This window comes from Lentibacillus kapialis (genome assembly GCF_014646635.1).
GTDB classification, from domain to species: Bacteria; Bacillota; Bacilli; order Bacillales; family Amphibacillaceae; genus Lentibacillus; species Lentibacillus kapialis.
This window is the reverse complement of sequence record NZ_BMNQ01000003.1, coordinates 57,672-142,421: the sequence shown is the minus strand read 5'-3', so window position 1 is coordinate 142,421 and position 84,750 is coordinate 57,672. Positions and strand designations below refer to the sequence as shown.

The 84,750-nt window shown below is 40.7% G+C and carries 89 protein-coding genes and 1 other RNA gene (1 of these 90 cut by a window edge); 76 read left to right on the top strand and 14 right to left on the bottom strand.

The annotated features are described in order from the left end of the window. Positions 1-292: 292 nt before the first annotated feature. Complete coding sequence (locus IEW67_RS02725; RefSeq protein ID WP_188631520.1) at positions 293-1,264, bottom strand: asparaginase; 972 nt, start codon at positions 1,262-1,264, stop codon at positions 293-295. Positions 1,265-1,464: 200 nt separating this feature from the next. On the opposite strand from IEW67_RS02725, the gene prsW reads away from it, so the two are divergent. The 32 genes from prsW to IEW67_RS02565 all read left to right on the top strand — a co-directional run bounded on the left by prsW (position 1,465) and on the right by IEW67_RS02565 (position 30,850). Then, the gene (gene prsW, locus IEW67_RS02720; RefSeq protein ID WP_188631519.1) at positions 1,465-2,130 is read left to right on the top strand and encodes a glutamic-type intramembrane protease PrsW; all 666 of its coding nucleotides are present in this window, start codon (positions 1,465-1,467) and stop codon (positions 2,128-2,130) included. A 203-nt stretch (positions 2,131-2,333) separates the two neighbouring features. Next, positions 2,334-3,176, top strand: coding sequence for a spore cortex-lytic enzyme (gene sleB / locus IEW67_RS02715; RefSeq protein ID WP_188631518.1), 843 nt, complete (start codon positions 2,334-2,336; stop codon positions 3,174-3,176). A gap of 15 nt (positions 3,177-3,191) precedes the next feature. Further along, positions 3,192-4,547 carry a germination protein YpeB gene (gene ypeB / locus IEW67_RS02710; RefSeq protein ID WP_188631517.1) on the top strand — a complete coding sequence of 452 codons (1,356 nt, stop codon included), beginning with the start codon at positions 3,192-3,194 and terminating at the stop codon, positions 4,545-4,547. 233 nt (positions 4,548-4,780) lie between these two features. Next, positions 4,781-5,485: a (d)CMP kinase gene (gene cmk, locus IEW67_RS02705; protein WP_188631516.1), complete on the top strand. Its 705-nt coding sequence runs from the start codon at positions 4,781-4,783 to the stop codon at positions 5,483-5,485. After that, entirely contained in the window at positions 5,472-6,077 is a 606-nt protein-coding gene (locus IEW67_RS02700) for a lysophospholipid acyltransferase family protein (protein ID WP_188631515.1), read from the top strand. Before cmk ends, IEW67_RS02700 begins: the two co-directional genes overlap by 14 nt. Before the next feature lie 71 nt (positions 6,078-6,148). Then, entirely contained in the window at positions 6,149-7,279 is a 1,131-nt protein-coding gene (gene rpsA / locus IEW67_RS02695; protein ID WP_188631514.1) for a 30S ribosomal protein S1, read from the top strand. A 1,012-nt stretch (positions 7,280-8,291) separates the two neighbouring features. Further along, positions 8,292-9,602 carry a ribosome biogenesis GTPase Der gene (gene der / locus IEW67_RS02690; RefSeq protein ID WP_188631513.1) on the top strand — a complete coding sequence of 437 codons (1,311 nt, stop codon included), beginning with the start codon at positions 8,292-8,294 and terminating at the stop codon, positions 9,600-9,602. A gap of 12 nt (positions 9,603-9,614) precedes the next feature. Further along, positions 9,615-10,646 (top strand): NAD(P)H-dependent glycerol-3-phosphate dehydrogenase, encoded by a 1,032-nt coding sequence (locus IEW67_RS02685; protein ID WP_188631512.1) that lies wholly within the window; start codon positions 9,615-9,617, stop codon positions 10,644-10,646. 63 nt (positions 10,647-10,709) lie between these two features. Continuing rightward, positions 10,710-10,970 carry a stage VI sporulation protein F gene (locus IEW67_RS02680; protein ID WP_188631511.1) on the top strand — a complete coding sequence of 87 codons (261 nt, stop codon included), beginning with the start codon at positions 10,710-10,712 and terminating at the stop codon, positions 10,968-10,970. A gap of 374 nt (positions 10,971-11,344) precedes the next feature. After that, positions 11,345-11,542 carry a DUF2768 family protein gene (locus IEW67_RS02675; RefSeq protein ID WP_188631510.1) on the top strand — a complete coding sequence of 66 codons (198 nt, stop codon included), beginning with the start codon at positions 11,345-11,347 and terminating at the stop codon, positions 11,540-11,542. Positions 11,543-11,556: 14 nt separating this feature from the next. Beyond that, positions 11,557-12,276 (top strand): YphF family lipoprotein, encoded by a 720-nt coding sequence (locus IEW67_RS02670; RefSeq protein WP_188631509.1) that lies wholly within the window; start codon positions 11,557-11,559, stop codon positions 12,274-12,276. Positions 12,277-12,481: 205 nt separating this feature from the next. Next, a complete protein-coding gene (gene spoIVA, locus IEW67_RS02665) occupies positions 12,482-13,960 on the top strand; it encodes a stage IV sporulation protein A (protein WP_188631508.1) in 1,479 nt (492 codons plus the stop codon). A gap of 577 nt (positions 13,961-14,537) precedes the next feature. Next, a complete protein-coding gene (gene hbs, locus IEW67_RS02660; protein WP_176447138.1) occupies positions 14,538-14,810 on the top strand; it encodes a non-specific DNA-binding protein Hbs in 273 nt (90 codons plus the stop codon). Positions 14,811-14,944: 134 nt separating this feature from the next. Continuing rightward, positions 14,945-15,157, top strand: coding sequence for a trp RNA-binding attenuation protein MtrB (mtrB, locus tag IEW67_RS02655; RefSeq protein ID WP_188631507.1), 213 nt, complete (start codon positions 14,945-14,947; stop codon positions 15,155-15,157). Between the two features lie 118 nt (positions 15,158-15,275). Continuing rightward, positions 15,276-16,064 carry a heptaprenyl diphosphate synthase component 1 gene (locus IEW67_RS02650; protein WP_188631506.1) on the top strand — a complete coding sequence of 263 codons (789 nt, stop codon included), beginning with the start codon at positions 15,276-15,278 and terminating at the stop codon, positions 16,062-16,064. Positions 16,065-16,067: 3 nt separating this feature from the next. Next, on the top strand, positions 16,068-16,775 hold the full coding sequence (locus tag IEW67_RS02645) for a demethylmenaquinone methyltransferase (RefSeq protein ID WP_188631505.1): 708 nt from the start codon (positions 16,068-16,070) through the stop codon (positions 16,773-16,775). Positions 16,776-16,793: 18 nt separating this feature from the next. Further along, positions 16,794-17,765, top strand: coding sequence for a heptaprenyl diphosphate synthase component II (gene hepT / locus IEW67_RS02640; protein ID WP_188631504.1), 972 nt, complete (start codon positions 16,794-16,796; stop codon positions 17,763-17,765). Positions 17,766-17,843: 78 nt separating this feature from the next. Next, on the top strand, positions 17,844-18,290 hold the full coding sequence (ndk, locus tag IEW67_RS02635) for a nucleoside-diphosphate kinase (protein WP_188631503.1): 447 nt from the start codon (positions 17,844-17,846) through the stop codon (positions 18,288-18,290). A 279-nt stretch (positions 18,291-18,569) separates the two neighbouring features. After that, a complete protein-coding gene (gene aroC / locus IEW67_RS02630; RefSeq protein ID WP_188631502.1) occupies positions 18,570-19,742 on the top strand; it encodes a chorismate synthase in 1,173 nt (390 codons plus the stop codon). After that, complete coding sequence (gene aroB, locus IEW67_RS02625) at positions 19,742-20,821, top strand: 3-dehydroquinate synthase (RefSeq protein ID WP_188631501.1); 1,080 nt, start codon at positions 19,742-19,744, stop codon at positions 20,819-20,821. Before aroC ends, aroB begins: the two co-directional genes overlap by 1 nt. 17 nt (positions 20,822-20,838) lie before the next feature. Next, a complete protein-coding gene (hisC, locus tag IEW67_RS02620) occupies positions 20,839-21,945 on the top strand; it encodes a histidinol-phosphate transaminase (protein ID WP_188631500.1) in 1,107 nt (368 codons plus the stop codon). Further along, positions 21,942-23,042, top strand: coding sequence for a prephenate dehydrogenase (locus IEW67_RS02615; RefSeq protein ID WP_188631499.1), 1,101 nt, complete (start codon positions 21,942-21,944; stop codon positions 23,040-23,042). The genes hisC and IEW67_RS02615 overlap by 4 nt, the downstream gene beginning before the upstream one ends. Positions 23,043-23,064: 22 nt before the next feature. Continuing rightward, positions 23,065-24,360, top strand: coding sequence for a 3-phosphoshikimate 1-carboxyvinyltransferase (gene aroA / locus IEW67_RS02610; protein WP_188631498.1), 1,296 nt, complete (start codon positions 23,065-23,067; stop codon positions 24,358-24,360). Positions 24,361-24,500: 140 nt separating this feature from the next. Further along, complete coding sequence (locus IEW67_RS02605) at positions 24,501-25,766, top strand: tetratricopeptide repeat protein (protein WP_188631497.1); 1,266 nt, start codon at positions 24,501-24,503, stop codon at positions 25,764-25,766. 40 nt (positions 25,767-25,806) lie between these two features. Beyond that, positions 25,807-26,355 carry a ReoY family proteolytic degradation factor gene (locus IEW67_RS02600; RefSeq protein WP_188631496.1) on the top strand — a complete coding sequence of 183 codons (549 nt, stop codon included), beginning with the start codon at positions 25,807-25,809 and terminating at the stop codon, positions 26,353-26,355. 115 nt (positions 26,356-26,470) lie between these two features. Next, on the top strand, positions 26,471-26,941 hold the full coding sequence (locus IEW67_RS02595) for a DUF2487 family protein (RefSeq protein WP_188631495.1): 471 nt from the start codon (positions 26,471-26,473) through the stop codon (positions 26,939-26,941). 188 nt (positions 26,942-27,129) lie between these two features. Beyond that, the gene (locus IEW67_RS02590; RefSeq protein WP_188631494.1) at positions 27,130-27,645 is read left to right on the top strand and encodes a QcrA and Rieske domain-containing protein; all 516 of its coding nucleotides are present in this window, start codon (positions 27,130-27,132) and stop codon (positions 27,643-27,645) included. A 6-nt stretch (positions 27,646-27,651) separates the two neighbouring features. Next, positions 27,652-28,326, top strand: a complete 675-nt coding sequence (gene qcrB / locus IEW67_RS02585; RefSeq protein WP_188631493.1) for a menaquinol-cytochrome c reductase cytochrome b subunit — start codon at positions 27,652-27,654, stop codon at positions 28,324-28,326. Positions 28,327-28,343: 17 nt separating this feature from the next. Further along, positions 28,344-29,120 carry a menaquinol-cytochrome c reductase cytochrome b/c subunit gene (locus IEW67_RS02580; RefSeq protein WP_188631492.1) on the top strand — a complete coding sequence of 259 codons (777 nt, stop codon included), beginning with the start codon at positions 28,344-28,346 and terminating at the stop codon, positions 29,118-29,120. Between the two features lie 71 nt (positions 29,121-29,191). Continuing rightward, a complete protein-coding gene (gene lhaT / locus IEW67_RS02575; protein ID WP_188631491.1) occupies positions 29,192-29,770 on the top strand; it encodes a lipoprotein heptaprenylglyceryl N-acetyltransferase LhaT in 579 nt (192 codons plus the stop codon). Between the two features lie 64 nt (positions 29,771-29,834). Then, the gene (locus tag IEW67_RS02570; protein WP_188631490.1) at positions 29,835-30,089 is read left to right on the top strand and encodes a sporulation protein YpjB; all 255 of its coding nucleotides are present in this window, start codon (positions 29,835-29,837) and stop codon (positions 30,087-30,089) included. Positions 30,090-30,169: 80 nt separating this feature from the next. Continuing rightward, complete coding sequence (locus tag IEW67_RS02565; RefSeq protein ID WP_188631489.1) at positions 30,170-30,850, top strand: zinc metallopeptidase; 681 nt, start codon at positions 30,170-30,172, stop codon at positions 30,848-30,850. 56 nt (positions 30,851-30,906) lie between these two features. Here IEW67_RS02565 and IEW67_RS02560 read toward each other — a convergent pair whose 3' ends face one another. Then, the gene (locus tag IEW67_RS02560) at positions 30,907-31,776 is read right to left on the bottom strand and encodes a YitT family protein (RefSeq protein ID WP_188631488.1); all 870 of its coding nucleotides are present in this window, start codon (positions 31,774-31,776) and stop codon (positions 30,907-30,909) included. Between the two features lie 142 nt (positions 31,777-31,918). Between IEW67_RS02560 and IEW67_RS02555 the strand changes: the two genes are divergently transcribed. The 12 genes from IEW67_RS02555 to nth all read left to right on the top strand — a co-directional run bounded on the left by IEW67_RS02555 (position 31,919) and on the right by nth (position 44,582). Continuing rightward, positions 31,919-32,254: a nucleotide pyrophosphohydrolase gene (locus tag IEW67_RS02555; protein WP_188631487.1), complete on the top strand. Its 336-nt coding sequence runs from the start codon at positions 31,919-31,921 to the stop codon at positions 32,252-32,254. 41 nt (positions 32,255-32,295) lie between these two features. Continuing rightward, entirely contained in the window at positions 32,296-33,093 is a 798-nt protein-coding gene (gene dapB, locus IEW67_RS02550; protein WP_188631486.1) for a 4-hydroxy-tetrahydrodipicolinate reductase, read from the top strand. Positions 33,094-33,105: 12 nt separating this feature from the next. Further along, the gene (gene mgsA / locus IEW67_RS02545; RefSeq protein WP_188631485.1) at positions 33,106-33,528 is read left to right on the top strand and encodes a methylglyoxal synthase; all 423 of its coding nucleotides are present in this window, start codon (positions 33,106-33,108) and stop codon (positions 33,526-33,528) included. Further along, positions 33,525-34,655, top strand: a complete 1,131-nt coding sequence (bshA, locus tag IEW67_RS02540) for an N-acetyl-alpha-D-glucosaminyl L-malate synthase BshA (protein ID WP_188631484.1) — start codon at positions 33,525-33,527, stop codon at positions 34,653-34,655. The genes mgsA and bshA overlap by 4 nt, the downstream gene beginning before the upstream one ends. A 14-nt stretch (positions 34,656-34,669) precedes the next feature. After that, on the top strand, positions 34,670-35,872 hold the full coding sequence (locus IEW67_RS02535; RefSeq protein ID WP_188631483.1) for a CCA tRNA nucleotidyltransferase: 1,203 nt from the start codon (positions 34,670-34,672) through the stop codon (positions 35,870-35,872). Continuing rightward, the gene (locus IEW67_RS02530) at positions 35,848-36,831 is read left to right on the top strand and encodes a biotin--[acetyl-CoA-carboxylase] ligase (protein ID WP_188631482.1); all 984 of its coding nucleotides are present in this window, start codon (positions 35,848-35,850) and stop codon (positions 36,829-36,831) included. Before IEW67_RS02535 ends, IEW67_RS02530 begins: the two co-directional genes overlap by 25 nt. Before the next feature lie 186 nt (positions 36,832-37,017). Continuing rightward, positions 37,018-39,825: an ATP-dependent DNA helicase DinG gene (gene dinG, locus IEW67_RS02525; protein ID WP_188631481.1), complete on the top strand. Its 2,808-nt coding sequence runs from the start codon at positions 37,018-37,020 to the stop codon at positions 39,823-39,825. A gap of 260 nt (positions 39,826-40,085) precedes the next feature. After that, positions 40,086-40,628, top strand: a complete 543-nt coding sequence (locus IEW67_RS02520; RefSeq protein ID WP_188631480.1) for a cell wall elongation regulator TseB-like domain-containing protein — start codon at positions 40,086-40,088, stop codon at positions 40,626-40,628. 13 nt (positions 40,629-40,641) lie between these two features. Further along, on the top strand, positions 40,642-41,826 hold the full coding sequence (locus tag IEW67_RS02515; RefSeq protein ID WP_188631479.1) for a pyridoxal phosphate-dependent aminotransferase: 1,185 nt from the start codon (positions 40,642-40,644) through the stop codon (positions 41,824-41,826). 16 nt (positions 41,827-41,842) lie between these two features. Continuing rightward, a complete protein-coding gene (gene asnS, locus IEW67_RS02510) occupies positions 41,843-43,135 on the top strand; it encodes an asparagine--tRNA ligase (protein ID WP_188631478.1) in 1,293 nt (430 codons plus the stop codon). A gap of 100 nt (positions 43,136-43,235) precedes the next feature. Continuing rightward, entirely contained in the window at positions 43,236-43,913 is a 678-nt protein-coding gene (locus IEW67_RS02505) for a DnaD domain-containing protein (protein ID WP_188631477.1), read from the top strand. A 3-nt stretch (positions 43,914-43,916) separates the two neighbouring features. Next, positions 43,917-44,582 carry an endonuclease III gene (gene nth, locus IEW67_RS02500; RefSeq protein WP_188631476.1) on the top strand — a complete coding sequence of 222 codons (666 nt, stop codon included), beginning with the start codon at positions 43,917-43,919 and terminating at the stop codon, positions 44,580-44,582. A gap of 310 nt (positions 44,583-44,892) precedes the next feature. Here the strand turns inward: nth and IEW67_RS02495 are convergent, their stop codons facing one another. Together IEW67_RS02495 and recU are read right to left on the bottom strand one after the other, a co-directional pair. Next, on the bottom strand, positions 44,893-47,769 hold the full coding sequence (locus tag IEW67_RS02495) for a penicillin-binding protein 1A (protein ID WP_188631475.1): 2,877 nt from the start codon (positions 47,767-47,769) through the stop codon (positions 44,893-44,895). A gap of 18 nt (positions 47,770-47,787) precedes the next feature. Further along, entirely contained in the window at positions 47,788-48,378 is a 591-nt protein-coding gene (recU, locus tag IEW67_RS02490) for a Holliday junction resolvase RecU (protein WP_188631474.1), read from the bottom strand. 82 nt (positions 48,379-48,460) lie between these two features. Here recU and IEW67_RS02485 point away from each other — a divergent pair, with 82 nt between their 5' ends. The 8 genes from IEW67_RS02485 (at position 48,461) to IEW67_RS02450 (ending at position 53,408) form a co-directional block, all read left to right on the top strand. Continuing rightward, positions 48,461-48,622, top strand: a complete 162-nt coding sequence (locus IEW67_RS02485) for a hypothetical protein (protein WP_188631473.1) — start codon at positions 48,461-48,463, stop codon at positions 48,620-48,622. Between the two features lie 498 nt (positions 48,623-49,120). Beyond that, positions 49,121-49,399 carry a hypothetical protein gene (locus tag IEW67_RS02480; protein ID WP_188631472.1) on the top strand — a complete coding sequence of 93 codons (279 nt, stop codon included), beginning with the start codon at positions 49,121-49,123 and terminating at the stop codon, positions 49,397-49,399. A gap of 159 nt (positions 49,400-49,558) precedes the next feature. Then, complete coding sequence (locus IEW67_RS02475) at positions 49,559-49,912, top strand: DUF1798 family protein (protein WP_188631471.1); 354 nt, start codon at positions 49,559-49,561, stop codon at positions 49,910-49,912. 63 nt (positions 49,913-49,975) lie between these two features. Continuing rightward, a complete protein-coding gene (locus tag IEW67_RS02470; protein ID WP_188631470.1) occupies positions 49,976-50,380 on the top strand; it encodes a cytidine deaminase in 405 nt (134 codons plus the stop codon). Between the two features lie 310 nt (positions 50,381-50,690). Next, positions 50,691-50,993, top strand: a complete 303-nt coding sequence (gene gpsB / locus IEW67_RS02465; RefSeq protein WP_188631469.1) for a cell division regulator GpsB — start codon at positions 50,691-50,693, stop codon at positions 50,991-50,993. Positions 50,994-51,054: 61 nt separating this feature from the next. Further along, positions 51,055-51,439, top strand: an RNA gene (gene rnpB / locus IEW67_RS02460) — RNase P RNA component class B. A 121-nt stretch (positions 51,440-51,560) separates the two neighbouring features. After that, complete coding sequence (locus IEW67_RS02455; RefSeq protein WP_188631468.1) at positions 51,561-52,691, top strand: THUMP domain-containing class I SAM-dependent RNA methyltransferase; 1,131 nt, start codon at positions 51,561-51,563, stop codon at positions 52,689-52,691. Between the two features lie 207 nt (positions 52,692-52,898). Continuing rightward, entirely contained in the window at positions 52,899-53,408 is a 510-nt protein-coding gene (locus tag IEW67_RS02450; RefSeq protein WP_188631467.1) for an isoprenylcysteine carboxyl methyltransferase family protein, read from the top strand. A 476-nt stretch (positions 53,409-53,884) separates the two neighbouring features. Here IEW67_RS02450 and IEW67_RS02445 read toward each other — a convergent pair whose 3' ends face one another. Then, positions 53,885-54,085 carry a cold-shock protein gene (locus IEW67_RS02445; protein ID WP_068442417.1) on the bottom strand — a complete coding sequence of 67 codons (201 nt, stop codon included), beginning with the start codon at positions 54,083-54,085 and terminating at the stop codon, positions 53,885-53,887. A gap of 345 nt (positions 54,086-54,430) precedes the next feature. On the opposite strand from IEW67_RS02445, the gene IEW67_RS02440 reads away from it, so the two are divergent. From IEW67_RS02440 to IEW67_RS02400, 9 genes are all read left to right on the top strand, one after another. Further along, on the top strand, positions 54,431-56,104 hold the full coding sequence (locus tag IEW67_RS02440) for a formate--tetrahydrofolate ligase (RefSeq protein WP_188631466.1): 1,674 nt from the start codon (positions 54,431-54,433) through the stop codon (positions 56,102-56,104). Then, positions 56,105-56,698, top strand: coding sequence for an HD domain-containing protein (locus IEW67_RS02435; protein ID WP_188631465.1), 594 nt, complete (start codon positions 56,105-56,107; stop codon positions 56,696-56,698). A gap of 160 nt (positions 56,699-56,858) precedes the next feature. Continuing rightward, entirely contained in the window at positions 56,859-57,815 is a 957-nt protein-coding gene (locus IEW67_RS02430) for a thymidylate synthase (protein ID WP_188631464.1), read from the top strand. Between the two features lie 20 nt (positions 57,816-57,835). Next, the gene (locus IEW67_RS02425) at positions 57,836-58,333 is read left to right on the top strand and encodes a dihydrofolate reductase (protein ID WP_188631463.1); all 498 of its coding nucleotides are present in this window, start codon (positions 57,836-57,838) and stop codon (positions 58,331-58,333) included. Positions 58,334-58,336: 3 nt separating this feature from the next. Next, positions 58,337-58,915 carry a molybdenum cofactor guanylyltransferase gene (gene mobA / locus IEW67_RS02420; protein WP_188631462.1) on the top strand — a complete coding sequence of 193 codons (579 nt, stop codon included), beginning with the start codon at positions 58,337-58,339 and terminating at the stop codon, positions 58,913-58,915. A 145-nt stretch (positions 58,916-59,060) separates the two neighbouring features. Beyond that, on the top strand, positions 59,061-59,270 hold the full coding sequence (gene tatA, locus IEW67_RS02415; RefSeq protein ID WP_188631461.1) for a twin-arginine translocase TatA/TatE family subunit: 210 nt from the start codon (positions 59,061-59,063) through the stop codon (positions 59,268-59,270). A 19-nt stretch (positions 59,271-59,289) separates the two neighbouring features. Further along, positions 59,290-59,478, top strand: coding sequence for a twin-arginine translocase TatA/TatE family subunit (gene tatA, locus IEW67_RS02410; protein WP_188631460.1), 189 nt, complete (start codon positions 59,290-59,292; stop codon positions 59,476-59,478). 66 nt (positions 59,479-59,544) lie between these two features. Then, the gene (gene tatC, locus IEW67_RS02405) at positions 59,545-60,309 is read left to right on the top strand and encodes a twin-arginine translocase subunit TatC (protein ID WP_188631459.1); all 765 of its coding nucleotides are present in this window, start codon (positions 59,545-59,547) and stop codon (positions 60,307-60,309) included. Between the two features lie 15 nt (positions 60,310-60,324). Beyond that, positions 60,325-60,546, top strand: a complete 222-nt coding sequence (locus IEW67_RS02400) for a YozE family protein (protein WP_188631458.1) — start codon at positions 60,325-60,327, stop codon at positions 60,544-60,546. Between the two features lie 20 nt (positions 60,547-60,566). Here IEW67_RS02400 and IEW67_RS02395 read toward each other — a convergent pair whose 3' ends face one another. Next, entirely contained in the window at positions 60,567-60,899 is a 333-nt protein-coding gene (locus IEW67_RS02395; RefSeq protein WP_188631457.1) for a YolD-like family protein, read from the bottom strand. A gap of 597 nt (positions 60,900-61,496) precedes the next feature. On the opposite strand from IEW67_RS02395, the gene vrrA reads away from it, so the two are divergent. From vrrA to IEW67_RS02380, 3 genes are all read left to right on the top strand, one after another. Further along, positions 61,497-61,946, top strand: a complete 450-nt coding sequence (gene vrrA, locus IEW67_RS02390; RefSeq protein WP_188631456.1) for a VrrA/YqfQ family protein — start codon at positions 61,497-61,499, stop codon at positions 61,944-61,946. A 108-nt stretch (positions 61,947-62,054) separates the two neighbouring features. Continuing rightward, a complete protein-coding gene (gene msrA / locus IEW67_RS02385; protein WP_188631455.1) occupies positions 62,055-63,008 on the top strand; it encodes a peptide-methionine (S)-S-oxide reductase MsrA in 954 nt (317 codons plus the stop codon). 46 nt (positions 63,009-63,054) lie between these two features. Beyond that, positions 63,055-63,261 (top strand): DUF6501 family protein, encoded by a 207-nt coding sequence (locus IEW67_RS02380; protein WP_188631454.1) that lies wholly within the window; start codon positions 63,055-63,057, stop codon positions 63,259-63,261. 268 nt (positions 63,262-63,529) lie between these two features. On the opposite strand, the gene IEW67_RS02375 is transcribed toward IEW67_RS02380, so the two are convergent. Beyond that, the gene (locus IEW67_RS02375) at positions 63,530-64,720 is read right to left on the bottom strand and encodes a M14 family metallopeptidase (RefSeq protein ID WP_188631453.1); all 1,191 of its coding nucleotides are present in this window, start codon (positions 64,718-64,720) and stop codon (positions 63,530-63,532) included. A gap of 147 nt (positions 64,721-64,867) precedes the next feature. Here IEW67_RS02375 and fdxA point away from each other — a divergent pair, with 147 nt between their 5' ends. Continuing rightward, positions 64,868-65,107: a 4Fe-4S ferredoxin gene (fdxA, locus tag IEW67_RS02370; protein WP_188631452.1), complete on the top strand. Its 240-nt coding sequence runs from the start codon at positions 64,868-64,870 to the stop codon at positions 65,105-65,107. 71 nt (positions 65,108-65,178) lie between these two features. On the opposite strand, the gene IEW67_RS02365 is transcribed toward fdxA, so the two are convergent. Continuing rightward, on the bottom strand, positions 65,179-65,448 hold the full coding sequence (locus tag IEW67_RS02365) for an acylphosphatase (protein ID WP_188631451.1): 270 nt from the start codon (positions 65,446-65,448) through the stop codon (positions 65,179-65,181). 293 nt (positions 65,449-65,741) lie between these two features. Between IEW67_RS02365 and IEW67_RS02360 the strand changes: the two genes are divergently transcribed. From IEW67_RS02360 to IEW67_RS02315, 10 genes are all read left to right on the top strand, one after another. Next, the gene (locus IEW67_RS02360; RefSeq protein WP_188631450.1) at positions 65,742-66,164 is read left to right on the top strand and encodes a hemerythrin domain-containing protein; all 423 of its coding nucleotides are present in this window, start codon (positions 65,742-65,744) and stop codon (positions 66,162-66,164) included. Between the two features lie 29 nt (positions 66,165-66,193). Then, complete coding sequence (locus tag IEW67_RS02355) at positions 66,194-66,517, top strand: hypothetical protein (RefSeq protein WP_188631449.1); 324 nt, start codon at positions 66,194-66,196, stop codon at positions 66,515-66,517. Positions 66,518-66,542: 25 nt separating this feature from the next. Next, the gene (locus tag IEW67_RS02350) at positions 66,543-66,827 is read left to right on the top strand and encodes a hypothetical protein (RefSeq protein WP_188631448.1); all 285 of its coding nucleotides are present in this window, start codon (positions 66,543-66,545) and stop codon (positions 66,825-66,827) included. Next, positions 66,817-70,500 carry a nitrate reductase subunit alpha gene (locus IEW67_RS02345; RefSeq protein ID WP_188631447.1) on the top strand — a complete coding sequence of 1,228 codons (3,684 nt, stop codon included), beginning with the start codon at positions 66,817-66,819 and terminating at the stop codon, positions 70,498-70,500. Before IEW67_RS02350 ends, IEW67_RS02345 begins: the two co-directional genes overlap by 11 nt. Beyond that, positions 70,490-71,983 carry a nitrate reductase subunit beta gene (narH, locus tag IEW67_RS02340; RefSeq protein WP_188631446.1) on the top strand — a complete coding sequence of 498 codons (1,494 nt, stop codon included), beginning with the start codon at positions 70,490-70,492 and terminating at the stop codon, positions 71,981-71,983. The genes IEW67_RS02345 and narH overlap by 11 nt, the downstream gene beginning before the upstream one ends. Further along, the gene (gene narJ, locus IEW67_RS02335; protein ID WP_188631445.1) at positions 71,983-72,585 is read left to right on the top strand and encodes a nitrate reductase molybdenum cofactor assembly chaperone; all 603 of its coding nucleotides are present in this window, start codon (positions 71,983-71,985) and stop codon (positions 72,583-72,585) included. The genes narH and narJ overlap by 1 nt, the downstream gene beginning before the upstream one ends. Before the next feature lie 71 nt (positions 72,586-72,656). Next, positions 72,657-73,352 carry a respiratory nitrate reductase subunit gamma gene (gene narI, locus IEW67_RS02330; protein WP_188631444.1) on the top strand — a complete coding sequence of 232 codons (696 nt, stop codon included), beginning with the start codon at positions 72,657-72,659 and terminating at the stop codon, positions 73,350-73,352. A gap of 198 nt (positions 73,353-73,550) precedes the next feature. Then, positions 73,551-74,195, top strand: a complete 645-nt coding sequence (locus IEW67_RS02325) for a 5-bromo-4-chloroindolyl phosphate hydrolysis family protein (protein ID WP_188631443.1) — start codon at positions 73,551-73,553, stop codon at positions 74,193-74,195. Then, positions 74,192-75,352 carry a toxic anion resistance protein gene (locus tag IEW67_RS02320; protein WP_188631442.1) on the top strand — a complete coding sequence of 387 codons (1,161 nt, stop codon included), beginning with the start codon at positions 74,192-74,194 and terminating at the stop codon, positions 75,350-75,352. The genes IEW67_RS02325 and IEW67_RS02320 overlap by 4 nt, the downstream gene beginning before the upstream one ends. A gap of 357 nt (positions 75,353-75,709) precedes the next feature. Further along, positions 75,710-77,239, top strand: a complete 1,530-nt coding sequence (locus IEW67_RS02315; RefSeq protein WP_188631441.1) for an FAD-dependent oxidoreductase — start codon at positions 75,710-75,712, stop codon at positions 77,237-77,239. Positions 77,240-77,800: 561 nt separating this feature from the next. On the opposite strand, the gene IEW67_RS02310 is transcribed toward IEW67_RS02315, so the two are convergent. From IEW67_RS02310 to IEW67_RS02295, 4 genes are all read right to left on the bottom strand, one after another. Beyond that, positions 77,801-78,427 (bottom strand): DUF3889 domain-containing protein, encoded by a 627-nt coding sequence (locus IEW67_RS02310; protein WP_188631440.1) that lies wholly within the window; start codon positions 78,425-78,427, stop codon positions 77,801-77,803. A gap of 282 nt (positions 78,428-78,709) precedes the next feature. Beyond that, positions 78,710-79,630, bottom strand: coding sequence for a cysteine synthase A (cysK, locus tag IEW67_RS02305; RefSeq protein ID WP_188631439.1), 921 nt, complete (start codon positions 79,628-79,630; stop codon positions 78,710-78,712). A gap of 14 nt (positions 79,631-79,644) precedes the next feature. Next, positions 79,645-81,015 (bottom strand): D-serine ammonia-lyase, encoded by a 1,371-nt coding sequence (gene dsdA / locus IEW67_RS02300; protein ID WP_188631525.1) that lies wholly within the window; start codon positions 81,013-81,015, stop codon positions 79,645-79,647. Positions 81,016-81,040: 25 nt separating this feature from the next. After that, the gene (locus tag IEW67_RS02295) at positions 81,041-81,886 is read right to left on the bottom strand and encodes a gamma-glutamylcyclotransferase family protein (protein ID WP_188631438.1); all 846 of its coding nucleotides are present in this window, start codon (positions 81,884-81,886) and stop codon (positions 81,041-81,043) included. A gap of 147 nt (positions 81,887-82,033) precedes the next feature. On the opposite strand from IEW67_RS02295, the gene IEW67_RS02290 reads away from it, so the two are divergent. After that, positions 82,034-82,879 carry a COX15/CtaA family protein gene (locus IEW67_RS02290; protein ID WP_188631437.1) on the top strand — a complete coding sequence of 282 codons (846 nt, stop codon included), beginning with the start codon at positions 82,034-82,036 and terminating at the stop codon, positions 82,877-82,879. Between the two features lie 649 nt (positions 82,880-83,528). Here the strand turns inward: IEW67_RS02290 and IEW67_RS02285 are convergent. Continuing rightward, positions 83,529-84,401: a 5'-3' exonuclease gene (locus tag IEW67_RS02285; protein WP_188631436.1), complete on the bottom strand. Its 873-nt coding sequence runs from the start codon at positions 84,399-84,401 to the stop codon at positions 83,529-83,531. Then, positions 84,398-84,750, bottom strand: partial view of a dynamin family protein gene (locus IEW67_RS02280; RefSeq protein WP_188631435.1) — the 3' end only. It continues 3,283 nt past the right edge of the window; the window shows 353 of its 3,636 coding nt (coding positions 3,284-3,636); its start codon lies off the right edge, out of view; its stop codon occupies positions 84,398-84,400. Before IEW67_RS02280 ends, IEW67_RS02285 begins: the two co-directional genes overlap by 4 nt.

Genomic DNA, 84,750 nt, shown 5'->3' with positions numbered 1-84,750 from the left:
GTTGCGAGGAGTGCTGCTTCACCGAAAAACTTGCAACACGACGAGCACACTAGTGTTTTTCCGAAGCGACTGCTGACGTCAAAATGACATCTAATTTGTCAACCATAGATTTTGGTCAACAGCCATTATTTTATTGGTAAGACAAGCTACGTCCGGTTTCATTAGTATAATCGGGCTGATTACCAGTCGCTTCGGCGGATTACACGAAATAATCTGCCGGAGCGATCTTCCAGCACTATCAAAAGGTTTACATCAAAACCAATAATCAGCCATCATACATGATTTCATTCAGTCAATAGTTATTCTTGAACATTTCTTTTAATGAGTCTATATCTGATGTGATCTCCAATGTAACTAATAATTTCAATCGTGCTTTTGGACCTGTTAAACCATCGGCGAAAATAACCCCCATATCCTTAAGTTGTTTACCGCCCCCATCATAATCATATGTTGGCTGTACGATTCCCTTATAACATCTCGATACTAATATAATAGGTATTTTATCATGAATAAATTGTTTTAAAGAGGGTAATGTTTGTTTGGGCAAGTTCCCTTGACCCAATCCTTCCAGTACAAGTCCATCAGGTTTATTTTGATGGACGGATTCCAGAATATCAACATTCATACCCGCGTAGGCTTTTAACATAAATACATGCTGGGTAATTTTGCTTACGGGCCACGAATGCCTTGTCAAAATGGGATGATAGAAGATGATGGAATTCTTGGTAACACTACCGATTGGTCCGTATTGTGGACTTTGAAATGTAGCCACGTTACTTGTCGATGTTTTTGTTACATTTCGAGCTGTATGTATTTCGTCATTCATGACGACTAGTACACCTTTATTCCAAGCATCATCGCTTGTGGCTGTACGTAAGGAACTGATCAGATTGTAAAGGGCATCAGAGCCAATTTCATTTGCAGAACGCATAGCACCTGTCACGATAATAGGTTTGTCCGTGTCTGAAACAAGATCAAGGAAGTAGGCTGTTTCCTCCAATGTATCCGTCCCATGTGTAACGACAAATCCATCGTATTCATTTACTTTCTCTTTAATGATAAGAGCCAGCTGCAGCATATGCTGCGGTGTAATTTGCGGTGATGGTACAGAAAATGGTGTAACTTCTTCTACGTGTGCGTAATGCCCAAATTTATGTTTCAAATTGGTTAATGGGTGCTTATCTGTTGTCGTAATTTCTCCGGTTTGTTTGTTTTCAAGCATTGATATAGTTCCACCGGTGTGAATAATGAGTATACGTTTCAAAACGCTCACCTTCCGTCATCTTGATTTTCATTTTCACTGTAGCATGGTATTATAGAGTGAAACTTTAATCAGTGTGGGATTTATCATTCTAGATATTTATCGAATCAAATCGGACATTAAGTGTCAGTTGGTTGTTATCTGACATATATTGCTTTTCATTATAGCAGAACAGACCAACAACGTCTGAGAGAGGTTTTTATATGGTTGCACTTTTTTCAGCGAGTATTGCTCCTGCATTTACATTAATGGCCTTTTTTTATTTAAAAGACCGTTTTACTGAGCCCTTATCTTTAATGGGTAAAACCTTTCTGTTTGGTGCCTTGCTTGTGTTTCCGATCATGTTTATTCAATATGCATTTTCAGCTGAAAACCTAAATGAGAATATCTTTATTCAATCATTTTTCATATCGGGACTTCTGGAAGAATTTTTTAAATGGTTTGTGTTTATGTACATCATTTTTCACCATACGGATTTTGATGCGCATTATGATGGTATTGTTTACGCAGTTTCCATAAGCCTGGGGTTTGCTACGATTGAAAATATACTTTATCTATTTACCAATGGAATAGAATATGCCTTTTCCAGAGCATTATTTCCAGTTTCTTCACATGCATTGTTCGGGGTGATGATGGGCTATCATTTTGGCAAGGCTAAAATGGGCACCACCCATAAAAATCGGCACATTATACTGGCATTATTCGTTCCGTTCCTTTTGCATGGCACCTACAATTATATGCTTAACATTATCGCAAGCGATTGGTTAATATTACTAATCCCGTTCATGATAGGGCTATGGTTCATGGCACTCCGTAGAATGAAAACCGCAAATCAATATGTTATACATAAAAAGAAAATGCAAGCATGAACGCCTTTATATCCCGTTATATAAAGGCGTTTTTTATTGGCTAACGTTTAAAGAGGCTCAGGATCATCCTTTATTAATACGCGACGCGCTTTCATCAACATTTCATAAGTTCCAACATTATAAAAAAGTATTCCAGATGAATAAAATAACTGTTTCGTAAAAAAATAGGTTCATTATGATAATGCTTAGCAGGAGGCAACGATATGACCTACAGAAAAATGTTCCTATTTATCATTATATGTCTTATGGCAATTGGACTGCAAACACCACATTCTGTAAAGCCGGTGAACGCCTTTTCTGATCAAGTCATTCAACAAGGTGCAGTTGGTGAAGACGTGATTGAGTTGCAGGCGAGGTTGCAATATCTTGGTTTTTACAACGGAAATATTGATGGCGTATTCGGATGGGGAACATATTGGGCTCTGCGGAATTTCCAATATGAATTCGGAATTGAAATTGACGGTCTAGCCGGAACGAAAACCAAAGAAAAACTGGAGGCAGCAAGTGAATATGACAAGGAATACGTTAAAAGCCAAATAAACCAAGGCAATGATTTCACCCATTATGGAGGTGTTGATAACTCAAAACAGTCCGAGTCAGGCAATGGTGGCAACAACAATACATCTAATAATAATACAAATGATAATAATGCACAAACAAAACCAGCAGCCGCGAATGTACCTCAGGGGTATTCGCAAAACGATATTCAATTAATGGCCAATGCTGTTAACGGGGAAGCCAGAGGAGAACCATATGTTGGACAAGTTGCGGTTGCTGCGGTCATCTTGAACCGTGTCGAAAGTCCGTCTTTTCCTAATTCAGTGTCAGGCGTCATTTTTGAACCAAGAGCATTCACTGCTGTAGCTGATGGACAAATTTGGCTGACACCTAAAAAGAATTCTAAGAAAGCTGTCCTTGATGCCATTAATGGATGGGATCCATCAGGAAATGCCATCTATTATTTTAATCCGGTGACAGCAACCTCGGATTGGATCTGGTCGCGACCACAAATTAAAAAAATAGGAAAACATATATTCGCTAAATAGAAAGGTGTGATGAAAATGATACGATGGATTTTAATTGGAGTTCTCACCTTGGGAATAGCTGGTGTCAGTTTTTGGGGATATCAGGAACATCAAGAAAAAAATGCGGTCTTAATCCAAGCTGAAAACAACTATCAGCGAGCATTTCATGAGCTTTCTTATCATATGGACGTGCTTCATGACAAGATCGGTACAGCCTTGGCAATGAACTCAAGAGAGCAGCTCTCACCGCAAATGGTCGAAATTTGGAGACTGACATCACAAGCATCTTCCAATGTTGGACAGCTACCACTGACATTAATGCCATTTAACAAAACAGAAGAGTTTCTTGCAAACATAGGCGATTTTACTTATCGTACAGCTGTAAGAGATTTACAGAAGAAACCGTTGAAAGACAAAGAAGTTAAAACCCTTCAGAACTTATATGAACAATCCGGCGAATTGAAAGATGAGCTCAGAAACGTTCAACATACTGTGTTGGATGAAAACCTGCGATGGATGGATGTGCAATTAGCATTAGCCACTCAAGATGAGCAATCAGATAATACGATTGTTGACGGCTTCCAGACTGTTGAAAAAAAAGTTGAGGGTTTTGCTGAAAGTAATGTGGATTCAGCACTAACAGGAACTTCCGCAGAGGAACATAAATACCAAAACCTCACTGGCGAAAAAATTAATAAAGCACAAGCGTCTAAAAGAGGCCAGGAATTACTCAATGTCAAAAATAAGGATAAATTGACAGTAACGGAGAGCGGCAAGGGAGCAGATCTTCCAATATATAGTGTTTCTTATAAGAATGGCAATAAAAATGGCTACCTTGATATAACCAAGCAGGGAGGACACCCACTGACATTGTTGGTTAACCGACAGGTACAGGAACAAAAAATCAGTCTCAACCAGGGATTGGAAAAGGCAAAAGAATATGTAGATCAATATAATTTTGATGATATGGAAGTCTTCACCAGTAACCAGTATGACAACATTGGTGTCTATTCTTTCCTTTACAATCAGGAAGGTGTAAGGATCTATTCCGATGCAATAGAACTGAAAGTAGCATTAGATAACGGTGATCTGCTTGGACTGACAGCGAGAAATTACTTTATGAACCATAAAGAACGAGACATCCCTGAACCGAAGCTTTCGAAGGATGAAGCAAAAGAAAAGGTGAATCCGGACGTTCAGATTAATGAGGAACACATGGCCATAATTGACAATGATATCGGCGAAGAAGTTTTGGTATATGAGTTTCTTGGAGTGCTTGGTAACGAAACGTACCGGATATTCATAAATGCAAAAGATGGTACGGAGGAAAAAGTGGAAAAACTGGATGGTACTGAGATTAATTATGCATTCGCTTCACAGGGAAGGGCTTAGCTCTTCCTTTTTTTCCTTTATAAATAAATGTACAAGATAACAATATAAGGATATGATAAAGGTACTGGACATTTCGACTTCGCGGATTGAAAATCATTAGAACTTTTTTTAGCATGTATGTTATTATTTTAAATGTAGGATTACATAGACTGAAGTCGGTAATTATTCAAATGATGATTGGTTGCTCTTTTAATACCTGCACCACTCATTTTCGAGGGGAATGAAAGACAATAATGAATACACATGCAATCGCGATAGCAATTGATGGTCCTGCAGCTGCCGGAAAAAGCACGGTTTCTAAAATTGTCGCCAAGAAGCTTTCTTTTATTTATATTGATACTGGAGCAATGTACCGGGCTTTAACATATAAAGCGCTGCAGGAGCATATCCCGTTTGATGATGAAAAGAAGCTTGCGGATCTTTTAGCGGAAACGAGCATAGAACTTCTGCAAGAGAAAGATCAGCAGCACGTTCTGATTGATGGTAACGATGTCACCCACGATATCCGATCTGAGAACGTGACCAACAATGTATCCTATACAGCTAAGCATTCAAGTGTGCGGGGAGAAATGGTCAAGCGCCAGCAAGAACTGGCTAAAAGACGGGGGGTTGTTATGGATGGACGCGATATTGGCACTCACGTTCTGCCAGATGCGGAAGTAAAAATCTTTTTGAAAGCCTCAGTAAAAGAACGGGCAAAGCGAAGATATGAGGAAAATGCCGAAAAAGGTTTTTCCGCTGATTTTGAAACTTTAAAACAGGAAATTGAGGAAAGGGACCGAATTGACTCAAAACGGGATTTCGCTCCGTTAATTAAAGCAGACGATGCGATTGAACTGGATACCACCAACTTATCAATTGATGAGGTCGCTGAATCCATCCTTTACGAAGTGGAAAAGATTGCATCAGACAGAGGGAATCCTGATGAATCTTTATAAGACAGCCAAGTGGGTGGTGTCAGCCATATTTTATCCCTTATTTCGTATCCGGATTACCGGAAAGGAAAACATCCCCAAAAACGGTCCTGTAATCATTTGCTCAAATCATACTTCCAATCTTGATCCTCCGGTTGTAGGGATTACATCACCTCGGGATATTTATTTTATGGCAAAAGGCGAGTTATTTGAAAAGCCTTTTTTGCGCAAACTGCTAACAAATATTCACGCATTTCCAGTGAAAAGGGGAATGCGCGACAGAACTGCTTTGCGCAAGGGACTGGAGATTCTGGAGCAGGGAAATACGCTGGGACTTTTTCCCGAAGGGACACGAAGTAAAACAGGTCAGCTTGGGAAACCATTGGCCGGAGCCGGCTTTTTTGCATTAAAATCCAACGCGACAATCATCCCCTGTGCGATTATCGGTCCGTATAAGCCCGGCAGTAAACTAAAAGTGATCTATGGCGAAGCTGTGAATATGCAAGCATACCGTGATTCAAAAGCATCAGCAAAAGAAGCAGCAGATGCAATTATGACAGAAATCGGAAATTTAATGGAAAATCATCATTCACAACATGCTTCGCTTGACAAATAATTATAAATATTAGAAGTTATAAAAAAGGAAATTTATTTTTTGTTGTTATGTATTTTAAGGAGGGCTATGGTATGAATGAATCCAGCAATGGAATAACGCAATTGAATATAGGAGATATTGTCACAGGAACAGTACTAAAAGTAGAAGATAAACAAGTTCTTGTTGATATTGGTTACAAGACAGAAGGTATTGTTCCGATTGGTGAATTATCAAGTCTTCATATTGAGAAAGCAAGCGATACCGTTGAAGAAGGTGACTCATTGACTCTGTATGTAAAAAAACTGGATGATGATGAAGTCATTCTGTCTAAAAAAGCGGTAGATGCTGAACAAGCCTGGGAAAAACTTGACGAAGCATATCAAAGCGGTAAAGTATTTGAAACTGAAATAAAGGAAATCGTTAAGGGTGGCCTTGTTGCTGATGTCGGTGTACGCGGGTTTATTCCGGCTTCGCTCGTTGAAACTTATTATGTTGAGGACTTCTCGGATTATTTAAATGAGCCGCTTAGTGTCAAAATCGTGGATTTGGATAGAGAGCAAAATCGCATCATCCTATCCCATAAAGATGTGGTCAGAGATGAGTTGAATGCAAAAAAACATGAGGTTCTTCAATCGCTTGAAGAGGGACAAGTACTGGAAGGTACTGTTCAACGCCTGACTAATTTTGGAGTTTTTGTAAACCTTGGCGGCATTGACGGTCTGGTGCATATTTCACAGCTTGCTCATGAACATGTGGAAAAAGCTTCAGATGTTGTCGCAGAGGGTGACTCGATTAAAGTAGAAGTGCTTTCTATTGACAGGGATAATGAACGCATCTCTCTTTCGCGGAAAAAAACACTGCCAGGTCCATGGGCAAATATCGAAGATCGTGTATCACAAGGAGACGTGCTTGAGGGCAAAGTAAAACGACTTGTTAACTTTGGTGCATTTGTTGAAGTCTTCCCTGGTGTCGAGGGATTGGTGCACATTTCACAAATTGCTAACCGTCATATTGGTACACCTCAAGAGGTTCTTGAAATCGGTCAAGAAATAAATGTAAAAGTGTTGGATGTCAATGAACAGGAAGAACGAATCTCATTGAGTATAAAAGAATTAGAACAAGAGAAAGAAGCATCAGAAGTAAAACAATATGAAAAAGATGACGATCAGCCCGGATTTCAAATCGGTGATTTTATCGGTAATGAACTCGATAAATACAAATAGTAATTAGAAAACTTGGCTTATCGCCAAGCTTTAATAGCAAAAGCCTTCGTTGCACGTATGCAGTAAGAAAGAATTTATACTTTCTTACTTGCCGTTGAAAGAGCTCTTTTCGTGATCGAAAAGAGCTCTTTTTTATAATGTCAGGAAATATAAATTATGGATGACCTTATAAAAAACTTCGACACACGTTATAAGACGGGGCTACGCCTATGTTTTTCTAAGAACTGAAAGATAACGACAATCGATAGAAAAACATTGTAAATGATTATAAGAGCACTGCTGCTAAAAGCCTTTTGTTTAAAGCACAGAAAAGGCAGCCATAATGGTAGTGGCTGGAAATATGAGCGGGAACATCAGCAGATGAGCAGAAACATCAGCAAATGAGCGGGAACATCAGCAGATGAGCAGGAACATCAGCAGATGAGCGGGAACATCAGCAGATGAGCGGGAACATCAGCAGATGAGCGGGAACATCAGCAGATGAGCAAGAACATCAGCAGATGAGCGGGAACATCAGCAGATGAGCGGGAATATCAGCAGATGAGCGGGAACATCAGCAGATGAGCAGAAACATCAGCAGAAGAGCAGAAACATCAGCAGAAGAGCAGAAACATCAGCAGATGAGCGGAAACATCAGCAGATGAGCGGGAACTTCACGAGCACCCAAGTGTTTTTCCGAAGCAACTGCTTACGTCAACATGACATCTAATTTGTCACCCATAGATTTTGATGAACAGCCCACAAAACAGCTCAATAAAAAATTGTGGTTAATGCATTCTTTTGCTAAAATTAATAAAGTGTATATCTTGTACTCGAATGTATACACACTACGGTAAAACAGGCTCACTTGGATCCATCCCGATCCTGTTTTATTTTAACGTCAGAAAGTATAAATTTTGAAGACTTTTTAAGAAAACTCTGGTGCTCATAGTTATAAGAGGCTGGATGCCGAGTCATTCTAATGAACACTTACTTAAAAGCATATGAGAGAGACAGAAGAGGAGTTCCTTTCATGAGAAAATCTATTGTAGCAATTGTAGGAAGACCGAATGTAGGAAAATCGACCATATTCAACCGGCTGGTAGGTGAGCGTGTTTCGATTGTAGAAGATACCCCCGGCGTTACGCGTGATCGGATTTATGCGGAGGCTGAGTGGCTGACTACAGCATTCAATGTCATTGATACAGGTGGCATTGAAATGAGTGATGAACCACTGCTTGTGCAAATGCGTCAGCAAGCGGAAATAGCAATAGACGAAGCAGATGTGATTATCTTTTTGGTAAACGGCCGCGAAGGTATAACTGCCGCTGATGAAGAAGTGGCAAAAATCTTATATAAATCCAATAAACCGGTTGTTGTCGCTGTAAATAAAATTGATAATCCGGAAATGCGTAATGAAATTTATGAATATTATGCACTCGGATTTGGAGAGCCATATCCTATTTCAGGAGCTCACGGTCTTGGACTTGGCGACTTGCTGGATACAGTTATCGGATATTTTCCGAAAATGCACGATCAGGAGTCTGATGATGAAACCATTTACTTCAGCGTAATCGGAAGACCCAATGTCGGGAAATCATCACTTGTTAATGCTATGTTAAATGAGGAGCGTGTCATCGTAAGTGAACTGGAAGGCACAACGCGAGATGCGATTGATACCCGGCTGAACAGAGATGATCAGGACTTTGTCATCATTGATACTGCGGGCATGCGTAAACGTGGTAAAGTTTATGAAACAACCGAAAAATATAGTGTTCTTCGCGCATTAAAAGCCATTGAACGTTCCGATGTTGTTCTGGTTTTAATCGATGCTGAAACAGGTATACGTGAACAAGACAAGAAAATAGCCGGTTATGCGCATGAAGCAGGGCGCGGTATTATTATCGCCGTTAACAAGTGGGATACAGTTGAAAAAAACCAAAACACGATGAAAGAATTTGAACAGAAAGTAAGGGCTAATTTCCAATACTTGGATTATGCTCCAATTGTCTTTTTGTCAGCCAAAACCAAGAAGAGATTGCATACCTTAATCCCAGCCATAAAAACAGCCAGTGAAAATCACACAAAACGCGTCCCGACAAACGTATTAAATGATGTCATCATGGATGCACTGGCAATGAACCCAACACCTACAGTTAAGGGAAAACGCCTGAAAGTCCTATACACAACTCAAGTCGCTATCAAACCGCCCAGTTTTGCCGTGTTTGTTAATGATCCCGATTTAATGCATTTTTCATACAAACGGTTTTTAGAAAATCGGATAAGAGATGCATTTGGATTTGTGGGAACACCAATTAAGATCTTTGCCCGGAAACGGCAATAAGGAGGAACAACATTGACTAAAGTAGCAGTATTAGGTGCCGGAAGCTGGGGAACTGCATTAAGTATTGTTCTGGCCGACAACGGACACCATGTCAGATTGTGGACACACCGGCGTGAACAGGCCGAAGCCATTAACCAAACACATGACAATACACAATATCTTGATGCAGACATCCCTGAACAGATCAAGGCTTTCTATTCACTCGAAAAAGCTATTGAAGATGTTTCTGCTGTTATTATCGTTGTACCAACGAAGGCAATTCGTGACGTCTGTTCGGAGCTGGATAAATTACTGAGACAACCTGTAACCATTGTTCATGCAACAAAAGGGATTGAACCGGGGACTTTGAAACGGGTGTCCCAAATGATTGATGAGGAGATGACCGATTACAATTATGAAGACGTTGTTGTATTATCAGGACCAAGTCATGCAGAGGAGGTCGGTAAGCGGCAACCAACAACGGTAACTGTTTCGTCCATTAACAGTGAGAAAGCGGCATTTGCCCAGGACTTGTTCATTAATGAATCGTTTCGAGTATACACAAGCAATGATATGGTTGGAATTGAACTTGGAGGCGCATTAAAGAATATTATTGCTTTGGGTGCAGGTATCTCTAATGGTTTAGGATATGGTGATAATGCAAAAGCGGCCTTGATTACGAGAGGCTTGGCTGAAATTGCCAGACTGGGAGTCTCACTTGGAGCAAGCCCCCTCACCTTTCTGGGGCTGCCGGGTGTCGGTGATTTAATCGTCACATGCACAAGCCCTCACAGCCGTAACTGGCGCGCAGGCAATCTTTTGGGAAAAGGGCAGAAGCTGGATGAAGTTCTTGAACAGATGGGTATGGTTGTAGAGGGCGTGCGAACCACTAAAGCAGCTTATCAGCTTGCCAGGGATCGGCAGATTGAAATGCCAATCACCGAAGGCTTGTATGCAATTCTATTTGACGATAAAAAACCCAAAGATGTTGTCGAACAATTGATGAACCGGAACAAACGGGACGAAATGGATGATATAACGCCATTTCTAAATGAGCATTACTGAATAACACTTAATCGATCACCTTGCATATAATATGTTGAAATGATTATGCAAGGAGGCGAGCATGTGAGTAACTTTCAGGATAATTTGTTTGATAAAGTTCAGCAGAATTCAGATATCAGTCCAAACGACATATATAAAATGGCTGATTCTGTAAAAAATGCTGATTTTTCCGATGAAAAAACAGTTAGAAATCTCGTTCAACGGTTGTCAAAATTAGCGAATAAACCTATTTCCAAAGCAAAAGAAGACAAAATTGTAGAATCAATCACAAAAAGTAATATGCCGGTAGATATGCAGACCTTAAATAAAATGTTTAAAAAGTAAAGGTAACTGGGCAAGTGAGGATACATTGTTTCGTATGCTCGCATAAAATAAATCGCACAAGCATTCATGGATGGAGTTGCTGTGGGTATTATTTAGTCATGCCGGGATGAAGCCAGCCCCCTTCATCCTGGATTTTTTTGCCATTTGATAGACACTAAAGTATTCTCAACGTAGGATTGTATGAAAGTCAGTAAACTGCCAAACAGCTGCTTATACTTTTATTTTAACTTCATAAAGTATAAATTATGAAAGACCTTATAAGAAAAATTTCGGCACTCGCTATGACTCGATGCGAATGCCGAGTTTTTCTAATGTCTCTGCTTCATCTCATGTGTTATAATACGTTAGGTATATTGAATCTAGGAGTGAGCGCTATGTCCGAAAGCATGCTGAATATGTGGATTTCATTTGCCGGCATGGGGTTGTTGCTTCTGGCAATGGGGCTCATATTGCTCAGCAGATATAAATTAAAAGGCATCATATCAATTATTGTAACACTTCTTGCGTACATATCACTCATATTTGGCGCCATTATCATTATGTATATTGTTTTTAGCGGCCCGACCGCATAGAGGAGGGTAGGGGGATGAAGAATACATACATTAAGCTGCTTTGTCCATTACTGATGATATTTCTGCTGACCGGTTGTCTTTTTCCGGATAGTGAATTGTCAAAAAACAAACAGCCGAATGAATCACAGTTGGAAGAAGTGCAAACAGCAGTGGATCAATACCATGAGCAGACTCAAGGGTTACTGCCGATTCAAACCAAGTCCAGTGATACACCTATATTCCAAAAATATTTAGTTGACTTTCAAGTGTTGAAAGAGCAGAACATCATGACTGAAATTCCCGGTACTGCCTATCAAAACGGGGGAATTTATCAATACACGATTATTACGCCGGAAGATAATCCACGCGTGAAACTGATTGACTTAAGGGTATCAGATGCCATCAGAGAAGTTTCTGTAAAGCTTAACGCCTATCGCAATGAACATATTTATCCACCCTTTGGTAAAGAGATAGCAGAAGGTATTTTCCGGGTAGATCACGAAAAATTAGGGCTCGAATCCCCCCCTCATATTGAAAGTCCTTATTCCAAGGAAAACCTTCCAATCATTATGGATACAGAAGGAAACCTTTATGTTGATTATCGAATTGATTTAACAAGGGCACTCAAGGAGTATGAAGATGATTTTGAAGAAGGGGATGACATCCGGTACCTGTTAGCGGAAAATACGCCGTTTGCCCCAGTCTATTCGCTTCCATATACCATTAAGGATGGGGAGCCCGTTTTCGATCAATAAAATTGATCATCATAATCATAATAAATCCCTTGCAACATATATTATGTTGCAAGGGATTTATTGCTTTTTATAAAAGTTTATGTATTCTTTTTATCTCATGCAGGAATAATTAAGTCATAATTTGATAGGACAACATCATAGACTTGTAATGTCAATAATTCGCAGCGTGTTTTTGATTTTGAAAAGGAGATCGGGAGGGGATCGTTTGGAGAGAGTTGATATTTTCAACGATATTTCAAAACGGACGAATGGAGATATTTATCTTGGTATTGTAGGGGCTGTACGCACAGGAAAATCAACGTTTATTAAGCACTTTATGGAACTGGGCGTTCTGCCGAATATTATGGACGAAAGTGAACGCGGTAGAGCTCAGGATGAATTGCCTCAAAGTGCAGCCGGAAAAACAATTATGACAACTGAACCTAAGTTTATTCCGAATCAGGCTGTATCAATGCATGTTGATGAAGGACTTGATGTCAATGTCCGTCTTGTGGATTGTGTCGGATATGCAGTTGAAAGTGCTAAAGGGTTTGAAGATGAAAATGGACCAAGGATGATTAATACACCATGGTATGAAGATCCAATACCGTTCCACGATGCAGCTGAAATTGGAACAAGAAAAGTCATTCAAGAGCACTCAACCATTGGTGTTGTTGTGACAACTGATGGAACTTTTGGGGAGATAACGCGATCTGATTATCAAGAACCGGAAGAAAAAATTGTAGAAGAAATGAAAGAAGTTGGTAAACCGTTTATTTTAGTCATTAACTCAGCGCGTCCGACCAGTCAGGAAACAGAATTATTGCGTCAGGAACTCATAGAGAAATATGACATACCTGTATTGGCCATGAATGTGGAAACAATGACTGAACATGATGTTTACAACGTCATGCGTGAAGCTCTATATGAATTTCCTGTACTGGAAGTCAATGTCAACCTCCCAAGCTGGGTAATGGTGCTTAATGAAGAACATTGGCTGCAGCGAAATTATCAGGAAGCTATTCAATCAACGGTTAAAAATATCAGACGGCTCAGGGATGTCGATCATATAGTGGGGCATTTCGCTGACTATGATTATATTGATAAAGCCAATATTGCCGGTATTGAAATGGGTGACGGGATAGCTGAAATAGACTTGCATGCTCCAGATTATTTGTATGATGACGTACTGAAAGAAATTGTCGGTGAAGAAATCAGGGGAAAGGATCATTTGCTGGAGCTTATGCAAAATTTTGCACATGCGAAGCGGGAATATGATCAAGTATCCGGTGCCTTACAAATGGTTAAACAAACCGGTTACGGAATTGCAGCACCTACACTGGAAGATATGAAATTGGACGAACCGGAAATCATCCGACAAGGGTCCCGGTTTGGCGTCAGACTTAAAGCCATTGCTCCGTCCATTCATATGATAAAAGTTGAAGTTGAGTCTGAGTTTGCGCCTATTATCGGCACAGAAAAACAAAGTGAAGAATTAGTAAGATATCTGATGCAGGATTTTGAAGAAGATCCACTGTCCATATGGGAATCCGATATTTTTGGAAGATCGTTAAGTTCTATTGTCCGGGAAGGAATACAGGCGAAGATATCACTGATGCCGGAAAACGCACGATATAAATTAAAGGATACATTGGAACGGATAATTAATGAAGGGTCCGGTGGATTAATAGCCATTATTTTATAGCAGCTATAACCTAGTTGCTATTTTTTTGTTTAATAATGGTTAGAAAACTCGGCTTTCGCCGCGTCTTATAGCGAAAGCTGGAGTTTTCTTATAGTGCGTGTTTAAAAAGGAGGATAAAAAGGACCAAGAAGTTCGAGGCGGCGCAGTTTCGAGCAGCGGAGAAACAAGCCAACGAAGAAATTCAAAGTGTCATTTTTACTGGACTTTTTGAACAACCTCTTATAAGATCATCCATGATTTATCCTTTCGATGTTAGAATAATAATATAAATTTTTTCTTTCAAAGGCAGGAGAATAGGCTTTTATGTCGTATACTATAATTAGTAACATGTTGATAATATTATAACTTTTCAATCAATTATTACCACAATTATGGGAAATTCTAGCCAAAAATGAATAAAAACCCGATAAATTAGGTGTTTAATGTTGAATTTTGTTCCAATCTCGTTTAATATAAGCCTTGTCATCAACGATTTTGGTGATGTTAAGTATAGAAACAGGCAATTTGGGAACAAATGATTGTAGGCTAACAATTTGTTCCAATGTCGTTGGAGACACTTCGGGAGGAGGTGAATATCATGAATAAAACAGACTTGGTAAATGCTGTTGCAGAAAAAAGCGACCTTTCCAAAAAAGATGCTACAAAAGCTGTAGATGCAGTTTTCGAATCTGTCATGGATTCACTTAAAAATGGTGAAAAAGTTCAGCTTATTGGATTTGGGAACTTTGAAGTACGCGAACGTTCTGAACGCAAAGGACGCAACCCGCAAACAGGGGAAGAAATCAAAATCCCTGCAAGTAAAGTTCCTGCATTCAAACCAGGAAAAGCCCTTAAAGAAAGTGTTAAATAATAGCTTCTTACATAGGGCTAATATGAAAAGAGCACGTGATTGCGTGCTCTTTTTTTCAATTTACATACCTATGGCAAATTAAGCTATTATACAAGCAAAGGATTGTTGACAAAAATAATTGGAAGGGTGTTCTTATGGAGCAGAATGATTTTTTTGTCATTAAAGCTTTAGAAAATGGCGTGAATGTTATTGGATTGACCCGGGGATCGGATACTCGATTCCATCATTCAGAAAAATTGGATGAAAATGAAGTAATGATTGCGCAATTTACGGAACATACCTCAGCGGTAAAAGTCAGGGGAAAAGCTGTTATACAGACCAGTCATGGTGAAATCAACAATGATTAAAAAGAGTGCTCAAGCTTATTCCATATGTGGAGCTCGTTTATAGTTATGGAACCTGAACCGATTATGCTATAATAACAATATGATTTTGGAATGGATGAAAGGGTACAGGTGGTTTGTTTTGCAAACATCCAGTATGGAAATAAACAGGCTTAAGTCTTTAATTAAAGAAAAAATGAATCATGCCTATATCGAACAATATGTGAAGACACCTGCTTTAAATGAAGATAAGTTATATATTTTGATCTTCATTTTAAATAATACGGCTTTATCAGAATATAAAAAGGAACGATACATTGTAACAGCAATGCTTGTCCAAATGGCATTGGATACACATGATTTAGTCCCGGAATCAGATGATATACCGGCAGAGGAAACGCATGACAAATCAAAACAATTGGCGGTGCTGGCAGGGGATTACTACAGTGGATTATATTATTATCTCCTTTCCGAAATAGAAGAGGTCAGAATGATTCAGGTTCTGGCTACGGCAATCAGGGATATTAATGAATGCAAAATGCAATTATATTATCAAGAAAATCATTCATTTGAAACGTTTATCCATGTCTTTAAACAAATAAACACGCTGTTGATCACCAGGATTGCTGCGTATACAAATGAATCAGACATTGGTGGCATTGCAGCCGACTGGTTGATTTTGAAAAAGTTAATCAACATAAGAAACAGGAACGGGGATTCGAGTCTGGAAGCGGCTTTGGGATTCTGGGCCACAAAAATCCCTGCTAACAACCATAAGGAAGCTCTTTATGCCATTGACTCGTTTATCCAAACAGAAGCACCAAAGATTGAGAAGTATTTTGCTCATTTTCCGGCAAAACTTTCAGCCACGAAAAGTTGGATGACAAATGCCTTGAATAAGAATAATAATTCAATGGCGGAAGAAGGGTGATCTATGGCGCAACAATCCAAAGAGGAACGGGTTCATCACGTTTTCGAAAAAATATACCGTCAATACGACTCCATGAATTCAATCATATCTTTTCAACGTCATAAAGCATGGCGAAAAAATGTTATGAAGCATATGGCTGTTGAAGAAGGTTCTGCAGCACTTGATGTGTGCTGCGGCACCGGTGACTGGTCACTCTCACTTGCTGAAGCAGCAGGCAGCACCGGGGAAGTAATCGGACTTGATTTCAGTAACAATATGCTCTCGGTTGCACAAAAAAAATCGAAGTCGTTACAATACAAACAGCTGTCTTTTATTCAGGGAAATGCAATGGAACTGCCATTTGATGATAATTCATTCGACTATGTTACAATCGGTTTTGGTTTGCGTAATGTCCCTGACTATATGACAGTGCTAAACGAAATGTATCGGGTCGTTAAACCGGGGGGGGAAGCAGTATGTCTTGAAACATCACAGCCGACGATGATTGGATTTCGTCAAGGCTACTATTTATATTTCCGCTTTATCATGCCTTTATTGGGAAAAATATTTGCCAAAAGCTATAAAGAATATGCTTGGTTGCATGAATCAGCAAAGAATTTCCCCAATAAACAACAACTTAAACAAATGTTTTATTCAGCCGGTTTTTCCCGCGTAAACGTAAAACAATATACAGGCGGTGTAGCTGCCATGCATATGGGTACAAAAGAATGACGATAAAAGGTGACATGCATGAAACTAACGAAAACCTACGGGCATCTGAAAAAAGAACTGGATATCATTGAACACGCGTTAACTGAGGCAATCCAGTCCGATCACGAAATTTTGCGTGAATCTTCCACAAGACTGCTGCAGGCAGGGGGAAAAAGAATCCGCCCTGTTTTTGTCTTGTTATGCGGCCAGTTTGGAAATTTCAACATGGATCGGATGAAAGCAGTTGCTGTATCACTTGAGTTGATACACATGGCGTCACTGGTGCATGATGATGTGATTGATGATGCCCCATTACGTCGCGGGAAACCTACCATCAAACAGTTATATGATAACCGGGTTGCGATGTATACCGGGGATTTCATTTTAGCCCGGGCCCTTGAAAGTATTACAACACTCTCAAATCCATCAGCACACCGTGTCCTCTCCAAGACAATGGTTCAACTCTCTGCAGGTGAAATTGAGCAGATTAAAGACAAGTATAATTGGGATCAGAATTTACGTGATTATTTACGCAGGATTAAACGAAAGACTGCCTTATTAATAGCCACCAGTTGTAAATTAGGGGCCATTGCTTCAGAAGTTTCGGAACATACTGCCCAAAAATTATTCCGTTACGGCTATTATATCGGTATGTCCTATCAGATTATCGATGACATCCTTGACTTCACAGCTTCTGAGACGGAATTGGGCAAGCCGGCGGGAAATGATTTACTGCAGGGGAATGTTACACTGCCTGTCTTGTTCGCTATGAAAGATACATTGTTTTATAAACGCTTAAAAGATACATTTTCCGATCCGGAAGAAGTGACCGAGCGTGATATGAATCAAATTATTGCAGAACTAAAAAAGACTGATGCTATTTCCCAATCATATCGTGTCAGTGATCATTATCTGCAAAAGGCATTAAATGAACTTAGTGACATACCAGATCATAAAGCAAAACACACGCTCCAAAGTATAGCAAAGTATATTGGGAAAAGACGATCATAGAATGATTGTTATTCGAATGAATATTTGATAAAATTTTAACGGTTAATGACACAAATACATATAAAAGAGGTGCAGAGAATGGAACAAACATTTTTAATGGTAAAACCAGACGGTATCCAGCGTAATTTGACAGGTGAAATTATAAATCGATTTGAACGCAAGGGTTTCAAATTGGCCGGTGCCAAATTAATGCAAATAACTGATGAACTGGCTAAAACGCATTATGGTGAACATAAAGATAAGCCATTTTTTGGTGAATTGGTTGAATTTATCACGTCAGGTCCTGTTTTAGCCATGGTTTTTGAAGGTGAAAATGTGATATTGACAGCCCGCGATATGATGGGGAAAACAAATCCACTTGAGGCAGCTCCCGGAACAATTCGTGGTGATTATGGCATGACAGTTGAAAAAAATATAATCCATGGTTCTGATTCACCGGAAAGTGCAGAAAAAGAAATCAGTCTTTTCTTCAACAGCAGCGAAATTCTGGATTATTCCAAACAGGACCGTGAATGGATTTATTAAAGTATTGCAATCCTGATGATTACTTCCATTAGAAAAACTCGGTATTCGTCTCGTTTTATAGCGAATACCGAAGTTTTTCTAATAAGGGCATCCATAATTTATATTTTTTGACGTTATGAAATAAGAGCCTCCGTTTTATACGGGGGTTTTTGTATATACGTAAGGACACTTTAACCCTTACAAAGTTTCAAATTTTCTCAAAGTACAACAAAAAATACATAATTTATGATATAGTAATACAAATAATTAAAGGATTTATTTTGTAAAGGAGGATGTACCATGCGCTACTTGACAGCAGGAGAATCACATGGAAAACAATTAACAACGATTATTGAGGGTATCCCATCAAACATGCCACTGTTACAGGAGGATATTAATCAGTCACTCATCCGGAGACAAAAAGGACATGGCCGCGGCAAGCGAATGCAAATTGAAAAGGATATGGCGGAAATTACCAGCGGTGTCCGGCATGGTTATACATTAGGCTCCCCTATTGCATTGGTTATACATAACGACGATTTCAAACATTGGGCAGATATAATGGGGGAACATCCGATTCATGAAGGAGCCGAAAGGAAATTAAGACGTACTGTCTCGCGGCCAAGACCGGGGCATGCTGATCTGAATGGCGCCTTAAAATACGGCCACAGGGATATGCGCAACGTCTTGGAACGGTCTTCTGCAAGAGAAACCGCCGCTCGTGTCGCTGCCGGATCTGTTGCTAAAATACTGCTGAGACAACTCGGTATTGAAGTGTCCGGTTATGTCAAGGAAATAGGTGGTATAATTGCTGACGATCAGCCCGCATTCACCATGACAGAACGGCAGCAGGTATCTGAAGAATCACCGGTCCGAACATTGGATAAAGCAGTCGAACAGGATATGATGGATGCTATTGATCAGGCTAAAAAAGATGGCGATTCCATTGGCGGTGTTGCCGAGGTGTATGTGGAAGGGGTGCCGGCAGGTGTCGGGTCATACGCACAGTACGATCGTAAACTGGACAGCAGAATAGCAGGCAGTGTCGTCAGCATCAACGCTTTTAAGGGTGTTGAGTTCGGTCTCGGGTTTAAAGCGGCTCGGAAAAACGGAAGTGAAGTACATGATGAGATTGCCTGGGATGAAACGAATGGCTACTACCGGGAAACCAATCGTCTTGGCGGATTTGAAGGCGGTATGACAACCGGAATGCCCATTGTCGTCAAAGGTGTTATGAAGCCAATACCGACGCTTTATAAGCCGCTTAAAAGTGTCGATATTGAATCAAAAGAATCGTTCAACGCAAGTATTGAACGTTCAGATTCCTGTGCTGTTCCTGCTGCGTCGGTTGTGATGGAACATATTGTCGCCTTTGAAGTAGCAAAAGCCATGACAGAACAATTTCCGAGTGATCAATTCCCAAAACTTAAACAGACAATCGATGATTACCGGGAAGAAATAAGGTGTTTCTGATGAAGGAAACAACTATAAAAGCAGCATCTCATTCCTATCCGGTCTATATCGGAGAAAACCTTCGCCATCAGACAGCTCAGTATTTTCATAAAGATTATTCATCCATTTTAATCATTACAGATGAAACCGTTGCTGACTGTTATTTGTCGGATGTTAAGAACAGCCTTGCACATGAAAATGTCTTTTCCTACGTGATTCAGGCTGGTGAGAAGGCCAAAAGCATTGATACATTCTACCAGCTTCACACACAAGCGATTGAATGCGGTCTTGACAGACAATCGCTTATGATAGCGCTCGGAGGTGGGGTTGTTGGGGATGTTGCCGGTTTTGCCGCTGCTACTTTCATGCGCGGAATTGATTTCATTCAAATGCCGACAACCATCCTTGCACATGACAGTAGTGTTGGCGGCAAAGTCGCCATTAATCATGAGCAAGGAAAAAACATGATCGGAAGCTTTTATGCACCAGCTGGGGTTATTTATGACGTTCAGACGCTGCATTCATTACCTGATCACGAAATCAGATCGGGATACGCTGAATTATTGAAAGAAGCCCTGCTGGCAGACGTAGATTTATATCAGTTATTAATTAGCAATGATCTTTCGGTATTATCAAGTCAGGATCTCTCCTATAAGTTGCAGAGGGGCATCGAGATCAAAGCAGGAATTGTAGAGATCGATGAACGCGAATCAGGTATACGAAAACATCTGAACCTGGGCCACACTTTAGGGCATGCTTTGGAATCACTGCTTGGCTACGGATACCAGACACACGGTGAATTAGTAGCACTGGGGTTATTATTTGCTTTCAGGGTAAGTGAAAAGAAATTTACGCCGGAACTCCCTTTTGAACAGCTTTACACATGGCTTAAACGGAACGGGTATCCATTAAATATGCCATTTATTAAACCGGAAGAAATTTTAGCAAAAATGAAGAAAGATAAAAAAACATTGCGGACTGAAATTCAAATGGTACTTTTAAAGAGTATGGCCCAGCCAGTCTTAATGGAAATAAATGATGAGTCCTTATTAGAGTATTTAGAGGACTTTCAGACAGAACTTGCACAAAGAAATTCATGAATGGGGGACAGTGCGGAATGACAAGCAAACAAATTTTAAAAGAGATGACACCTTATCAGCCTGGTAAGCAGACTGAAGAAGTGAAAAGAGAATATGGGCTAAACCGTATTGTCAAATTGGCATCAAATGAAAACCCCTTTGGTTATTCCGGGAAAGTGGATGATTACCTTTCCGAACACAGCCTTTCTCTTAATATTTATCCTGATGGCTATACCTCGGAACTGCGAATGGCTCTTTCCAATAAGTTAAAGGTATCTGAGGATCAGCTGATCTTTGGGAATGGAACAGATGAAGTCGTGCAAACCATAGGCCGTGCTTACTTATATCCTGGTGTCAATACGATCATGGCAACGCCAACATTCCCACAATATAAACATAACGCTCTTATTGAAGGTGCTGAAGTCAAAGAAGTACCGACGATAAACGGTTATCACAATCTTTCGGGAATGCTTGAGACAATGGACGATCGTACAAATGTTGTATGGTTGTGTTCACCAAACAACCCGACAGGAAGCCTTATCCCGCGCGATGATTTTTACGATTTCATGGAAAAATGTCCGTCAGATGTCCTGGTGGTATTGGATGAAGCATATTTTGAATATGCTGATGGCCACAAGCAGCCGAATGCTTTACAATATTTAAACCAATACAAAAATTTAATTGTTCTACGTACGTTTTCCAAAGCCTATGGACTTGCAGGGCTGCGGATTGGCTACGGCATAGCCAACCAGGATATTATACAAAGGTTGGACGTTGTCAGAGGACCGTTCAATACATCATCAGTCGCCCAAAAGGCGGCATTGCTGGCCCTTGAGGATGACAAATTTATTTACGATTCAATTACACGTAATCACACTATAAAACATTCATTTGAAAAATTCCTGAATTCAATCGACTGGCATTTCTATGATTCCCAGACAAACTTTTTGCTTGTCTCCACGCCGCTAAGTAGTGAAAAAATGTTCTTGTATCTACAGGAACATGGATTTATTGTTCGCCCGGGTGAAAGTTTTGGATTCCCTGAAACTATCCGGATTACAATCGGCACTGAATCGGACATGCAGGAGTTGCAGAAAATTTTGTACCAGCTGAATCAGAAAGTAAACGAGGGGTTACTGACGTGAGAACAACGATTACAATGATTGGCCTTGGCTTGATTGGTGGTTCTTTAGCCAAGAGTCTTTATGCATCCGAAGATAATTATATTATTGGCTGTGACATAAACCCCAAAACACTTGAATTTGCATTGATGAACGAAATCATTGATGAAGCCAGTTCAAATGTGACGGAAGCGGCCAAAAAAGCTGATTTCATTATTTTAGGAACTCCAATTACCGAAACACTTGAATTTTTGGACCAGCTGGATAACATCACATTCGAGCAAAAAGTGATTGTTACAGATGTGTCCTCTGTAAAGAAGACAGTCCTTGATAAAGCAAACACATTAACAAATCAGAACATACGATTTATCGGCGGTCATCCTATGGCAGGATCGCATAAGAGAGGAATCAAGGCTGCAAAGGCCCACTTGTTTGAAAATGCTATTTATGTACTGTCTCCAGCCAAAAATTGCCCGTCATCAGCAGCTGAAGCTCTGGAAAACCTGTTAACCGATACAAAAAGCCATATCATCAAATTAAAAGCTGATGAACATGATGAAATGACGGGCGTCATTTCACATTTTCCACATTTGATTGCTTCTGCGCTTGTAAGGCAGGCAATGAAATGGGGGGAGACATACCAATTCATCCCAAAACTTGCTGCGGGTGGCTTCCGGGACGTTACGCGAATAGCATCCGGTAACCCGGAGCTGTGGCAGGATATCTTTTATCATAATAAAGAGAAAATGGTACGGATGATTGACGATTGGACAAATGAAATGGCATCCCTAAAATATATGCTTCAAACTGATGGCAAATCGGAGCTTACGGCTTATTTGAAACAAGCTAAAGATTTCAGGGACGGATTAGGAACAAAGGAAAAAGGTGCTTTTCCGGCTTTTTATGATTTGTACGTTGATATCCGCGACCAGACAGGTGCCATTGCTTCAGTGGCAAATATCCTGGCAGGCGAAGGAATCAGTATCACCAACATAAGAATCCTGGAAATACGCGAGGGCATCACCGGAGTACTACGACTGAGCGTGTCCAGTAAAGATGAGCAAATAAAAAGCTATCAGGTGTTGCAACAGTATGGTTATGATTTAATGCTTGAAGAATAGGCAAACAAAGAGGTGATTCCTGTTGAAAGAGGTAACATTGAGACCTTCATCAGCACCATTGAGAGGGCAATTACATGTGCCCGGGGATAAATCAATATCTCACAGGGCGGTCATACTGGGTGCTCTTGCAAAAGGAACGACAAACATCACGAATTTTTTAAACGGTGAAGATTGTTTACGGACAGTGGAAGCTTTTAAACAGTTCGGCGTATCTATTGAGCATGAGAGAAACTCACTTAAAATAGACAGTCATGGTCCCGGATATTTTACTGAACCTAAAGAACCCCTTTATTTCGGCAATTCCGGCACCACCGCCAGACTAATGTTGGGTGTTCTGGCCGGACTACCACTTTTTACGTCCGTTTACGGGGATAATTCCCTGACGAAACGTCCGATGGATCGTGTGGTTGCCCCCCTTAAGCAAATGGGAGCACAATTTGACGGTCGTTCAAAGGGCTCATTCTTGCCAATGGCGATAAGGGGCGGAGATATTAAGAGCATTGACTATACACTGCCGGTTAAAAGTGCACAAGTTAAATCTGCAGTGCTTCTAGCAGGATTGCTGTCTGAAGGCGTGACAACAGTAACCGAAAAGACCACTTCAAGGAATCATTCGGAAAATATGCTCCAAGCGTTTGGAGCTGATATAGTCAGTGAAAATCAACAAATCCGTATTACAAACCAACAATCGCTAAATGGAATTGATGTTTACGTACCAGGCGACATTTCGTCAGCGGCATTCTTTATGACGGCTGCCGCGATTGTCCCGGGGAGTCGATTGACACTAACAAATATAGGACTGAATGGCAGCCGGACAGGCATCATTGAGGTCCTGCAGGAGATGGGAGCAGCGGTTGAAATCACGAATAAACAAACCACTGGCGGCGAAGCATTCGGGGATGTTATCATCTCTTCCCAAAAGCTTAAGGGAGTGATCATAGAGGGGGACATTATTCCACGATTGATTGATGAAATCCCGATTATTGCGTTAGCGGCCACTCAGGCTGAAGGCGAAACGATTATCCGGGATGCATCAGAACTAAAATTTAAGGAAACAGATCGCATCAGAGCAGTGGTAGACGGATTGACTCGTCTCGGTGCCAGCGTTAAATCAACCGAAGATGGAATGGTTATTAACGGGGGTTCCGTCCTAACCGGCGGAAGAGTAGCAGCATATAATGACCACCGGATTGCAATGATGCATGCCATTGCATCTTTAATCACCAAACAAAACGTGATTATTGATGATATTTCTTCAATTGCAATTTCTTATCCTGACTTCTTTGAGCATTTAAACAGCATAACCGACAAAGGATAAAAAGGATAAAGAGGAATCTGTTAAAAACAGGTTCCTTTTTACAGAAGCATCTTTTAGTTTTCATTCTTGAATAAATAAATTGTTTTCGATATGATGAAATAATCAGTAGATATGTACGCAGAAGCGAAAGGATGTTCTTAATGGACAGCACAATTATGGAAGCCGTTCATCTCATGGAGGCAAAGGAGACAAACAAAGCCATTGCACTCCTTGAAGATTATCTGCCTAAAGCTGATGATGAAGATAAATTCACTATAGCTGAATTATATGTTCAGTGGGGCTTTTTAACAGAAGCAATTGATATTTTAGAGGAATTATCAAATCGTTTCCCGAAAGAAAGTGAAATAAAAATAATGCTGGCAGACGTTTATATTGAACAGGACAACGATGGAGAAGCTATAAACCTACTTAATGAAATTGAGGAAGATGACCCGGCTTATGTCCAAACACTCATGCAATTGGCGGATTTATATCAAGCTCAGGGATTATTTGAAGTAGCCGAACAAAAATTACTAACAGCTAAGAATTTTGAACCGAATGAGGCGATTATTGACTTTGCACTGGGAGAATTGCTCTTTTCAAACGGGGATTACCGGCAGGCGATAACGTATTATGAAAAAATACTACCTATTGAAAAAGAAATCGCTAATGTCTCAATAAACGACCGGCTGGCAGAAGCATATGCGGCATCCGGAGAGTATGAAATTGCCCTTGAGACCTATCAAAGTATTGACAGTGAAGATCCGGACACGTTATTCAAATACGGTTTTACAGCCTTACATGCAGGTCGCCGCGATATTGCGATACAGGCGTGGAAACATGTGATTGAACAGGATATGTATTATCACACCGCATATTATCAACTGGCAAAAGCTTACGAAGCCGAAGAAATGATCAACGAGGCATATGAAACTGCCAAACAAGGAATCCAAATTGATGAATTTAATAAAGAATTGTTTTTTTTCGCAGGTTCAATGGCACACCAATTAAATCAGGAAGAAGAAAGTGAAAAATGGGTTCGTGAAGCGGTCACTCTTGATCCGGACTATAAGGAGGCCGTTCTATTTTTAATTGAATTGTTTAAACAACGGGAAAAAGAAGATAATATTATTGATCTGATTAATGATATTAAAAAAATGGGCGCCAATGATCCGCTTTATGAATGGGAACTTGCCCGCGCGTATAATGAACTGGAGTCGTACAACAATGCATTAAAACATTACCAGGAAGCATATAATAGCCTCAAACAGGATAGTGATTTCCTGAAAGAATACGGCTATTTCCTGACAGAGGAAGGGAGGATCGATAACGCGATCCAAATCTTTAAAGCATACTTAGATCTGCAGCCCATGGACCCTGAAATTGAGGCATTTGTGCAACGATTAAAACATCCCGAAGATATATAGATTACATGCACGTTATATTAAAAGGAGGCTCGTTACATCAATGCAAACTCCCGTATCCGTAAAGGACAAGAAAAGTTTTATTCAATGGTTCTTAAACAATTACCAGTTAAAAAAACGGGAAAGTGTGTGGATCCTCAACTACATTGTCAACCATCATAAATTGCTGTCAAATGTTCATTTTGTCCGCCAAGCTAAATTTTGTCCGCGTGGCTTAATCATGACCAGTACCTGTACCGATGAAGTACCGTTTCGCTTTTATAAAGAACATTTAGTGACCACCGATGCCGAAAAAACCTTTCATGATATTCGTATGAACCAGTATGAATCCCTATATATTCAGTTGAATTTTAACAAATCCTACCAAAATGTATTTTATGCAGCGGTGCTCGTTGAAAACCCGTTCATTCCGGATGAATACTTCATAACTGAAGCAGATCAGAACATGGCAAAACAATTATTGGATAAGACAATTTATAATTATAGGCGCCGATCTCTCCGGGAAAAAATCGACAATGCCTTAGATGAACGAGACCGTAAAGCATTTACCGAATTGTCCGAACAACTGTATACATTGGAACAAAAGAAATGAAATTAGCCTTATTGACCTGATTAACAGGTTGATTTTTTTTGTTTCATTGGGATAACATATAAATTATATAATATTTTTCTTTTTTGGGAATAGACAGGAGGAAAGATAGCACACTATGAAATGGACAAAACAGGATTTACAGCAATATGTCCAAGCAAAAGAGTATATTGATACCATTATTTTGCCTTTAATACCCTTTCATTTTTTAACTGACTCAAGCCTCGAAAAGGACGCGTTCCAGCGTGAGGTTTTATCAGTCTTTATCCGCGAACTTGAAAAGGAAATAACCGGCAGGGTTATGCTGTGCCCGGACTACAATTATTTGAAATCAGCCGATAAAAAAACTGAGGTTGTTCGAATCAATTCATGGGTTGAAAATATAAGGTCTCAGCCATTTGATCACTTCTTTTTCATAACAGCTGATTCCGGTTGGAAGAAATTTGATCAAGCCATGCAAGGGACTTTAATCTGGAATCCGCATATCGTAACAGAATCAATGCAGGCCAGGGAAAAACAATCGGTTGTTCACAGTCAGGTTCAGCAAGTGGGTGAGCTGATACGTTCGTATTGGCAAGATGACAAATAACAAAGTTATAGATGGTGGGGAATATATTTGTCGGATTCATCACAAAATGAAATCGTTTGATGTCCTTCCAGTGAAAGAGCAAATGGATTTATATTGACCCGTTCAACAGATTGCGCTATCATGGTATTGTCCTAGTAATCTGATTTAATAAACTTGTCCGTGAAAAATGTATAGAGGGGGGGAAAATCATGAGCAAAGACAAACAACCAGTATCGCGTCGACAATTTTTGAACTATACGCTTACAGGTGCAGGAGGTTTTATGGCAGCCGGTTTATTAATTTCGCCATTGAGGATGGCAATTGATCCCGTCCTTCAGAAAGAAGAGTCACAAGGTGATTTCACCAACGTTCAGCTGGCTGAAGAAGATCTTACAAATGAGCCCCAGCGTGTGGACTGGGAAGTCGAACAAATTGACGGCTGGTATGAATCCAAAGTCAGCAAAACGGCATGGGTTTATAAAGATGACAATGGTGAAATAGTGGCACTTTCCCCAATTTGTAAGCACCTTGGCTGTGTTGTTTCATGGGAAGGCAGTGATGATTATCCAAATCAATTTTACTGCCCATGTCATGACGGACGCTATTATAAAGATGGCGAGAATGTCCCGGGTACGCCGCCAACTGCAGGACTCGATATTTATGAACACAAAGTTGAAAACGGAATGCTGTACCTTGGTAAAGCACAACTGAGAGAGGAGTTGTAAGGGTTAATGCTGCAAAAGATATATGACTGGATAGACGAGCGTGCCGATATTACACCAATTTGGCGTGATATTGCAGACCACGAAGTTCCTGAACATGTTAATCCGGCCCATCATTTCTCCGCATTTGTATATTGTTTCGGTGGATTGACATTTTTCGTAGTGGTTATTCAAATACTGTCCGGTATGTTTTTGACCATGTATTATGTTCCGGATATTGAAAATGCATGGCGATCAGTTTATTACCTGCAGACTGAAGTCGCACATGGTCAAATTGTACGCGGTATGCATCACTGGGGAGCCAGTGTTGTGATTGTGATGTTATTACTACATACATTGCGCGTGTTTTTTCAGGGCGCTTATAAAAAACCGCGTGAACTTAACTGGATAGTCGGCGTACTTTTATTCTTCTCCATTTTAGGCTTGGGTTTCACAGGCTATCTGCTGCCGTGGGACAATAAAGCATACTTTGCCACAGAAGTTGGGTTGAATATAGCAGAGGATGTTCCAATTATTGGCGAAGATATAAAAACATTACTGGCGGGTGATGAAGAAATTGTCGGCGCACAGACTTTGGCAAGGTTCTTTGCAATCCATGTTTTCTTCCTTCCTGCTGTTCTGTTCGCATTATTGGGCGTACACTTTATATTGATCCGCAGACAGGGAATATCCGGACCACTATAAATAGAGGAGGTTAAGCTGTGCATAAGGGTAAGGGAATGAAGTTCGTCGGGGATTCCCGAATCTCCGCGGAACAAAAACCGAATATACCAAAAGATTACTCAGAATATCCCGGCAGGACAGAAGCATTTTGGCCCAATTTCCTGTTAAAAGAGTGGCTGGCAGGGTCTGTGTTTTTAGTAGGTTTTTTAACGCTGACATTAGCACACCCGGCCCCGCTCGAAGGTATGGCAGATCCGACTAATTCAGGATATATACCTTTGCCGGACTGGTACTTCTTATTCTTATATGAATTGTTAAAGTACAACTTTGCAAGTGGACCATACATCTTATTTGGTATCATTATTATCCCCGGACTGGCTTTCGGTGGATTGCTGCTGGCTCCCTTCCTGGATAAGGGACCAGGCAGACGGCCGCACCAGCGCCCGGTTTCAGTGGGCATGATGCTTCTGGCACTGACATCAGTCATTTGGCTGACCTATCAATCCGCTTCAGGAGTGAATTGGGAGCAGCGTGCTGAAGCTAATAAACCGGTACCACCATCCGAACAGGCTGATATCGATAAAGACTCAGAAGGTTATAAAGTATTTGAAAATAACTGTATGAGCTGTCACGGTGAAGACCTTCAGGGAGGGGCCGCGGCTCCTCCGCTTACTGGCATTGACCGTTCTAAAAAAGAAATTAAAGATATTGCCAAAAACGGTATCGGTTCGATGCCACCGGATCAATTTTCAGGTTCTGACAAAGAATTAGATAAACTTGCTGAATTTATTGTTTCGGTGAACGAAGATCAATAATCTGATTTAAAAAACACCTTTGCCAAACAGAATTGGCGAGGGTGTTTTTAATATGGTGAAGGGGTTTTGTAATGATTAAGTACATACTTCTTGATAAACGGTTCTTGTTCCTTCTGTTTATCATTAACTTATTCGGCACTGCTTATGGTTATTACTGGTACCGATATCAGTTATCCGAAACACCCGATATATTCTTATTGTTTGTTCCCGACAGTCCCACTGCAAGTTTATTTTTTACGATTGTTTTGTTATTTTTTTTGTTTAAAAAAAACCTACCCTACGTTGAGGCACTTGCATTAATCACATTATTTAAATATGGTGTCTGGGCCGTTGTCATGAATCTGCTCACATTAGTGATAGAAGGATCACTGGGTTTTGCCGGCTATATGCTTATGTTTTCACATGGGGCCATGGCCGTTCAAGGGTTATTGTACGCTCCTTTTTATACGATTAAACTCAGACATATCATGTTTGCAGCCATATGGACATTGCATAATGATGTCATTGATTATGTGTTTGATCAAATGCCTATATACGCATCGTTGATAGAATATATGAAGGAAATTGGTTATTTTACATTTTGGCTGAGTATTCTATCGATAGGGATAGCATACGCCCTGACCATTAGGCCGAAAAATTCGCTTTCGTAACCAGTTATATCATGGAACAGCCACACATACATTAATTGTGAAGAAGTTATGCGAGGTGACCTCCATGAAATACAAGAAGTGTTTGCTGTTTTTCATGATTGGAATATACATTTACACACTTCTGTCAATACCGGCCATTGCCTCAGCGCAGCACCCCTTGATATTTACAGCAAATAATACTTCCGGCATGACCATGACCCCTTTTTACTGGGTAGTGGGAATTGTTGGCGGATCCATCGCCATTACATTATCTTACGTCAGCTGGAGAAAATACAAGGGCGAAAAGAAAAAACAAACAGATGATGATCCAAATAATTGACTATCAGCTAATTTTTGACTAAAATTGACCTTATAAAGTATAGTTTAAAAAATACACAAAATAACGATGGAGGAATGAACATGCTTGGTGGTCTTGGCGGATATATCATTTATATTGCGCTTTTGATGATTATCCCTCTATGGGCACAATCCAAAGTAAAAAACACGTATAAAAAATATTCCAAAAAAGCAACATCATCCGGTATGACCGGTGCTGAAGTGGCGCGGAAAATCCTTAACGATAATGGGATTTATGACGTAGAGGTTCGTGAAACGAAAGGTTTCTTGTCAGACCATTATCATCCAAAAAAGAAGACGGTCAATCTATCTTCAGATAACTTCCATGGACAATCGATGTCGTCATCTGCCATTGCAGCACACGAAGTAGGGCATGCCATACAGGATGCACAGGACTACGCATTTTTACGTTTCAGATCTTCACTGGCTCCCGCAGCGGCAAAAGGATCGAATATGGCGATTTTCCTGATAATCGCAGGTGTCATTTTTAGCCAAGGTTTATTATTGCTTGGAATCATATTCTTCTCAGCGGCTGTACTATTCCAGTTAGTCACGTTGCCGGTTGAATTTGATGCCTCCAACAGGGCGATGGCTCAGCTTGTGTCAACGGGGGTTATCCGCAATAACGAAGAACGCGAAACGAAAAAGGTTTTGAATGCTGCCGCATTGACATACGTTGCTGCCGCATTGGTCGCCGTCGCCGAGCTAATCCGGTTTATTTTAATTTACGCTGCCGGTGAATAAACAATATATTGAAGGGGTGACTGTGGTTAGTCATCCCTTTAATATTTGAATAAACATTACTCTATCGGATTTTTATTTTCATCCAATGTGAACCCTTCACCTACAACATCGTGTACCGAGGTCATGGCGACAAATGCATGAGGGTCAATCTCATTTACAATATTCTTCAGCCGGACAATTTCATTTCTGCCTACAATACAGTAAAGCACATCCCGCTTTTCACCGGTAAAACTCCCTCGGCCGTCCAATACCGTTACACCTCGGTCCATTTCTTTATTGATGGCACCCGCAATATATTCACTTTGACCAGAGATGATTGTTGCACCGCGCGCTGTATAGGCACCTTCTTGGATGAAATCAATCACTCTTGCTCCAATATAAACGGCTAAGAGTGTATACATGCCTTGCACCATGTCAAGATAAGCAGCTATGGATGTTGCGATAACAAAAAAGTCAAATAGAAACATCGTTCTGCCCATACTCCAGCCGACGTACTTATTGACAATCCTTGCAATAATATCAACACCGCCGGTTGTGCCGCCATAACGAAAAATAATACCCAAACCTATACCGATAAATACACCAGCAAAAAGGGAAGCTAGCGTCATATCCGATTGCAGATCAATTGCTATCGGATTAATTTGAAATATAGCCAGAAACAATGATACAGCCAGCGTCCCAATGATTGTGTAAATGAATGTATTGCGCCCGAGAAATTTCCACCCGATGAAAAAGACAGGAACATTAAGTACAATGTTGGAGACGGCCGGATCCCATTCCCATAAAAAATACAAAAGTAAGGTTATACCGGTAAAGCCACCTTCACCAAGATTATTTTGCATATTAAAATGGACAATCCCAAATGAAAAAATAGCGGAACCAAATAAAATAAATACAATATTTTTAAGTTTTAAACCAAATATCATCAATTGACCTCCCAATCGATCCGAATAGATGCTTTTTCCATTATAGACAATTAATCTGCAAAGTCAAAAGTCCAATGATTTGTCAAAATAATCCCTTTTAGCTAACATAAAAAGAGATTAAATTTATACAGAGAGGGATTATATGACAACTGATCATCCGCAATACACGACTGAAGAAATCCAAAAAAGAGTGGACGCCTATATTTCACAGTTTAAAGAAGGATATTTCTCACCCCTAAGTCTGATGGCCAGACTTAGTGAGGAAACGGGTGAACTCGCTCGTGAAATCAATCATTACTACGGCGAAAAACCTAAGAAAAGCACAGAGAAAGAAAAAACCGTAGAAGAAGAGCTTGGCGATGTCATGTTTGTTTTAACGTGTTTTGCTAACGCGCTGGATATTAATTTATCCGAAGCTTTTGCGCGTTCAATCAGTAAAATCGAAACCCGGGACAGCGATCGTTGGACACACAAATAAAAGAGATGTAAAAATAATCATGACAATAGGAGGCCCAAACAATGCAAATTAAGATCATAATAGCCGGACCACGCGGGAAGATGGGGTCAGAAGCTGTTCGAATGGTAAATAATGAAGACACATTTGACCTTGTTGCTTGTATCGACCGTAAAAATGGAGGTAAAGCATTAAAAGATATTGAATCACTTCCTGCATTAGATATTCCAATATATGAGGATCCGGAACAATGTTTTCAGGAAACGGATGCCGATGTGTTTATCGATTTAACAACTCCGGATGTTGGATTTGAACATACTAAGCTTTCTCTTTTATATGACATACGCCCGGTAGTGGGAACTTCAGGCTTCACCCAAGAACAAATTGAGGCATTGGCAGATTTATCGACCACCCATGGTACCGGCTGCCTTATAGCTCCTAATTTTGCAATAGGAGCCGTTCTGATGATGCAATTCGCCAAAACGGCCGCCAAATATTTACCGGATGTGGAAATCATTGAGAAACATCATGATCAAAAACTGGATGCGCCTTCCGGTACGGCAGTCAAAACTGCAAATATGATACAGGAAACGCGCCAATCCAAACAGCAGGGCCATCCCGATGAGAAAGAGACTCTTAACGGTGCACGTGGAGCTGAAACAGATGGCATTCATATTCACAGCTTACGGTTGCCAGGTTTAATAGCGCATCAGGAAGTACTGTTTGGGGGTCCTGGCCAAACATTGACAGTTAAGCATGACTCATACAATCGTGCATCGTTTATGGAAGGTGTTAAACTATCTGTCAATAAAGTGATGGAATCAGATAAACTCATCTATGGACTGGAAAATATTCTTGAATAGGCGGAGATATTGATGAATATCGCATTGATAGCGCACGATAAAAAAAAGCAGGATATCATAAACTTTACGGTTGCATACAAACATGTCCTGAAAAATCACCAGCTGTTTGCAACAGGGACTACCGGCAAAAAAATTGCGGATGGAGCCGGGCTAACGGTTCACCGCTTTCAGTCCGGTCCACTCGGTGGTGATCAACAAATCGGTGCCAAAATAGCCAACAATGAAATGGATGCCATTATCTTTTTCAGGGATCCGTTGACTGCACAACCACATGAACCAGATGTCAGTGCTTTAATGCGGTTGAGCGATGTACATTTGATTCCGTTGGCAACCAACCCCGCAGCTGCTGAAATAATGATTCAGGCACTATCCAGAGGTGATTTTGAGTGGCGGCAAATTATAAAACAAAATCAGCAAGAAGGTAAGAGAACATGAAAAAAATCGGTATAACGTGCTATCCAACAGTCGGAGGTTCGGGAGTAATCGCCACAGAGCTTGGCATACTGATGGCTGAACAGGGACATGAAATTCACTTTATAACCTCGAGTCTTCCATTTAGGCTAAACCAGGTTCACCCTAACATTTATTATCACGAGGTTGAGCTTAATCATTATCCTGTTTTTCAATATCCGCCATTTGACCTGGCACTTGCTAACAAGATGGCAGAAGTCATTGATCAAGAACAGCTCGATATTCTTCATGTCCATTATGCCATGCCGCATGCTATCTGTGCTATACTGGCTAAAGACATCGCGAAACGTGATGTGAAAATTGTTACAACCTTACATGGGACTGATATCACAGTTCTGGGAATTGACCATTCATTAAAAAAAATGATCCGCCATGGTATCGAACAATCTGATGCTGTTACGGCAGTATCCAACAGCCTGGTTAAACAGACCCATGAAGTCGTTGGTGCCAGTAAGGACATTCAGGTTATATATAATTTTGTAAATGAAGCGGATTATATAAAAAATAATGACACATCCATCCGGGAACAGTACGGTATCAATCCGAACGATAAAGTGATTATCCATATTTCGAATTTCCGCAAAGTAAAACGGGTGCAGGATGTAATTGCTACTTTCCGGCAAATTCAGGAAAAAATGAATGCAAAACTGCTTTTAGTTGGGGATGGTCCAGAGTATTCCGAAATGCATCAACTTGTTGAAAAAATGGGGTTAGCTGAAAATGTATTGTTTTTAGGCAAACAAAAAAATGTCGGTGATTTATTATCGATCTCGGACTTAAAATTGCTCATGTCTGAAAAGGAAAGTTTCGGCCTTGTCCTGTTAGAAGCTATGTCATGCGAGGTACCTTGTATTGGTACAAATATTGGTGGTATCCCTGAAGTAATTGAACACAATGAAACGGGGTTTATCGTCGAACTGGGGGATATTGACCAAGCCTCAGCATATGCTATTGATTTGTTGCAAAATGACTCACTGCTAAAACAATTTTCCGTTAATGCTTTAAAACATGCAAGAAATGTTTTCTATTCACAGGACATTGTGCAGCAATATATCGATTTATATGACCAACTGATGACGAATTCATATTAAAGATGGTGATGTCGGTGCGATTTACCAAACAGTTCAGACAAGCAATCGGGGTTTTAAAACGAATCGAATCATATGGTTACGACGCCTATTTTGTGGGCGGATGTATTCGCGATCTCTTGCTGCACCGGCATATAGAAGATATCGATATTGCCACATCCGCGCGTCCGGAGGTCATTCAGGAAATGTTCAATAAGGTCATTCCGGTAGGCCTGAGTCACGGGACGGTCATCGTTCGGTACGACCATCAATCATATGAAGTAACAACATTTCGGGTGGACGCTGACTACTCCGATCAGCGGCATCCTGACTCAGTTCATTTCGTTAAAACGATTGATCAGGACTTAAAGCGCCGTGATTTTACAATCAATGCTTTGGCAATGGACAAAACAGGTTGCTTAATCGATTTGTTTGATGGGGAGAAGGACATTCAAAAAAGGATTATACGTACAGTTGGAAACGGCTATGACCGCTTTGCCGAGGATCCTCTGCGCATCATGCGTGCCCTCCGTTTTTCAAGCCAGCTGGGATTCTCGCTGGAGGAGCACACATTAAAGGCAATGCAATTCGTTATAAGTGAATTGAATGCAATAGCAGTGGAACGCATCTTACAGGAAACAGCGAAATTCTTTGCAGGACCATACATTAAAACTGGCATGGATTTTTTCAAATGGCTGCACTTAGAGAAGCATTTGCCTGTTTTTAAAGATAATCCGGCTATCATCAACCGACTGCCGGCTCATCTCAAACCATTGCAATCTTTTGGCGCGGTTATTGCTATGCTGCATGTTGCTGTACCAGCCATATCCATTGATACATGGGTGAAACAATGGAAATGTTCTAATAAAATCAAAAATGAAGCAGAATCTTTTAATGAGGCACTGTACCATTATCAATGCAGCGGATTGAGTCCATGGCTCATATATAAACTGCATACAACCGGTCACAGTGATTTCACCTTATTGGTGAATATGCTGTTTGATGACCACTTATCTGAGCAAACGGTTCATAATATGGCTCATCATCTGCCAATTCATTCCATGCATGACTTGGCGATTAACGGAACAGATCTAAGGCGACTTTTTCCGCAACGACAGCCCGGGCCATGGATAGCTAATACATTGAAGCAAGTAGAAAAGCGGGTGGTCACTGGCCATCTCAGCAATGATAAGAATGCGTTAAAGGAATGGGTAAAATGGTATCGACACGCTACCGGCTAATTGAACTTCTGGAAACAACTGATCATCAATATGTCTCAGGACAGTTTCTTTCTGAAAAATTGAATATATCCCGCAGTGCAATATGGAAACATATGAAGGAATTGGAAAAGGACGGATATGAAATTGAGGGCATTCGACGAAGAGGTTACAGAATTGCCAAGTTCCCGGACAAAGTGAGTGCCAACACATTACGCTGGGGGTTGCAGACAAATTGGCTGGGAAGAAATATCATTCATAAGATAACAACACATTCGACACAGCAAGTAGCCCACCAGGCTGCACAGGAAAACGCCGAACATGGAACAATTGTCATTGCCGATGAACAGACTGAAGGGAAAGGACGGATGACGCATCAGTGGCATTCGACCAAAAATAAGGGCATCTGGATGAGCATGATACTGCGCCCGTCGATTCCCCCTGCCGCGGCCCCGCAGCTGACATTGCTGACGGCCACCGTTCTGGCGGATGTTATTGCAACATACACAACGGCCGAGCCCAAAATTAAATGGCCAAACGATCTATTAATACAAGATAAAAAAACAGCTGGCATTTTGACTGAAATGCAAGCTGAACAGGATCGAATCCAATATATCGTGGTAGGCCTTGGGATAAACGTCAGTCAATCATATAATGACTTCCCCGACGAACTCAGCAATAAGGCAACGTCACTTAAATTGGAAACAGGTGAGGAACAGAAAATCGTACAAATCATACAGCAAATCTTAATGTATTTTGAGAGAGCTTATGATATGTTTATCCAAGATGGCTTTACCAATGTGAAATATAAATGGGAATCATATGGATATAAAATCGGAGAAGCAATCCGGATTCGGACAAATGGGGAAACGCTGGATGCGATTTTCACCGGTATTGCTGAAGATGGTGCACTGCTTGTCCGGAATGAAATTAACGAACTTCGCAAAATTTATTCCGGCGAAATAGAATGGTTCCGGAAATAAATTAATCGTTTCTAAATTTCATTGTAATAGTGCGTGTTCAAAAAGGAGGATAAAAAGGACCAAGAAGTTCGAGGCGGCGCAGTTTCGAGCAGCGGAGAAACAAGCCAACGAAGAAATTCAAAGTGTCATTTTTACCGGACTTTTTGAACAACCTCTAATACGTTTAATTGAGAGTAAGGTGGCTTTATGAATGAAAGGTTTGTTGTTGTCGACCTCGAAACAACAGGACATTCACCGGCAAATTCTGATAAAATTATCGAAATTGGAATCGTCGTAATCGAAAATGATAACATTGTCGACGAATTTTCCACATTTTTTAACCCAAACAAACCAATTCCAGCTTTTGTAACTAATTTGACAGGCATAACGGATGCAGAGGTTCAGAATGCCCCGCTATTTCAGGACAAAGCAGCCAAAATAACAGCCTTGTTCGAAAATAGTTATCTTGTGGCACATAATGTACCGTTTGACTTAGGGTTTTTGAATGGTGAACTATACACGAGCGGTTTTTCAGAACTGCGTAATCCGGCATTGGATACAGTAGAACTTGCCCGTATTCTTTATCCCCAAGCCCCGGGTTTTAAATTGGGACAGTTGGCGGATTATTTTCAGATTACACATGGTGAACCACATCGTGCATTAGCAGATGCGCATATGACTGCAAAATTACTCTTAACCTTAATGCAAAAACTCAGGCAACTTCCTTATGAAACCATTGCTCACATGCTTAAGCTGGAAAAGGGCATGAAATCAGATTTGAATACCATACTGTCCGAACAGTACCAAGCGCTTGCTTTCTCAAGTGATGAACATGAATATATGGATATATATCGGGGATTGGCTATCAAAAAAACAACTGATATCAAACCGGAAAGACAGGACTTTCATTCCTTTTTTGGTAGCTTTCTTGATGAAATATATGAGGCCGGCGGTGCCATGGAACAGCATATGTCCAAGTATGAAAAACGCAGTGGGCAACGGGAAATGTCCGAAACAGTATTCGATGCCTTTAAGACGAAAAAACATGCGCTTATTGAAGCAGAAACCGGCACAGGGAAAACATTAGCTTACTTACTGCCGGCGGTTTATGAAGCGATAACCCAAAATAAAAAAATCGTGATCAGCACATATACCACACAATTGCAGTCACAATTGCTGGATAATGAAATTCCATTAATCCACCAACTTGTATCCCTGCCGTTTCGTGTAGCACTCTTGAAAGGCAAACAACACTATATAAGCCTGGAAAAATTTGAACGTGCACTGGCTTCTGAACGGACAGAAAATTACGATGTCACATTGACAAAAGCCATGTTGCTCGTCTGGTTGACAGAAACTGAAACAGGGGATATAGATGAGATTCAACTTCCATCGAATGGTTATATATTCTATAAACAGATTTCCACGGAGAAGGAAGGTGCTATCGATCCATCATCGCCATGGTTTTCGCGGTCATATTATCAACGAGCCCGCAGGAAAGCACAACAGGCAGATATTCTGATCACGAATCATGCCTTGTTATGTACGGATATGTTTAATAATTATCAGTTACTGCCATCTTATGACAAAGCAATTATTGATGAAGCACATCATTTGGAAGAAACAGCCTCCAAACATTACGGTTTAACATTGCATTACGTTCAGGTACAAAACACGCTGTCTCAGATAGGGAGTACAGACCAAGACGACTGGCTCGGAAAATTGCTTATGAATACCCCCCTTAGCGATGATAACGTTTTTTCAAGTGAGGGCTGGGATAATATTTTCGGGAATACTAAATATGAAGTCGATGATCTATTTCGCACACTGTTTCAATATGTTATTGATCAGAGACAAAAAGATAAATCCCTGAGTGATACCGGCAGAATACAGTATCGTTTTGACGATGAAAATGAAGATCCTGAAAAATGGGGTGTCATAAAGGAAATAGTAAGCAGGCTAACCTTTTATCTGCGTGATCTGATTCATTTGCTTTCGTCATTAAAACAAGAGCTCGAATCCAATGAAATACGGGAAAATCACTATTTGGAAGACTTGAATATGCACACAGAGGCACTCCAATCAATTATCGACCGGATGGAACAGCTGTTTTTAACGAAAAGTGAACACGCTGAGGTGAAATGGATAGAAATGGAGGCATATGGTGCCAGAAATGCTGTGTATCTGTATAGTGAACCGACAGATATTTCGACTTTATTGGCAAACGACTTTTTCACCCAAAAAGAAAGTGTTGTATTGACCAGTGCGACACTGTCAATCCGGAATACATTTTCATTCATTCAGCAAAGACTCGGGCTGACACCGGAAAATGTCATGACGACAAAAGTAAACTCACCGTTTTCCTATCAAAATCAGGTGCAGTTGATGATACCGGATGACTTCCCCGATATTAGGCACAGTTCATTGGATGAATTCGTAGCCGCTGTTTGCGATGCCATTATATCGCTGGCACAAATTACAGATGGCAGAATGCTTGTCTTATTCACCTCATATGACATGCTCAGAAAGGCTTACTATCTCTTGAGGGAGACGATTGATACAAGCCTGTTTATGTTGATCGCTCAAGGAATATCAAGCGGTAGCAGATCAAGATTAAAAAAGAATTTCCAAACATTCAGCCAATCCATTCTGTTGGGAACAAGCTCCTTCTGGGAAGGCGTCGATATCCCCGGCGAGGATTTATCATGTCTTATGATTGTACGGCTGCCATTTCAGCCGCCGAATCATCCCGTATATGAAGCAAAGTCAAATCTGTTAAAGAATGAAGGCAAAAATCCTTTTTTTGAATTAGCCTTACCAAATGCTGTTATCCGATTCAAACAGGGATTCGGCAGGCTCATCCGTTCTGCAAATGATCGCGGTGTTGTGTTCGTATGCGATGCACGTGTTATGAAAGCGCGATATGGGAAATATTTCACGGAATCAATCCCAGCTGTCCCAATTACACATGATTCAACATACACACTCATGAAAAAAGTACAGGAATGGTTTTAATGAAAAAATACTGATGCACCTGCTGATGCACCAGTATCTCAAGGGTATGGGGCAGGAAAAATTTTGTTGAAATAAATAACACATTTGCCGCAATGCTTGTTATACTATATAATATGCTTTGCTGAATTTATTTTCAACGTTACTTATAGTGTTAGCATTGTCAGAGGCAATATAAGTAGCAAAATATGATAAAACAGACAGCATTATCATTAAACAACAATTTTTAAAGCAGGATTTTATCATTAACAGGATGAGATAAAATGAGGGAGAAACGTTTTTTACATGTGACGATACCCGGATGGCTGAAATGGGTATTGGGTATTGTCATTTTTCTAATTGCCGCTTGTCTTGCTTTCGGAATTTATTTATACCAGGTTGTCGAGGACAACCGCACAGCAAATTTTGAAGACGTTAAAACACAAGTGATTGAGCAAACTGAATTAAACTCCATAAGCAAAATTGAGCGGTTTCATGGGGAAAATGCCTATTACACAGTTTATGGCGAAACCGAAAACAACAGCGATATGATTATTTTTTACCCATTCAACGGGAATACATCAAATATAATTCGTATTAACCAATCCGAAATCATTTCTGAACAGAAAATCAGGAATGATTGGTACAACCGGTGTTACGATTGCACACTATCTGATATTAAACCGGGTGTTATTTCGAATGATGGTGATCAGCCTGTATGGGAATTGACTTACAAAAATAACAAAAATCAGTATGTGATGGAATATTTATCGTTACAGGATGGATCAACTATTGAAGTAGTTCGGTTCAATCAGTTATTCGATTAGGAAGGTGATGAAAATGGAACTGGCAAATCGCGTAAAATCATTAACGCCCTCATCGACATTGGCGATTACTGCAAAAGCAAAGGAGCTAAAAAGCCAAGGATATGATGTCATCGGTCTTGGAGCAGGAGAACCTGACTTCAATACGCCGGGCTATATACTAAAGGCTGCCGAATATGCAATGCTAAAAGGATTTACCAAATATACACCGTCCGGTGGTATAACGGAGCTGAAGCAGGCAATAGCCGCTAAATTCAGCCGTGATAATGGACTTACTTATTCAAGCGAAGAAATCATTGTGACAACAGGCGCAAAACATGCTTTATATTCACTTTTTCAAGTTCTCTTGAACAAAGAAGACGAAGTAATTGTGCCTGCTCCATATTGGGTCAGTTATCCTGAACAGATTAAACTCGCTGAGGGAAAACCTATATTTATTAATGCAATGGAAGAAAATGAATTCAAAATAACACCGGATCAACTTGAAGCCGCTATAACGCCAAAAACAAAAGCAGTGATTATTAATTCACCAAGCAATCCGACCGGTATGATGTATAATCATGAAGAATTGAGAAAACTTGGTGAAATCTGCTTGAAACATGATGTTTTAATTGTGTCAGATGAAATTTATGAGAAATTAATCTATACAAATGATAAGCATGTGTCGATGGCTGAAATTTCCGATCAACTAAAAGATCACACTATTATTATTAATGGCGTGTCCAAATCACATTCAATGACAGGATGGAGAATAGGGTATGCTGCAGGTTCAACCGAAATTATTCAGCCGATGACCAACCTGGCGTCCCATTCAACATCCAATCCAACGTCAATTGCCCAGCATGCAGCGTTAGCAGCATATAATACTGACGAAGACCCAAACGCTGACATGCGAGAGATATTCAGTAAACGTCTTGAATTATTATATGAATTGTTAACAGACATACCAGGCATTTCACTCATCAAACCTAAAGGGGCTTTTTATGTGTTCCCAAATGTATGGGAAGCTGCCACCCAAAATGGCTTTAATACTGTTGATGACTGGGTTGAAGCATTGCTTGAGGAAGAAAAGGTTGCTTTAGTGCCGGGGTCAGGTTTTGGATCACCGTCAAATGTCCGATTATCATATGCTGTATCGGCTGATTCGCTAAAAGAAGCCGCAAAACGAATCAAACGTTTTGTTATAAACCATCAATCGTAGCTATGGAGGGTCTATTTTGAAAACAACAATTTCGCAAGTACCGGCATATGAAGGTCAGGAAGTGACCATTGGTGCATGGCTTGCCAATAAGCGGTCAAGCGGTAAAATCGCCTTTCTGCAATTAAGGGACGGCACTGGGTTTATTCAAGGGATTGTCGCCAAAAATGATGTAACAGAGGACATCTTTCAGCTTGCAAAAAATATGACTCAAGAATCTTCAATGTACATTTCCGGAAAAATTGTCGAAGATACCAGGTCTCCTTTTGGCTATGAAATGCAGGTAAATACCATCGAGCTTATCCAGGAAGCAGTGGATTATCCAATAACCCCAAAGGAACACGGCACAGAATTTCTGATGGATCACCGTCATTTATGGCTTCGTTCAAGCCGTCAGCATGCCATTATGAAAGTCAGGAATGAAATTATTCGGGCAACATATCAGTTTTACAATGATCAAGGGTATGTAAAAATCGATCCGCCCATATTAACCGGTTCATCGGCGGAGGGTACAACTGAACTCTTCCATACACAGTACTTTGATGAAGAAGCTTATCTATCCCAGAGCGGTCAATTGTATATGGAAGCAGCTGCCATGGCTTTCGGTAAAGTTTTCTCATTTGGTCCGACATTCCGGGCCGAAAAGTCAAAAACACGCAGACATTTGATTGAATTTTGGATGATTGAACCGGAAATGGCTTTTATTAACCACGAAGAAAGTCTGGAAATTCAGGAACAATATGTCAGCTTTGTTGTGCAATCTGTTTTGGAAAATTGTAAACTTGAACTCAACACACTCGAAAGAGATACATCAAAACTGGAGACTATCAAGGCACCTTTTCCCAGGATCAGCTATGATGATGCCATTAACTTATTAAAAGACAAAGGGTTCACCGATATTGAATGGGGAGAAGATTTTGGTGCCCCGCACGAAACGGCCATAGCTGAAAGTTTTGAGAAGCCTGTTTTCATCACACATTATCCGGCTGATATAAAAGCATTTTACATGAAGCCAGATCCTGAACGGCCTGGCGTTGTGCTCTGTGCGGATCTTATTGCACCGGAAGGTTATGGCGAGGTTATCGGCGGCTCACAGCGTATTGATGACCCTAAACTTATGGAAAAACGTTATGACGAACATAATCTAACCGGCCCTGCCTACAAATGGTATCTTGAATTGCGCCATTATGGCAGTGTTCCGCACTCAGGTTTTGGGTTGGGTCTCGAGCGGACGGTTGCCTGGATAGCCGGAGTGGACCACGTTCGTGAAACCATTCCATTTCCCAGACTGCTTAATCGTCTGTATCCGTGATATAAGCTATTTTTGTTATTATCCCTTGCCTAAAGTGCAAGGGATTTTAACATCTGTTTCCGTCTGAAACATGCTATACTTAGAAATGAGGTATCCATTTATGACACGATTCATTTCATTCCAGGATATTTTATTAAATCAGGTGCAGGTACCTGTTCAATTACTCGATAATTACAAACAAATGGGACTTAATGAACAGGAAGTTATGATTATTTTGCAACTGCTTCGTTTTTTGCAGGAAAATAATGATTTCCCGACACCAAGTGACCTGGCCAGCCATTTGACAATTAGCGAGAAGGACTGTGCCAATGTTCTGCGCAGTCTGATTCAACGGGACTTCTTATCGATCGAACAACTAACAAACGCATCAGATCAGATCACCGAGTCCTACAGTCTTAATCCGCTTTGGAAAAAACTATTTTCAGAAGTTACAGAAGACCAGAGCGAAAATGACGGCACACTTTTTATATTGTTCGAACAGGAATTCGGCAGACCGCTGTCACCTTTTGAAATTGAGATGATCAATTCCTGGCTGGACGAAGATAAACTTACGCCACCCCTCATAAAAGCGGCATTAAGGGAATCTGTTCTCATGGGCAAGCTTAATTTTAAATATATTGACCGCATTCTCCGCGAATGGCAAAAGAAGGGAATTCATACCGTTGAACAGGCCCGCGAAGCAAGTAAAGCTTTCCATGAAAATCAGACATCCAATCAAGGGGCTGCTCCTGAAAAACGGGATACATCGATTTATTACAACTGGCTGGAGGAGGAATAGTAGATGCTTAACAAATCACAGGTTCACTATTGCCTGAATGTCATGAAGGAAATGTATCCCAAAGCAAAGTGTGAATTGAACCATGAAAACCCCTTTGAACTTGTTATTGCTGTTTTATTATCCGCACAGTGTACAGATGACTTAGTCAATAAAGTCACGGCCTCATTATTCAAAAAATATCAGACACCCGAGGATTTTTTAGCTGTGCCACTTGAAGAACTGCAGCAGGACATCAGATCAATCGGGCTTTATCGGAACAAAGCAAAAAACATACGGAAACTCTGTCAAATGCTGATTGATGATTATGACGGGGAAGTACCTAAGACGAAACAGGAACTGATGAAACTGGCTGGTGTAGGTCGAAAAACCGCCAATGTTGTCGCATCAGTTGCATTCAGAGAACCTGCAATTGCTGTTGATACACATGTTGAACGTGTGGCTAAGCGATTGGCGATTTGCCGTTGGAAAGATTCCGTTTTTGAAGTAGAACAAACCTTGATGAGAAAAGTGCCTAAAGATGAATGGGCCGATACACACCATCGGATGATTTTTTTTGGAAGGTATCATTGCAAGGCTAGAAATCCACAATGTCCGGAATGTCCGTTACTGGATTTATGCCGGGAAGGGCAAAAGCGTATGAAAAAAGCAACTGTAGATGAAAAAAAATAAAGTGATTTAAAAAGAGACAGTCTCCTAAAGCAGGATGACTGCCTCTTCATTATTGGTTGTGTGGCTAGGAGGCTGGGACACAATTAGTTTTATTAAGGAAAAATCCGAACGAGTTAGAGCGTATACACCACACCGCTACGGAAATTATACTTCGTTTTCCACGGGCGGCTGGTGAGCCTCCTCGTGCTTCGCACTGTGGGGTCACCGAGGCCTTCCCTCCCGTAGGAGTCTGCGTATATTTCCTAAGCTAAAACGGAGTATCGTTCTTCTTTAGTATTGTACACCTTAGTTATGTCCCGTCTGTCCAGCTTTACTGATTGCTGTTTCCGTTACTTTCTTCTCTATTTTCACCTTCGCCATTCTCATTATTGTTGCTAGTATTACTGTTTTCCTCGTTATTCTCATTGTTGTCGCTACCATTGTCGTTCCCTTCGTTACTTCCATTGTTGCTGTTTTCTTCGCTATTTTCATTGGTGCCGTTATTGTTGTTATCTTCGCCGGCGCCGCCATCTTCAGATCCGGAATTATTTTCGCCGGGAATTGTCACTTGAGTACTTGATTGGTCTCCTTTTACACCCTCATTAGCACCGTCTTTGCCAATTGGCGTAACAGCTATTGAATAGGTTTGACCTGGCTGAACACCCTCACCTTCAATAACGATTCCCGCTGAATCGACCGTTTGTGTCTGAAGCTGGCTGCCTCCTTTAGAAACAGCTACTTCAAATTGGGCCGGCGGACCGTCGTACTGCCAGGAAACGTCTATCGTTGATCCGGATGGCGTAGCACTGAGACCGCTGACTGCCGGAATGTTCTCTTCGTTGTTTTCGTCTTCCTTCTCCTCGTCATCTCCATCTTCACCATCACCCGGAACTTGAACAGTAGTTGTCGCAGGTTCACTGGTGTTTGAATCCGTCTTAGCAACAACCTGAATGTCATAAGTTGTATCTGGTTCTACATTGGAAATTTCCATTGATGTTTCGTCAGTCGACGAAAGACCCTGCATTTGACCGTCATCAACACTTGCACTCACCTCGAAGGAAACATCTTCATCTGATTCATAATCCCATTCGACTTGGATTGCATTTGAGCTTTCATCATAACTTGCCTCCAGTCCATTAACCGGATCAAGCTGATCATAATGTTGTGAAGTCTTAGATGGTTCATTCCCCTTAACGAATAACTCGGTAACAATCTCAGATTCCGGTGTATAATCGCTTGGTAGTTTGGCAGGTCTTGAACCTTTTTCAACACCTATTTCCACAACTGAGTCAGGTTTCGTGAAATCTGCAGTCTCAACGTTCTTTGACAGTTCCGACATTGTGCTTTTATACAAGGTGTGCGGAATTTTGGTGTCCGGTAACGCTATGTTGTTGTTATTATAACCAGTCCACACCGAAATCGTGTAATTCGTCGTATAACCACTGAACCAGGAATCGGGCGAACCCTCGATACCTTCTCGCGTCGTCGTCCCGGTTTTTCCGGCATCTGGCAGTCCCGGGACATTCGCCTGGGCACCTGTCCCTTCTGAGATTGCGGTTTTCAGCATATCGCTTATCATGTATGCAGTCGATTCAGACATAGCTGCCTCAGACTCCGGTTTCAAATCAACCGTTCTGCCATTATCCGGAAATTCCACTTTTGTAACCGCGTACGGTTCATTATAAACACCGCCGTTCGCAAAAGCACGGTATGCTCCTGCAAGCTCAAGCGGATTAGTGCCTATATTGCCGCCAATCGCGTCAGTAAGCTTGATGTTACTGTCGCCAAATGAAATACCTAAGCCCTCCGCAAATTGTTTAGCATTACTGGCACCAACTTCATCAAACGTTTTGACTGCCGGTACGTTCAGGGACTGCTGCAGTGCATACCGCATCGAAACCCAGCCATAGTATTGGTTGGCCCATGTATTAATCTGTTTATCACTTCCCGCAATGTCATATGGACCGTCATCATTCAGCTGATGATATGTCGACCATTGTTTATTTTCGATTGCAGGTCCGTAATCGATAATCGGTTTGAAGGTTGAACCTGGCTGACGGCTGATATCTGTCGCATAATTAAAACCGTCGTTTTTAACCCCTCCACGGGCACCGCCGATTGCACGTATCGCTCCGGTTTCTGTATCCAGTACGGTCATACCGGCTTCCATATCTGCTTCATTGCCATCAGGACCAGTTACAGTCGCCGGATAATCGATGGGACTATCTTCTGCAAGTAGCGACTCAACATGATCCTGTGCATCGGTATCAATCGTTGTATGAATTTTTAATCCATCCGTATATATGTCAGCACCTTCAACTTTCTCTTCAACTTCCTTGCGCACCTGCTGCAGAAATGCCTGATACGGTGTCGGATCCGGAGTATCATCAGTCAGCAGGGAAGGGATGTCCACTTGTCTTGCTTCTTCCGCTTCGCTTTCTGTTATTTTCCCGTTATTAACCATAAGGCTTAAAACCGTGTTCATTCGATCTTTTGTCAATTCGGGATTTTTAAACGGATTATAACCGGATGGCCGCTGTGGTAACCCTGCGAGTATGGCAGCTTCAGGAAGTGTCAGCTCGCTCAGATCCGTTTTCCCGAAATAAAGTTCTGCTGCTTTACCTACGCCGTATGCCCGATTTCCATAATAAATTTTATTCAAATACATCTCGAGTATTTCTTTTTTGGAATATTGACGTTCCAATCCTAAAGCCAGCCACATCTCTTGAACCTTAATACTAATTTTCTTTTCCGGCGACAGGAATGACTGTTCAACCAGCTGCTGAGTGATCGTACTGGCGCCTTCAGAACCGAATCCATTCTTGATGTTGGCAACCAAAGCACCGCCAATCCTCCATACATCAATACCTGGATGTTCGAAAAACCGGGCGTCCTCGGTTGAAATAACAGCATCAATTAAAACCTGGGGCAGTTCCTCATACTCAATTTTGGTCCGTGTTTCACCAGCTCCCAAATCAGCGAATACTTCACCATCTTTATCATAAATTTTCGATGAAAAAGGTGTGTCCAATTTAGACGCATCAATATCAGGTGCTGTAGCAATATAATAAGTAAATAATACACCAACGCCAACGCCTATAGTCAGTATAAAGATTGCGGATATTAGTAAGATTTTTTTCCATAGCGGTTTTTTTGCAGCTTTTTTCTGCTTTCTTCGTGCTGAACGAGATTGGCCGTTTGTTGCCATAACTCTTTTTCCTCCAATCTAAAAATAAAGCTGATCAATAATAGCTAAATAGTTAACCCTTGCCTGGTAATGAAAAGGAATCCGGTAGCCCGTTTTTTCTATCGTTTCATGGGGGATTGATTTTCTCCCTCCGTTAACTTGCTTATTCCAATAAGATAGAAATATTTCAGACGGCATAAAATATGTTTCATTATAGACGGAAAACCGTAAAATAAAAAAACAAATTCCCCCGTGTTCCAGAACTCCTTTCATATGATTGATCTGATGTTCATGTATATTTGCCAGCGGAAACCTTGTTTTGTTTTTTGTTTCCTTTGCTTCAAAATCAATATATTTTGAGCGGTAAATACCATTATAATCAGTCGTGGAGGGTTGTTTGAAATAACCCTCTGTTATGACAGCGGCACTTCTTTTTGGATAGTGTACATTTACAATTTGTACCGGTGTCGGCTTTTTATGAATAATGGCCTTGTGAGTATTCCGATAAAAATCATTCGTGGCATTAATATCTTCTTCCAGCGTCATACCGCGGTTACCAAATCCCATAGCCCGGGATGCGCCGGATGCTCTTTGGGAGCTCCTGTTTTTTTGACCATTCGGATAACGCATTCTTCTTCCCCCCAGTATATTACAGTAGCATATCAAAAAATATGGAAATTGACTATAAAACCTATAAAAGTGAGGTTATGTCATGGATGCTCCACGGGGAAAACAAGGCTATACACATTATATTATATCTGAGCCAAAAGAGCACAATTTTGATAACGTTTCCCGGACAAAAACCTATCAAAACTTTTATGATCATACTTATCAGAATATTATTCGGAATGAATGGTTTAAAAAAGGGGGATAAAATGAAATCGGGCAATGGATATTTACCATTAGTCACACAAGTGTACAAAAGCGTCTCATGGAACACTGTGCATTTTAAAATATTTTCATGTAAAAGAGGCCGGGACAAAAGTGGTTTTATTAAGAAAAATCCGACCTAGTTAGAGCGTATAACCCGTTCCGGAAATAAACTCACTTAAGTGGAGGCTATTCTTTGTCCTTGGTATTGTATATCTTGGTTATGTCCCAACCCCTTTTACGTGATATCAAGTTGCGGGACGGTTTGGGCCGTCTAATTTTTTGTCACGGTTCTGATTTTCTTTTTCCCGGTGATGCTTCTTGGTTTTATGCTGGGATGGTTTTTTAGCCATTGATCATACCTCCTTTGTCATTAGCATGTCTGAATTGAGGCGAATATACACTTGTTTTGCTGTTATTCTTCTAGTTTTGTCGACGAAGAAGGAAAGTAACGATTTATCCAGAAGAAGTCATTAACCAATAATATTATGAGGTGAGTATAATGACAAAAACCACCGCAACCAACTCGCAAATGAAAAGAAAGGGTACACAGGATTTCACAGATGCATTATCGAATATAAGTGACCAGATCCGTTTACTCGATCAAAAAATCACCACGGCAACTGATAACAGCATTTACGAAGAATACCGGATTCTGCAAGAGCAACTTACTCATACAACATGCGCAGTAAACAAATTGGTACAAAAACAACGAATAATACAAAAAAGACTCACTCCCCATCATTTTGCTTCCGAAAAATTGGAAAAAAGACTGTCATAACGCGTGCTTTTTAACCAACCGGATGATAAAATAAGCTTGTCAGCATAGAAAACCTGGCATTCGTTTTATTTTATAGCGGGTGCCACATCTTTTCTTATAAGGTTTTTTAAAATTTATCCTTTCTGACGTTATAAAATAAGATAAAGGTCAGGGTAGTTTATGGATTTAATACATGAAACTGAACAGCTCAAGGAACATCTTGAACACTTAAAGAATATATATGAAGAAAACAATCCACCTGAAAGTAAAAAAGACAAACAGTTTTTTTTGATGGTTAAGGAACGTACAGAACCTGTTTATAAACTGCTGGGAGAGTGGGAAGAAAAAGCACTTAATGTTGTCAAAGAGCGAAAAGTCAATCTGCACCCGCAGCAAGTGACCTCGACACGGGAAAACATGGAATTGTTATTGTTGAATAGCTATTATGTTGATGTAAAGCGGAAACGATATATGGAGTTAAATCGTTCCATACTTTTCATTTTTGATCAACTGTTATCTGAACTTAAAGAATAATGAGCTTTACAAATAACGATGCCTTCGATTATAATAACCTTCCATTAATGTAGGGGGTAAACGATGAACAAATCGGAATTGCTTAAAGAAGCTATAGCGATTAAAGATAAGGCGTATGTTCCGTATTCCAAATTCCCTGTCGGCGCAGCATTATTGACCCGTTCGGGAAAACTTTACACAGGTTGCAATATCGAAAATGCTGCCTATCCAGTCAGTTGCTGTGCCGAGCGGGTCGCCATTTTTAAAGCAATCTCGGATGGTATATACGATTTTGCTGAAATGGCTGTTGCAGCTCAGACAGAGCGACCTGTTCCGCCATGCGGTTCCTGCCGTCAGGTGATGAGTGAGTTTTTCGACAGCGGTATGAAAGTCCACCTGACCAATCTTCATGGGCAAACCAAAACCCTAACAATGGACGAACTACTGCCATTTTCCTTCCAGTCAGAAGATATGATCGAAAGAGGCTGAAAAACAGCTTCTTTTTTTGTAACGTCAGACAGTATAAATTTTGGAAGACCGGAATTGTTATAAGGCGAGGCGAACGTCCATATTTCTAATATGCTTTAAAGGTCAACAGCCTTCTTTAAAGCGTATTATTTATGATACTATTTGTGTCCTATCCAAAATCGAATAAGACAACTTTTTGGAATCATGTTATACTACTAACAAAAGAAAATAGCGAATATAGTAAAGAACTAAAAATACACATGTAAATGAACATACTTTTTTTCTTCGTTTTAACATGATTGAACAAAGGAAAAATCGAGGTGACTGAAAAATGAGTACAAACCGTCAACTAACAGGAAAAGAGATACTTGAGAAGGAATTTAAAACTGGAATGCGTGGTTATAATCAGGAAGAGGTTGATGAGTATCTTGATGTCATTATCCAGGATTATGAAGCGTTCCAACAGGAAATCGATAAACTCAAACAGGAAAATGAACGGCTTAGAAAACATTCCGATCAAACAAAAAGCCGCCAATCGGCTCCAAATCATCAAGTGAATTATGACATTTTGAAACGCGTGTCCAATCTTGAAAAAGCTGTATTCGGCAATAAATATGCTGATTCCGAGGAATAGGTTTAAATTAACAGTGAACAAGTTTCTCAAATATGGTATAATAATGTTAGAAAATGATTGAATACTTGCGTAATCGCTGCATATGGTTCATATGCAGAGGAAAGTCCATGCTCGCACAGGCTGCGATGCCTGTAGTGTTCGTGCTTGACGAAATCATAAGTCAAGGTAACAAATGTTAACGGCAGTGGAACATCCTAACTCATAAGACATGGATTAGTACATTTGAAAGTGCCACAGTGACGCAGTCGGATTGGAAACAGTCCGAATGGAACGCGGTAAACCCCACGAGTGAGCAACCCAAAAATAGGTAGGGGCACCCTTGATTAGGGAAGTGAACTGAAAAGGGGACGGGCATTCAGGTAAAATGTCCGTAGATAGATGATTACGACCGGTGTACAAGGCTGACCACCGTAGAAGTACATCGGAACAGAACATGGCTTACTAAGTATTCAATGGTCTCCATTATTTAACAGAAACCTTTCTGATACCGTCAGAAAGGTTTTTTAATTGTCGGTTAGATGTGGTAAACTAGTACTGATTTAATTTGGAAGATGAAAGGAAATACATATGTCCAATGAGGTTACATTAATTGCAACAGCTGCAATGGGATTGGAATCAGTTGTAGCCGGAGAGGTAAAACGTCTGGGTTACGATGTGACAGTCGAAAACGGAAAAGTTATTTTTAACGCACCTGTATCAGCCATCCCGCGTTGCAACCTATGGCTGCGAACCGCTGATCGTGTCAAATTGCAGGTTGGTCAATTCAAGGCTGTTACATTTGAGGAATTGTTTGAAGCAACCAAGGCACTGCCATGGGAACATATTATTACAGAAGAGGGAAGTTTTCCGGTATCAGGAAAATCCGTTAAATCTACCTTATACAGTGTTCCGGACTGCCAGGCTATCGTGAAAAAAGCAATCGCTGAACGTTTAAAATTAAAATATGGTGTTGCTGGAAAAATGCCTGAAAACGGCGCTTTATATAAAATAGAAGTTGCCATTCATAAAGATCAAGCCACATTAACAATTGATACATCCGGCTCCGGGTTACATAAACGCGGCTATCGCGTGGGGCAGGGGGATGCACCTTTAAAAGAAACATTGGCTGCGGCCCTGATTTTACTGACTAACTGGAGTCCTGATTATCCGTTAGTGGATCCTTTCTGCGGCTCCGGAACAATCCCTATTGAAGCTGCGTTAATCGGTCAGAATATTGCTCCAGGCTTCAATCGTGAGTTTGCCTCTGAAAGTTGGAAGTTGATTAACAGCCAGTATTGGGAAGAGGCATTTGAGGAAGCCGAAAGTAAAGCTGATTATGATAAAAATCTTAATATAACCGGTTCAGATATTGACCATAAAATGATCAATATCTCAATAAATAATGCTACTGAAGCAGGATTAAGCGACTTGATTTCCTGGAAACAAATGCAAGTAAACGATCTGTCTATCCAAAGAGAAAATGGATACTTAATTGGCAACCCGCCATATGGACAGCGAATAGGAGATCAGGATGATGCAGCAGTGATATATCAGAATTTAGGGGAGACTATGGAAAAACACCCGTCATGGAGTGTTTACACACTAACGGCTTTTGAATCATTCGAGCATCTGTATGGAAAAAAAGCTACCAAGAAACGGAAACTTTTCAATGGATTTATACAGACCAACTATTATCAGTATTTTGGAAAGAAACTCTAATTGTATATGACAGAATACAAACCAAGGGAGATATTACCTTGGTTTTTTTCTTGTAGAAGCATAGCCGACTTGTTTCGGCTAAAATTTTGTATGTATGGCCAGAATGGATACAAGGTAAAATAAGCCTTAGATTCCAAAAGCGTTCTCTCAGCTTTTTGGACCGGGATTCAGTTCAGAATTAATGTTATTAGGGTGGGACGGCGGATCATGACAACCTGGATATGGTTTTTTATTCTGGCAGTGATCATACAACGCGTGACAGAACTATTCATTGCCAAAAGCAACGAAAAATGGATGAAAAGCGTGGGTGGTATTGAAAAAGGCGAGAAACACTATAAATGGTTTATCCTGCTTCATTGTTGTTTTTTTGTCTGTATTGTAGCAGAAACATCACTTAATAAGCATGACTTTGCCGAAATAAATTATTTTCTATTACTTATTTTTTTAGCTGCACAAGCAGTAAGGGTCTGGTGTATGCAAACACTGGGCAAATTTTGGAACACAAAGATAATTGAGCTCCCCGGTGTTATTGTAATCAAAAAAGGACCGTATAAATATGTGAAACATCCCAATTATATGGTTGTTGCTGTTGAATTGTTTGTTATACCGATGCTTGTCGGTGCACAGCTGACAGCGGTTCTATTTCCATTTCTGCATCTTTTGTTATTAAGAATTAGAATACCGCGCGAAGAAAAAACCTTAACCAAAGCAACCTAGGAGTCTTAGACAGAACTAAAGATGTATCATACTAAAAACGAATAATACATCGTTTTAGCGGAGGAAAATATACGTAGCCTCCTGCGGGAGGAGAGGCCTCGGTGAGACTCCGCGTCATCACAAGGAGACTCAACAGCCGCCCTAAGGTGCGCGAAGTATATTTCCATAGCGGGTTATATACTCTAACTAGTTCGGACCTTTCCTTATCCAAACTACTTCTGTCCTAGTCTCCTAGAAAAACAGGAACAGGTTCAGCCAAACCCTGTTCTATTTTTTAACGATAAAATTGATTTAATGCGCTATCATCCCATGAATGGGCCAAGAAATTCTGATGAGCATTAAAAAGCGGTAATTTTTTTATACTCAGAAAGAGTAAATTATGGATAACCTTATAAGAAAAACTCGGCATCCGCTATAAAACGAAGCGAATGCCGAGTTTTCTAAGATTACCGCTTTGTGTATATGGTTCAAATCGTTTATTGTTTTACAACATTTGCAGCTTGCGGGCCGCGATCGCCTTCAACAATGTCAAATGTTACATTCTGACCTTCTTCAAGAGTTTTAAAGCCTTCTTCCTGGATAGCGGAATAATGAACGAACACATCATTTCCTTCTTCCACCTGAATGAAGCCATAGCCTTTTTCCGCATTAAACCATTTTACTACGCCATTTTCCATTGTAAATAATCCTCCTAAAAACTTTCACGTAAAACGTGTTAATGCAAAGCAGACAAATAGAATTAAAAAAACGACTACTCCAGAAGTGTTGGATCACTATTGCATCCACTTCCACAGAAGCCGCTTGTCATTAATGATTCCATACATCTTCTTTGCTTGTATCTAATATAGCTTATTTTAAGGTTTCAGTCAAGACAATAACTGTATTTATCCGGTTTGTAAAAAATGTACTTAAGAATAAGCAAAAAGTTAATGAAACCGCTTCATAAATTACCGAATAAGTATGTGAAAAACACGATAGTTAAGTTAAACTGAAATTAAATGGATACGAAAGGAGTATTTCAGATGAAAACAGATATCGAAATTGCGCAAGAAGCTTATTTAAAACCGATTAAGCAGATAGCAGACAAGCTCGGTTTGAAACAGGAAGAATGGGAGCCATACGGCCATACAAAAGCAAAGCTTTCCAATACGTTGATGCATAAACTGGATACTAAACGGAAAGGAAAAGTCATTTTAGTTACATCCATCAATCCGACCCCCGCCGGAGAAGGTAAATCTACCGTTACCGTTGGATTAGGACAAGCTCTTGATAAAATTGGCAAAAATGCTATGATTGCTCTTCGTGAACCATCACTGGGTCCCGTTATGGGCATGAAAGGCGGCGCAGCAGGCGGGGGATACTCCCAAGTGCTCCCGATGGAGGATATAAATTTGCATTTTACAGGTGATCTTCATGCCATAACCAGTGCCAATAACGCATTATCAGCCATGATCGATAACCATATTCACCGGGGCAATGAAATGAATATAGATCCACGCCGGATTGAATGGAAGCGAGTTATGGATATGAACGATCGTGTGTTAAGACAGATTGTGGTAGGACTCGGCGGCCCATTGCGCGGTGTACCCAGAGAAGACGGCTTCAACATTACCGTTGCTTCGGAAATAATGGCTATCTTATGTCTTGCAACAAGTCTGGAAGATCTAAAATCACGTATATCAAAGATTGTAATCGGCTACACATATGAGGAAAATCCTGTAACAGTTAAAGATCTGAAAGCGGAGGGAGCGCTGACTCTTCTGCTAAAAGATGCGCTCAAGCCAAACCTTGTTCAGACAACTGAAAACACGCCCGCTGTTATCCATGGAGGCCCATTTGCCAATATTGCTCACGGTTGTAACAGTATTATGGCAACCAAAATAGCCGCCGGATTGAGTGACTATGTCGTAACCGAAGCTGGCTTCGGAGCTGACCTTGGTGCTGAGAAATTTCTAGATATTAAAATGCGTGCTGGGGAGTTTCATACAGATGCAGTTGTCATCGTCGCAACAGTGCGCGCTTTAAAAATGCACGGTGGTGTTAACAAGGACAATCTCAAAACGGAAAATGTGGAGGCATTAAAAGCCGGAATGGGTAACCTGCAAAAGCATATTGAAACGATAGAAACGTTTGGACTGCCTTTTGTTGTGGCCATTAATAAGTTTCCGACTGATACCGAGGCAGAAACCGATCTCATTAAAACATGGTGCCATTCCAAAAATGTTGACGTAACTTTAACAGATGTGCACGCAAATGGCGGTGCCGGGGGGACAGAACTTGCCGAAAAAATTGTGAATAAAGCGGACACTGATGTTCATCATTCATTTCATTATATGTACGATTTGGATGACTCGCTTGAGACAAAAATAAGAAAAGTCACGCAAAATATCTATGGGGCCAGCGATATAGAATTGTCTTCCAAAGCGAAAAAACAGCTTGCCTTTTACGAGCAGCAAGGGTGGGGGAAACTAGCGATATGTATGGCCAAAACACAGTATTCATTATCAGATGATCCGTCTTTAGTTGGAAGACCTGAGAATTTCACAGTGACCATAAGAGAATTAAGGCCATCGCTCGGAGCAGGATTTATCGTCGTATTAACCGGCAACATGATGACTATGCCGGGGTTGCCCGCAAAACCTGCAGCCCTCAATATGGATGTAGATCAGAATGGAAAAGTAACGGGATTGTTCTAAATGACTATAAACAATAAGACTGAAGCAATCCGTGATTATGTGCATACCCTATTTAATGATGATGTCACAGGACACGATTATTATCATATGAAACGGGTAGCCTATATGGCAAAATATTTAGCGGAACAGGAACACGCTGATCCGTCCATCTGTGAGACGGCTGGCTGGATTCATGATATAGGAGATCGAAAGTTGTTCACAAGCCCCGCCGAAGCTATAAATGAACTTAATAACTTTTTACAATCCATTGAATATACAACGAATGAAATCAACAGAATACACGCAGCTGTGGAAGACATCTCGTTCAGCAAGGGAGACATGCCAGCTGCATTGGAAGGAAGAATCGTTCAGGATGCGGACAGACTGGATGCAATTGGCGCCATTGGTATTGCACGGACGTTTGCATATGGGGCGGCAAACGGTCAACTTCTCTGGCATGAGTACGGGAAAAGGGGAACTTCCATTCAGCATTTTTATGACAAATTATTACACCTGAAAGACTCAATGAATACCAATGCTGCTGCCCAAATAGCCGTTGAACGCCACCGGTTTATGGAAACATATTTGAATCAGTTTTTCAGAGAATGGCAATAAACAAACAGCATTTAAAACCAGGCAGAAGAGTCCAGTTATCTTCTGCCCGGAATAATATCTCCCGTGCAGTTTCTTCAGTTTCCATGCCGTTGTTCTCTAACTCCGTAACATTTGCCGTAATATAATCTGTATATTAAGATTAGGAAAAGAGGTGAAGAAAATGCTTAAAGGCGAACAGAGTTACCTGGATTTATGCCGCTACATATTAAAAAACGGGACAAACAAATCAGATCGGACCAGCACCGGAACCTATTCGGTATTTGGTCAGCAAATGCGTTTTGACTTGGCTAATGGTTTCCCGCTGTTAACGACAAAAAAAGTACCATTTCGGCTGATAGCCAGCGAATTGCTCTGGTTCATAAAAGGGGATACAAACATCCGCTATTTGTTGCAGCACAACAATAATATATGGAATGAATGGGCTTTTAAACGTTGGGTTGAAAGCAGTGACTACAATGGTCCTGATATGACCGATTTTGGGAATCGCAGTCATCAGGATGAAGAATTTAATCAGTGTTATCAGGAACAAATGAAGATTTTTAAGGACAATATCTTAAGCGATTCTGCATTCGCAGAGAAATTTGGTGATTTAGGAAATGTATATGGCAAACAATGGCGTGCCTGGAAAACCTCCCAAAATGAAACAATCGATCAATTAAAAAATGTGATTCAATCAATCCGCCACAATCCCGATTCGCGTCGGCATATCGTTTCTGCATGGAATCCGGAAGATGTGCCCGGCATGGCTTTGCCACCGTGTCACACACTCTTTCAATTTTATGTGGCGGATGGCAAGCTTTCATGCCAACTGTATCAGCGCAGTGCCGACATTTTCATAGGTGTACCATTTAATATAGCAGGTTATGCATTACTGACACATTTAATTGCTCATGAATGCGGTCTTGAGGCAGGAGAATTTATCCATACTTTGGGTGATGCTCATATCTATACGAACCATGTCGAGCAGGTAAAAACACAGCTTGGTCGTAATGTACGAGCATTTCCAACACTTAAAATAAACGCCGAAAAAGTGTCCATCTTTGATTTTGAATTAGATGATTTCGCATTGTTCGGCTACGAGCCACATCCTCCGATAAAGGCACCAATCGCCGTTTGAACTGAAAGGAGCAGGTCGATATGATATCATTACTTGCCGCTATGGACCGGAATCATGTTATAGGTTACCAGAATAATTTACCGTGGCATTTGCCGAATGATTTGAAATTTTTCAAACAAAAAACGACCGGACATACAATCATTATGGGTCGGAAGACATTTGATTCAATTGGAAAGGCGCTTCCGAATCGTCGTAATGTTATCATTTCCAGAAAAAAACACAGTAAATTTCCAGACGGGGTTGAGGTCATTCACGATGTCAGCACTATTATAGAATGGAATCTCCGGAATCCGGAAAACGAATTATTTGTGATTGGCGGTGAAGAGATTTTCAAACAAGTCCTGCCACATGCTGATCGTTTATACATTACGCTCGTTGATGACGTTTTCCAAGGGGACACATACTTTCCCAATTTTTCAGAAGCAAACTGGCGACTAACAAGCAGGGAAAAAGGGGGAAGGGATAGTAAAAACTATTTTGATCATTATTTTCTGCAATACGATCGGCAGGGTGAATAGATTATGCGATTTTGCGGGGTTATTCTTTCCGGCGGTAAATCATCGCGGATGGGCACAACCAAATCTTTTTTGGAAATAGACGACAAGCCGGTGATCACACATATTACCCATGAATTAAAGAAATTAAGCGATTGTGTAACGATTATCACAAACGAACCGGCGGAATATCAATTTCTCGAAGTGGATTTATTCCAGGACAGGTTTAGGAACAAGGGGCCGCTGGCCGGTATCGAAGCAGCCATGTATCATACCGATGCTGATATTTATTTATTTGCTGCTTGTGATATGCCATTCATCCATTGTGATGTTTATCAGCATTTAATTCAGTCATTGCAGGGTCATCAGGCAGTCATTCCACTGTATAATGAAAGAATGCACCCTTTATCCGGAATATATACGAAACATGTACTCCCGCAAATCCAGCAGCTGCTCGAAAACGATCAAAAAAAAATACGAACATTATTTGATTATATTACAGTTAATTATGTGACAAACTATAATGGCATCCCAAAACATATTTTGGATAAACATTTTTTTAATATGAATTACCCCGAGCAATACGAACTGGCCAAACGGCTTTAAAAACAGTTTAAAACGCATATTTAAGTTGCCGGAAAGCAGCCAGTCGTGTTATAATTCCAGCAGTGTACAGGCTAATTGGGCTGTCGTTGGAACGCTGCATTTAGTTAAACGTTGCATTATAATATACTTAAAGAAGGTGTCACTTATGGGATTGGGCAGTATAGGTTTCCCGGGGCTTATTTTAATTCTAATCATTGCTTTAATCGTTTTTGGACCTAAGAAATTGCCGGAAATCGGCAAGGCTGCCGGAAATACATTGCGGGAATTCAAGAAATCAGCTCAAGATTTAACGAGTGATGTTTCTGACGAAGTGAAAGAGACGAAAGATATTGTAAAAGATGATCAAAATAAATAATTATGCGGAGTGGTCATAAATGGGATTAGGCAGTATTGGCATTCCCGGTTTAATTTTAATTCTAATCATTGCTTTAATCGTCTTCGGGCCTTCTAAATTGCCGGAAATCGGCAAGGCCGTCGGCAGTTCGCTTAAAGAATTCAAGAACGCGACTAAAGATATTGGATCGGATAATTCCGGCCAGAATGATCAATCATCAAAGAAATGAACGATTTTTCAAAGGTGTAGGGGTATCCTTACATCTTCTTTTATGTTTGGATTGGGAGCGTGAACAATGTCTGGAGAACAGCGTTTTGATCATGAAAAAGAAATGAACGTCGTAGGCCATCTCTCTGAACTCAGAAACCGTCTCATCGTAACGGCCGTTTTTTTCATTCTATTTTTTGTTATTGGGTTTATATACGTTGATATTATTTATGGTTTTATTGAAGATGATTTGCCGTTCAAATTAAGTGTTACCGGTTTGACAGATCTTATATCTGTTTATTTAACGCTGGCAGGTGTGACAGCATTGATTGGCACATTGCCGATATTATGTCTTCAAGTCTGGCTGTTTATCAGACCTGGTCTCACAAAACGTGAACGTAAAGCGACACTGCTGTATGTTCCGGTCGTTTTTCTTTTATTTATCGCCGGCATTGCTTTTGGATATACTGTTTTCGTAGATTTTATCATACCATTTTTACTTTCATTAAACGACGGGATGTTCAATGAAATATTCACGTACGACCGGTATTTTAAACTGCTATTTCGGATTGTTCTGCCGTTTGCTTTATTTTTTGAAATACCGATTATTGCCATGTTCCTTACTCATCTGGGAATTATGACTCCGGATTTCATGCGGCGGACACGAAAGTATGCATATTTGATTCTTGTCATTATCGGGGCATTCATCACACCGCCGGATTTTGTATTGCAACTTGTTGCAATTGTACCATTGATTTTACTATATGAAATCAGTATCTATCTGTGCCAAATCGTATACCGCAAAAAGTTAAAAAAACACCGGGAATTTATGGAGAATAACAGTTCTGAATAATGGGGGGGAGGTCATATGCGGTCTTTTTACCACTATGCATTAACTTATAGAGGTCAAAAAATGCCGGATGACAAAAGCAGACTGGCTGACTGGATATTCTATGACCATGATTTTCCGAAACAGTCAGCGGACTATGATTCAATCAGCAGTTATTTGGAATGGAACAGCCCGTTTGCTAATGCGCTAACTGTATTTGATGAGCTTTGGGAAGCCTATAAAATGAATAATGTGGAATAGACTTCGGCAATACCCGAGGTCTATTCATTAAATACAAGCTGATAAATATCACTGAAAGCAATTTTTTTAACCGATTGATCAGAAGTTGCCAATATAACGGTGTTTGTATGACTGTTAAGCTTGTTAATCATGCCTGTCCACTCTGTGATTGTGCCTTTGTCATAGACACAAAGGCAAACAGGGGATTGACGTTCCAAAGCTTCCAGCAGTTGACCATTTAACAGCTCAATTTGCTGTTCGTCAAGCACAGGCTTTGATATTATATCATCTTCCAACCACATATCCTTTAGTAATTCGGTGTGCTCAGGCAACATTAGCGAAGCCCACTTAATGCTTCCGCGATCTCTTGGCATATTTGCTTCACCTCAGTACCATTATAACGAACTCAAGTTCGCATGACAATTAGATCGCATGACAGCACCCTTTCGTTTTCGTCAAAATCAGATGAAAACTTGTCATATCATGCAAATTTATGCGGTTGCCCGGGAAATAATTCCGTCAAAGCCTGAAAAATTCATGAAATTGCCATAATTCCAGGATTTCAAACCAGTCTGTGGTATTTATAATAAATATATAAACATATGAAAGAAGGGAATAAGATGTTTTCTGCCATCGTGTTTGGTATTTTATTGACGGGGACAATCGGGTTTATTATTGCGGCAGAAGTATCAAGTGAGGAGAGATAAAAATGTGAACCATTCATATGCCTTTGCGATCATCTGCAAAGGCTTTTATTTTTAACGTTAGAAATTCTAAATAATAAATAACTTTATAAGAAACGAACCTAGGTACTCGGTTCCATAAAACAAGAGGAATACCGCGCATTTTTTAATTATTTCCTGCATACGGGGGACACCATTTTTAGAGTAAACTGCGGATAACTGCCTACACTATTATGTACTGCTTACGTACAATAACCTAAAAGACTTTATGAAAAGAGGAGAATTATAATGGTATGGCCTATCCAGCAACAGTATCCCAACAGTGGTATGATGCCGCACCAGGCTTTTCCCCCGGGAAACCCCACCGTACCGCCTCAACAACATGAGGGAAGAGGGTTACGGCGGTTACTATCACCTCAAACATCTCAAAATCTGTTATCACCAGAGCGAATCAGCGGCATATCCCACAAACTTAGTAATGTGCAGCAAGTATTAAACGTTGTTCAACAAGCAGCACCGCTTGTACAGCAGTATGGACCAATGGTAAGAAACCTGCCAATGCTGTTTAAACTAATGAAGGCTTTGAATGAAAACGATTCTGAAACAGATCAATATCAACTTGAAAACGAACACGAAGCAGGAACGGCATATTCATCCGACGAAGAAGCAAACAATGTGGGCGAGGTGAACTGGGATGCAGTACAATCGGGTGAATCAACTCCTAAATTGTTTATTTAAAAAGCTATCATAAATCGTGAGAAATCCTCTCAACACAAGCATATGATTTGAATTTTTTTGTTAAAAACGAAAAAATAAGCATAGGATAACCTTGAATGGAGGTATACTATGTCGACTGAATTAGCTACATTTGCCGGAGGTTGCTTTTGGTGCATGGTCGAACCGTTCGATGAGCGGCCCGGTATCGAAAATGTTGTATCAGGTTATACAGGAGGTCATGTTGAAGCTCCCACATATGAACAGGTTTGTTCAGATACAACGGGTCACGTTGAAGCAGTCCAAATAACATTCAATCCGGATATAATGTCATATGAACAGCTTGTTGATACGTTTTGGCAGCAAATTGATCCGACCGATTCCGGCGGTCAATTCAATGATAGAGGTGAATCGTATCAGACAGCTATTTTTTATCACAATGACACACAACAGCAAATAGCTGAGCAATCCAAACAAAAACTCGAGCAAAGCGGTAAATTTTCCAGACCAATTGTGACGCCCATTCTTCCGGCAAAGCGTTTCTATAGAGCTGAGGAGGAGCATCAGGACTACTATAAAAAACAATCATTCCACTATCGGTTGTACAAAAAAGGATCAGGAAGGGAAGACTTTATAAAAGAAAACTGGAAACACGGAACCGATAAATCTGAGTTGAAAGCAAAACTCACACCAATCCAATATAGTGTTACGCAGGAGAACGGAACGGAACGTCCTTTTGCGAATGAATACTGGGACAATGAGGACGAAGGAATCTATGTGGATCTTATTTCCGGCGACGTCCTATTCTCTTCACATGATAAATTTGATGCAAACTGTGGCTGGCCGAGCTTTACTAAGCCGGCAGACCCATACCAGATTAAGGAAAAAACTGACACAAGTCATGGAATGATTCGGACTGAAGTTAGAAGCAGGAATGCGGACTCCCACTTGGGGCATGTATTTGAAGACGGGCCGCAAGATAAAGGGGGACTCCGTTACTGCATGAATTCGGCAGCGATGAAATTTATTCCAAAAGAAGAACTGAAAGAAAAGGGCTATGAAAATTATTTATACCTTTTTGATTAAATAACACTATTTTAATTATGTAAACTAGCAGAGGGGGACGACCAACGTGATTCATTTAAAGTGGGAAGATAATGAAACAATTAAAAAAATTGAATGTGTTCACGCTGATGCTGAAAAATTCATTGTTCATAATAAGTTAACGCCGGGCGAACAGTACGAAGTGAAAAATGAAACGGATGAATTCTACTTCATTATTGATAACAGTAACCGCATTGGCGGATTTTATAAAGACTATTTTAAAGAGGTAAAGTAACAGGGCGTACAGCCTGTTACTTTACCTCTAAATCAATTCATTGAACTTATAAGTGAGTGGTTAAAAAGGAGGAGAAGACACATTCATCGCACGTTTTGAACAATCTGTTATAAGTGCGTGTTCAAAAAGGAGGATAAAAAGGACCAAGAAGTTCGAGACGGCGCAGTTTCGAGCAGCGGAATGTATGCCTTTAGATACATGAGCGGCGGAGAAACAAGCCAACGAAGAAATTCGAAGTGTCATGTTTACCGGACTTTTTGAACAACCTCTATAAATATAAATTAGCCAGCATAATGCCGAGCGTCTCCTGATAAATCTCCTCAAATTGCCTGAATGGCAGCGGATTGACCCCAATTCCCAATTCAACCGTATAACCAGAACGTCTGAATTCCCGGATAAACCAGTCCTTATAACCGGCGTAATTGTCTATACAACGTATGGGCTGATAACCGCTCACACGAGCGTATTCATTTACAATGGACTCTGAAAGGGGAGGTTCCAAACCTGCAAAACCCCAATAGATCTCTTTGCCTTGGGTATGCAGTGCATTGACACGCAAAAAGTCTCGTTCTCCAGCCAGTTCTGCCATTGCTATAGCTTCCGGTTCCGATAATGGACAAGAACCGGGATAATCCCGGGGCTGGGGTGAATCAGGCTTCCGTGCTGCTTCAACTCCCCAGAGTGCCGGATATTGCTTATTCAGATCAACACCTGCAATATTTGCCTTCCAATTGGAAAAAACCGGGTTCTGATGATTGAGTGTTAAAACCTGTTCCTGATACTCCCCGGCTGCAGATACGCCATCCAGAACAAGATTAACACCATCCGGATTAACCATTGGCACAACTGATAAAGTTGTATCCATAAAATGAGCCGGTACGTTTATTCCCTGTATCGGCGTTCTGTTTATCAATGCACATGCATATTCATTGATGAAACGCATCAGGACCGAAGTGGTTATCCATTCGTTGGCGTGAAATGATCCATTAAGATGAACGTGTTTGCCCCCAGCGCCAATCTGCAATTCAATGATATCTTTACCCAGAATGGAATTTCCGATGACTTTGTGGGAAATGAAGGGATAGACAGTACACAAGCGGGCGATATCCTGTACCATTTTATCAAATGTATAATGATCATAGTCCGTTATTATTAAATGATTGACACGCTCGGGAATAGTAATTTGTTGGCCGGTTTGCAGTTTTTGCGGATCTGTTCCCGGATTTACCAGTTGCAGCATGTCAGCCGGAACATTTTGCTCTCTTGCAATGTCCCGCAAGGTCTTATCGCCAGCTATTTGATAAAATCTTTCTGTATAACCGGGTAGATTCATCACCTGATCAATCATGAATTCGTCAGTGTTTAAGTGGGGATTGGATTGTTCAAGCAAAACCAACGGAACATCAAACAGATCACTGTAATACCATAATGAATCATTGGGGCTAACGAGAACTTCCATACCGACCTCTCCCTCGTATTTTGCTGATAAGATAGAATATGTATGAACACCTATCCATGTGTAATCTAACTTGAAACAAGCGGTTATATTATGTAATATATTTATTATGGAGTGTGTGTGGCTTTATTTTTTAAGGAGGAGATTCATTTGGCATTTGTTATAACGTCACCTTGTATAAATGAAAAATCAGGCGAATGTGTCGAAGTATGCCCTGTTGACTGTATAGAAGAAGGCAAAGATATGTTCTATATCGATCCGGATATTTGCATCGACTGTGGTGCATGTGAAGCCGTTTGCCCGGTTGAAGCCATATATATGGAAGATGAGGTCCCACAGGAAGAAGAGAAGTACATTGACCTCAATGCCAAATTTTTCGAAGAGGCTTGATCAGAAGCCGCTGTCTTCACTGATAGCGGCTTCTGTTTTATTTTAACGCCAGAAAATGATGGATGACCTTATTATTTTATGAAAAAGCTGCTATAACCTTTTTCATCCTGTTGTGTATCAACTTTCACATCATCCACTTTAGCAGCTGGACTTAGACCTTTATTTAAATCATTTAAAAATGTATGAACTTTATTATGCTCACCCTCAATTTCCAACTCCACTGTACCATCTGATTTATTTTGAACCCATCCAGTTAGATCGTATTGGGCAGCCAGCTGCTGTGCCGAAAATCTGAATCCGACGCCTTGTACGCGCCCACTGACAATAACATGTGCCAACATCCTTATCGTCTCCTTTTATCAATAGTTCCTCATACATTATATTGCCTTACAGCGTATAATTAAAACAACACCATTAATTCATTTCCCTATACCTTAGACTATTGGAACATTTAGGTTAATCATTTGATTTTTCGACAATACTGTTACTATTATTCTGTGATTGTTGTCACATAAATTCAAATTTTGCTCAATATCAATTGTTCGTCATTCTGATGGATGATATGCTGAAGCCAATAGAAATTGTCTATACTAGGGTTGTTACTTGCAAAACTAATACAGCGAGGTGAATTAAGATGTCCGGTCCTGCGCTTAAACGTGTCGACAGTCATAGTGCCATTCACGAAGCAGCATTGAATGAAGCGATAGAGTTGACGAATATGCTCGACACACTATATCAGGAAAACGAACAAGAAAAGGCATTGGAATTGGCATATGTGCTTATTGAACAATGGGAAACAAGAACACTTGCACACGCTGATGCAGAGGAAAACGGATTATACAAAGATCTGGTTGATGAAGACCCGGAAGTGAAAGACGATATTACTGCATTGACACGGGATCATGATTTATTACGATTAATCGTCGATGAAATTAAAGAAAAGCTTCCGGAAACAGGTCTTAATGATGCGCTCATACAACGTTTTCAATCTTTGATTATCGTCGATGAACTTCATAATAAAAAAGAAATGGAAGTACTGCCTGACCATGATCACTAACGATACATATCAACATGGAGGTGACATGATTGAACTCTGAACAGATATCATCCAAACAGGAACAGCCGATGCGTGTCGTTTTACCGGATCTTTACAAAAAGATCACCGATAAATTAGAAGAAGATTACAACATTCATAAGTATGATATTCAGGCACAAGCTGTGCAAGAATCATCAGGATATGAAGCAATCATTTACTTCGGTGACAGTTATGCACATAAAAACTCACAATACTTTTCAAATGAAGCCATCAAACATAAGAACCCCGAGATAGCTGAGTTTATAGAAAAAGTCGGAAGTGCCTGTAAAGAAGTTATGATTGCCGATTACTTTAAAATGATGAGGCCTAAATAACTTCTAAGCGAAAGGAGTGCTCAGTATGTTTTTATTCGAAGACGAAGCAAATATCGTGGATGACCGCGAAGATTTACTCGCTATCCTGAAAATGCGTTTTGGGGATATCCCTCCCAAAATTGTCGAAGCAATTTATGATATAAACGCTTATGAAACGCTGGAACGCCTGATATTGGTTGCATCCAATGTCCCGAGTCTGAAAATATTCATCGAAGAACTTGAAGAAGGTGAAGGCAGTTTCCGGATTCTCGGAGACCGATTCAATCCCATTGAAGCACAACATGGAGGAGGTGGAATGAGTGGAGAATAAAAATAAACCTTTCGAAAAACTAAAACATATTAAGCCCGGAAAGCGAATTAATGATGAATGGACAGAAGAAAGCCCTCGCCCGCGTGATTCCGAAGATATATACCGCAGAAGATGGCAGCATGATAGAATTGTGCGCTCAACACATGGTGTAAACTGTACAGGTTCATGTAGCTGGAAAATTTATGTAAAAGATGGCATTATCACGTCAGAAACGCAGCAGACAGACTATCCAAGTACCGGGGACGATTTTCCGGAATATGAACCGCGCGGATGTCCGAGGGGAGCAAGCTTTTCCTGGTACACATACAGTCCGATCAGGGTAAAATACCCCTATGTACGCAGTGATTTATATGAATTATGGAAAGAAGAACGCGAAAACAGCTCAAATCCTGTCGAAGCATGGGATAACATCGTGAATGATCCTGTTAAGCGCGAAAAATATGTCAAGGCCCGCGGAAAAGGCGGTTTTGTTCGAGCCAACTGGCAAGATATGTGTGAAATGATCGCCAGTGCCAGTATTCAAACTATTAAGAATTATGGACCTGACCGTATTGCCGGATTTAGTCCAATTCCGGCCATGTCAATGATCAGTTATGCGGCTGGCACTCGTTTTCTGTCACTAATCGGAGGAACTATTTTAAGTTTTTATGATTGGTACGCGGATTTACCACCAGCTTCACCGCAAGTATGGGGGGAACAGACAGACGTACCGGAAAGTGCTGACTGGTATAACTCCAAATACTTTATCATTTGGGGAACCAATCTGCCGCAAACCCGAACACCGGATGCTCATTTTATGGTAGAAGCACGCTATAATGGCACAAAAGTTGTCGGTGTCAGTCCGGACTATGCGGAATATGAAAAATTTGCCGACATTTGGCTGCCGGCAAAAGCAGGAACTGATGCAGCTCTTGCGATGGCCATGACACACGTTATCTTGAAAGAGTTTTATGTTGACAAAGAAACACCCTACTTCAATTCCTATGCGAAAAAATATACAGATCTGCCATATCTTGTGACACTAAATGAACATGATGGCGAATATCGCAGTGACCGATTCCTTCGTGCATCCGATATTAATGATAGCCATGAACTTGGAGAATGGAAAACCCTGGTGTGGAATGCTGAAACAGATCAGATTGAAACCCCAAATGGCAGCATGGGCTTTCGCTGGGATGGCGGAAGAAAGTGGAACTTGCAGCTGGATAAAGAAGACGGCAGTCTGATTGACCCTGAATTAAGTTTTATAAATAAATCCGATGAAACTGTCATGGTAAGTTTTCCTTATTTTGCCGAGAAAGAAGGAAACCTCGTCAGACGTGGTGTACCGGTTAAAACAATTCAGGATGCAAGCGGGAACACGCTCAAATTGACAACAGTCTATGATCTAATGATGGCTCACACAGGTGTCGACCGGGGCCTTCCAGGTGATTATCCGGCTGATTACGACGATCCTAAACCATATACACCTGCGTGGCAGGAATCGATTACAGGTGTAAATAAAACACACGTTATCAAGGTAGCGAAAGAGTTTGCAGATAATGCGGAACGAACAAAAGGTAAATCAATGATTGCCATGGGTGGCGGAACCAACCACTGGTTCCACAGTGACCAAATCTACCGTGCGATCTTGAACCTGGTATTGTTAACAGGCTCACAAGGTGTTAATGGCGGAGGTTGGGCCCATTATGTGGGTCAGGAAAAAGTACGTCCTCAGGAAGGATGGCAGCAGGTCGCCTTTGCCGGCGATTGGCAGAAGCCACCGCGTCATCAAAACGGAACATCCTATTTTTATTTCATGACCGACCAGTTCCGTTATGAAGCTTTGCCGGACGACAACGAAAAAACTGAATGGGGTAGCAAGTACAGTTCTATGCATCCGGCAGATTTGAACGCTTTGTCAGCACGGCTCGGCTGGCTTCCTTCGTACCCGCAGTTTTCTCAGAACTCTATTGACCTTGTGAAAGAAAGCAGAGAACGGGGAGCAAAGAGTGAGCAGGATATTATCGATGACATTGTCAGCCGGATAAAAGATGAAAAAATCGATTGGGCAATCGAAAACCCGGATGATCCGAGAAATTTCCCAAGAGTATTCTTTAACTGGCGATCAAATCTGCTTGGAGACAGTGGTAAAGGACATGAGTTTTTTGTCAGACATCTGGTTGGCGGGGATAATCAGGTAATGGCTGAACCGGAAAACTCATGGCAGCCTGAAACCGTTAAAACCGGAGGGGAAGCACCTACCGGAAAGGCTGATTTACTGGTCAGCGTGGACTTTCGCATGACGAGCTCCGGGCTGTTTTCGGATATTGTATTGCCGGCTGCAACCTGGTATGAAAAAAATGATATCAGCAGTACGGACATGCACCCATTCGTCCATCCCTTCAATGCAGCTATTTCACCGCCATGGGAAGCAAAAAGCGACTGGAACACATTCCGTGAAATTGGCAGGGTATTCTCGGAGCTTGCCGAAAAACATCTGCCGGCAACGGAAGAATTAGTTGCTTCTCCACTTGGACATGATACACCGGGAGAAATTGCACAGTCGCTTGGAAAAGTGAAAGATTGGCGTAAAGGTGAAGTTGACGCAATACCGGGCAAAACAATGCCAAGTATGAAAGTTGTTAAACGCGATTACCCGAATGTTTACCAGAAGATGACCACCATCGGCCCGTTGATTAAGCAAGGCTATGGCGGCAAAGGTATAACTATTCCCGGAGAAGAAGTCTATGATGAGTTGGGTACAAGACTTGGCAAATCACGTCGTGAAGGCATTGGTAAAGGTCATCCGGAATTATATTCTGACGAACAGGCCATTAACGCCATTTTAGCTATGTCCGGTGCCACGAACGGTAAAAGGGCTGTTGCCGGATGGAAATCACTCGAAACCAAAACCGGTCAAAAACTGGAGGATATTGCGAAACCCCGTGCAGAGGAAGACCATACATTAAGGGACTTAAGCATCCAGCCGCGAAATGCCATCTCAACACCTGTATGGAGCGGTCTGGAAAAAGACCACCGCCGTTATTCGCCGTTCACTGTGAACACAGAATACAATATTCCATGGCGGACATTGACAGGACGGCAAAGCTTTTATCTTGATCACGAGATGATGCTTGATTATGGGGAAGGACTCCCGCTGTACCTGCCGCCGCTAAGATCCGGACCATTCCTGAAGAAAGAAGAAGGTGTGGAAGAGAACGAAAACAAATCAATTACGGTCAGATATTTGACCCCGCATCAAAAGTGGGGCATTCACACGATGTTTACCGATACGACCCATATGTCGACACTGTTTAGAGGGTGGCAAACCATTTGGATGAACGAAGATGATGCAGCTTCCATCGACCTTAAGGATAACGATTTTGTAGAAGTTTATAACCGAAATGGTGCGATTGCAGCAAGAGTTGTTGTCACATACAGGATACCAAAAGGGATGGCTTATATGTATCATGCTCAGGACCGTACATTGGGAGTACCCGCCACATCAATCAATAAAAAACGTGGGGGAACCCACAATAGCGTTACAAGGGTGACGCTTAAAGGGACACATATGATAGGTGGCTATTCACAATTGAGTTATGGATTTAATTATTATGGTCCTACCGGTCATCAGCGGGATACAATAGCTGTTATCAGAGCTTTAAAGGAGGTAGATTGGCTTGAAAATTAAAGCACAGGTTGCAATGGTGATGCATTTGGATAAATGTATCGGCTGTCATACATGCTCTGTAACATGTAAAAATACATGGACAAACCGGCCTGGCACGGAATATATGTGGTTTAACAATGTGGAAACCCGACCGGGAACAGGTTATCCGAAACGCTGGGAAGACACCGAGCGCTTCAAAGGTGGATGGACATTAAAAAATGGTAAGTTGCAACTGAAAGCAGGCGGTCCAATTTCCAAGCTGATGAATATTTTTTACAACCCTGACATGGCCACAATGGATGATTATTATGAGCCATGGACTTATAACTACGAAAATCTAATCAACAGTCCTAAAAGTGAAAATTTACCTGTAGCAAGGCCCCAATCCGTCATTACAGGCGAATATATCGACAAACCGGAATGGGGCTCTAACTGGGACGATGACCTGGCAGGGGGAACTGAAGTGGTATCACAGGATCCGACAGTTGAGAAACTGCAGGATCACATCTCGATGGAATATGAGAAAACCTTTATGATGTACCTGCCGCGCATTTGTGAGCATTGCTTGAATCCTTCTTGTGTTGCTTCCTGTCCATCAGGCGCATTGTACAAGCGTGATGAAGACGGCATTGTTTTGGTTGATCAGGAGGCATGCCGGGGATGGCGTTTTTGCATGAGCGGATGTCCATATCACAAAGTATACTACAACTGGAACACACACAAAGCCGAAAAGTGTAATTTCTGTTACCCGCGAACTGAAGCCGGGCTGCCAACAATTTGCTCAGAAACATGTGTCGGCCGAATCCGTTATATTGGTGTCGTGTTATATGATGCAGATAAAGTAAAAGAAGCAGCATCCGTCGAAGATCCGCAAGATCTATATGAATCACAGCTTTCCGTATTTCAGGATCCGTTCGATCCTGAAGTGATCAAAGAAGCAAAGAAAGCAGGCATTAATGAAGAATGGATTGAGAGCGCACAGAAATCACCAATATACAAAATGGCCATGGAATGGAAAATAGCACTTCCGCTGCACCCGGAATATCGCACACTGCCCATGGTCTGGTATGTGCCGCCGCTCAGCCCGATCATGAATCATATCACAAATGAAGATGAGTTAGATACAGACGGTTACATCCCTGCCATCGATCAAATGCGGATCCCTGTGGAATATCTGGCATCCATAATGTCGGCTGATGATACGGAAGTCATCCGAAAGGTACTCCTTAAGCTAACAGCAATGCGGGTACACATGCGTGGAAAAACAGTTGGCGGCATTGATGAATTCAGACAAAGTGAATTATTAAAAGAAGCCAACACAACGCCTGAGGAACTTGAGGATATGGCCCGTTTATTAGGCGTTGCCAAATACAACGATCGTTTCGTTATTCCAACAGGCAGAAGGGAAATGGACGATAATCTTTATTATGAGCAGGGGGCATGCAGTCTAGAAGATTTAGCACCACCTGAAGGTATGGCATCCCTTATCGGAGGGAACAGATAATGGAGAGCCAGGAACGTACGCTACTTGTAATAGGGTCTCGATTGCTGGCATATCCGGCTGATGGTTTCCGCCATGACCTAAATGATATTTACGAGTGCATTGAGGACAATATAACATCTATAGAACTTCACAACAGACTAAAAACCATTGTAACAACCTTCAATCTCTTCATGATTGAAGACCTCAAGAAGCTATATGTATCAACATTCGATCTGAGAGCTAAAAACGGTCTTTATTTGACCGCGCATGAGCTTGGCGACAGCAACAAAAGGGGAGCCGCTCTAATCAGATTACAAAAAATTATAAATCAGGCTGGATATGAAAGAATCGATGAAGATTTGGCTGATTATATTCCAATGCTGTTTGAATTTCTGGCTGTTGCTGAAGAAACTCAGGATTATGAACGGTTAGTGAGGCGTCTTGCAGTTGCTGTCCAGCGAATCATGAACAATCTACCTGATGAAAACCCGTATTTCAACTTTTTATATCTTTTAATGGAGACGGTGTTTCCACAGCCTACCAAACAGGAAATTCAAAAATTGGAATTTGAACGAGAAGAAGCAGATTTGGAAGAGTTGCCGTATCCAATCATGTATGGTTAAGCAAGGAGCCTGTCAGTGATGAAGGTTTGAACCTTCCGCTGGCTTGCCCTTGCCTAAAGGAGGGTTAACGTGTGAGTGATATTTTCTGGTGGGTTATTTTCCCTTATGCTAGCTTAACAATTATGATTCTTGGCTTATTATACCGATTTGCCTTTCGCCAACTGACGTGGGCTGCCCCGTCTACTGAATTCTTTGAAAAAAAATGGCTGCGATTCGGTTCGCCTTTATTTCATTGGGGAATAATTTTTGCTTTTTTTGGTCACATAATGGGCATTGTTATTCCAATGAGTTTTTACGATGCAATAGGAGTGTCGGATGACTTGTACCATATGGGTGCTGTTTATGGTGGTTCGCTGGCGGGCATCGTGATGGTCGCAGGACTGATTATTCTCTTGATCCGTAAGATCGTGTTTGACCCTGTCAGAGTGCATGCCACATTTGCAGATTTCTATTCTGTCATTGCTCTTTTGGTCATCGCAGCTATCGGTACCTATATCACTGTATTCGGTAATTTTACACCCGAAGAATTTGACTACCGTACAGCTATCGGACCGTGGTTCAGAAGTTTATTTATCTTAAATCCGCAGTATGAATTGATGACGAATATACCGTTTATTTTTAAACTGCATACACTGCTTGCTTTCGGTTTGTTTGCATCAATACCATTTACACGGCTTATACATTTCTACAGCATCCCAGTAGCATATACGACCAGAGCACCGCAACAGTATCGTTCAAGAGCACAGTATAAAAAAAGAAGCAGCTAATAGTTGAATCAAAAAGGACCGAAAGCAAAAGATGTTTTCGGTTCTTTTTTAGTTGGAAATAATAGCCATTGACTGCAAAACTGTAAAATGATGCAAAAGCTACTAAAATAGAAATGTGAAACTTTTGGACGTATATGTACGTAATGATAATATAGACTTGACGGTGGCAGCAGAAAGCATTAATGGGAGCTGACAAACATGCGACGACTTTTTAATTTTATATTACAAACAACAATCGGTACTTCAACAGCCATTCTGACAGGCTTGCTATGTTTTTTTGCTTACAATACTGCGTTTTTGATGTCAAGCTTGTATGCTATTATCAGCGGGGGTGCCGGTTATTTGCTGACCAAACTGCTTATGCATTACCGCTTTCTAAGACAAACGGGATTAACTCGGAAAGAGTATAAGTATATTAAGGAAAATCTTATAGAAGCAAACGAAAAAATAAAACGCCTACAGCGAACTTTAAAAAGTGTTCGTAGCTGGAAGCAGGCTAAACAATATATCGAATTACTTGTAACAGTGCGGAAAATATACGCTAACACCAAAAAAGAACCACATCGATTTTATCAGGCGGAACCGTTTTATTATAAACATTTAGACTCGCTTGTAGCCTTAATGGAGAAATATGCATATTTGAAATCACAGCCATCCCGTTCAAAGGAAATGAATAAATCCCTAAAAGAAACACGTCAAACGATTACCGAATTGAACAACATTATCAAAAAGGATCTGCACGTGATGCTCCATAACGATATCAATACACTGCAATTTGAACTGGATGTGGCCAATCAGACATTTAGACAAGCAAAAAAAGACGAAAGTGGGGCATTTAAATGAATAAACAAAACGCTTCAAAACAATCGACTGACATCGACGACTTATCAAGGCATACAAATCCTTTTGGAGAACAGGAAACCCAAAGCGATAATGAAAACGAAAAAAACAATCCAAACGAACTGCTCGATAAACTGCCTGAAGAAAGCCGGCAAAAAGCACTGCAGCTTGCTGATCAGATTGATCACAACAATTATCAATCCATCACCCAATATGGAACCGAGGCACAATCCAAACTACTCGATTTTTCACATTCAATGCTGGAACATGTGCAAAAAAATGAAACAGGTGAAATTGGCGATATACTGGAACATCTGATGAAAAAATTGGATGAGGTCAATCCGGATGAGTTGAAACCGGAGAAACGTGGTATTTTAACACGTATGTTCGGCAAGATATCGAACTCTATAAACGAAATTTTATCCCGATACCAAAAAACCGGTGCACAAATTGACAGGATCAGTGTCAAACTTGATAACTACAAAAATGTACTTACGAAAGACAATGACTTACTGCAGCAGGTATTTGACAAGAACAAAGAATACTTTGATGCACTTAATATCTACATTGCAGCTGGTGAGATGAAACGTAACAAACTGGAAACAGAGCTCATTCCTCAATTAAAGGAAAAGGCGGAACAATCCGGCAACCAGATGGATGTGCAGGAAGTGAATGACACGATGCAATTTGCTGAACGTCTTGACAAACGTATACATGATCTAAAGTTGAGCCGTCAAATCACAACCCAAGCCGCACCACAAATTCGGCTGATCCAAAATACAAATCAAGCTCTGGTCGAAAAAATCCAATCATCTATCTTAACAGCAATACCGCTATGGAAAAATCAAATTGCCATTGCGCTTACCCTTATCCGGCAGCGTCATGCGATGGAGGCCCAGAAGCAAGTTTCCCAAACGACAAATGACCTGCTTTTAAAAAATTCCGAAATGCTCAAAACCAATTCGATCGAAACAGCAAAAGAGAACGAACGTGGGCTTGTGGATATCGAGACGTTAAAACAAACGCAGGAGAGCTTACTGACTACAATAGAAGAAACCATACAGATTCAAACAGATGGAAGAGAGAAACGTTATCAAGCCGAAAAAGAACTGACGGATATGGAAAATGAACTGAAAACTAAATTAATGGAATTAAAATAAAAAAATCGGGTGAACTCCCCGATTTTTTTATTGTCCTCAACCAATTATAACCGCGAATAAATATTCATCAGTGTGTGAAAATAGAAACAAAACGCCCTAGAAGGCTTGGACATAACTAAGATGTACAATACTAAGACAGACGATATCCCGCTTTAGCGGGGGAAATATACGTAGACTCCCGCGGCAGGATAGGCCTCGGTGAGAACCCGCAAATCGGAGTTCGAGGAGGATCACCAGCCGCCCTAAGATACGCGAAGTATATTTCCGAAGCGGTGTATACACTCTAATTAGTTCGGATTTTTTCTTAATAAAACCACTTTTGTCCAAGGCTCCTAGGTACATGAAAGGATGGATGTTATGTCAAACTCTGTAAATATGCCACAATTTCCACAAGCCTTCTGGAGAGATTTTGTTTCACCTCCAGAATTTCCGAATTTGAATGAATCTGTTAAAACAGACACAGCAATTGTTGGAGGTGGAATCACAGGTGTTACAGCAGCTTATTTGCTCTGTAAAGAAGGCATTAACGTCACACTTATCGATGCAGGAAGTCTATTAAATGGGGTAACAGGTCATACTACAGCCAAAATCACTGCACAGCACGGTATGATTTATGATGAATTCATTCAGCACTTTGGAAAAGAGAAAGCATCCTTGTATTATCAGGCATGTATGGAAGCTAAAACGTTCATAGAAGATACTATAAAAACACACCGTATAGACTGTGATTATAGCCAGGAAGATGCGTATATTTTCACAAATTCACAGGAGTATGTGTACCAACTGGAAAAGGAAAAGAAAGCATACGAAGAACTTGATATACCAGGTGAATTAGTAAACAGCATGCCGCTTAATATATCGGTAAAATCTGCCCTGAAAATGGATAATCAAGCCCAGTTTCATCCGCTGAAATATTTAAAAGTCCTAATCGATGAGGCTGTTAAAAATGGTCTGAAAATATATGAAAACACAACAGCAGTGGACATTGAATACAACAAACATCCAACGATTATTACCAGAGATGAACATCGCATTAACTGCAATTATGTTATTCAGGCATCCCATTATCCGTTTTATGACGGACAGGGATTTTATCCGACCAGAATGTATCCGGAACGCTCTTACATTATTGCGGTCAAAACACCGGATAAATTTCCAGGCGGGATGTATATAAACGCCGAATCACCTTCCCGTTCAATCAGATCAACAAGCATGAATGGGGAAGATTTATGGCTGATTGCCGGTGAAAAACATAAGACAGGGCAGGGTGAATCAACAATAAAACATTATGAAGCTCTTCATGATTATGCCGAAAAGCAATTTGGCATATCCGAGTTTGTATATAGATGGTCAGCACAAGACTTAACAACAGTTGACAAGGTCCCATATATTGGTTCGGTTACAAAGAATGAAGAAAATGTTTATGTTGCAACCGGCTATCGCAAATGGGGCATGACAAACGGTACAATTGCTGCAAAAACGATAACCGATCACATTCTGGGTAATGACAATTCCTATAGCAACCTGTTCACACCTTCACGACTTAAGGCTGATCCTTCAGTGCGAAATTTCATCAGTATGAATGCTGATGTTGCGAAACATCTGATTGGCGGGAAGCTTGAGTATACCAACGACACTATTAAAGATCTGAACCCCGATGAGGCGACAGTGACAAGAATAAAAGGTAAGCGTACAGGAGTCTATAAGGATCAAGATAACCAACTGTATGGTGTTGATACAACATGCAAACACCTTGGTTGCGAGGTTAACTGGAATTCAGGTGATCGAACCTGGGACTGCCCATGTCATGGGTCACGTTATTCTTATACCGGTGAAGTAATTGAAGGACCGGCAAAGGAACCATTGAACAAAGTAGAATTGGAATAAATAAAAGCAGCCAAGATATTGGCTGCTTTTATTTATTCTGTCCAAAATTAAGCTTTACTCAATAATAGAGAAAGAACGAATGTCCGACTAATCCCTAAATAATGTTTTGCAGCATATTTTTCGCTTTTTTGTCTCACTATCAATAGTATACTTTATAATGAGACAAAACAAAAACTTCTTACGTACAACTTCTGATAATATATGTTATGTAAACTAGAATAAAACTTAAAGCGGAGCTAAATTTCAAATTTTAGATGTTACTCTGGTTCTCCCGGCCCGGTTCATAGCTTTGAAAACCCTGCATTCGCCTCGTCTTATAGCGAATGCCGAAGCGTTTCTTATAAGGTCATCCATCATTTATACTTTCTGACGTTATAAAAAAGTCTAGCTTGCATCTCTATTCAAGTCTTAAGATGTTTCCTGGTAACCACCACCCTTGACCTTGTTTGTGTCCATGGTAGTGTTCTTGTGGCGGATGGAAAAAATCAGCCTTTTAGGGCTTATTCCGCACACCCGGCGTACCATGGACAATTTATAGCAAATGACGTTATTAAAATATAATTATACTTCGTTTACATTAACTGAATTAATCCGGTTATTATTTGGATTATAAACCACACTCGTGTGTACTGTGATTGTCTCCTGACCGGATTTAAGGATGAATTCATATGTTTCCTTGGTTCGCGATGCGGATTCTGCTGTTTTACCCACATAGCTGTAGCCCGTTACATTATAGTTCGGATAAGTTGCTTGTGTTATTTCACGCAAATATCTACCCCACTGCTGCTGCCCAATCTGTCCAACAGGTAAAATAAGGATATCGATCATACCCTGCTGGGGATTGGCGCCCAATATTTCAAAAACCCGACGATGCACATTGAGTCGATTATTCGGGTAGCCGGGCACCTGATCAACAATTTCCACTAAAATGGATCTTCCGGTGACAGGGTAACTAATTTGTAATGTCTGGCCGCATTGATACGGGGAATCCTCACCTACAGCCGTAGTCATATACAGATTATCCGACCACGGAATACCACATTTGGTTAACTGTCCGCCTTCTGTCCATGTGGCTGTACCACTGATTTGCTGCTGTCGACTATTGTATGCCGCAACATGCTGCGGCATATCACTTGGATAAAAAGCATATGGATACATGTGTTGAAAATATGAATTTGTCGGATACATGGTCCTCCTCCTGTCTAAATCAAACTTCTTCAATACAGTATGCATCACTGGAAAAAACCGTGACAGATGCCTTAAAATACTGTTCTTAGACAGGTTTATACAAAAATAGAATGATCAGTAAGAGGAAATATGGGAGGCAGTGACATGAAGCAGCTTGATTGGCAAATGATTCTTTTCATAGGTGGATATCTCATACAGGATTGCTGGCTTTACTGGGGGCTGCCAAGGATATATTACTGCGAATCAAATCCAGAACGCTAAAATTGAGCAGCATGATGCTGCTCAATCGTCAAAAAGATTCATACTTAAGTATCGTTCTCCTGTATCAGGCGCCATGCATAATACTTTTTTTCCTTTTCCAAGCCGTTTAGCTGTTTTTAAAGCTGCAAAAACAGCTGCTGCACCTGATAAGCCAATGAAAATCCCCTCTTTACGCGGAAGTGTTTTGAACATACTAACAGCATCTTCATCAACAACCTGGAAAATATCATCATAAACGGACGTATTTAAAATCTCCGGTACAAATCCCGGACTTGTGCCAACTAACTTATGTGAACCTGGTTTGCCACCCGATAATACGGGGGAACCTTTTGGCTCGGCAACAGCAATATGCAAATCAGGTATCTTTTGCTTTAATATTTCACCTGTTCCGGTAATGGTTCCACCCGTCCCAGCAGTCGCCACAAATGCGTCAAGTTCACCATCCATCTGTTCATAAATTTCCAGGGCTGTTGTCTTGCGATGGATATCGGGATTAGCCTGATTTTCAAATTGCTGCGGAATAAAACTATTGGGTATTTCCCTGTTCAATTCTTTAGCTTTTTTAATGGCTCCGGGCATTTTTTCTTCACTCGGGGTTAGTACCACTTCTGCTCCAAAGGCTTTCAAAATATTACGGCGTTCCTGTGTACTGTTATCAGGCATAACCATAATGGCCCTGTACCCTTTTGCTGCGGCATTCATTGCCAAACCTATACCAGTGTTGCCACTAGTCGGTTCAATAATGGCCGCGCCGGCTTTGATAAGCCCTTTGTCTTCTGCCATTTTAATCATGTTATAGGCAGCCCGGTCTTTAACACTTTTGGTTGGATTTAACGATTCCAGTTTTAAAAATATATCAGCTGCATTATCCGGTACAATACGATGAAGCTTTACAACCGGGGTCTCTCCGATCAGCTCTGTTATGTTCTGTGCCACGTTCATATCAAACAGCCTTCCTATATTAGACGTTTCCCTTTATTATAAAATATTTCCATATCTTTTTCAGGTACAAGCGATCCACCGGTCGCCCATGCAATATGAGTAGCATTGCTGAGCTCAATAGCATGTTCTCTGACATATGGTTCTATCTGTCTGTGACCTGTTATACCTGCTGTTGCTGATGGTTCCAGGTAAATTTTTTCAGTGTCTGCAAGCATGGCCAGCAGCCGGTACAATTCTTTGTCTTCTATCGTATAAATCCCGCTCACTAATTGATCACTGATTGCTGTTGCGAAACGGGAGGGTCTTCCGACAGCCAACCCATCCGCTTCTGTTCGGTTATCGATACCAAAATCTTGTACGCTGACGCGATCCATCTCCCTGGTAGCAAGGCCAATAAGAACGGAAGGCGAATGAGTCGGTTCAGCAAAAAAACAATGAACATGATCGCCGAAAACCTGTTTCAACCCAAAGGTAATGCCGCCTGGTGATCCGCCTACACCACAAGGAAGATAAACAAATAACGGATGATCTGCATCAACGGTAATGTTTTCCCGATACAGCTGTTCTTTCAGCCTCAGAGCAGCAACACTGTAGCCTAAAAATAAATTTTCAGAGTCTTCATCATCTACAAAATAACCTTTAGGATCCGCCATCGTTTGTTCGCGGCCTGCAGATATCGCTTCACTGAAATCACCTTGAAATTCCAATACGTGTGCACCTTTTTTACGCAACAGATCTTTTTTCCATTGTTTCGCATCAACTGACATATATACCGAAACATTGAAACCAAGTTTTGCACTGATAACACCGATGCTTAGCCCCAAATTACCGGTTGATCCAACACCTATTGAATACTGACTAAAAAAAGATTTGAACGATTTACTTGAAAACTTCATGTAATCATCGTTTTTCTGCACCAATCCAGCCTCCAATGCCAAATTTTCGGCATGCTGCAGAACTTCATAAATGCCGCCTCTGGCTTTGATGGATCCGGCAATCGGTAATGCATGATCACACTTCAGATACAAGGCCCCTTCCATGTCAGAAAAATATTTTTCTTTCATATGATCGATCCGTTTAAGGGGGGATTCAATCATTCCTTTTGTATCAGCTGTTTCGGGAAATTCATTTTCTAAAAAGGGTGCGAAGCGCTGCCAAAGCAGTTCAGCTTTTTTTATATCCTCACCTTCTAATGGAAGTGATGCGATCTCGTTCATATTTTTTAATTTGGGATTTAACCAAAGGACAGGATTCAAATTCATGATATCCTTCATTATCGGGATCTGATGTTGCCAGTCATTAAGTGCCTGCTGGTTATAAACGATTATAAACACCTTCTTTTTTGATTCATTTCTAATATTATTCCCTTCACAGCAGCTTATCATGTCACCAAACATTATGAAACTGGATTCACCCATTTAAAAGCTGCATCTTTTTCCGTAGTTTTTGCAAGTAACCATCACTTAAATAACCTTTTCCTCCCCTCATAATTTCCGTGCCATACCGTTTCGTCGGGGCTGTTTCGGGTGATTTTCTGACACCAATAAAAGTTAAAGCCTGGTGGATAGATCCATTTATGGAAACCGGAACAATGGCGGGCCTGTATGAGCTCGCAAAAACACCTTCTCTTTCATACAAGTAGTGAGTGGCCTTCCATGGAATGTTATAAACTTTTCCTTCCACTGTTTCTTTGGTATTTTCCACTAAATCTGCTTTGCCGCCATCACTGGTATTTCGGGAAAATTGAAATGCAAAGCCTTCCAAAACGCCCTTCCCTATGTCGTCTTTAAAATAATGGTCAACCCCCGCTTGCTTAAACCGCTCATCGTCCATACAAGACCCGTATGCAAAATAAAGCAAGTTTTTCTGCTTCAAATATCTATAGACTAGCCAATCCCCGGACGCCATTCGCTCTGACATAGGATGAAATGAAGGTCCTGCCACATAAGCGAAAGCATCATAGTCATTACCTGTATCGGTATAAACCCGGAGAATCTTACGTTCGAACAGATTGTCAGAATGGTTTTTCTTAAACCCTTCCAGCCCGTCAATCGCAGCTAGCTGCGATTTTGATACGTCATATAGCTCCCCGTATATTTTATGGGACCTGCCTTGCTTCATAACAGGATACCCTTTACCGCTGTCGTACAATGCCCCTATAACACAGCATTGTCGAAAAACGCACTGTAAATCACCTAATAAGTCATGATTTTTCCCGCTGCGTCTTAATGTCCCATATACAAATACGTATGACACGTTTCTTTCCCTCCTTCTGAGATTATGTGTCTCAGCGTATTGAACTTCCATAAAAATTTCTGTCATGTGATGCAGAACACATTCGATTTATTCTAAGTTTGCTACACTGCCATATGTATGATTATCTTACCAGGAAGGATGTTAGCATTGTCAAAACGACATGTTGCATGCATTACAATGATCCTCACATATTTTTTGATTGTTTTCGGCGGATATGTGGCTTCCTCCGAATCCGGAATGGGATGTGGACCTGATTGGCCGTTATGTAATGGTAAAGTAATTCCGCAACTTGAAGGTGATACACTGATTGAATTTGGCCATAGAGTGATTGGTGCTTTATTGTTTATCATGACCCTTTTTTTATTTGTAAAAGTTAAACGTGAGAACGATAGCAACCTTATGCAAAAAGCCGCTAACTGGATGATGGCATTGCTATCACTGCAATTAATCATGGGAGCGGTTGTCGTATTTTATCACTTGCCATCAATTATCATCACCCTACACTTACTCATTGCTTTGATTTTCATGGCGCTATTAATCTGGTTTTGGCGGCATGATCGCGAATTCACTGCTAAAAACAGACATGATGCTGTCACCAGTCATTTGAATACTATAATTATTTTATTGTTTGTAACGATTGGACTTGGTGCATACTTAAAACATGAAGAATTCGGATTAAGCTGTGGCTGGCTTGCCTGTACCGAAAATGCCTTTTTGCCTGCGACAATGCCACAATTGTTGCAGACCGGGCACCGGTTATTGGCACTTCTTGTAACAGGATACATCATCTTTTTGACTTATAAAGCCTATAAAACGAATGAAAGTATCCTCAAGAAACGGATGCTGTTATCATTTGCCATCGTCATAGCACAAGTTGTTACCGGTGTCTTTACTATTTTATCATCTGTATCCTTACCCATGGCTGTACTACATCTGACTGTTGGAACACTATTATTTGCTATTTTAGTGGAAGCAAGAATGGTGTATCGGTAGAAGTCATTGGAGCCGGGACAAAAGTAATGAATCAAAGAAAAAATCCGTACGGTAATTTGAAACTCCTCAAGTTAGATTTTGAATCAATTCGGTTTTTTCTCCATCTATTTATTTCGGTTTTCTTAAAATATCGCTGTTTTTCTAACTTTTCCTACCACATTTTATGAAGTCATCTGATAAAGTTGGATGGTATACACCTATTAAGGAAAATATGGAAGCGTTTAGATTAGTCGGAATAAGCTCAGCGTTCATATCTCTGAAAACTAAGAAAAATGTAATGTATTGTATGATTGCACCTTTGGATCTCCACATTCAACATGGTGATGGACCCTCCCATTTCTCTCGGCGTCGTGCGCGTAAATAAGTGGGGCCATGCCCTAACGGAATGAATATCAACCGGCTTTTTATAGTATAATTCGTTTCCATCTAAACCGGCGAAGGAAAAATGCGGAGACTCCTGGGGGAGCAAAGGCCCAGATGAGACCCCGCAGTGCGACAGCACAAGGGGGCTCATCAGCCGCCCCCGGAAAGCGAAGCATTTTTCCGCAGCGGTGGCTAAGACTTATCCGAACATCACTCTTACATATGCCAGTTATCATTCGTTTTTAATGTTAAACATTTTAGCTATGTCCCAACCCCAAGTTCTTATTTAATTTACCAATTTTACCAAATTGCTGAATTCAAGACTTGCAAATTTTTCTTCGACAACACGAGGATCATATTCCCATAACGCGTCATCTAATGTGCAATCGATTGAAACATCACACCTGATTTCTGCCAACTGCCTTGATAAATAAAGCATGTCTTTATTCTCGCGGATTTTCTTTTGCACACCTTTTGGCAGATTGTCTATATGTTCAAGAATTCGGTCAATTGATTCATATTCCTGAATGAGCTTTAATGCCGTTTTTTCGCCAATTCCTTTAACGCCGGGATAGTTATCTGATGTATCGCCCATTAAACCCTTTAAATCTATCAATTGTCCAGGATGCAAACCTTTCTGGTGAACGAATGAATCTTTTTCAAAGACTTCGTAGTTTCCGATGCCCTTGCGCATAATAGCGACACGAATTCCATCATCAACAAGCTGCAAAATATCCTGGTCACCAGTTACAATCAGAACATTATGGTCTTTAGCGTATTGCCTTGCCAGAGTACCCATACAGTCATCGGCTTCAAAATTTTTCACCCCGATATTGGGAATATCGAAAGCTTCAACAACCTCTTTGGCGAGATCAAATTGCGGAATGAGTTCTTCCGGCGGCTTAGACCGATTTGCCTTGTAACCCTCGTATAAATCAGTTCGAAACGTTTTGCTGCCCATATCCCAGCAGCAAATAACATGTGAGGGCACAAATCTTTCAGTTGCATCAAGAAAATACCGTATAAACTGATAAACACCATTAGTTGGCATGCCATTGCTGGTTTTCATAAAGTTCCCACTGAATGCTGTAGCAAAAAATCCGCGAAAAAGTAAAGCCATTCCATCCACCAGCATAATGTTCTGCTGCTTTGTCGTCATGTTACTTTCATCCCCTCATACCCAGTTAAAATAAAATTTAGTTGTTCGTGCTTTTTACGTAAAGTTCCAATATCCATAGACTGATCGCCGATCATATACAGTTGACTATCAATATAACTTTTGGCATGACAAATAATAAAATGTTTCATTGTATCTATCATGTCGTTCCATTGAAGAGTATAAGATGCGCGCATTTTTTTGTGATTTTCAGCAATATAATCATCCGCAAATGGATACAACCGATCGAACAAACTCTCTTTCATGTGTTCTTTTTCATTTTTAGCAAAAAATGCCTTTGTCCCGCTAAAATGCTTCAACTCTTTATCAAATGTATGTGGATTAAGGTTCA

Bases quoted from the DNA above. Each gene is read 5' to 3' on its own strand.
- prsW (WP_188631519.1), top strand. From the start codon at position 1,465: ATGGTTGCACTTTTTTCAGCGAGTATTGCTCCTGCATTTACATTAATG.
- sleB (WP_188631518.1), top strand. From the start codon at position 2,334: ATGACCTACAGAAAAATGTTCCTATTTATCATTATATGTCTTATGGCA.
- ypeB (WP_188631517.1), top strand. From the start codon at position 3,192: ATGATACGATGGATTTTAATTGGAGTTCTCACCTTGGGAATAGCTGGT.
- cmk (WP_188631516.1), top strand. From the start codon at position 4,781: ATGAATACACATGCAATCGCGATAGCAATTGATGGTCCTGCAGCTGCC.
- IEW67_RS02700 (WP_188631515.1), top strand. From the start codon at position 5,472: ATGAATCTTTATAAGACAGCCAAGTGGGTGGTGTCAGCCATATTTTAT.
- rpsA (WP_188631514.1), top strand. From the start codon at position 6,149: ATGAATGAATCCAGCAATGGAATAACGCAATTGAATATAGGAGATATT.
- der (WP_188631513.1), top strand. From the start codon at position 8,292: ATGAGAAAATCTATTGTAGCAATTGTAGGAAGACCGAATGTAGGAAAA.
- IEW67_RS02675 (WP_188631510.1), top strand. From the start codon at position 11,345: ATGTCCGAAAGCATGCTGAATATGTGGATTTCATTTGCCGGCATGGGG.
- IEW67_RS02670 (WP_188631509.1), top strand. From the start codon at position 11,557: ATGAAGAATACATACATTAAGCTGCTTTGTCCATTACTGATGATATTT.
- hbs (WP_176447138.1), top strand. From the start codon at position 14,538: ATGAATAAAACAGACTTGGTAAATGCTGTTGCAGAAAAAAGCGACCTT.
- mtrB (WP_188631507.1), top strand. From the start codon at position 14,945: ATGGAGCAGAATGATTTTTTTGTCATTAAAGCTTTAGAAAATGGCGTG.
- IEW67_RS02645 (WP_188631505.1), top strand. From the start codon at position 16,068: ATGGCGCAACAATCCAAAGAGGAACGGGTTCATCACGTTTTCGAAAAA.
- hepT (WP_188631504.1), top strand. From the start codon at position 16,794: ATGAAACTAACGAAAACCTACGGGCATCTGAAAAAAGAACTGGATATC.
- ndk (WP_188631503.1), top strand. From the start codon at position 17,844: ATGGAACAAACATTTTTAATGGTAAAACCAGACGGTATCCAGCGTAAT.
- aroC (WP_188631502.1), top strand. From the start codon at position 18,570: ATGCGCTACTTGACAGCAGGAGAATCACATGGAAAACAATTAACAACG.
- aroB (WP_188631501.1), top strand. From the start codon at position 19,742: ATGAAGGAAACAACTATAAAAGCAGCATCTCATTCCTATCCGGTCTAT.
- hisC (WP_188631500.1), top strand. From the start codon at position 20,839: ATGACAAGCAAACAAATTTTAAAAGAGATGACACCTTATCAGCCTGGT.
- IEW67_RS02605 (WP_188631497.1), top strand. From the start codon at position 24,501: ATGGACAGCACAATTATGGAAGCCGTTCATCTCATGGAGGCAAAGGAG.
- IEW67_RS02600 (WP_188631496.1), top strand. From the start codon at position 25,807: ATGCAAACTCCCGTATCCGTAAAGGACAAGAAAAGTTTTATTCAATGG.
- IEW67_RS02595 (WP_188631495.1), top strand. From the start codon at position 26,471: ATGAAATGGACAAAACAGGATTTACAGCAATATGTCCAAGCAAAAGAG.
- IEW67_RS02590 (WP_188631494.1), top strand. From the start codon at position 27,130: ATGAGCAAAGACAAACAACCAGTATCGCGTCGACAATTTTTGAACTAT.
- qcrB (WP_188631493.1), top strand. From the start codon at position 27,652: ATGCTGCAAAAGATATATGACTGGATAGACGAGCGTGCCGATATTACA.
- lhaT (WP_188631491.1), top strand. From the start codon at position 29,192: ATGATTAAGTACATACTTCTTGATAAACGGTTCTTGTTCCTTCTGTTT.
- IEW67_RS02570 (WP_188631490.1), top strand. From the start codon at position 29,835: ATGAAATACAAGAAGTGTTTGCTGTTTTTCATGATTGGAATATACATT.
- IEW67_RS02565 (WP_188631489.1), top strand. From the start codon at position 30,170: ATGCTTGGTGGTCTTGGCGGATATATCATTTATATTGCGCTTTTGATG.
- IEW67_RS02560 (WP_188631488.1), bottom strand. From the start codon at position 31,776: ATGATATTTGGTTTAAAACTTAAAAATATTGTATTTATTTTATTTGGT.
- IEW67_RS02555 (WP_188631487.1), top strand. From the start codon at position 31,919: ATGACAACTGATCATCCGCAATACACGACTGAAGAAATCCAAAAAAGA.
- dapB (WP_188631486.1), top strand. From the start codon at position 32,296: ATGCAAATTAAGATCATAATAGCCGGACCACGCGGGAAGATGGGGTCA.
- mgsA (WP_188631485.1), top strand. From the start codon at position 33,106: ATGAATATCGCATTGATAGCGCACGATAAAAAAAAGCAGGATATCATA.
- bshA (WP_188631484.1), top strand. From the start codon at position 33,525: ATGAAAAAAATCGGTATAACGTGCTATCCAACAGTCGGAGGTTCGGGA.
- IEW67_RS02530 (WP_188631482.1), top strand. From the start codon at position 35,848: ATGGTATCGACACGCTACCGGCTAATTGAACTTCTGGAAACAACTGAT.
- dinG (WP_188631481.1), top strand. From the start codon at position 37,018: ATGAATGAAAGGTTTGTTGTTGTCGACCTCGAAACAACAGGACATTCA.
- IEW67_RS02520 (WP_188631480.1), top strand. From the start codon at position 40,086: ATGAGGGAGAAACGTTTTTTACATGTGACGATACCCGGATGGCTGAAA.
- IEW67_RS02515 (WP_188631479.1), top strand. From the start codon at position 40,642: ATGGAACTGGCAAATCGCGTAAAATCATTAACGCCCTCATCGACATTG.
- IEW67_RS02505 (WP_188631477.1), top strand. From the start codon at position 43,236: ATGACACGATTCATTTCATTCCAGGATATTTTATTAAATCAGGTGCAG.
- nth (WP_188631476.1), top strand. From the start codon at position 43,917: ATGCTTAACAAATCACAGGTTCACTATTGCCTGAATGTCATGAAGGAA.
- IEW67_RS02495 (WP_188631475.1), bottom strand. From the start codon at position 47,769: ATGGCAACAAACGGCCAATCTCGTTCAGCACGAAGAAAGCAGAAAAAA.
- recU (WP_188631474.1), bottom strand. From the start codon at position 48,378: ATGCGTTATCCGAATGGTCAAAAAAACAGGAGCTCCCAAAGAGCATCC.
- IEW67_RS02485 (WP_188631473.1), top strand. From the start codon at position 48,461: ATGGATGCTCCACGGGGAAAACAAGGCTATACACATTATATTATATCT.
- IEW67_RS02480 (WP_188631472.1), top strand. From the start codon at position 49,121: ATGACAAAAACCACCGCAACCAACTCGCAAATGAAAAGAAAGGGTACA.
- IEW67_RS02475 (WP_188631471.1), top strand. From the start codon at position 49,559: ATGGATTTAATACATGAAACTGAACAGCTCAAGGAACATCTTGAACAC.
- IEW67_RS02470 (WP_188631470.1), top strand. From the start codon at position 49,976: ATGAACAAATCGGAATTGCTTAAAGAAGCTATAGCGATTAAAGATAAG.
- gpsB (WP_188631469.1), top strand. From the start codon at position 50,691: ATGAGTACAAACCGTCAACTAACAGGAAAAGAGATACTTGAGAAGGAA.
- IEW67_RS02455 (WP_188631468.1), top strand. From the start codon at position 51,561: ATGTCCAATGAGGTTACATTAATTGCAACAGCTGCAATGGGATTGGAA.
- IEW67_RS02450 (WP_188631467.1), top strand. From the start codon at position 52,899: ATGACAACCTGGATATGGTTTTTTATTCTGGCAGTGATCATACAACGC.
- IEW67_RS02445 (WP_068442417.1), bottom strand. From the start codon at position 54,085: ATGGAAAATGGCGTAGTAAAATGGTTTAATGCGGAAAAAGGCTATGGC.
- IEW67_RS02440 (WP_188631466.1), top strand. From the start codon at position 54,431: ATGAAAACAGATATCGAAATTGCGCAAGAAGCTTATTTAAAACCGATT.
- IEW67_RS02435 (WP_188631465.1), top strand. From the start codon at position 56,105: ATGACTATAAACAATAAGACTGAAGCAATCCGTGATTATGTGCATACC.
- IEW67_RS02430 (WP_188631464.1), top strand. From the start codon at position 56,859: ATGCTTAAAGGCGAACAGAGTTACCTGGATTTATGCCGCTACATATTA.
- IEW67_RS02425 (WP_188631463.1), top strand. From the start codon at position 57,836: ATGATATCATTACTTGCCGCTATGGACCGGAATCATGTTATAGGTTAC.
- mobA (WP_188631462.1), top strand. From the start codon at position 58,337: ATGCGATTTTGCGGGGTTATTCTTTCCGGCGGTAAATCATCGCGGATG.
- tatA (WP_188631461.1), top strand. From the start codon at position 59,061: ATGGGATTGGGCAGTATAGGTTTCCCGGGGCTTATTTTAATTCTAATC.
- tatA (WP_188631460.1), top strand. From the start codon at position 59,290: ATGGGATTAGGCAGTATTGGCATTCCCGGTTTAATTTTAATTCTAATC.
- tatC (WP_188631459.1), top strand. From the start codon at position 59,545: ATGTCTGGAGAACAGCGTTTTGATCATGAAAAAGAAATGAACGTCGTA.
- IEW67_RS02400 (WP_188631458.1), top strand. From the start codon at position 60,325: ATGCGGTCTTTTTACCACTATGCATTAACTTATAGAGGTCAAAAAATG.
- IEW67_RS02395 (WP_188631457.1), bottom strand. From the start codon at position 60,899: ATGCCAAGAGATCGCGGAAGCATTAAGTGGGCTTCGCTAATGTTGCCT.
- vrrA (WP_188631456.1), top strand. From the start codon at position 61,497: ATGGTATGGCCTATCCAGCAACAGTATCCCAACAGTGGTATGATGCCG.
- msrA (WP_188631455.1), top strand. From the start codon at position 62,055: ATGTCGACTGAATTAGCTACATTTGCCGGAGGTTGCTTTTGGTGCATG.
- IEW67_RS02375 (WP_188631453.1), bottom strand. From the start codon at position 64,720: ATGGAAGTTCTCGTTAGCCCCAATGATTCATTATGGTATTACAGTGAT.
- IEW67_RS02365 (WP_188631451.1), bottom strand. From the start codon at position 65,448: ATGTTGGCACATGTTATTGTCAGTGGGCGCGTACAAGGCGTCGGATTC.
- IEW67_RS02360 (WP_188631450.1), top strand. From the start codon at position 65,742: ATGTCCGGTCCTGCGCTTAAACGTGTCGACAGTCATAGTGCCATTCAC.
- IEW67_RS02350 (WP_188631448.1), top strand. From the start codon at position 66,543: ATGTTTTTATTCGAAGACGAAGCAAATATCGTGGATGACCGCGAAGAT.
- narJ (WP_188631445.1), top strand. From the start codon at position 71,983: ATGGAGAGCCAGGAACGTACGCTACTTGTAATAGGGTCTCGATTGCTG.
- IEW67_RS02325 (WP_188631443.1), top strand. From the start codon at position 73,551: ATGCGACGACTTTTTAATTTTATATTACAAACAACAATCGGTACTTCA.
- IEW67_RS02320 (WP_188631442.1), top strand. From the start codon at position 74,192: ATGAATAAACAAAACGCTTCAAAACAATCGACTGACATCGACGACTTA.
- IEW67_RS02315 (WP_188631441.1), top strand. From the start codon at position 75,710: ATGTCAAACTCTGTAAATATGCCACAATTTCCACAAGCCTTCTGGAGA.
- IEW67_RS02310 (WP_188631440.1), bottom strand. From the start codon at position 78,427: ATGTATCCGACAAATTCATATTTTCAACACATGTATCCATATGCTTTT.
- cysK (WP_188631439.1), bottom strand. From the start codon at position 79,630: ATGAACGTGGCACAGAACATAACAGAGCTGATCGGAGAGACCCCGGTT.
- dsdA (WP_188631525.1), bottom strand. From the start codon at position 81,015: ATGATAAGCTGCTGTGAAGGGAATAATATTAGAAATGAATCAAAAAAG.
- IEW67_RS02285 (WP_188631436.1), bottom strand. From the start codon at position 84,401: ATGACGACAAAGCAGCAGAACATTATGCTGGTGGATGGAATGGCTTTA.